111 protein-coding genes, 7 tRNA genes, 3 rRNA genes, 1 riboswitch and 1 other annotated feature (2 of these 123 only partly in view) are annotated in these 115,343 nt (G+C 35.6%); of the genes, 96 read left to right on the forward strand and 25 right to left on the reverse strand.

Going from position 1 to position 115,343, the window contains the following annotated elements:
• Positions 1–99 carry the end of an NAD(P)-dependent oxidoreductase gene (locus JNUCC72_RS01320; protein WP_454144143.1) on the forward strand. The gene continues 888 nt to the left of window position 1, outside the view, so the window shows 99 of its 987 coding nt (coding positions 889–987); its start codon lies off the left edge, out of view; the stop codon is at positions 97–99.
• Positions 100–140: 41 nt separating this feature from the next.
• Here JNUCC72_RS01320 and rlmD read toward each other — a convergent pair whose 3' ends face one another.
• Positions 141–1,517, reverse strand: coding sequence for a 23S rRNA (uracil(1939)-C(5))-methyltransferase RlmD (gene rlmD, locus JNUCC72_RS01325; protein ID WP_454144145.1), 1,377 nt, complete (start codon positions 1,515–1,517; stop codon positions 141–143).
• A 78-nt stretch (positions 1,518–1,595) separates the two neighbouring features.
• Between rlmD and recX the strand changes: the two genes are divergently transcribed.
• From recX to JNUCC72_RS01345, 4 genes are all read left to right on the forward strand, one after another.
• Positions 1,596–2,411 (forward strand): recombination regulator RecX, encoded by an 816-nt coding sequence (gene recX, locus JNUCC72_RS01330; protein ID WP_454144147.1) that lies wholly within the window; start codon positions 1,596–1,598, stop codon positions 2,409–2,411.
• A gap of 68 nt (positions 2,412–2,479) precedes the next feature.
• Positions 2,480–3,049, forward strand: coding sequence for a nucleoside tri-diphosphate phosphatase (gene ntdP, locus JNUCC72_RS01335; RefSeq protein WP_082618826.1), 570 nt, complete (start codon positions 2,480–2,482; stop codon positions 3,047–3,049).
• A gap of 71 nt (positions 3,050–3,120) precedes the next feature.
• Positions 3,121–3,948, forward strand: coding sequence for a DNA/RNA non-specific endonuclease (locus JNUCC72_RS01340; protein WP_454144149.1), 828 nt, complete (start codon positions 3,121–3,123; stop codon positions 3,946–3,948).
• A 20-nt stretch (positions 3,949–3,968) separates the two neighbouring features.
• On the forward strand, positions 3,969–4,475 hold the full coding sequence (locus JNUCC72_RS01345) for a hypothetical protein (protein ID WP_454144151.1): 507 nt from the start codon (positions 3,969–3,971) through the stop codon (positions 4,473–4,475).
• On the opposite strand, the gene JNUCC72_RS01350 is transcribed toward JNUCC72_RS01345, so the two are convergent.
• Positions 4,465–4,926, reverse strand: coding sequence for a hypothetical protein (locus JNUCC72_RS01350; RefSeq protein ID WP_454144153.1), 462 nt, complete (start codon positions 4,924–4,926; stop codon positions 4,465–4,467). The two genes, JNUCC72_RS01345 and JNUCC72_RS01350, sit on opposite strands and share 11 nt — an antisense overlap.
• A gap of 157 nt (positions 4,927–5,083) precedes the next feature.
• Here JNUCC72_RS01350 and JNUCC72_RS01355 point away from each other — a divergent pair, with 157 nt between their 5' ends.
• Both JNUCC72_RS01355 and JNUCC72_RS01360 read left to right on the forward strand, forming a co-directional pair.
• Complete coding sequence (locus JNUCC72_RS01355) at positions 5,084–6,442, forward strand: hemolysin family protein (RefSeq protein ID WP_454144682.1); 1,359 nt, start codon at positions 5,084–5,086, stop codon at positions 6,440–6,442.
• 63 nt (positions 6,443–6,505) lie between these two features.
• On the forward strand, positions 6,506–8,095 hold the full coding sequence (locus tag JNUCC72_RS01360) for a peptide chain release factor 3 (protein WP_454144155.1): 1,590 nt from the start codon (positions 6,506–6,508) through the stop codon (positions 8,093–8,095).
• Between the two features lie 75 nt (positions 8,096–8,170).
• On the opposite strand, the gene JNUCC72_RS01365 is transcribed toward JNUCC72_RS01360, so the two are convergent.
• The gene (locus tag JNUCC72_RS01365) at positions 8,171–10,336 is read right to left on the reverse strand and encodes an ATP-dependent Clp protease ATP-binding subunit (protein ID WP_454144157.1); all 2,166 of its coding nucleotides are present in this window, start codon (positions 10,334–10,336) and stop codon (positions 8,171–8,173) included.
• Positions 10,337–10,592: 256 nt separating this feature from the next.
• Here JNUCC72_RS01365 and JNUCC72_RS01370 point away from each other — a divergent pair, with 256 nt between their 5' ends.
• Complete coding sequence (locus JNUCC72_RS01370; RefSeq protein WP_454144159.1) at positions 10,593–10,856, forward strand: phosphocarrier protein HPr; 264 nt, start codon at positions 10,593–10,595, stop codon at positions 10,854–10,856.
• Between the two features lie 149 nt (positions 10,857–11,005).
• Positions 11,006–13,195 carry a copper-translocating P-type ATPase gene (locus tag JNUCC72_RS01375; RefSeq protein ID WP_454144162.1) on the forward strand — a complete coding sequence of 730 codons (2,190 nt, stop codon included), beginning with the start codon at positions 11,006–11,008 and terminating at the stop codon, positions 13,193–13,195.
• Positions 13,196–13,214: 19 nt separating this feature from the next.
• Here JNUCC72_RS01375 and JNUCC72_RS01380 read toward each other — a convergent pair whose 3' ends face one another.
• Positions 13,215–14,285: a sensor histidine kinase gene (locus tag JNUCC72_RS01380; protein ID WP_454144164.1), complete on the reverse strand. Its 1,071-nt coding sequence runs from the start codon at positions 14,283–14,285 to the stop codon at positions 13,215–13,217.
• 13 nt (positions 14,286–14,298) lie between these two features.
• Positions 14,299–14,973, reverse strand: a complete 675-nt coding sequence (locus JNUCC72_RS01385; protein WP_454144167.1) for a response regulator transcription factor — start codon at positions 14,971–14,973, stop codon at positions 14,299–14,301.
• A 90-nt stretch (positions 14,974–15,063) separates the two neighbouring features.
• Between JNUCC72_RS01385 and JNUCC72_RS01390 the strand changes: the two genes are divergently transcribed.
• The 6 genes from JNUCC72_RS01390 to JNUCC72_RS01415 all read left to right on the forward strand — a co-directional run bounded on the left by JNUCC72_RS01390 (position 15,064) and on the right by JNUCC72_RS01415 (position 21,026).
• The gene (locus JNUCC72_RS01390; protein ID WP_454144169.1) at positions 15,064–15,822 is read left to right on the forward strand and encodes an ABC transporter ATP-binding protein; all 759 of its coding nucleotides are present in this window, start codon (positions 15,064–15,066) and stop codon (positions 15,820–15,822) included.
• The gene (locus tag JNUCC72_RS01395) at positions 15,812–17,866 is read left to right on the forward strand and encodes a hypothetical protein (protein ID WP_454144171.1); all 2,055 of its coding nucleotides are present in this window, start codon (positions 15,812–15,814) and stop codon (positions 17,864–17,866) included. Before JNUCC72_RS01390 ends, JNUCC72_RS01395 begins: the two co-directional genes overlap by 11 nt.
• A gap of 17 nt (positions 17,867–17,883) precedes the next feature.
• The gene (locus JNUCC72_RS01400) at positions 17,884–18,618 is read left to right on the forward strand and encodes an MBL fold metallo-hydrolase (RefSeq protein ID WP_454144173.1); all 735 of its coding nucleotides are present in this window, start codon (positions 17,884–17,886) and stop codon (positions 18,616–18,618) included.
• Between the two features lie 228 nt (positions 18,619–18,846).
• Entirely contained in the window at positions 18,847–19,245 is a 399-nt protein-coding gene (gene spxA / locus JNUCC72_RS01405; protein WP_454144175.1) for a transcriptional regulator SpxA, read from the forward strand.
• 133 nt (positions 19,246–19,378) lie between these two features.
• Positions 19,379–20,053, forward strand: coding sequence for an adaptor protein MecA (locus JNUCC72_RS01410; protein ID WP_454144177.1), 675 nt, complete (start codon positions 19,379–19,381; stop codon positions 20,051–20,053).
• A 40-nt stretch (positions 20,054–20,093) separates the two neighbouring features.
• A complete protein-coding gene (locus tag JNUCC72_RS01415) occupies positions 20,094–21,026 on the forward strand; it encodes a competence protein CoiA (RefSeq protein WP_454144179.1) in 933 nt (310 codons plus the stop codon).
• Here the strand turns inward: JNUCC72_RS01415 and JNUCC72_RS01420 are convergent.
• Entirely contained in the window at positions 21,016–21,609 is a 594-nt protein-coding gene (locus tag JNUCC72_RS01420; protein WP_454144181.1) for a CYTH domain-containing protein, read from the reverse strand. The genes JNUCC72_RS01415 and JNUCC72_RS01420 overlap by 11 nt on opposite strands.
• A 75-nt stretch (positions 21,610–21,684) precedes the next feature.
• On the opposite strand from JNUCC72_RS01420, the gene JNUCC72_RS01425 reads away from it, so the two are divergent.
• The 3 genes from JNUCC72_RS01425 to JNUCC72_RS01435 are packed head-to-tail and all read left to right on the forward strand — an operon-like array spanning position 21,685 to position 24,027.
• On the forward strand, positions 21,685–22,317 hold the full coding sequence (locus JNUCC72_RS01425) for a GTP pyrophosphokinase (RefSeq protein WP_454144183.1): 633 nt from the start codon (positions 21,685–21,687) through the stop codon (positions 22,315–22,317).
• Between the two features lie 17 nt (positions 22,318–22,334).
• On the forward strand, positions 22,335–23,150 hold the full coding sequence (locus JNUCC72_RS01430; RefSeq protein ID WP_454144185.1) for an NAD kinase: 816 nt from the start codon (positions 22,335–22,337) through the stop codon (positions 23,148–23,150).
• On the forward strand, positions 23,134–24,027 hold the full coding sequence (locus JNUCC72_RS01435) for an RluA family pseudouridine synthase (RefSeq protein WP_454144187.1): 894 nt from the start codon (positions 23,134–23,136) through the stop codon (positions 24,025–24,027). Before JNUCC72_RS01430 ends, JNUCC72_RS01435 begins: the two co-directional genes overlap by 17 nt.
• Positions 24,028–24,049: 22 nt before the next feature.
• On the opposite strand, the gene JNUCC72_RS01440 is transcribed toward JNUCC72_RS01435, so the two are convergent.
• Positions 24,050–25,018 (reverse strand): GMP reductase, encoded by a 969-nt coding sequence (locus JNUCC72_RS01440; protein WP_454144189.1) that lies wholly within the window; start codon positions 25,016–25,018, stop codon positions 24,050–24,052.
• A 217-nt stretch (positions 25,019–25,235) separates the two neighbouring features.
• Between JNUCC72_RS01440 and JNUCC72_RS01445 the strand changes: the two genes are divergently transcribed.
• The 8 genes from JNUCC72_RS01445 (at position 25,236) to JNUCC72_RS01480 (ending at position 33,007) form a co-directional block, all read left to right on the forward strand.
• The gene (locus JNUCC72_RS01445) at positions 25,236–26,525 is read left to right on the forward strand and encodes an adenylosuccinate synthase (protein WP_454144191.1); all 1,290 of its coding nucleotides are present in this window, start codon (positions 25,236–25,238) and stop codon (positions 26,523–26,525) included.
• A 5-nt stretch (positions 26,526–26,530) separates the two neighbouring features.
• Positions 26,531–27,826, forward strand: a complete 1,296-nt coding sequence (purB, locus tag JNUCC72_RS01450; RefSeq protein ID WP_454144193.1) for an adenylosuccinate lyase — start codon at positions 26,531–26,533, stop codon at positions 27,824–27,826.
• A 137-nt stretch (positions 27,827–27,963) separates the two neighbouring features.
• On the forward strand, positions 27,964–30,348 hold the full coding sequence (locus JNUCC72_RS01455) for an endonuclease MutS2 (RefSeq protein ID WP_454144195.1): 2,385 nt from the start codon (positions 27,964–27,966) through the stop codon (positions 30,346–30,348).
• Between the two features lie 72 nt (positions 30,349–30,420).
• On the forward strand, positions 30,421–30,732 hold the full coding sequence (gene trxA / locus JNUCC72_RS01460) for a thioredoxin (protein WP_056974375.1): 312 nt from the start codon (positions 30,421–30,423) through the stop codon (positions 30,730–30,732).
• Positions 30,733–30,810: 78 nt separating this feature from the next.
• On the forward strand, positions 30,811–31,053 hold the full coding sequence (gene dltC / locus JNUCC72_RS01465; protein ID WP_454144197.1) for a D-alanine--poly(phosphoribitol) ligase subunit 2: 243 nt from the start codon (positions 30,811–30,813) through the stop codon (positions 31,051–31,053).
• Positions 31,054–31,072: 19 nt separating this feature from the next.
• Positions 31,073–31,861, forward strand: a complete 789-nt coding sequence (gene murI / locus JNUCC72_RS01470; RefSeq protein ID WP_454144199.1) for a glutamate racemase — start codon at positions 31,073–31,075, stop codon at positions 31,859–31,861.
• 11 nt (positions 31,862–31,872) lie between these two features.
• Positions 31,873–32,493, forward strand: a complete 621-nt coding sequence (locus JNUCC72_RS01475) for an XTP/dITP diphosphatase (RefSeq protein ID WP_454144201.1) — start codon at positions 31,873–31,875, stop codon at positions 32,491–32,493.
• The gene (locus JNUCC72_RS01480; protein WP_454144203.1) at positions 32,486–33,007 is read left to right on the forward strand and encodes a metallophosphoesterase family protein; all 522 of its coding nucleotides are present in this window, start codon (positions 32,486–32,488) and stop codon (positions 33,005–33,007) included. Before JNUCC72_RS01475 ends, JNUCC72_RS01480 begins: the two co-directional genes overlap by 8 nt.
• 39 nt (positions 33,008–33,046) lie before the next feature.
• Here JNUCC72_RS01480 and JNUCC72_RS01485 read toward each other — a convergent pair whose 3' ends face one another.
• A complete protein-coding gene (locus JNUCC72_RS01485; protein WP_454144205.1) occupies positions 33,047–33,886 on the reverse strand; it encodes a mechanosensitive ion channel family protein in 840 nt (279 codons plus the stop codon).
• Positions 33,887–33,993: 107 nt separating this feature from the next.
• Here JNUCC72_RS01485 and JNUCC72_RS01490 point away from each other — a divergent pair, with 107 nt between their 5' ends.
• From JNUCC72_RS01490 to JNUCC72_RS01500, 3 genes are all read left to right on the forward strand, one after another.
• Positions 33,994–34,404, forward strand: a complete 411-nt coding sequence (locus tag JNUCC72_RS01490) for a DUF948 domain-containing protein (protein WP_454144207.1) — start codon at positions 33,994–33,996, stop codon at positions 34,402–34,404.
• Positions 34,405–34,430: 26 nt separating this feature from the next.
• A complete protein-coding gene (locus tag JNUCC72_RS01495; RefSeq protein WP_454144209.1) occupies positions 34,431–34,853 on the forward strand; it encodes a YtxH domain-containing protein in 423 nt (140 codons plus the stop codon).
• A gap of 61 nt (positions 34,854–34,914) precedes the next feature.
• Positions 34,915–35,844 (forward strand): alpha/beta fold hydrolase, encoded by a 930-nt coding sequence (locus JNUCC72_RS01500; RefSeq protein WP_454144211.1) that lies wholly within the window; start codon positions 34,915–34,917, stop codon positions 35,842–35,844.
• A gap of 12 nt (positions 35,845–35,856) precedes the next feature.
• Here the strand turns inward: JNUCC72_RS01500 and JNUCC72_RS01505 are convergent, their stop codons facing one another.
• Complete coding sequence (locus tag JNUCC72_RS01505; protein WP_454144213.1) at positions 35,857–36,963, reverse strand: M24 family metallopeptidase; 1,107 nt, start codon at positions 36,961–36,963, stop codon at positions 35,857–35,859.
• A 149-nt stretch (positions 36,964–37,112) separates the two neighbouring features.
• On the opposite strand from JNUCC72_RS01505, the gene JNUCC72_RS01510 reads away from it, so the two are divergent.
• The gene (locus JNUCC72_RS01510) at positions 37,113–38,120 is read left to right on the forward strand and encodes a substrate-binding domain-containing protein (protein WP_454144215.1); all 1,008 of its coding nucleotides are present in this window, start codon (positions 37,113–37,115) and stop codon (positions 38,118–38,120) included.
• 14 nt (positions 38,121–38,134) lie between these two features.
• On the opposite strand, the gene JNUCC72_RS01515 is transcribed toward JNUCC72_RS01510, so the two are convergent.
• The 3 genes from JNUCC72_RS01515 to JNUCC72_RS01525 form a co-directional block, all read right to left on the reverse strand.
• Entirely contained in the window at positions 38,135–38,803 is a 669-nt protein-coding gene (locus JNUCC72_RS01515; protein ID WP_454144217.1) for a type 1 glutamine amidotransferase, read from the reverse strand.
• Positions 38,804–38,867: 64 nt separating this feature from the next.
• Positions 38,868–39,608, reverse strand: coding sequence for a LytR/AlgR family response regulator transcription factor (locus JNUCC72_RS01520; RefSeq protein ID WP_454144219.1), 741 nt, complete (start codon positions 39,606–39,608; stop codon positions 38,868–38,870).
• 11 nt (positions 39,609–39,619) lie between these two features.
• On the reverse strand, positions 39,620–40,459 hold the full coding sequence (locus JNUCC72_RS01525; protein ID WP_454144221.1) for a GHKL domain-containing protein: 840 nt from the start codon (positions 40,457–40,459) through the stop codon (positions 39,620–39,622).
• 187 nt (positions 40,460–40,646) lie between these two features.
• Here JNUCC72_RS01525 and JNUCC72_RS01530 point away from each other — a divergent pair, with 187 nt between their 5' ends.
• The 3 genes from JNUCC72_RS01530 to JNUCC72_RS01540 all read left to right on the forward strand — a co-directional run bounded on the left by JNUCC72_RS01530 (position 40,647) and on the right by JNUCC72_RS01540 (position 43,667).
• Positions 40,647–41,891, forward strand: coding sequence for a hypothetical protein (locus JNUCC72_RS01530; RefSeq protein ID WP_454144223.1), 1,245 nt, complete (start codon positions 40,647–40,649; stop codon positions 41,889–41,891).
• 152 nt (positions 41,892–42,043) lie between these two features.
• Positions 42,044–42,892, forward strand: a complete 849-nt coding sequence (locus JNUCC72_RS01535; protein WP_454144225.1) for a hypothetical protein — start codon at positions 42,044–42,046, stop codon at positions 42,890–42,892.
• 49 nt (positions 42,893–42,941) lie between these two features.
• Entirely contained in the window at positions 42,942–43,667 is a 726-nt protein-coding gene (locus JNUCC72_RS01540) for a hypothetical protein (protein WP_454144227.1), read from the forward strand.
• A 36-nt stretch (positions 43,668–43,703) separates the two neighbouring features.
• Here JNUCC72_RS01540 and JNUCC72_RS01545 read toward each other — a convergent pair whose 3' ends face one another.
• The 4 genes from JNUCC72_RS01545 to pepV all read right to left on the reverse strand — a co-directional run bounded on the left by JNUCC72_RS01545 (position 43,704) and on the right by pepV (position 46,480).
• Positions 43,704–44,114, reverse strand: a complete 411-nt coding sequence (locus JNUCC72_RS01545; RefSeq protein ID WP_454144229.1) for a hypothetical protein — start codon at positions 44,112–44,114, stop codon at positions 43,704–43,706.
• A 20-nt stretch (positions 44,115–44,134) separates the two neighbouring features.
• Positions 44,135–44,527 (reverse strand): hypothetical protein, encoded by a 393-nt coding sequence (locus JNUCC72_RS01550; RefSeq protein WP_454144231.1) that lies wholly within the window; start codon positions 44,525–44,527, stop codon positions 44,135–44,137.
• A gap of 45 nt (positions 44,528–44,572) precedes the next feature.
• Positions 44,573–44,995: a hypothetical protein gene (locus JNUCC72_RS01555; protein ID WP_454144233.1), complete on the reverse strand. Its 423-nt coding sequence runs from the start codon at positions 44,993–44,995 to the stop codon at positions 44,573–44,575.
• Between the two features lie 81 nt (positions 44,996–45,076).
• Entirely contained in the window at positions 45,077–46,480 is a 1,404-nt protein-coding gene (pepV, locus tag JNUCC72_RS01560) for a dipeptidase PepV (RefSeq protein WP_454144235.1), read from the reverse strand.
• 155 nt (positions 46,481–46,635) lie between these two features.
• On the opposite strand from pepV, the gene JNUCC72_RS01565 reads away from it, so the two are divergent.
• The 5 genes from JNUCC72_RS01565 to JNUCC72_RS01585 are packed head-to-tail and all read left to right on the forward strand — an operon-like array spanning position 46,636 to position 50,174.
• On the forward strand, positions 46,636–46,950 hold the full coding sequence (locus JNUCC72_RS01565; protein WP_454144683.1) for a hypothetical protein: 315 nt from the start codon (positions 46,636–46,638) through the stop codon (positions 46,948–46,950).
• An 18-nt stretch (positions 46,951–46,968) separates the two neighbouring features.
• The gene (locus JNUCC72_RS01570; protein ID WP_454144237.1) at positions 46,969–48,333 is read left to right on the forward strand and encodes a bifunctional metallophosphatase/5'-nucleotidase; all 1,365 of its coding nucleotides are present in this window, start codon (positions 46,969–46,971) and stop codon (positions 48,331–48,333) included.
• A gap of 11 nt (positions 48,334–48,344) precedes the next feature.
• A complete protein-coding gene (locus tag JNUCC72_RS01575; RefSeq protein WP_454144239.1) occupies positions 48,345–48,800 on the forward strand; it encodes a YutD family protein in 456 nt (151 codons plus the stop codon).
• On the forward strand, positions 48,797–49,567 hold the full coding sequence (locus JNUCC72_RS01580; protein ID WP_454144241.1) for a TIGR01457 family HAD-type hydrolase: 771 nt from the start codon (positions 48,797–48,799) through the stop codon (positions 49,565–49,567). Before JNUCC72_RS01575 ends, JNUCC72_RS01580 begins: the two co-directional genes overlap by 4 nt.
• Before the next feature lies 1 nt (position 49,568).
• On the forward strand, positions 49,569–50,174 hold the full coding sequence (locus JNUCC72_RS01585) for a TIGR01906 family membrane protein (RefSeq protein WP_454144243.1): 606 nt from the start codon (positions 49,569–49,571) through the stop codon (positions 50,172–50,174).
• Between the two features lies 1 nt (position 50,175).
• Here the strand turns inward: JNUCC72_RS01585 and JNUCC72_RS01590 are convergent, their stop codons facing one another.
• Both JNUCC72_RS01590 and JNUCC72_RS01595 read right to left on the reverse strand, forming a co-directional pair.
• Positions 50,176–50,814: a VTT domain-containing protein gene (locus tag JNUCC72_RS01590; protein ID WP_056974401.1), complete on the reverse strand. Its 639-nt coding sequence runs from the start codon at positions 50,812–50,814 to the stop codon at positions 50,176–50,178.
• A gap of 60 nt (positions 50,815–50,874) precedes the next feature.
• Positions 50,875–51,867, reverse strand: coding sequence for an NAD(P)/FAD-dependent oxidoreductase (locus JNUCC72_RS01595; protein WP_454144246.1), 993 nt, complete (start codon positions 51,865–51,867; stop codon positions 50,875–50,877).
• A gap of 84 nt (positions 51,868–51,951) precedes the next feature.
• Here JNUCC72_RS01595 and JNUCC72_RS01600 point away from each other — a divergent pair, with 84 nt between their 5' ends.
• From JNUCC72_RS01600 to metK, 12 genes are all read left to right on the forward strand, one after another.
• Positions 51,952–52,317 carry a CvfD/Ygs/GSP13 family RNA-binding post-transcriptional regulator gene (locus JNUCC72_RS01600; protein ID WP_454144248.1) on the forward strand — a complete coding sequence of 122 codons (366 nt, stop codon included), beginning with the start codon at positions 51,952–51,954 and terminating at the stop codon, positions 52,315–52,317.
• A 357-nt stretch (positions 52,318–52,674) separates the two neighbouring features.
• A 16S ribosomal RNA gene (locus JNUCC72_RS01605) occupies positions 52,675–54,246 on the forward strand.
• 80 nt (positions 54,247–54,326) lie between these two features.
• Positions 54,327–54,400: transfer RNA gene (locus tag JNUCC72_RS01610), tRNA-Ile, on the forward strand.
• Between the two features lie 24 nt (positions 54,401–54,424).
• A tRNA-Ala gene (locus JNUCC72_RS01615) sits at positions 54,425–54,497 on the forward strand.
• 122 nt (positions 54,498–54,619) lie between these two features.
• Positions 54,620–57,532: ribosomal RNA gene (locus JNUCC72_RS01620) — 23S ribosomal RNA — on the forward strand.
• A 71-nt stretch (positions 57,533–57,603) separates the two neighbouring features.
• Positions 57,604–57,720 (forward strand): 5S ribosomal RNA (rrf, locus tag JNUCC72_RS01625).
• The 16S, 23S and 5S rRNA genes sit together here with 7 tRNA genes alongside, the layout of an rRNA operon.
• A 10-nt stretch (positions 57,721–57,730) precedes the next feature.
• Positions 57,731–57,803: transfer RNA gene (locus tag JNUCC72_RS01630), tRNA-Asn, on the forward strand.
• 7 nt (positions 57,804–57,810) lie between these two features.
• A tRNA-Ser gene (locus tag JNUCC72_RS01635) sits at positions 57,811–57,901 on the forward strand.
• Positions 57,902–57,920: 19 nt separating this feature from the next.
• Positions 57,921–57,992: transfer RNA gene (locus JNUCC72_RS01640), tRNA-Glu, on the forward strand.
• 4 nt (positions 57,993–57,996) lie between these two features.
• A tRNA-Val gene (locus JNUCC72_RS01645) sits at positions 57,997–58,069 on the forward strand.
• 7 nt (positions 58,070–58,076) lie between these two features.
• A tRNA-Asp gene (locus JNUCC72_RS01650) sits at positions 58,077–58,149 on the forward strand.
• Between the two features lie 55 nt (positions 58,150–58,204).
• A riboswitch (SMK box riboswitch) is annotated at positions 58,205–58,285 on the forward strand.
• Positions 58,283–59,467 (forward strand): methionine adenosyltransferase, encoded by a 1,185-nt coding sequence (gene metK / locus JNUCC72_RS01655; protein ID WP_454144250.1) that lies wholly within the window; start codon positions 58,283–58,285, stop codon positions 59,465–59,467. (Overlaps the previous riboswitch by 3 nt.)
• A gap of 20 nt (positions 59,468–59,487) precedes the next feature.
• Here the strand turns inward: metK and JNUCC72_RS01660 are convergent, their stop codons facing one another.
• Positions 59,488–60,129, reverse strand: a complete 642-nt coding sequence (locus JNUCC72_RS01660; RefSeq protein ID WP_454144252.1) for a phosphatase PAP2 family protein — start codon at positions 60,127–60,129, stop codon at positions 59,488–59,490.
• 286 nt (positions 60,130–60,415) lie between these two features.
• Between JNUCC72_RS01660 and leuS the strand changes: the two genes are divergently transcribed.
• From leuS to lepA, 5 genes are all read left to right on the forward strand, one after another.
• Positions 60,416–62,827, forward strand: coding sequence for a leucine--tRNA ligase (gene leuS, locus JNUCC72_RS01665; RefSeq protein ID WP_454144254.1), 2,412 nt, complete (start codon positions 60,416–60,418; stop codon positions 62,825–62,827).
• Positions 62,828–62,917: 90 nt separating this feature from the next.
• Complete coding sequence (locus JNUCC72_RS01670) at positions 62,918–64,549, forward strand: putative polysaccharide biosynthesis protein (RefSeq protein WP_454144256.1); 1,632 nt, start codon at positions 62,918–62,920, stop codon at positions 64,547–64,549.
• The gene (locus JNUCC72_RS01675) at positions 64,546–65,259 is read left to right on the forward strand and encodes a pseudouridine synthase (RefSeq protein ID WP_454144258.1); all 714 of its coding nucleotides are present in this window, start codon (positions 64,546–64,548) and stop codon (positions 65,257–65,259) included. The genes JNUCC72_RS01670 and JNUCC72_RS01675 overlap by 4 nt, the downstream gene beginning before the upstream one ends.
• Before the next feature lie 108 nt (positions 65,260–65,367).
• The gene (locus JNUCC72_RS01680) at positions 65,368–66,009 is read left to right on the forward strand and encodes a TetR/AcrR family transcriptional regulator (protein ID WP_454144260.1); all 642 of its coding nucleotides are present in this window, start codon (positions 65,368–65,370) and stop codon (positions 66,007–66,009) included.
• A gap of 14 nt (positions 66,010–66,023) precedes the next feature.
• The gene (gene lepA, locus JNUCC72_RS01685) at positions 66,024–67,817 is read left to right on the forward strand and encodes a translation elongation factor 4 (protein ID WP_454144262.1); all 1,794 of its coding nucleotides are present in this window, start codon (positions 66,024–66,026) and stop codon (positions 67,815–67,817) included.
• A 27-nt stretch (positions 67,818–67,844) separates the two neighbouring features.
• Here the strand turns inward: lepA and JNUCC72_RS01690 are convergent, their stop codons facing one another.
• On the reverse strand, positions 67,845–68,687 hold the full coding sequence (locus tag JNUCC72_RS01690; RefSeq protein WP_454144264.1) for an NAD(P)H-hydrate dehydratase: 843 nt from the start codon (positions 68,685–68,687) through the stop codon (positions 67,845–67,847).
• A gap of 169 nt (positions 68,688–68,856) precedes the next feature.
• On the opposite strand from JNUCC72_RS01690, the gene JNUCC72_RS01695 reads away from it, so the two are divergent.
• The 4 genes from JNUCC72_RS01695 (at position 68,857) to JNUCC72_RS01710 (ending at position 73,329) form a co-directional block, all read left to right on the forward strand.
• On the forward strand, positions 68,857–69,549 hold the full coding sequence (locus JNUCC72_RS01695; protein ID WP_454144266.1) for a Bax inhibitor-1/YccA family protein: 693 nt from the start codon (positions 68,857–68,859) through the stop codon (positions 69,547–69,549).
• A 270-nt stretch (positions 69,550–69,819) separates the two neighbouring features.
• Positions 69,820–71,511 carry an arginine--tRNA ligase gene (argS, locus tag JNUCC72_RS01700; protein ID WP_454144268.1) on the forward strand — a complete coding sequence of 564 codons (1,692 nt, stop codon included), beginning with the start codon at positions 69,820–69,822 and terminating at the stop codon, positions 71,509–71,511.
• A gap of 3 nt (positions 71,512–71,514) precedes the next feature.
• Positions 71,515–71,967: an arginine repressor gene (locus JNUCC72_RS01705; protein ID WP_454144270.1), complete on the forward strand. Its 453-nt coding sequence runs from the start codon at positions 71,515–71,517 to the stop codon at positions 71,965–71,967.
• 69 nt (positions 71,968–72,036) lie between these two features.
• The gene (locus JNUCC72_RS01710; protein ID WP_454144272.1) at positions 72,037–73,329 is read left to right on the forward strand and encodes an IS3 family transposase; all 1,293 of its coding nucleotides are present in this window, start codon (positions 72,037–72,039) and stop codon (positions 73,327–73,329) included.
• A gap of 48 nt (positions 73,330–73,377) precedes the next feature.
• Here JNUCC72_RS01710 and JNUCC72_RS01715 read toward each other — a convergent pair whose 3' ends face one another.
• Positions 73,378–74,235, reverse strand: a complete 858-nt coding sequence (locus JNUCC72_RS01715) for an RluA family pseudouridine synthase (protein WP_454144274.1) — start codon at positions 74,233–74,235, stop codon at positions 73,378–73,380.
• Positions 74,236–74,321: 86 nt separating this feature from the next.
• Here JNUCC72_RS01715 and JNUCC72_RS01720 point away from each other — a divergent pair, with 86 nt between their 5' ends.
• The 5 genes from JNUCC72_RS01720 (at position 74,322) to JNUCC72_RS01740 (ending at position 81,437) form a co-directional block, all read left to right on the forward strand.
• Positions 74,322–76,388, forward strand: a complete 2,067-nt coding sequence (locus tag JNUCC72_RS01720; protein WP_454144276.1) for a transglycosylase domain-containing protein — start codon at positions 74,322–74,324, stop codon at positions 76,386–76,388.
• Between the two features lie 28 nt (positions 76,389–76,416).
• Entirely contained in the window at positions 76,417–76,764 is a 348-nt protein-coding gene (locus JNUCC72_RS01725) for a YlbF family regulator (protein WP_454144278.1), read from the forward strand.
• A gap of 62 nt (positions 76,765–76,826) precedes the next feature.
• Positions 76,827–78,047, forward strand: a complete 1,221-nt coding sequence (locus JNUCC72_RS01730; protein ID WP_454144280.1) for a metallophosphoesterase family protein — start codon at positions 76,827–76,829, stop codon at positions 78,045–78,047.
• Positions 78,037–80,469: an ATP-binding protein gene (locus JNUCC72_RS01735; RefSeq protein ID WP_454144282.1), complete on the forward strand. Its 2,433-nt coding sequence runs from the start codon at positions 78,037–78,039 to the stop codon at positions 80,467–80,469. Before JNUCC72_RS01730 ends, JNUCC72_RS01735 begins: the two co-directional genes overlap by 11 nt.
• 32 nt (positions 80,470–80,501) lie before the next feature.
• Positions 80,502–81,437: a 3'-5' exoribonuclease YhaM family protein gene (locus tag JNUCC72_RS01740; protein WP_454144684.1), complete on the forward strand. Its 936-nt coding sequence runs from the start codon at positions 80,502–80,504 to the stop codon at positions 81,435–81,437.
• 38 nt (positions 81,438–81,475) lie between these two features.
• On the opposite strand, the gene JNUCC72_RS01745 is transcribed toward JNUCC72_RS01740, so the two are convergent.
• From JNUCC72_RS01745 to JNUCC72_RS01755, 3 genes are all read right to left on the reverse strand, one after another.
• Entirely contained in the window at positions 81,476–82,474 is a 999-nt protein-coding gene (locus JNUCC72_RS01745; RefSeq protein ID WP_454144284.1) for a peptidylprolyl isomerase PrsA, read from the reverse strand.
• Positions 82,475–82,587: 113 nt separating this feature from the next.
• Positions 82,588–82,920: a hypothetical protein gene (locus tag JNUCC72_RS01750; protein WP_454144286.1), complete on the reverse strand. Its 333-nt coding sequence runs from the start codon at positions 82,918–82,920 to the stop codon at positions 82,588–82,590.
• A gap of 24 nt (positions 82,921–82,944) precedes the next feature.
• The gene (locus JNUCC72_RS01755; RefSeq protein WP_454144288.1) at positions 82,945–83,370 is read right to left on the reverse strand and encodes an HIT family protein; all 426 of its coding nucleotides are present in this window, start codon (positions 83,368–83,370) and stop codon (positions 82,945–82,947) included.
• An 84-nt stretch (positions 83,371–83,454) separates the two neighbouring features.
• On the opposite strand from JNUCC72_RS01755, the gene JNUCC72_RS01760 reads away from it, so the two are divergent.
• The 27 genes from JNUCC72_RS01760 to JNUCC72_RS01890 all read left to right on the forward strand — a co-directional run bounded on the left by JNUCC72_RS01760 (position 83,455) and on the right by JNUCC72_RS01890 (position 108,660).
• Positions 83,455–84,183, forward strand: a complete 729-nt coding sequence (locus JNUCC72_RS01760) for an ABC transporter ATP-binding protein (protein ID WP_454144290.1) — start codon at positions 83,455–83,457, stop codon at positions 84,181–84,183.
• A gap of 3 nt (positions 84,184–84,186) precedes the next feature.
• Positions 84,187–85,398 carry an ABC transporter permease gene (locus tag JNUCC72_RS01765; RefSeq protein WP_454144292.1) on the forward strand — a complete coding sequence of 404 codons (1,212 nt, stop codon included), beginning with the start codon at positions 84,187–84,189 and terminating at the stop codon, positions 85,396–85,398.
• Positions 85,399–85,407: 9 nt separating this feature from the next.
• On the forward strand, positions 85,408–86,055 hold the full coding sequence (trmB, locus tag JNUCC72_RS01770; protein ID WP_454144294.1) for a tRNA (guanosine(46)-N7)-methyltransferase TrmB: 648 nt from the start codon (positions 85,408–85,410) through the stop codon (positions 86,053–86,055).
• 26 nt (positions 86,056–86,081) lie between these two features.
• Positions 86,082–86,405 carry a thioredoxin family protein gene (locus tag JNUCC72_RS01775; protein ID WP_454144296.1) on the forward strand — a complete coding sequence of 108 codons (324 nt, stop codon included), beginning with the start codon at positions 86,082–86,084 and terminating at the stop codon, positions 86,403–86,405.
• A gap of 22 nt (positions 86,406–86,427) precedes the next feature.
• Positions 86,428–87,072, forward strand: coding sequence for a YtpR family tRNA-binding protein (gene ytpR, locus JNUCC72_RS01780; RefSeq protein WP_454144686.1), 645 nt, complete (start codon positions 86,428–86,430; stop codon positions 87,070–87,072).
• A gap of 86 nt (positions 87,073–87,158) precedes the next feature.
• Complete coding sequence (murC, locus tag JNUCC72_RS01785) at positions 87,159–88,472, forward strand: UDP-N-acetylmuramate--L-alanine ligase (RefSeq protein WP_454144298.1); 1,314 nt, start codon at positions 87,159–87,161, stop codon at positions 88,470–88,472.
• A gap of 50 nt (positions 88,473–88,522) precedes the next feature.
• Positions 88,523–91,189: a DNA polymerase I gene (gene polA, locus JNUCC72_RS01790; protein ID WP_454144300.1), complete on the forward strand. Its 2,667-nt coding sequence runs from the start codon at positions 88,523–88,525 to the stop codon at positions 91,187–91,189.
• A gap of 19 nt (positions 91,190–91,208) precedes the next feature.
• The gene (gene mutM, locus JNUCC72_RS01795; RefSeq protein ID WP_454144302.1) at positions 91,209–92,045 is read left to right on the forward strand and encodes a DNA-formamidopyrimidine glycosylase; all 837 of its coding nucleotides are present in this window, start codon (positions 91,209–91,211) and stop codon (positions 92,043–92,045) included.
• Positions 92,035–92,658, forward strand: a complete 624-nt coding sequence (gene coaE, locus JNUCC72_RS01800) for a dephospho-CoA kinase (RefSeq protein WP_454144304.1) — start codon at positions 92,035–92,037, stop codon at positions 92,656–92,658. Before mutM ends, coaE begins: the two co-directional genes overlap by 11 nt.
• 12 nt (positions 92,659–92,670) lie before the next feature.
• Complete coding sequence (gene nrdR, locus JNUCC72_RS01805; protein WP_454144306.1) at positions 92,671–93,135, forward strand: transcriptional regulator NrdR; 465 nt, start codon at positions 92,671–92,673, stop codon at positions 93,133–93,135.
• An 11-nt stretch (positions 93,136–93,146) separates the two neighbouring features.
• A complete protein-coding gene (locus JNUCC72_RS01810; protein ID WP_454144308.1) occupies positions 93,147–94,493 on the forward strand; it encodes a DnaD domain protein in 1,347 nt (448 codons plus the stop codon).
• A gap of 13 nt (positions 94,494–94,506) precedes the next feature.
• Complete coding sequence (dnaI, locus tag JNUCC72_RS01815) at positions 94,507–95,427, forward strand: primosomal protein DnaI (protein ID WP_454144310.1); 921 nt, start codon at positions 94,507–94,509, stop codon at positions 95,425–95,427.
• Between the two features lie 290 nt (positions 95,428–95,717).
• A complete protein-coding gene (gene thrS, locus JNUCC72_RS01820; protein WP_454144312.1) occupies positions 95,718–97,652 on the forward strand; it encodes a threonine--tRNA ligase in 1,935 nt (644 codons plus the stop codon).
• 48 nt (positions 97,653–97,700) lie between these two features.
• Positions 97,701–97,813 (forward strand) — a sequence feature (ribosomal protein L20 leader region).
• A 25-nt stretch (positions 97,814–97,838) separates the two neighbouring features.
• Positions 97,839–98,357 carry a translation initiation factor IF-3 gene (infC, locus tag JNUCC72_RS01825; RefSeq protein WP_454144688.1) on the forward strand — a complete coding sequence of 173 codons (519 nt, stop codon included), beginning with the start codon at positions 97,839–97,841 and terminating at the stop codon, positions 98,355–98,357.
• Positions 98,358–98,387: 30 nt separating this feature from the next.
• Positions 98,388–98,588, forward strand: a complete 201-nt coding sequence (gene rpmI / locus JNUCC72_RS01830; protein ID WP_056975208.1) for a 50S ribosomal protein L35 — start codon at positions 98,388–98,390, stop codon at positions 98,586–98,588.
• A gap of 38 nt (positions 98,589–98,626) precedes the next feature.
• Positions 98,627–98,983: a 50S ribosomal protein L20 gene (gene rplT, locus JNUCC72_RS01835; RefSeq protein ID WP_339969997.1), complete on the forward strand. Its 357-nt coding sequence runs from the start codon at positions 98,627–98,629 to the stop codon at positions 98,981–98,983.
• Positions 98,984–99,043: 60 nt separating this feature from the next.
• The gene (locus JNUCC72_RS01840; RefSeq protein WP_454144315.1) at positions 99,044–99,571 is read left to right on the forward strand and encodes a YqeG family HAD IIIA-type phosphatase; all 528 of its coding nucleotides are present in this window, start codon (positions 99,044–99,046) and stop codon (positions 99,569–99,571) included.
• Positions 99,561–100,694: a ribosome biogenesis GTPase YqeH gene (gene yqeH / locus JNUCC72_RS01845; RefSeq protein WP_454144317.1), complete on the forward strand. Its 1,134-nt coding sequence runs from the start codon at positions 99,561–99,563 to the stop codon at positions 100,692–100,694. The genes JNUCC72_RS01840 and yqeH overlap by 11 nt, the downstream gene beginning before the upstream one ends.
• A 63-nt stretch (positions 100,695–100,757) precedes the next feature.
• Complete coding sequence (locus JNUCC72_RS01850; protein ID WP_454144319.1) at positions 100,758–101,402, forward strand: nicotinate-nucleotide adenylyltransferase; 645 nt, start codon at positions 100,758–100,760, stop codon at positions 101,400–101,402.
• Positions 101,392–101,982, forward strand: coding sequence for a bis(5'-nucleosyl)-tetraphosphatase (symmetrical) YqeK (gene yqeK / locus JNUCC72_RS01855; RefSeq protein ID WP_454144321.1), 591 nt, complete (start codon positions 101,392–101,394; stop codon positions 101,980–101,982). Before JNUCC72_RS01850 ends, yqeK begins: the two co-directional genes overlap by 11 nt.
• A 13-nt stretch (positions 101,983–101,995) precedes the next feature.
• Positions 101,996–102,340: a ribosome silencing factor gene (gene rsfS / locus JNUCC72_RS01860; RefSeq protein WP_454144323.1), complete on the forward strand. Its 345-nt coding sequence runs from the start codon at positions 101,996–101,998 to the stop codon at positions 102,338–102,340.
• A gap of 4 nt (positions 102,341–102,344) precedes the next feature.
• Entirely contained in the window at positions 102,345–103,070 is a 726-nt protein-coding gene (locus JNUCC72_RS01865; protein ID WP_454144325.1) for a class I SAM-dependent DNA methyltransferase, read from the forward strand.
• A 3-nt stretch (positions 103,071–103,073) separates the two neighbouring features.
• Entirely contained in the window at positions 103,074–104,237 is a 1,164-nt protein-coding gene (locus JNUCC72_RS01870; RefSeq protein WP_454144327.1) for a nucleotidyltransferase, read from the forward strand.
• A gap of 1 nt (position 104,238) precedes the next feature.
• Complete coding sequence (locus tag JNUCC72_RS01875; protein ID WP_454144329.1) at positions 104,239–104,787, forward strand: DUF177 domain-containing protein; 549 nt, start codon at positions 104,239–104,241, stop codon at positions 104,785–104,787.
• A gap of 67 nt (positions 104,788–104,854) precedes the next feature.
• A complete protein-coding gene (gene gnd, locus JNUCC72_RS01880; RefSeq protein WP_454144331.1) occupies positions 104,855–106,279 on the forward strand; it encodes an NADP-dependent phosphogluconate dehydrogenase in 1,425 nt (474 codons plus the stop codon).
• A 109-nt stretch (positions 106,280–106,388) separates the two neighbouring features.
• A complete protein-coding gene (locus JNUCC72_RS01885; RefSeq protein ID WP_454144333.1) occupies positions 106,389–107,126 on the forward strand; it encodes a response regulator transcription factor in 738 nt (245 codons plus the stop codon).
• Positions 107,083–108,660: a HAMP domain-containing sensor histidine kinase gene (locus JNUCC72_RS01890; protein ID WP_454144335.1), complete on the forward strand. Its 1,578-nt coding sequence runs from the start codon at positions 107,083–107,085 to the stop codon at positions 108,658–108,660. Before JNUCC72_RS01885 ends, JNUCC72_RS01890 begins: the two co-directional genes overlap by 44 nt.
• A gap of 5 nt (positions 108,661–108,665) precedes the next feature.
• Here the strand turns inward: JNUCC72_RS01890 and yidC are convergent, their stop codons facing one another.
• A complete protein-coding gene (gene yidC / locus JNUCC72_RS01895; RefSeq protein WP_454144337.1) occupies positions 108,666–109,628 on the reverse strand; it encodes a membrane protein insertase YidC in 963 nt (320 codons plus the stop codon).
• A gap of 151 nt (positions 109,629–109,779) precedes the next feature.
• On the opposite strand from yidC, the gene JNUCC72_RS01900 reads away from it, so the two are divergent.
• The 5 genes from JNUCC72_RS01900 to mltG all read left to right on the forward strand — a co-directional run.
• Complete coding sequence (locus JNUCC72_RS01900) at positions 109,780–110,544, forward strand: TrmH family RNA methyltransferase (RefSeq protein ID WP_454144339.1); 765 nt, start codon at positions 109,780–109,782, stop codon at positions 110,542–110,544.
• 65 nt (positions 110,545–110,609) lie between these two features.
• Positions 110,610–110,954, forward strand: a complete 345-nt coding sequence (locus JNUCC72_RS01905) for a winged helix-turn-helix transcriptional regulator (protein WP_454144341.1) — start codon at positions 110,610–110,612, stop codon at positions 110,952–110,954.
• Positions 110,955–111,234: 280 nt separating this feature from the next.
• Positions 111,235–112,290 carry a phenylalanine--tRNA ligase subunit alpha gene (gene pheS, locus JNUCC72_RS01910; protein ID WP_454144343.1) on the forward strand — a complete coding sequence of 352 codons (1,056 nt, stop codon included), beginning with the start codon at positions 111,235–111,237 and terminating at the stop codon, positions 112,288–112,290.
• On the forward strand, positions 112,290–114,692 hold the full coding sequence (pheT, locus tag JNUCC72_RS01915; RefSeq protein WP_454144345.1) for a phenylalanine--tRNA ligase subunit beta: 2,403 nt from the start codon (positions 112,290–112,292) through the stop codon (positions 114,690–114,692). The genes pheS and pheT overlap by 1 nt, the downstream gene beginning before the upstream one ends.
• 19 nt (positions 114,693–114,711) lie before the next feature.
• Positions 114,712–115,343, forward strand: partial view of an endolytic transglycosylase MltG gene (mltG, locus tag JNUCC72_RS01920; protein ID WP_454144347.1) — the 5' portion only. The gene runs 454 nt beyond the window's last position; 632 of the gene's 1,086 nt are visible here — the first part of the coding sequence; the start codon lies at positions 114,712–114,714; the stop codon falls past the right edge of the window.

The following is a 115,343-nucleotide window of genomic DNA, read 5'->3' on the forward strand; positions in this document are numbered from 1 at the left end:
CATACTGATATTGCAGTCCAAAATATGGTTCATCAATCACTTGATAGTGCTTATGAATTTTCACAAGGTCAAAACCCAGAAAACGAAGTTAAATTTTAAGACAAAGAAAAAAGCTTTCAGTTAAGACTGAAAGCTTTTTATTATTTCTTGATTAATTTAACAACAGCTTCGACTTTAGGTGTTTGTGGGAACATATCAATTGATTGAATGAATTCCACTTTGTATTCACGAGTTAATGTGATGAGGTCTTTAGCTAGTGTTGAAGCGTTACATGAGATGTAAACAAATTTTTGAGGTTTTACCTTTAAGATGGCCTGTAAAACATCTTGTGATAATCCACTACGAGGAGGGTCAACAATCAAGCTGTTAAAGAAGGTTCCACGTTTAACCATATGTGGTAAAATAGCTTCGGCCTTACCTGTTTGGTAACTCACGTTATCTAAGTTATTTAACTCAACATTGTAGTTGGCATCTTTAACGGCATCTTTGATGATTTCCATTCCATAAACACGTTTAACTTTATCAGCAGCACTAATACCTAATGTTCCAACACCACTATAAGCATCAACAAGCACATCATCTTCATTTAGATCAAGAGCCTTAAGTGCGTGGTCATATAATACTTCTGTTTGTGGTGGGTTTAGCTGGAAGAAAGCTTGAGGTGATAAGATAAATTCTTTATCTTTAATTTTTTCAGTGATAGTGCGTTTTCCTTTTAACAAGGTTGTTTCTTTACCCCAAACCAGTGAAGTATCTTGATCGTTGATGTTTTGCATAACAGATACCACATTAGGCAGTTTAGCCACTTTATCAGCTAGTTTATCAAGCCCTTTAATATGAGCTTGTGATGTAATGAAAGTCACTTGGACTTCTTTAGTAGCGTATGAGTTTCTTACCGCTAGTGTCTTAATTCCGGGCTTTTTATTACGAGGATTATAAATAAAAATCGAAAGTTCTTCAATCAGTTTCACTATTTTTCGAACAGTATCTTGTGATAATTCACTTTGAGTGGGCATTGCAGGTAAGTCAACTAAATCATGTGAGTTTGCTTGATAAAGTCCAGCTAGCACTTTTCCTTTTTCAAAACCAAGTTGATATTGGGCTTTGGTACGGTAATGCCATTCTTGCTTAGAACCAATTGTGGGTCTAAGGTCATATTGGGTGTAACCCTCAGGACTGTATTTTTCAAGTGCTTGACGAAAAACATCAAGTTTAAAATCCAATTGGCTTGCGTAATTTAAGTGGGCAAGTTCAAGACCACCAACAGCTGGGTTAACACCTTTTGGAAAATCAACACGGTTTGGACTTTTTTCTTTTACTCGAATTAATTCACCACGAAGGTAATTACGTTTTTCTTCTGTGATTTTTACAATCACGATTTCGTCAGTAATTGCTTGGGGTACAAAAATGATTTTTTTCTTGTAAAACCCGATCCCTTCACCATTGATTCCCATACGTTTGATGGTAATCATTGCTTCTTTACCGACTAAAGTATTATTATTTTTAATTGTTCTCATAATTCACCTAAAACTTTCTTTTCTACAATAGACTAGTTTTATATTGTCAGATTAAAGTTAATGAAAGGATAATCACTCATGCCAACCATTACTAAAATCTCAACACAAAAACGACCTGGATATTATAACATTTTTTTAGATGAAAAATATGCTTTTTCTGTAACTGAGCAAGTTTTAATTCAATTTGAATTAGCAAAAGATAAAGAATTAACCAAAGAACAAGTTGAAACGATTAAATCAGCACAAGTTTACTCAAAAGCAGAACAAGCAGCACTCAACTTTTTAAGTTACAAAATGCGAAGTGTTGCAGAAATTGAACAATACTTAGCAAAAAAAGAATACACAGAAGATATTAGTCAACAAGTTGTGACACGGTTACAAGAAATGGGCTATTTAGATGATAGAATGTATGCCAAAGCCTTCATCACGGAAAGCTTGCGTTTGAAAAAAGACGGCCCCTACAAGATTACGCAAAAACTTAATCAAAAAGGTGTCAGCTCAGCCATATCTGATCAAAAACTAGCAGAAGTAAGCTTTGAAGATTGGGAACAAGTTGCAATGCGAACTATTTCAAGTTTATTGCGTCAAACTGAAAAACAATCTGTTCGCCAAATCGAGACTAAGATTAGGCAAAAATTGATGGCACGAGGATTTACGGGTGACATTATTACACAGCTGATGCAGACAATAGTAGTTGAAAGTAGTGAAGATGATCAGCTAAACGCGTTGACCAGTCAAGGGATTAAAGCTTACAAAAAGTTTCGTCGCTATCCAGAGTTTGAACGTCACCAAAAGATCAAACGATTCCTAGTGACTAAAGGATTTACCTTTGAGCAAGTTGACCAATTCTTAGCGGGTGAAATCATTGATTTAGACGAACTTGCACAATATTAACTGTCGTCATTTGTGCTGTTATTTGATATACTTGAAGTGTTAAAATAACTTTGAAAGATGGGATGAACATGCAGCTTCCTAAGGAAGGTGACTATATTGCAATTCAAAGTTATAAACATGATGGGAGTTTTCACCGAACATGGCGTGATACAATGGTGCTTAAAACAAGTGAACACTCGATTATCGGGTGTAACGATCACACATTGGTAACAGAATCTGATGGTCGTCGTTGGGTAACTCGCGAACCCGCACTGGTTTATTTTCACAAGCATTATTGGTTTAATATCGTGGCAATGATCCGTGATACAGGTGTTGCTTATTATTGTAATTTGGCTAGTCCATTTGTTTTAGATAAAGAAGCCCTAAAATATATAGATTATGACCTGGATATCAAGATTTTTCCAGATGGCGAAAAGCGTTTACTAGACGTTGATGAGTATGCAGCACATGCTGAAAAATGGAACTATCCTGAAGAGATAGATCGTATTTTACGTCATAGTACGCATGAGCTAATTGACTGGATTAATGAACAAAAAGGTCCTTTTTCAAAAGACTATGTGGATATTTGGTATAAGCGTTATCATGAACTAGTACCAAAGAACAATAAAAAGTCACGTAACTCAAAGAATAAGATATAGTCGCTAAGGGCACCCGGCCGGTGCCTTTTTTGCGTTAAAAATAAAAATAGATAAGGATGTTTTATGCCGTTATGAAAAATCAAAATCAGCAAAAGGTATTAGTTACTGTAATTGTTGCTGCACTTATTATTTTCTTTGCTTTCTTTGGTACAAATAAGGACAAAAACCAAAATCAAACACAGCAAAGTCAGCAAAACTCAAGCTTACAATCTTCAAGTAAGCAAAGTAGTTCAAAGCAGTCGTCACAAAGTAGCAGTTCAGAGTCACAAAATACTAACAGTCAATATCAGACTCAACAGTCTGCTTCAACTACACAAAAAGCACAAGAATTAGCGCAATTATCTTATAATGGGACACAAATTATTGCTGTTGATGACAATAATCCAGGATTCACAACAGAAGAGTTGGCCCAAAAACCATTTCAATATTATGCCCCATTAGATAACCTAAAACGTGCAACATATGCAACGGCCATGTTACATAAATCATTGATGCCAACTGAGCAAAGAGAACGATTAACAGTAAATCCGACAGGTTATATTAATAAGCGAATTACAATCAATGGTAAAGAAGGCTGGTTGTATAATCGTGCGCACTTGATTGGTTACCAATTCACAGGACAAAATAATAATTTGAATAATTTAATGACAGGAACGCGTTCATTAAATGATCCAGGGATGACTTTCTACGAAAATAAAATGGCGCAATATTTAAGATCAACAGGTCACCACATCTTGTACTACGTTCAACCCGTTTATCGTGGCGATGAAAAAGTAGCTCGTGGAATGTGGATGCGTGCTGAATCTGTTGAAGATAAAGAGATTCAATTTAATATTTACATTTTCAACGTTCAAGAAGGCTATACAATTGATTATCAAACAGGTGCTTTGAAGAACTAATTAAAAAGGAGTTTTAACAAATGGAAAAACAACAACAAAAACAACTAAAATTTATCGGTAAAGTGGCAATGCCATCAATGCTTGAAGCAAATGGTAGCTTTTACAGTCAGTTTCAAGAACTAGAAGATAGCCAAGTGCTTAATCAACTAGATGAAACGAACCAATTAGCCAAAAACCGTTCAAGTCTAATCGTGTTTGGTCCAGAAAATTATATGTACTGGCAAGGACTTGTTTATGAAGGAGAGTTAGCTGAATTGCCTAAAGGGTTAATGAGTTATGACTTACCTGAATCAACCGTTGCAACAATGAGCCAAGAAATTGCTGATTATCAATTCCATACACCATTAAGCTTTGAATTAACACAAGCTTTTGACAGCGCAAAAAAAGCAGGTATCGAAATACCTGCTAACCTTGGATTGAGTGAACATCCTTACTTTTTACAAAGTTATGTAGGGGATGCAACTCAAGGATTAACAAAATCAACCTCAGTTTACCTAGGTAACGTGATTGATAACGTTAATGACTAGGTGAATCAACTGATAAATGGTCGTATTCAACGTACGCACCTAAAGCTGTTGAAAAGAACATAATAATTAAAAAGAAACCCGCAAGCTGATTCATAATAATGCTTTTATCAACTAATACGCGAATTAAGACAGTTGCAATCCCACTCATGACAATATCTAAAATCAGATTTGCAATTTTGAATTTAAAACGTCTTTGAATGCTAAAAAAGCGGACGAATTGTTTTAAAAATGGTTGTCTAATTTGATCGCCGATTAAGTCAAGTGGACGCTGAATAGTTGCTTTCATAGCGTATAAAATGAAGCCACCAGTTAGCGCACCAATTAGTGTTCTGAAAATATCATCAGCATGTAAAACCAAAGCATTATAAGCAGTTGCAATTAAAGCTAGACTGCAGATGTAAGGTATGAATAATAGAAATAAGAAGACAAAAAACACACGGTATTTTTTCATATGTCGACATCCTTTTAGCGTAATTTACTTTATCGTACCTTTTTTTGGTCAAAAGGTAAATGGAATTATTTAGCTCAAACCATTGTGTGTTTTAATGATGTGATATAATATAAATTAATATAAATTTTTTTATTTTGAAAGAGAGTGAAGTTTGAATATGAGTGGTGACCCGGGGAGTTTTAGTTCGTTATTAATCCAATTAGCCCTGATCGTTGTTTTAACTATAATTAATGCCTTTTTTGCGGCAGCAGAAATGGCAATTGTTTCAGTTAACCGTAACAAAATGGAAACTGAGGCAGAAGAAGGTAGCCGATCAGCTAAAAAAATATTGGCGGTAATGAATGAATCAACCGATTATCTTGCAACGATTCAGGTTGCAATTACTTTTGCTGGATTCTTCTCATCAGCGACAGCTGCTGATAGTTTAGTTCAGTATATCGAGCCGTTTTTTGGAGGCTTGAGTTGGGGAAACAATATTTCAGTTATTTTAATAACAATTATTATTTCTTACGTATCGTTAGTTTTTGGTGAATTATTCCCTAAACAAATTGCGATTGCAAGACCTGAAGCGGTATGTAAGGCAACAATTGGGTTCGTTAAAGTATTTGGATTTGTTTTAAAACCATTTGTGTGGTTGATTTCTGCATCAACAGGTTTACTAATGAAGATTGTACCTATCGACTTTACACAAAAAGATGAAAGAATGTCACGTGATGAAATGCAAACATTGATTGAAAATTCACGTAAAAATGGTGTTATTGGGTTAGATGAATACCACATGTTAGAAGGAATTATTTCTTTCAATGATAAGATGGCACGTGAAGTGATGGTTCCAAGAACTGACTCATTTATGATTGATATTGATGACGGCACAGAACAAAATTTAGATGCTATTATGAAACAACCGTTTTCAAGAATTCCTGTTTATCGAGATGACAAAGATAAAATCATCGGAATTATCCATATCAAAACCATCTTAAAAATGGCTAAAGAAGTTGGATTTGAGAATCTAAAAATCGAAGATGCCATGACTGAACCAATGTTTGTACCAGAAACCATTACCATTGATGAATTATTGCTTGAAATGCAAAAGACACAAATGCAAATGGCAATTTTACTTGATGAATACGGTGGAGTTGTTGGGTTAGCCACAATTGAAGACTTACTTGAAGAAATTGTTGGTGACATTGATGATGAAACTGACCGTCAAGAAACATTGTTTACTAAGATGTCTGATACACAGTATGTACTAGCAGGTAAAATGCCAATCTATGACTTCAATGAACAGTTTGATACTGATATTGAAGCAAATGATGTGGATACAATTGCCGGTTATGTGATTACAGAACTTGGGATGATTCCATCTAATGGTGAACATCATAAAGTTACTTTAGACAATGGGATGAAGCTAACAACTGGAAAAGTTAAAGGTTCTCGTTTAGAAAATCTAACATTGGATATTCCAAAAGAATTGTTAGAAAAAGACGAGTCAACTAATGAAGAAGATAATGATTAAAATTGACATCGACTTTGGTCGATGTCTTTGTGTGTAATAAAGAATATGATAAGGATGACAAATTTGGATAATTTAAAGCAACAAGTTAATAGAAGAAGAACCTTTGCCATTATTTCTCACCCCGATGCAGGGAAAACAACAATTACCGAACAACTTTTACTACAAGGTGGCGTTATTCGTAAAGCCGGAACAGTTAAGGCTAAAAAATCTGGCAGTTTCGCTACTAGTGACTGGATGGAAATCGAAAAGCAACGTGGGATTAGTGTAACGAGTTCGGTTTTACAATTCGATTATGAAGGTAAACACGTTAATATTTTGGATACCCCAGGGCATGAGGATTTCTCTGAAGATACTTATCGTACTTTGATGGCTGTTGATGCTGCCGTGATGGTAATCGACTCTGCTAAAGGTATTGAACCGCAAACTAAAAAACTATTTAAAGTTGTTAAACAACGTGGTATTCCAATTTTCACCTTTATCAACAAGTTGGACCGTGATGGTCGTGAACCGCTTGACTTAATTACAGAATTAGAAGAATTACTGAACATTGAAGGTTACCCAATGAACTGGCCTATCGGTATGGGTAAAGGATTACGTGGGCTTTATGATATTGGTGAACATCATATTGAACTCTATCGTCCAGAAGAGGGGCAAGACCGTTTCTTGAAGTTGGATAGTGAAGGTGAATTAGAAGGTGATCACCCACTAAAAGAAGAATCAATTTACCAACAAACAATGGAAGACGTCTCTTTATTACTCGAAGCAGGTAACCAATTCGATGAAGAAAAAGTACTAGCTGGGAAACAAACACCAGTGTTCTTTGGTTCAGCGTTGACTAACTTCGGTGTGGAAAGCTTCTTGAATCAATTCTTGCAATATGCACCAGCTCCTGAAAGTTCAGAAGTGAATGATGGCGAAAAAACAATTGCAGCAAGTGATGAAACATTCTCAGGATTTGTTTTCAAAATCCAAGCTAATATGAACCCAGCTCACCGTGACCGTATTGCGTTTGTGCGTATCAAGTCAGGTGAATTCCACAAAGGAATGGATATCACATTGGCAAGAACTGGCCAAAAAATCCGCTTGAATAATGCAACTGAATTCATGTCAAGTGAACGTGAACAAGTCGAAACTTCTGTTGCAGGTGATATTGTTGGGTTATATGATACAGGTAACTTCCAAATTGGTGACAGTATTTATTCAGGTAAAGCTAAGATTGAATATCCAAAACTACCAGAATTTACGCCCGAATTATTTATGCAAGTTACTTCAAAAAATGTGATGAAGCAAAAATCATTCCACAAAGGAATGAAACAATTAGTTCAAGAAGGTGCGGTCCAACTTTACCGTAACTATCAAACTAATGAATATATTCTAGGTGCAGTGGGTCAATTGCAATTTGAAGTGTTCTCATATCGTATGAAGAATGAATATAATTCTGAAGTTGTGATGACCCCAATTGGTTCAAGAACAGCTCGTTGGATTAAACCAGAACAACTTGATCCAAGTATGTCATCTTCACGTAACTTATTAGTTAAAGACCGTTTTGACCAACCATTGTTCTTATTTGAAAATGATTTTGCAATGCGTTGGTTCCATGATAAGTATCCTGATGTTGAACTTGAAGCAGGATTTAATGAAAAAGAAGTTTAAGACTCTAAATAAAAAGACACTAGCAATTATGCTAGTGTCTTTTTTGTCTGTCTGTTTTATTTTGTTGAGGTAATATTAATTTGCTTTTGTGACTTTGATTTCGTCATTTTCAACACGTGCTTCAAGTTGTTTGTCTTGAGGGTGTTCTAAGTAGTAGTCGGCTACTTTGTCTTCAATCATTTCTTGGATAACACGACGAAGTGGACGTGCCCCCATAGCAGGATTGTAACCTAAATCAACTAATTTTTCTTTAGCTGGCTCAGTCACGTGGATTGAAAGACCTTTATCTTTAATCATGTCATTAGTATCATCAATCATTAGACTAACAATCTTAATTAGGCTTTCCTTAGGTAAACGTTTGAATTCTACGATATCATCAAATCTATTTAAGAATTCAGGTTGGAAGTAGTCTGAAAGACGGTTGATAACCGAATGGTTTTCGTCATTCATTGTTGCGCTGAACCCAACGCTAGCTTCTTGCACAGCTTGACCAGCATTAGAAGTCATAATGATGATTGTGTCTTTGAAAGAAACCGTACGTCCTTGTGAATCAGTTAGACGACCATCATCTAGAATTTGCAAGAACATATGCAAGACATCTGGATGAGCTTTTTCGATTTCATCTAGTAAAATTAAGCTATAAGGGTTTCGACGAACTTTTTCAGTTAATTGACCAGCTTCCTCGTAGCCAACGTAACCTGGAGCAGAACCGATAAGTTTTGAAACAGCTTGTTTTTCCATGTATTCAGACATGTCAAAACGAATCATTGAATCTTTTGTTCCAAACAATTGTTTAGCTAGTTGCTTAGCTAGTTCTGTCTTACCAACACCTGTCGGGCCAACAAACATGAAGGAACCAATAGGGCGACCAGATTTGTTGAACCCAACACGGTTACGGCGGATAGCACGAGCAACTTCAGAAACCGCTTTATCTTGACCGATAACATGTTCTTTTAAGTCATCAGCCAGATGAATAAGTTGAGATTGTTCTTGTTCTTTTAAATCGCCAACAGGAATGTTTGTTTTTTCTTCAATAATCTTTTCAATGATTTTTTCAGAAATAACAGGCATCTTGTCAGGATCTTCAGAATTACTTTCATTCATTTTTTGATATTTTTCGATTTGATCGCGGTAATAAGCCGCTTTTTCGTAATCTTCTTGTTTTAGTGCATCTTGTTTTAATTTTTCAGCTTCATCAATACGTTTTTTGAGTGTATGAGTATCAACAGCTGGGATAGTTAAGTTCATACGAGAACCAGCTTCATCAAGTAGGTCAATCGCTTTATCTGGTAAGAAGCGGTCTTGGATGTAGCGGTTAGATAGGTTAGCTGCTGCTGTAATTGCTTTTTCATCATATTTAACGTGATGGTAATCTTCATATTTCTTTTGAAGACCATGCAAAATTTTCACAGTTTCATCAACGCTAGGTTCTTTGACTTGAATAGGTTGGAAGCGACGAGCAAGAGCGGCATCTTTTTCAATTGTGCGGTACTCACTAAAAGTTGTCGCACCAACTAATTGAATTTCACCACGAGCAAGAGCAGGTTTTAAGACGTTACCAGCATCCATACCGCCATCAGCATTACCTGCTCCAACGATTTCATGGATTTCGTCAATGAATAAGATAATATCTGGATCTTGTTTTAACTCATCCATGAGTTGTTGCATACGTTGTTCAAATTGTCCACGCATGCTAGTGCCTTGAACAAGAGAAACCACGTCTAAACGAACAACTTTGCGATTTTGAAGTTTAGAAGGCACAGCACCATCTGCAATTTGTTGGGCAAGGCCTTCAACAACTGCTGTTTTACCAACACCCGCTTCACCAATTAGAACCGGGTTATTCTTGGTTCTACGGTTTAGGACTTCGATAACACGAGCAACTTCCTTATCACGGCCAATAACAGGATCGATTTTGCCTTTTTTAGCTAATTCAGTGAGGTTAACACCAAATTGTCCAAGCAAGGTGTTATCATCATTATTACCGCCATTATTTTTAGCGCGTTGTTTTTGGTTAGGGTTATCTTGGCTAAGTTGAGCGAATAAATCGTCAAAATTTGAAAAGCCAAAGATGTTATCGTTATTATTATCTTGTTTTGAATTGAAGAATTCAGAACTGTTTTGTTGATTTTTAATTTGTTGATAACAGTTTTGGCAAAGGTTTAACTCCTTGCGGCTACCATTAACACTTGTATAAAGATGGATTGTAGCATCATTTTGATGACAGTTTTGACAAACCATATAAAGTCACACCTTTCTGCAAAAAATTTGAAAGTGAATTTGACTTTCAAAAGGAATATGTACATTATACTTTTAGCACTCTTATATTTCAAGTGCTAAAACCCAATTAACTTACAAAAAATAATTAAAAATGTGAAGACAAGCGTCTATAATGGGAATATACTTATTGTTATTTAATCTAAAAAATGATAATCTTTAATTGTAGGAGAAGACTTAATTCTTCAGTCCATTTTTATTTAAAAGGAGATAGATAGACATGGAAAAACGCGACTATCACATTACATCCGAAACCGGAATTCATGCACGTCCAGCTACATTACTAGTTCAGACAGCTAGTAAGTTCGATTCAAAATCTACATTAGAATACCAAGGCAAAACCGTTGATTTAAAATCAATCATGGGTGTGATGTCTTTAGGTGTTGGACAAGGATCTGACGTTATTGTAAGCGTTGATGGCGATGATGCTTCTGCAGCTTTAGATGCAATTGACGACACAATGAAAAAAGAAGGTCTTGTTTAAGACATAATTTTTAATAGCCAAGCGGTTATTTTAGTATCAATAGTTATATTGGTGCTTTTTTTTTGCCCAAAATTAAATAGGTACTTACAAAAAGTTAGCTAAGTGATATACTACCAGTGAAGAGATAAATTTTGAAAGGGGTAGTATTGATGAAAAATCAAAAACACGATAATCATCAACACCATATGGACCATTCGCACATGGATCATATGGATCACTCAACTATGAATCACGATCAAATGTCACATATGGATCACAGCAAACATGCGCATCATGACCATATGGAGATGGACCATTCAAATATGTCACATCACGATCATATGCATGTGGATCATTCTCACATGGGACATGAAGGTATGGATCATAGTATGCACGGTCATGGCATGGGGCACATGGGCAATTTGAAACAAAAACTAATTATTTCGTTAATTCTTGCGATACCAGTAGTCTTCTTGTCACCAATGATGGATATGCCATTGTTTTTCCAATTTGAATTTCCAGGGTCGCAATGGCTGGTGCTAATTTTATCTACTATATTATACTTTTATGGTGGGGCGCCATTTTTATTAGGTGCAAAAGATGAGATTAAGCATAAATCTCCGGCAATGATGACGTTGATTGCGATGGGAATTAGTGTCGCTTATTTCTATAGTTTATACTCGTTTGTTGCAAATGAGTTCTTCCATCAACACACGATGAACTTTTTCTTTGAACTGGCAACATTAATTGTCATTATGATTGCAGGTCACTGGATTGAAATGAACGCTACAATGCAGGCTAATAATGCTTTGGATAATTTATCGAAGTTATTACCTGAAAAAGCACAATTAGTCGATGAAAATGGTCACGCACATGAAGTACTGTTATCTGAAGTTAAAGAAAATCAAACGGTTATGATAAAAGCAGGAGAAACGATTCCAGCAGACGGTGTTATCACGAAAGGAACGACACAAGTTAACGAATTCCTTGTAACTGGTGAATCTAAAGCAGTAGCGAAAGCTGCTGGGGAAACCGTAATTGGTGGGTCAACCAATGAAGATGGCACTATTTTGGTGCAAGTAACCGGTATTGGTGACAGTGGTTACCTCTCAAAAATCAAACAATTAGTAATGGATGCGCAACAAAATAAATCTAAGGTTGAAACATTGGCTGATAAAGTTGCCGGTTGGTTATTTTATGCTGCTGTAACAGTTGGCTTAATTGCGTTTATTACTTGGCTATTCTTTGGAACAGTATCAAATGCCTTCTTGGTATTAGTGACAGTGCTAGTTATTGCTTGTCCACACGCTTTAGGATTAGCAATTCCACTTGTAACTGCTCGCTTTACATCACTTTCAGCCGTTAATGGACTACTAATCAAAAATCGTGACGTAATTGAATTAACTTCTCAAATTGATTATATTGCACTCGACAAAACTGGGACTTTAACAGACGGTAAGTTTGAGGTTGCTCATTTTGAAAGTCTTAGTCAAAATGTTTCAAAAGAAGACGCACTTGCAATTGCAGCAGCGTTGGAATCACAATCTAGTCACCCAGTTGCTAAAAGTATTGTAAAATTTGCTGAAGATCACCACATTCATGTACCAGCACCAACTGAAGTTAGTGCAATAAAAGGTGTGGGCTTGTCAGGAACTGTCGCAGACAAAGACTACAAGATTGTTTCAAAAGCTTATTTAGAACAACAAAACTTAGCGGTTGATGCTGATCAATATCAACAACTGGCTTCTCAAGGATTAACCGTTTCTTACTTAGTTGATGACCATCAAGTTTTAGCGGTAGTTGCTGCAGGGGATAAAATCAAACCTGAAGCACAGTCATTTATTGAGAATTTAAAAGCACAAAATATTGTACCTGTTATGTTAACGGGGGATAATGCATTAACAGCTCAAAAAGTTGCTGATCAGCTTGGAATTAGTGAGGTTCATGCGCAATTATTACCACAAGATAAGTTACACTACATTCATCAACTACACCAAAACAATCATCGTGTCATGATGATTGGGGATGGTATTAATGATGCACCAACGTTAGCAGCAGCTGACATTGGTGTCGCAATCGGTTCAGGAACTGATGTTGCAATTGATGCGGCGGATGTTGTGTTGACTAGTCAATCATTAGACAAAGTATTAGCCTTATTTGACTTAACGAAGTTAACGAAGCGCAAAATGGTTGAAAATTTATGGTGGGGTGCAGGTTATAACATCTTAGCATTACCATTAGCAGCCGGTGTATTAGCACCATTTGGTTTCATGCTAAATCCAGCTGTAGGCGCTATTTTGATGTCATTATCAACAGTGATTGTCGCAATTAATGCTATGACTCTAAAATTTAAAGCCTAAATAAAAAAAGAACAGTAGATTAATCTACTGTTCTTTTTTTGTAGGATAAATTATTAACTTGGTTTTCGTCATTATAATAAGATAAGAAGGGGAACTTGATGGAGAAAGTAGTTCCTTTGCCAGGTGTCGAACTAACTGTTAAATCATGACCTAACTTTTGCGCCATCTTTTGTGCTAAGTAAAGGCCAAGACCAGTGGATTTTTTGTCTTGTTTACGACCGTTTTCACCTGTGAATCCCTTGTCAAAAATTCGGGAAATATCTTGTTTGGGGATACCAACACCAGTATCAATGATTTGTAGGATTGTCACTTTTTTATCTTGGATGATTTTTGCCTTGATAGTTCCATGGTCAGCAGTATACTTGAGAGCATTTGAGAATAGCTGGGCTAGAATATAGGCTAACCATTTTTGATCAGTCAAGACAGGCGCATCATCACCTTCGATTTCAAATTGGATATGTTTTTCCAAAAAGGTTGTCATATTTTCTAAAGCCACCTGATTGATTATTTTCTTAAGACGGTAACGTTGAATCAGATAATCCTGTGTAAAATTATCTAAACGAGAGTAGTAAAGAACTTGGTCGACTAAATGGCTAATCTGACTAATTTCAGTCTTGATTTGACGATTTTTATTTTCATTGATTTGAGTTTGAATATTTTCTTGTAGCAATTGTAAAGCAGCTAATGGAATTTTGATTTCATGAACCCAAGAATCCACATATTCTGTTTGATCATTTTGGCGATTAATTAACTTTAGATTTTCAGATTTACCATATTCAACTAATGTGTTATATGCTTCTTGATAAATTTTTTCAGTTTGACTAGTGGCATTATTAAGGGTTTGATTGTAACTTTTATGCGGATATTTGGTTCGAAAAGTTAATTCAGCAAGAAATTTACGTTTTTTGAAATAAAGAAGGCCAATAAAACCGCTTAAGACTAAAAAGCAAACAGCATCTAGATAGACGAGGTTGAACCAATGAATACTTTGGGTAGGATCTAACCAAAGAACAAAGTTAATAATCGTTATAAGTACGATGAAAAGCAGAAAAAACGGAATATAATCCCTGAGAAATCTAAAAAAAAGCATCTTAATCTCCTAACTATTCGATAATATAACCTTGGCCGACTTTCGTTTTGATAAAGTCTTTTCCACCTGCCACTTCGATTTTTTTACGAAGGCGATTAATGTTAACCGTCAATGTATTATCATCTACGAAGCGTTCATCTTCCCAAAGACTGCGCAATAAATGGTCTCTTGAAACAATTTGACCACTTTGATTCATTAACACTTGAAGAAGCTTATATTCATTTTTTGATAAATCAATGTCTTGGTCATTCACTTTAACAGTGGAGTTTGATAAATTTAAAGTAACATTATGCAATGAAATGATATCTTGGTGATCATCTTTATAATTATAAGTGCGACGAAGTAAGGCGTTGATTTTGGCAACTAAAACGTCAGTTGAAAACGGTTTAGATACAAAATCATCAGCCCCCATATTCATTGCCATTACCATATCCATATTGGTATTGCGTGAAGAAATAAAGATAATCGGGATTTTAGAGTGCAACCTGATGCGCTGATTCCAGTAAAAACCATCGTATACAGGAAGGTTGATATCCATCAAAACTAAATGGGGTTGGGTTTGTAAAAAGAGTTCTTCTACGTCATTGAAGTCATCGACAATAATGGGTTCCATTTGCCACTTTTCAATGGCTTCAGCAATTAGTGTGTTAACAGTGCGATCATCTTCAACAATCATTATTTTGTACATAAGTTATTCACCTTGTCATTTAAATTAGTTACTATTAAGGATAACAAATTATAACGTTTTTCGGGATAAAAAAATCAAAGGGAGTTTGGTATGAGTTATATAGAGGTTAAACAAGTTTCAAAAATGTATGGATATGGTGTGAATCAAGTCCAGGCCCTTGATAACTTGAGTTTTAAGGTAGAAAAGGGCGAGTTTTTAGGAATAATGGGGCCATCTGGTTCTGGTAAAAGTACAATCTTGAATTTATTGGCTCAAATCGATTATTTGTCATTCGGTAAAATTATGATGGACGGCATTGACTTGAGAAACTTTTCAGATAGTCAACGCGCTAAAAATCGTCAAAGAAAGATGGGAATTATTTTCCAAAATCCTAACTTGCTAAGCTCATTGACTGTTAAAGAAAACATTGAGTTGCCTTTGTTATCTTTAAGAGTTAAGCGAAAAAATATTGAAGAAAAAGTTTTTGATATTGCCAATCGACTCGATATTGAATCATTGCTAGATCAAAATGTTTTTGATTTATCACCAGGACAACAGCAAAAAGTTAGTGCAGCAAGAGCAATTGTCAAAGAACCCGAATTAATATTGGCTGATGAACCAACAGGAAGTTTAGATTCAAAATCGGCAACGTATCTTTTACAATTCTTAAGTCAATTGAATCGAGATTATCACACTTTAGTCATGGTAACTCATGATCCTTTTGCAGCAAGTTATTGTGATCGAATTATTTTTGTGAAGGATGGCCGCTTATTTTCACAAATTAATCGAGTAGATAGCCGACAAGCCTTCTTTGAATCAATTGTTGAAATGCAGGCGACGGTTGGTGGAGGTGAAGGGTATGATTTTTAAAGTAGCCTTAAAAGACCTGAAAAGTAATATTGGTCATTTTACTGTTTATGGATTAGCGCTGGCTTTAGCTATAGCTGTTTACTTTTTCTTTGCTAATCTAACTTACAATCCCAGCTATCAAAATATTGATTATCATCTCTTGTCTGGATTTTCTATGATGAGTATTAGCATAATAGCTATGATAACCAAGATTTCAGAATTAGCCTTTATCATCCTTTTTTTAGTGATTGCCTCTATTTTACTTTTTAAAATTTCAAAAAAAAATCTAGCTAGTTTATTAATTGCAGGGTTTAATAAAGGTCAAGTTGTCACATTTTTTGCATTGCAGCAGTTTGTTATCCATTTTATTTCCTTAATAGTAGGAATTGTAATGGGCATTATTATAACGCCACTTTTAAATCTACTGTTAATTCGCCTGTTAGGTTGGCAAAGTACGTGGAGTATGGTATTTAAAATGCCAGTGCAAGATACCTTTTTTACTTTTTTACTGGTTTTTTGGCTACAATTTTTGATTTTTATTATAGTTACAAGGCTCATAAAAAATCCAACTTATTTCAATAAATATGCCAACCCTAAAAAATCAGAAATTAAAAGACGAAAATTAAGAAGAAGTCCTGGTATCTTGGCTACTATTTTTCAATTATTTCTTCTAATTGGAATTCTGATGTCTCTAGTTGTTTTTATGAAATTCCCATTTATATATGCTTTGCTTGCGTTATTATTTTTAATTACTTTTTTTAGATGGTGGATTTTTCGAGTATTAGAAAAAAGAAAGCATAAAAGAAAAGCGACAGACTTCAAAATTTTAGTTTATAGTCATTTGAAGCGTAGTTTATCTGATAGTACTTGGACAGCTATTGTGATTGCTGTGATTAATATGCTAGCAATAATTGCTTTGTTTATCTTTACATATGGTGATAATGGATTGGCTCAAAGTAATGTAAAAAATAACCCCACTGAATTTGTAACGACTAGTTTTACTCAAAATAAAGTTGAACAAGCGATGCGAGACAATGGTCTTGATGTTCAGTATCAGCAGGTGACACCTATCAAATTACTTTACTATACAAATTTTTTTAATCAAATGTTTGGGGTGATTTCACAGTCTGATTATAATCGTGGTGTCCAGCAGGGCTTTTTGAACAGACAATATTCAGCAACTAATCGTCCAAACGCTACAAATGATCAAGTCGGTGCTAAAGCATTATTCTTAAATTCAGGTCAGTTCAATGCAGCGCCATATCAGTTTTTAGGAAATGAAATTGGATTAACTTTAAAAAATGGGCAAACAAAAACTTTTGAGTTAACCAATCAATCCTCACTTTTTTCCGATAGGCTTATTCCATTTCCTCAAGGATCGGTACCTACTCATAATCTAATTGTTTCTGATGTGGATTTTGACCAGATCCAAGCAGATATTACTTATCAAGTTATATCGTATGACATTAAACCGCAACAACTTGAAAACTATAGACAGGTGTTAACAAATCTAGTCTCGTATAATATTTTACCTCAAGGTGTTGTAGCAGATGAAAACACAAGTAAACTAACACTTGAAAAGGAATCAGAGGCAAGCCGTCAAAGAAGTGATTCTTATCACAGAACGCATGATACCTACTACTTTTCTTCTTATAACTCTTATTATAAAAGCCAGGTATCGTCTTCATATACGTTATCAAATATTCAATTTATATTAATTATTTTTAGCGGACTGTTAATTGTGGCAACACAAGTTATTTTATTACTAAAATTAAACACTGATTTCGGTCAAAACTTAGCTGATTATCAATATTTGGTTAAGTTAGGACATTTAAAAACAGACATCAAAAAACTAGTCTTTAAATATACAGCCTACTATTTCTTGATGCCGACGCTATTTGTTATGGTGTATATGATACTTCTATTGATTCCCTTTATAGTCGCTTTAAACTTTAAAGGTTATCTCAGCTTTTTCACTTTATGTGGACTGGTGATAGGGTTTACAATAGTGTCGTATTACGCAATTTATAAAAATTATTGGTATTTAGTTAAACAAAGAATTTAATTAAAAGGAGCACAATTATGAAATTAACAGTACTTGGTATTTATGGTGGTTATCCGTATGCTGGAGCAGCAAGTTCTTCCTATCTATTACAATCTGAAGATGGGTTTAACTTGTTGTTAGATGCAGGGAGTGGCTCACTTTTGGCATTAGAAAAATATTTAAATCCGTTCGAACTAGATGCAGTTTTACTTTCACACTATCATCATGATCACGCTAGCGATATCGGGGTACTACAATATTATTATCAATTACATCCTGGCGAAAAAAGACAAGCAGTTTTACCAATTTATGGCCATAATCAAGATTTTATTAGTTTTGCTAATTTGAGTATGGATGGCATCACCAAAGGTTATCCTTATTTTGATTATCAACCACTTGATTTAGGACCTTTTGAAATTAACTTTTTAAGAACACAACATCCAGTTCCTGCTTATGCAATGAGAATTAAAGAAAAAGCCACAGGTAAAGTTTTTGTATTTACAGCCGATACTGCTTATTTTGACGATTTAGTCGAATTCAGTCAGGGAGCAGACTTGTTGTTAACAGATACTAACTTTGCTAAAGATAAGACAGGGCGTAAATGGCACATGACTTCTGAAGAATCAGCTAACCTGGCTCAAAAAGCTGGTGTAAAGTCATTACTTCTCAGTCACTTGCCCCAAACAATTAGTCATAGCCAGTTATTAAATGAAGCACGAGAAATTTTTGTTAATGCTGAAATAGCTGAAGTGGGTATGACTCAAAAAGTTTAAGCAAATTAGTAAAAAGCAAATTAATGAGAATTAAATTAAAATTAAGAAAAACTTATAAAAATACTAAAATTAATTAATGACTATGCTGATGCGTTTTATAAGCTTGAGTCTAATTCAATATAATTTATTTTTAAAAATTAAGTAGTATTGTGCAAAATTTAGTTGTATACTACGAATTGTTAAAGAGATTATCTAAATTAGAATTCAAAGCAAAGGAGCGTGGTCAAAATGGTCAACTTATATACATCACCAAGTTGTACATCATGTCGTAAAGCAAAATCTTGGTTAGAAGAAAACGGTATTTCATATGTTGAAAGAAATATTTTTGCTAACCCATTATCAAGAGAAGAGATTAAAAAGATTTTAAGTATGACTGAAGAAGGTACAAAAAAACTAATTTCAAGACGCTCAAAACTTTTTCAAAACTTAGATGTCGAACTTGAAGACTTATCATTAGATAAGTTACTTAACTTATTAGTAGAAGAACCAGGATTATTGATTCGTCCTATCATCACGGATGAAAAACGTTTACAAATTGGATTTAATGAAGATGAAATCAGACGCTTTTTGCCTCGTAAGGTTAGACAACAAGAGTTAAGAGAAGTCGAAGAGATGGAAGGCTTCTAAATCAATTGAAATAGATGTAGAATCAGATAGTTTTGTCTGGTTCTTTTTTTATAAATCAGTTAAAATATAGTCAGTCCTTAATTAATGAAATAAACATAAAAAGAACTTCAGAATTACGAGAGGTGGTATTAATATGGAAATGCAACGTATTAACGACAACACAATTCGAGTGATTCTTGGTAGTGAAGATTTAGAAGAACGTGGCATCACCATGTTAGATCTTCTAGGAAATCAGGGACATATTGAACAATTCTTTAGAAATATCCTAGAAGAAGTAGATGAAAATCATACTTTTGCCCAAAACGATGCGGTTACATTTCAAATTATGCCAAGCAACGACGGGTTAGAGCTATTAATTAGTCGAACCAATATGAAAAAATCTGCCGTTTCTTCTGAGCAATCGGTGCAAGAGTCACAGAATAATGCCCAACAATTACAAGAATTATTACAGTCATTAGACGATGGATCTATTTCACATGTAGATGCAAGTGAAGATAAGAAGAATACTTCTGATTATTATCGTATTTATGAATTTAACAGTATTGAAGATGCAATTGAATTGGCTAAAGAGTTGCCTCATATGAGCGGAGTAGATACGAAGCTTTATGCTGACTCTGGCAGTCAAACATACCTAATGTCATTTAGATTTGATCCGCATCAATCTTATGAGTTATCTATCAAAGATTTTTGGATTATGGTTAATGAATTTGGTGATTTGATTCAAGGTGAAACTAAATTATTGCTGTCAAACGCTAAGTGTGTATTGACTGATAATGCTGTTGAAAACTTAAAAACTTATTTCAATTAAAAAACGACACCCAGCGTAATTAACACAAGGGGTGTCTTTTTTGTATGCAGCTTTAGTTAATAATAACCTTATTTATGCAGTAAACTATCAACCACAAAAAGTTGATAAAGTACAATGTCCAAAGTGTTTGGCAAACGTACAGTTTTTGAAGCCAAATGGTAAAAAACCATATTTTAAGCACTTGGCAAGAGCAATATCCAATGATGAAACGGTTGAACATCAGCAATTAAAAGCACAAGTTTATAATAGTTTGATGCCGATTTATTCTGATGTTTCTTTAGAGAAAACCTTACCATCTGACAAAGTGCGGCCTGATATTTTAATTATAGAAGAGAAAACTCAAATTGCTATCGAGGTTCAATGTTCGCCATTAAGTGAATCTATCCATCAAGATCGTCATCATTACTATCGTAAACTTGGCATCGAAGACATTTGGTTAGTAGGAGAAAAGCTACATCTACGACAAACACTAGCCAAAAAACAAATTCAATTCTTGAGATATCAAAAGAATTTGGGTTTTTATTTAATTGAGCTTCACTTAGTTAGTCACAAAATAAAACTAAAATATCATATTATGAGACACGATTTCTCAACTAGAGCTCACTATCAACTTCAAGAATTTGACCTAGACTCACAAGGATTTAAGCAACTTAGCTTGTTTATTAAGCAGCCACATCAATTATTTAATTACCAAAAAATACCTATTAAATGGCATAAAAAGCAAAAAGAACTTGAAACGATTAAACGTTTAGCCTATGCTAACGGATACAACTTGAAAAAGTTATTAGCTGAGTGTTATACAAGTTATCGACAGCCGTACTATTTATCAAGTGAAACTACCGCAAAAATTAAGACAAAACTAGGTTTACCTAATGAAGTAACGGTTTATTTGCCAATTGCTTTAAGACATTTGGATGGGCATGTTATTGAGCAGAAAAAAAGCCGACAACTTAGTCAGCTTTTTAATTCTTAGTGCGGTGTTCAAATGCACGGGCGACTTTATTTTTTTGTGGTATGTCACTAGTTAAGTCGAATTTTTCTTTTAAAAATACCATTGCTTCTTGTGCATCTTTTAATCGGTCGGTTTCAATTTCGAGTTCATAATCACGAGTGCCGTCAAGGTAGTCCGTTTGATCAAGTGTTAATTCGAGATTTTCTGGTCCATGTAAGAGGTAACGATGGGTATGAGCTTGAGCTAGTCGATAGAAGTGTTCATCTTTAAAATTATCTTTAAGATAATCACCGACTTTTCCTGAAAAATCAACACGGTCTGTTGCCAGCATTTTTTCGATTTTTGTTAAAGATAATGGATCGGTTATTTCACGTAATGAATGTGTGGTATTATTTGGAAGAGGGACTTTAAGTGTTTGCTCACCTGAGTTTTTGAACTGTCGAATTCTTAAACCACAGTTAGCATTTTTTAAGCAAGCCTCTTTAGAATCAAAGTAATAATTGGTTTGACGAATCGCTTTTTTCAGCGTGTAAGCTGATAATAATTTGTTGAACTGTGCTTGTGTAAGCATGAGCTTTAATTCTGTTTCGATTGTTTCTGACATCTTGTTTACCTCGCTTTAATTTTAATTGTTACCTACATTCTAAAATAAAAAGTCCCATTGGAGGAAGAATAAACTATGATAAAAGACTGGAAAAAATTTTTATGGCCTTATCAACAAGCTGTAAATGAACTCAAAGTTAAATTCAGAGGCTTACGCGTGAGCTATTTAGATCAAACAAACCATTCTCCAATTGAGTTTGTGACAGGTCGTGTAAAGCCAGTTGAAAGTATAGAAGAAAAATTAAAAAGAAGATATGTTGCTGAAGAATTAATAGAGCAAGATTTACAAGATATTGCTGGAATTAGAATCATGTGTCCATTTATTGAAGATGTTTATCAAGTGATTGATGTTATTCACAGCCGTACTGATATGACGGTTGTTGAAGAGCGAGATTACATTCAAAATGATAAACCTAGCGGTTACCGCTCCTATCATATGGTGATTGAATATCCTGTTTATCAATATAATGAAGAAAAGAAAGTGGTTTTAGCTGAGATTCAATTGCGAACCTTGGCCATGAATTTCTGGGCAACACTAGAACATAGTTTGAATTATAAGTATCCTAATGACTATGCACCTGAAATTAAAGATAGGTTGAAAGACGTCGCACAAAAAGCTTATGAGCTTGATGTTGAAATGTCTGCTATTCGAGAAGAAATTGATGCCTCACATCAAAGACAGCAATTAACAAAAAATTTAAAACAGTAGGATTGGAGCTTTTTTGGTTGAAAGTCGCAATTGTAAGTAATTCAAAAGAAATATCTGTAAATGTTGTTAACGAACTAAAAAGTGAGTTGACCAAAAATAAGGTTGAACTAGATCAAGAAAACCCCGATTTAGTTATCACCGTTGGTGGAGATGGCACATTGATTGGTGGTTTTCATAAATATGCTCATATGGTTGACCGAATTCGTTTCATTGGTGTTCATACCGGACATCTAGGTTTTTATACAGATTGGCGCAATTATGAAATCAAAGAACTAGTGAAAGCTTTGGTGGAACAAGAGCCTACTTCTGTCAGCTATCCTTTGCTTGAAGTCCACATTGAAGAAGATGGTGCTTGTACGAGACATTATTTATCTTTGAATGAGTCAACTATCAAACGTGTGTCACAGACTTTGAAAACGGATATTTACATAAAGAATGAATTTTTTGAACGTTTTAGAGGAGATGGGGTTTGTATTTCAACGCCAACAGGTTCAACAGCCTATAGTAAATCTTTAGGTGGCGCAGTTATTCACCCTAGGCTAAAGACACTACAATTAACAGAAATTGCGTCGATTAATAATCGTTTGTTTAGAACATTATCGTCACCCATTATTATTGCACCAGATGAGTGGATTACATTGTTACCAGAACATGTTGATGATTATGTTGTCACAATTGATTCTAAAGAAATCAAGCATCATTCTGTTCGTAAGATTATCTATCAGATATCAGATAAGCAGATTCATTTTGCAAAATATCGTCATACTCATTTCTGGTCAAGAGTGGAAGATTCATTTTTAGGACAAAAGAAAAACAATGATACGTTATTATAAATTTAGTGTTGAAGATAAAAAAACAACTGTTGGCAAATATCTTAGAAAACAAGGTATTTCAAAAAGAGCTCTGATTAATTGTCGTCATAATGGCGGTTTTATACTTGTTAATCAAAAAAGAAGAATGACATCTTACGCCGTTAAGGCTGGAGATGTCATTCATTTTGTTCCGGGGATAGAACCGAAGAATCAAAAAGTGGTAGCTGTTGATAAAGAATTAGATATTTTATATGAAGATGAGCTATTTTTGATTATTAATAAACCTGCTGGATTATTATCTACGCCATCTAAATCAGACTTAACTGACTCAGTTGTAAATCGGTTGTTAAGTTACTTTCAAGTTCGATCAATTACAACAAAGCCACATGTTATTACAAGGCTAGACAAAGATACCAGTGGGTGCTTATTAGTTGCTAAAGATGCCATTGGCCACGCATTTATTCAACAAAATAAGTTAGATAAGTACTATTTAGCTTTGATCAAGACTGAAACTGGTATAGAAAAAATTCCTAGGTTGATAGATCGTCCAATTGCACGAGTTGTAGGGGATGCAATCAAAAGAGAAGTTGCTAGATCAGGAAAAGACTCTCAAACAGAATATAATCTGATTCAAGCAGGCCCTAATTATAGTCTTATCGGACTAAAGCTAAGAACAGGGCGAACACATCAAATTCGAGTTCACTTAGCTAGTTTTGGGCAGCCACTTTTAGGAGATAGTTTGTATGGTGGAGATGAGTCGATTTTAAGTCGTCAAGCGCTTCATGCAAGTCGTCTCAGTTTTAGCCATCCGTTAACTCATGAAACAATTACAGCAAAAGCACCATTGCCTGAAGATTTAACTGCTATTTGTCAAAGAGAGCAAATAAAAACACCGTAGATTTTTTCTACGGTGTTTTTATTTAGTTTTGAACAATGCCGTGATTTAAAATGACATAATCAACATCTTTTAAACTTGAAAGTTCATTGCCACCAGCGTAAGAAACAGCTGATTGTAAATCTTGTTGCATTTCTTTAAGAGTACGTTTGATGTCACCTCGGTAATCAATCAACATTTGTTTACCTTCAACATTTTCGTATTTGCCTTTTTGAGTATCTGAGGCAGAACCCCAATATTGTTTGTATAGTTTGCCATCAATTGTAATGACTTGACCGGGTGATTGTTCGTGTCCAGCAAAAAGTGAACCGACCATAATCATTGTAGCGCCAAATTTGATTGACTTAGCCAAGTCCCCATTGTGACGAATGCCACCGTCAGCAATGATAGGCTTGGTTGCAGCTTCAGCACACCATTTGATGGCTGATAGTTGCCAGTAAGCTGTTCCAAAACCAGTTTTGAGTTTAGTGATACAAGCTTTACCAGGGCCAACCCCAACTTTAGTCGCATCAGCACCAGCAGCTTCAAGGTCACGGACACCTTCAGGAGTCGCAACATTACCTGCAATAACAAAACTTTCGGGTAGCTTTTCTTTGATATATTTAATCATTTTAATAACAGAGTCAGAATGACCATGTGCGATATCAATTGTAATATATTCAGGAATTAGATTTTGGTTAGCCAATTGATCGACCAATTCATATTCAGGTTCCTTAATCCCTAGACTAATTGAAGCAAATGAGCCTTTTTCTTGCATTTTTTGAACAAACGCTAGTCGTGTTTCGGGTTCAAAACGGTGCATAACATAGAAATAATCACGCTCAGCTAAGAAAACGGCTAATTCTTCATCAATCACACTTTGCATGTTTGCAGGGACAACCGGTAATTTAAATGTACGCTTACCTAACTTAACAGTTGTGTCAACTTCAGAACGGCTGTTCACAATACATCTCTTAGGTAAAAGTTGGATATCATCGTAATCAAAAGGGTACAAAATAATTCCTCCACATTTTTAATGTTCGTTTAACGAATCTTTAAACGTTCGCCACCTAAATAATATAAGCAAATAAAAACGAAAAGTCAATAGATTAAAATGTTAAAAAACGAATAAATATAGAATATATAACCAATAATATCTGTTAATCATTTGACTAAATATTAACTTATTGCTAAACTTGTTTACGGTTTAAAAAGTTAAATGAGGTGGCCAAATGTCAGGAATAGTTTTAATTGGAAGTCAATGGGGTGACGAAGGAAAAGGTAAAATTACCGATTTCCTAAGTAAACAAGCCGATATGGTTGTTCGTTACCAAGGTGGAAATAATGCAGGACATACAATTGTTTTTGAGGATAAAACCTACAAGTTACATTTGATTCCTTCAGGTATTTTAGGAAAAGATCAATTAGCAGTTATTGGGAACGGCGTTGTCGTCAACCCTAAAGCATTGCTTAAAGAAATTCATTACTTAAATGAAAATGCAATCACAACTGACAATTTGAGAATTTCTAATCGTGCCCACGTTATTTTGCCATACCATATCTTATTAGATGAATATCAAGAAGATAAAAGACAAGACCAAAAAATCGGAACAACCCGTAACGGTATTGGTCCTGCTTATATGGATAAAGCTAGTCGTGTCGGAATTAGAATGGCTGATTTGTTAGATAGAGATGTTTTCTACGAAAAACTTAAATTAAATCTAGCAGAAAAAAATGAACTATTTGAAAAGCTATACCAAAAATCTGGTCTTGATTTTGATGAGATTTTTGAAGCTTACTATGACTATGGTCAACAATTAAAAGATTATGTTGTCGATACATCGGTCTTAATTACTGAAGCTTTACACGATAATAAAAAGGTATTATTTGAAGGTGCACAAGGTGTGATGCTTGATGTTGATCACGGTACTTACCCTTATGTGACTTCTTCTAACCCAACAGCTGGTGGTGCAATTGTGGGTTCAGGTGTATCATCACAAGAAATTGACAATGTTGTTGCTGTAACAAAAGCCTACTCAACACGTGTTGGTGAAGGTCCTTTCCCAACAGAAATTGAAGGCGAAATTGGTGACCAAATTCGCGAAATTGGTCGTGAATACGGTACTGTTACAAAACGTCCACGTCGTATTGGTTGGGCAGATACAGTTGCATTGAGACATGCCGTTCGTGTTTCAGGATTGAAACAATTAAGTGTTAACTTACTAGATGTTTTATCTGGCTTTGACACACTAAAAATTGCAACGGGTTACCGTTTAAATGGGGAAGAAATCGATTATTACCCAGCAAGTTTAGTTGAGCTTTCAAAAGTTGAACCAATTTATGAAACATTGCCAGGTTGGCATGAAGATATTACAAAAGTTGAGCGTTTTGAAGATTTACCAGAGAACGCTAAGAACTATGTGAAAAGGTTGTGTGAACTAACAGGACTTGAATTATTCACAGTTTCTGTTGGACCTGACCGTGATCAAACAATGGTGATGAAAGATATCTGGGAGGATTAATTAATATGTTAGAACGTTACGCGCGTAAAGAAATGATGGACATTTGGTCATTAAAAGAACGTTACCAAGCATGGCTTGAAGTTGAAGTTGCAGCGACTAACGCTTGGGTAACTGTTGGCGAAGTACCGGCAGAAGATGCTAAAAAAATTGCAGAAAATGCTGATTTTTCAGTAGAACGTATTGCGGAAATCGAAGCGGTAACACGCCACGATATTGTTGCTTTCACTCGTAATGTTTCAGAATATTTAGGACCAGAGAAAAAATGGGTGCATTTTGGATTAACAAGTACTGATGTTGTTGATACAGCTAATGGGGTATTACTTAAAAAGGCAAACAAAATTTTGCTAGATGACTTAGATCGTTTTATCGAAATTCTAAGAAAACAAGCACTAAAATATAAAGATACTGTCATGATGGGACGTACTCATGGTGTACATGCTGAACCAACTACTTTTGGATTAAAAGTTGCTCGTTGGTACTCAGAAATGAAACGTCAACGCGCTCGTTTTGTTCGTGTGGCAGAAGAAGTTGCAGTGGGTAAAATTAGTGGTGCTGTTGGAACTTATGCCAACGTACCTCCACAAGTAGAAGAATCAATGATGAAAGAAATTGGCTTAAAACCAATGGATATTGCAAGTCAGGTATTACCACGTGACTTATATGCTGATTACATGTCAACACTTGCTTTAATTGCAACAAGTCTTGAAACTTTTGCAACTGAAGTACGTAGTTTACAACGTTCAGAAATCCATGAAGTTGAAGAGTTCTTCAACGAAGGACAAAAAGGATCTTCAGCAATGCCACATAAACGTAATCCAATTGGATCAGAAAACATTAGTGGATTAGCACGTGTTATCCGTGGTTACGTTCAGCCAGCACTAGAAGATATGCCATTATGGCACGAACGTGATATTTCACATTCATCTGTAGAACGTATTATCTTACCAGATGCGACAACATTACTTGATTACATGTTGAATCGTTTTTCAAACATTGTTGAAAACTTAACTGTTTTCCCTGAAACAATGAAGGAAAACATGTCAAAAACATACGGCTTAATTTATAGTCAACGTCTATTACTGAAGTTAGTTGAAAAAGGATTGTCACGTGAAGAAGCTTACGATCTCGTTCAACCACTGACAGCAATGTCATGGGATGAAAAGAAACAATTCAGACCATTAGTTGAAGCAACTGAAGCTATCACAAAACACTTGACTGCAGAAGATTTAGATGATGCCTTTGACTACAATTATCACTTGCGCCATGTTGATGACATTTTCAAAAAGGTTGGCTTAGCTTAGTCTTAACTTTTAGCGCTCAACTGTTGCACTTTGGGTTAATCACCGCTAAAATTAATACTGTAGTGAAACAACTGTTAATTGAATATAAATAAAGAATAGGCCTAAAACGGGCCTATTCTTTTTTGGAAGGAACTGTTATGAATTCAAAAATATTAAAGACGCTGGAATTTGATAAAATTACAAGTCAATTAAGTGAATTAACGGTAACAGATAATGCTCAAAATAAAGCCCAAAATTTATTACCTCATAAAACTTATCAAGGTGTAAAAGATGAGCTAGATAAAACATTAGATGCTGTTAACCTCCTTAGAATTAAGGGCCGCTTACCTATTGTTGCTTATCAAGATATTTCGCCAATTATTAAACGATTGAAGTTAGAAAATGCCACATTAAATGCGAAAGAACTTTCAACTATTAGTTTGTTGCTCTCCGTTATGCGAGATGTCTTAACCTTTTTAGACTTTGATCCAAAAGATTATGAATTAAGTCTAAATGCACTGATGGGACTAGTGGATGATGTTGACTTACCACTTGAGTTGACTAAACGACTAGAGAAAACGTTCGATAGTGAAGGTAATGTGTTAGACACAGCTAGTCAGACGTTGAAGTCAATTCGTCATCACTACCAAAAAACAGAAGATAATATCCGTCAGCAAATGGAAGCTTATTTAAAAGGTAGTACAGCTAATTATTTAAGTGAAGCAATTATTACGATTCGTGATAATCGTTTGGTTCTGCCGGTTAAAGCCAACCATCGTGGTAAATTTGGTGGGATTGTCCATGACCAAAGTGCAACAGGTCAAACCCTATTTATTGAACCAGGTAAAATTGTTGATTTAAACAATAATCTACAAGAACTAACAGCTAGAGAAAAAATGGAAATTCGTCGTATCTTAGATGAGCTAACTAATTGGACTCGGGAAGAAATGACAAACATCCAAACGATTGATGAAAAAGTCGCTTCACTTGACTTTATTCAAGCGAAAGCCTTATTAGCCAACCAAATGAAGGCTGTTGAACCAGTTATTAATAATAGTCATGCAATTAAGCTGAATAAAGCCAGACATCCGCTAATTGACCCTGAAAAAGTAGTGGCTAATGACATTATTTTAGGTGAAGATTATGATTTTATGTTGATTACAGGTCCTAATACTGGTGGTAAGACAATTAGTTTAAAAACAGTTGGGTTGTTGCAACTAATGGCACAATCAGGACTATTTATCTCTGCAAAAGAATATAGTGAAGTCGGTGTATTTAGCGAAATTTTTGCGGATATTGGTGATGAACAATCTATTGAGCAAAACTTGAGTACATTCTCCTCACATATGGATAACATTATTAATATCATGTCAGAAGCTAATCAAGACAGTTTAATCTTGCTTGATGAGTTAGGTTCAGGAACGGATCCAGAAGAAGGATCAGACTTAGCGATTTCAATTTTAGATCACTTTAAGAAGTTGCAAGTGAAATTAATGGCAACGACTCACTACCCTGAGTTAAAACTATATGCGTATAATCGTGATAGAACGACAAATGCCAGCATGGAATTTGATGTTGAATCACTGAGCCCAACGTATCATTTGTTACTAGGTGTGCCAGGTTATAGTAATGCCTTTGAAATTGCTAAAAGATTAGGGATGCCAACAGATGTTATTGAACAAGCTAAAAGTTTACGTCAAGATCAAAGTAGTGATTTGAACGACATGATTAAAAAGTTAGCTGATGAAACTAAAAAGGCAACAGAATTAAAAGAAGAGTTTGAGCAAAAAGTTCAAGAATCAAAAGAGACTTACGAAAAATTAAATCAAGGATTAGATTTCTATCACCGTAATGTTAACCGTGAAATTGAGCAAGCTAAAGAAAAAGCAGACGAAACACTCAAGCAAGCACAAAAAGAAGCCGATGATATTATCAAGACACTGCAAGGCTACCAAAAACAAGCAAAATCAAAAGTGGGCGTTAAAGAAGACCAATTAATAGCTGCAAAAGGCCAACTTAATCATTTAAGAGATAATAATCTTAAACATAATAAAGTCTTAAGAAGAGAAAAGAAAAAACAAACGATTAAGCAAAATGACCAGGTCAAAGTTTTAGCCTATGGCCAAGTTGGGACGGTAGCTAAGGTTCTAGATGATAAACATTTTGAAGTGCAAATTGGTGCTTTAAAAGTAAAAGTGGCAGCCAAAGATTTAGAAAAATTATCTAATTCTAAATCATCACAATCATCACAACCTAAGCAACAAAAAATCAAAAAGACACGTTCAATTAACTTGCGCTCAACACGTGCATCCCTTGACCTACGTGGTCAACGTTATGATGAAGCAATGATGAATTTGGATCGTTACATTGATGAGGCCTTGCTTTCTAACTTTGATAGTGTAACAATTATCCATGGAATCGGAACAGGTGCTATTCGAAATGGTGTTAATCAATATCTTAAACGTAATTCACATGTAAAAAGCTTTGGTTATGCACCAGAAGGTAATGGTGGTTCCGGTGCTACGATTGTCGAATTTAAATAATAACTTTCACTTGCAAAAAGTAAGTGGATTGAGTAAACTATGTTTAACAACAAATTAGGAGGCAAAAAGATTATGGTTAAAGAAATAACAGATCAAAATTTTGCACAAGAAACAGATAACGGTGTGACATTGGTTGACTTTTGGGCAACTTGGTGTGGTCCATGTCGTATGCAATCTCCAGTTATTGAAGATTTAGCTGAAGAAATGGATAATGTTAACTTCACTAAAATGGATGTTGATGAAAATCCTAAAACACCACAATCATTTGGTATTATGGCAATTCCAACATTGATGATTAAAAAAGATGGTGAAATTGTTGAAAAATTAACAGGTTACCAAGCTAAAGAACAATTACGTTCAAAATTAGAAGAATACACTGCTTAGTTTTCTAAACACAAAAATTCCCTTATAATGATTTTATAAGGGATTTTTTTGTATAATGAATGAGCAGGAGGATTTACGATGATAGACAAACAAAAATTTTATACGATTTTAAATCAAGTTACCAAACAGCGTCGATTACAAGATTCGCCTGACATTAATCTTTATCAAACTCATATTTTAGATGATTTAAAAACCGTTCAGCTCATTTACGCATTTAATAATCAATTGGGATTAGATATTTCAGCTAACGATTATGATGAGAAACTGTGGCAGACGCCTAGCAAAATTTTAAATCAATTAGAGATATTATCACAAAAATAAATATAGAAATGGTGATTTTTTGGATAATCGACCCATTGGATTATTAGATTCAGGATTAGGTGGACTAAGTGTTTTGAAACAAGTTAAAAAGACTTTGCCTCACGAATCCACTATCTATATTGGCGATCAAGCTCATTTGCCATATGGAAACAAAAGTGCAAGCGAAATCATTCAATTGACACAAAAATTAGTCGATTTTTTAATTGAACAAGATGTTAAAATGATTGTTTTTGCTTGTAATACTGCAACGGCAGTTGCTATGACGGCCATACAAGAAAAAGTAGATATTCCAATAATTGGCGTGATTTCAGCTGGAAGTACTATTGCTTCAACTCGAACTAAAACCAATCAAATTGCGGTGATTGCAACTCAAGCGACAATTAAGTCAGATGCTTATGAAAATGCACTGAAACAAGCAGATGAAACATGTGAAGTGATCTCGTTAGCAACGCCACAATTAGTACCCGCAATTGAAAACAATGTACTTGATTTACAGCCTATTATTCACGATAGCTTGCAAGTGTTGAAAGGCCAGTGTTTTGATACGCTGATTTTAGGATGTACACATTATCCTTTAATTCAAAATCAAATTGCCCAAGAATTTACTTCACAAAAAGTTGAAGTCGTTGATCCAGCAGAAGGGATTTGCCAACAAATCACGCAGTTACTTAAACAGCGTGACGCATTTGCCAGTCATAATATACATTTTAATTATGGTTATACAACGGGATCAAAGCAAGCTTTTGAACAAGCTGCAAAAAAATGGCTTGGCCAGACTTTTGATGAAATTAAACAAGTTAAGTTATGAGAGGATTCAAAATGACAAAACTACTAATTGCAACAACTAATCAAGGTAAAGTAAAAGAATTAAATCAGCTATTAAAAGATACAAATTATGAAATTGTATCTCTAGCAGATTTAGAAAACTCACCTCATGTACAAGAAACGGGACGAACATTTGAACAAAATGCAAAACTCAAAGCACATGCTTTAGCAGAATATAGCCAATTACCAACGATAGCTGATGATTCTGGCTTATGTGTTAAGGCATTACATAATGCACCCGGTGTTTTCTCAGCTCGTTATGCAGGTGAGCCTCAAAACCCAGCAAGAAATAATGCGAAGCTATTGAGTGAATTAGGCGGAGTTCCAGATGAAAAACGCCAAGCAAGTTTTCACACGACAATTGTTGTTAGTTTTCCAAACCAGCCTGAAAATGATTTGGTCGTTGAAGGCCAGTTGGCGGGTCGAATTACGGCTATTCCAAAAGGAGACGGTGGTTTTGGATACGATCCTTTATTCTTTGTGGAAGATAAACAAAAAACATTAGCACAAATGACACTTGATGAAAAAAATGAAATTAGCCATAGAGGACTGGCATTTAAGCAATTAGCTGAACAATTGCCACAATGGTTAAAGGACTGTCAAAATAATGACTAAAGTTTTAATTATGAGTGATACTCATGGCCAGACAGCGTTGATGCAAGAAGTAATTAAACGTCATCAAACTGAAGTTGATAAAATTATTCATGCAGGGGACGGACAATTTACTTCAAGTGATGATGTTACCAATGTGATAGCTGTTCACGGGAATATGGCTGAAGAATTTAAACTACCAGATGAAGAAACCATTCAGATTGACGATACTGGGTTATTATTATGCCACGGTCATTTAGAAGATAATATTGCTTATAATCCAATGCGGTTACAGTTTAAAGGATTAGAACGACAAACTAACATTTTAGTTTTCGGTCATACGCATCAACCTTTTGTTTCTTACTTTGATGATTTGTTACTACTTAATCCTGGTTCACTTTCAAAGTCACGTGATCTTAGATTAAAAGCTAGTGGAACATATGCGATTTTAACGATTACAACTGCGCAATATCAGATTAATTTTTATGATCAAGAAGGACTGTTGTTGCCATCTCTTTCAATTAAATATCAAAGGTAAATAAAAAAGACTGCTTTTAAACAGTCTTTTTTGTTTTGATTAAGATAATGTTACGCTGTTAGATTCTGGAATAACAATGCCATTAAGCGCAAATTCCTTAAGGTAACCAGATAAGAAGTCACGTTGAATTTGCCATTGTGTATCAGCTTTAGCATCGATTAATGTTCGATAAGTCACCATATTTCCTGATTGTTTAATGGCTCCCACAAATCTTGGTTCACCAATGATATCTTTGTAATTAGGAACCATTTCAGCATGAACATGCTCCACCATTTTCTTAACGTCATCAATATTAACGTCAGTAGGTAAGTCAAAGTTAACAATTCCACGCATAGTACCGCGGTTACTGTTAGAAACGATGGTAATGTTACGGTTTGGGATATAGTTTAAAGTACCATCAACGGACTGAACTTGTGTGGTTCTAATTCCAACAGAAGTAACAGTCCCTGAAACAGCACCGATTGTAACCCAGTCGCCAACATCGATTTGTTGTTCGGCTAAAATAAAGAAACCTGTCACAACATCATTAAAGAATCCTTGTGCACCTAAACCAATGGCCACACTTAAGATACCGGCACTGGCAAGTAGGGCATCAACAGGAAGTCCCATAATTTTAAGGACACCATATATGTAACAAAAGATAATAAAGTATCTAAAAATATTTTCTAAAAGAGACTCAATCGTTTTTTGACGGCTCTTTTTCATTCTTGGTTTTCTTTGTTTGGCAAAAGCTAGTTTAATTAAGCGAATACCAACTTTCCAAATAATCCAGAAAACAACTGAGGTGATAACAACCTGAATTCCGATACTGATTAATGAATCTAAGATTTTATTCCAGTCGAATAAACCAGATAAATTAGCTAAATGAAAATTCTGCATAATATATTCCTCCTAATGTTTATTTTAACATCTTTAAATTGCCGTTGACATAAATAAATGCTAAACTTTAGGAGTAAATATAAAAGTGAAATGTGGAGGTAATAGTAATGACATATGGTGAAATGGCCGGGTTAATTGCTGCTATTGCATTTTTACTTTTAGTTGTCTTTGCAGGAATCTTTTTAATGAGACTTTTGCGAACACTAAAAAAAGTAGACGAAACAATAGCACAAACAACAAAAACATTATCTAATGTAACAGATGATGTTGATTCAATTGCGATTCAAGCCGAAAACTTGATGGCAAAATCTAATGTTTTGTTACAAACAGTAAATAACAAAACACGTGAATTAGATCCAGTATTTAAAGCTGCTGCTGACTTAGGTACTAGCGTTTCAAAATTAAACGAAAGCACATCTAATGCTGCTTCACGTTTTTCAGGAATGACTAAAAACATGGGTAAAGCAACAGTTGCTGGTGGTTTGTTTAAACGTTTTAGAGGTAAAAAGAAAAAATAACAGTAAATTAATAGGGGGACAAAATAATGAGTACAGGTAAATTTATTTTTGGATTTTTAGTAGGTGCTGCAACAGGTTTTGCTGCTTCAGCTATGGTTTCAGAAGAAACAAAAAATGAATTAGCTAAAAAAGGTCAAGATTTAAAAGAAAAAGCTTCAGACTACGCAACACAAGCATCTGAACAATTCTCAGACTACGCTAGCCAAGCTAAAGATAAAGCTGAAGAATTAAAAGCAACTTCTCAAGATAAATTAGAAGATATTAAAGACAAATATGATCAATCTACTGATGCATTAAAAGATCAAATTAAACGTCATGCTAACCAAAACGATAACTCAGAAATCACAGATTTTGATGATATTGTTATTGATGGTAAACAAGCCTTTAACAAAGCTAAAGAATCTTCAAAACAAATGATTAACGATATTGATCGTGAAATCAAAAAATAAGTCATTATTTGACGGCAAAGGCATTAGCCTTTGCCGTTTTTTTGTTTGAAAGGAAATAAAAATGAAGCAGTTAACTTTTTTATCTGCAGATGAACAAACCGGTGTTCATTTGGTTTATTGGCTACCCAATCGAAAGCCACGAGCAACAATTCAGATTGTTCATGGGATGGCCGAATATGTTGAGCGATATCAAGATTTTGCGCAGTATTTAACTCAGTTAGGTTATGCTGTAATTGGACATGATCACTTGGGACATGGCCAGTCTGTTGATGAAGTTAATCCTAACTACGGGTACTTTGCAGCACATCAATCTAGCCAAGTTGTAATCGAAGATATCAATCAAGTAACGGATTGGGTAGCTGATTATTTCGAAGATATTCCTCACATTATTTTGGGTCATAGTATGGGATCTTTTGCTGTGCGTCAATATTTGCAAAATCAAGAAAACAATTCAGACATAGCGGGTGTTATTTTGATGGGGACAGGCAAACGTCCAGCAGCCTTGCCACTAGCTCGAGGATTATCATCAATTTTAAATCAACTTGCGCCTAAAAAAGTTAATCCACTGCTGAATCGGATTGTTTTTGGTAGTTATAGTCGTCATTTTGAGGAACCAGGCAACTTTAATTGGTTAAGTCAAAATCAGGCCAACGTTAACGCATACGAAAAAGATAAACTTATGGGATTTACGTTTACTAATAATGGTTTTTATACGCTATTTAAATTGATTGCTCAAGCAACAAAAGTTCATTGGGCTAACCATCTTGATCCAAAAGTGGCTTATTTAGTTATAAGCGGTAGTGATGATCCAGTGGGGGATTATGGAAAAGGTCCTAAAAAAGTTTATCAAGAATTGAAGTCCGCAGGATTACCCGACGTTCAACTTGAGTTGATACCTGGATTACGTCATGAACTGTTATTTGAAAACGAAAAAAAGACTATCTATGAGGTTATTGAATCATGGATACAAAAAAACATCTTACAAAAGTAAGATGTTTTTAATTTAATCTCTAACCATGATTTCTGTTAGGTCTTTAGGTGTATGTGTAAATGAATTGAATTTTTCATCATCTAAGTAACCACAATCTTCGATTCTAACACCAGCAACACCTGGAATATAAATACCTGGCTCGATTGAGAAGGCCATACCAGCTTTAAGTTCTAAGTTGTTGTGTTCCATTAATGAAGGATATTCGTGAGTTGAAGTACCAATACCATGACCTAAGCGGTGAACGAAGAATTCGCCATAGCCAGCTTTTGTAATCACATCACGAGCAACTTTATCAAGTTCTGAAGCATAAACACCTGGTTTAGCAGCTTCTTGTGCAGCAAGTTGAGCTTCTAAAACAACTTGGTAAATTTCAAGTTCTTTTTCACTAGGCGTACCATAAGCAACAGTACGAGAGGCATCACTCATATAACCTTGGTTGACTGTTCCTAAATCAAATAAGACTAACTGATTTGGTGAAATTTGAGTATCAGTTGGTGCACCATGAGGATTTGAGGCGTTTTTACCTGCTTGAACGATTGTATCAAAACTAGTATGCATGACACCGCGTTTTTGAAGCGCATATTCGATTTCAGCAACCACTTGTTTTTCGCTGATACCGTTTCTTAAAGCGTTAAATCCAACTTGAAAAGCGTAATCAGCGTCTTGTCCAGCTTTAATCATTAAATCAAGCTCATCTTGTGATTTATATAATTGCATTTCTTGAATCAAACGAGTAAGTGAGTGTTTGAATTGTGCGTTAGGAAATTCTTCTTGCATGGCTTCAAGTTTTTCGACTGGAAGACTATCTTTTTCAGTTGCCCATGAAATATTTTCTTTTTGGCGGTCTTTGATATGATCAGCAATTAAAGCGAAAGGATCTTGATGGTCAAGATAGCCAAAGACATCGTATTTAAAACCGGATGCTTTAGCAACTTCAACATCTAGTTGAGGTGTGAATAGGAAAGGATCAGCGTTCTTAAGAACGAAAAGCCCCATAATTCGTTCTTCAGGGTGTGATTCAAATCCTGTAAAGTAGTGAACATTTTTTGGATTACTAATGTAAGCAACATCAATGTTGTTATCATGTAACCAATTTTTTAGTTGATTAATTTTTTCCATAGATGACGTACCTTCTTTTCTTTTAAGTTTGTTTTTTGATTATAGCATAAATTTTAATTTTTTTATAATAAAGTAAGCGTTTGCAAAACTGGTGTAAATTTGCTAATTTTAAACTAGGAAGTAGTGATGAATAGCGTGAGGATAAGTTTATGAAGAAAAGAACAATCACCATATACGATGTAGCGAAAAAAGCCGATGTGTCGATGGCGACTGTTTCAAGAGTGGTCAATGGCACAGGAAAAGTAAAAGAAGCAACAAGACAAAAAGTTCAACAAATAATAGAAGACATGGGCTATCATCCTAATGCGGTTGCAAGAGGATTAGCTAGCCAAAAAACAACAACAATCGGGATTTTTTTACCTGATTTGAATAATGCTTATTTTAACGAGTTGGCACAAGGTATTGATGATGTATCAAAATTGTACAACTACAATATCATTTTGATGAGTTCAAGCATTAGCCATCAAAACGAAAAAGAAGTTTTAAAAAGCCTATTTTCTCAGCAAGTTGATGGCATTGTTTACATGTCATATGATATTTCAAATGAAGTTTGTGACCTGCTATATGAAAAAGGGATTCCAACAGTATTAGCGGGGGTAGTCGACTACAAAAGACAACTACCTTCCGTCAATATTGACTACAAGCAAGCAACGTATGGCGTAATGGAAGACTTTGCGCAAAGACATGATTCAATTGCATTAGTCGTGCAAGATAAAAGCACTAATGTTAATCAAGATTTTCGCTGTGAGGGAATGGCTTTAGCAGAAAAGAATCATCCAACTGTTCAGTTTGAAGTGATCGATGCAGGGTATGGCTATGAAAGTGGCTTAGCTATTTTTGATGAGTTAAGATCAAGAGGCATTCAAGCTGTTCTCACAACTGATGATAGTGTGGCTATTGGTATTTTAAATGCAGCAAAAGATAAAAACGTCAAAATTCCAGAAGAACTGGAAGTGATGTCTGCTATGAATACCAAATTAGCACTAATGTCACGACCAGAACTATCTTCAATCAGTCAACCGCTTTACGATATGGGAGCGGTTGCAATGAGAATGTTGACAAAATTGATGCAAAAGCAAGAACTAAAAGGGCATCAAGTTATTTTGCCTTATCAAACGATTAATCGAAGTAGTACAAAAAATAACGCTGAGAGTTAAGTCTCAGCGTTATTTTATTTTGTGATGAAATCAAGTAGCTTGAACATGACTTCTTTATTTTCTTTTGGAACGTTGAAATCTAAGATGTCTTCAGCAGATTGGCCTAAAACAGAATCTTTAATGTAAGGAAAATCATTTGTGACCATTTCTTTGACGTTCATATCTTCGGGTTCAAAGTGGAATTGTAGGCCAATGACATTATTATTTAGAATAAATCCTTGATTGGTTAAATATTGACTTGAGAAGATTAAATCTGCTTCATGTGGGATTTGGAAGGTTTCTTCATGCCAGTGAAGGGCCGTCAATTCTTTTGGAATATCTGGAATAATATTAGATTCAAGATAGACTTTATCCCAGCCGACTTCTTTAATTGGTGCTTTAGTCACAGTGTAGCCTAATGCTTTTGTGATTTGCTGAGCACCATAACAAGCACCAAAGATTGGTTTTTGTTGCTTGATGAGTTCTCTGATTAAATCTCTTTCAGCCATAATCCAACTATCGGAATCATTAGGACTCATTGGTCCACCTAAAATAATAAGTAAATCGGTTTGTTCAGCCGTTGGGAGAACACCATCATAAAAATAAGGATGATAGATAAATAAATCGTGATGATTTTCTTTTGCCCAAGCACCAATAGAACCGACACCTTCATTAGGTGTGTGTTGCAAAACATTAATTCTCATCTGTTGCACCTCAATCGTTAATTATTTGAAGTTAAGTTTATATGAGATGGATGAATGTAGCAAGTTAAGTTAAAAAGAAAGATTTAACAGATTGTGTATAGCGGATTGAGAACTTACAAGAAGTGTATTTATCAAAAAAGAGATGTCGTTTAGCAAAGTCAATTTGAGAAACATTTATTGGATTAACTAACGTGGTTCGACTAATTTGTAAAAATTGTGGATACTTGGCAAGTAGTTCTTTTAATGTGCCATAAAAAGAATGGGAGCTGGTTCTTGTCTGCAGTATTAGTTGATGGTTTTTGCTTGATTTGATGGATAAAATATCAGATAAATTTAAATTATAAATCATTGTGCCAACTTTGAATGAAAAAAGCTGTTGCTTGTTTTGGAGTTGCTGATAGATGCGATTCTCAGCTAACTCCATCAATTTGAAAAGTTCAGCTCTCAGTCCTGTTTGGCTTAATGATTTGTCGATAAATCCAAGAAGTTCAATGTGTTGATGGACTGATTGAGTGATAACTGAATCGTAATTTGAAATAAAGATAATTTTACCTTCAGGATCATTTTGACGAATAATTTTAGCTAAATCTAATCCTGATAGTGGGTGGTTTAATTCTAAATCCAAAAAATACAAGTTGTTTTTTGAAGTCATTGAAGTGATAGCGGATTTGAAGTGATCTGGAGAGGTTGTTGCCAAAGTTAAGTTAAATCTTTCTTCGTGAAATAAAAGATAGTCTGTGATGATTGTTTCAATGAGTGATAACTGTGTGGGATTGTCTTCGCAAACATAAATCGAAATTGACATAGTTACTCCTTTTAGCGTTTGGTTAAGGTTAGTTGAGCTGTGAATGAGTTGTTTGAGGTGCTGTAATCGATCAAAGCATTTTTATGATGTTTACTGATACTGTCAACTAAGGGTAGACCATAGCCTTTGTGGTTCGGCTTAGTTGTAAAGCGCGACTTTCGAATTTGTTGTAAGTTGATTGTCTGATTTTTAGGTATCTGATTTGTGATACTTAGTGTAAATAAATCATCTAATTGGTCTATTTTAATCTCGATTTTTTGATGGTCAAGCTCTACCTGATTGGCATTGGATAACCAGTTGCCAATGATTCGCAAGAAATCAAACTCTTCCATCGGAATTTCTGTAATCTCATCAGGACAATGGATAGTGATGATTGTATGGGTTCCTTGACTTTGATTAATAGCTTTAATAAGAAGACTTCTAAGGTAGTGAACGTGAATATTTTTGATATCTTTATAGTGATCAAAAGCGGGTGTTTGGAGTTGCGTTTTGCTGTATTGGTCAAAACGGTTAAGGTAATCTTTCAGTTCATTGTTATCTTGCTTATCAGCAAGATGTGAAAGGGATGCCATCATATGTTTGTAATCGTGTTTAAATTGGCTAACGGTTTGATACTCGTCACTTAATTGTGTGGAATAAGCTTCAAGGGACTCAGAATTGTCATGCAAGATTTGAATCCATTCAAGAATACTTTTGCCAAATGAGTAGGCTAAGAATCCATTACCTAAGGCACCTAATATGCAAATTGTTGCATGTATCCAATTACTAGAATTGATTAGGCTGAGACCTCCTATTATTGAAAGTGCAGTAAATACGATTAGCGATTGAATAAGTTGACGTAATTTTTTCATAAAAATCCTCCATGTAGTAGTTATAGCTACATTGTAACGGATAATAAGTGTATTTTAATAGAAATACCCCGAGTGTTAAGATTTTTAGCTTGGGCGTTGAAAATTATTAAATTTTTAAAAATAATATTTCGAGATAAAGCTCAGTTTGTTATACTACGTCACAACTTAAGCTATTGGAGGAAACAAAATGAAAAAATCATATTTAGTATCAGGACTAGCGTTAGCAACAGCTGCTTTTGGATTGACATTATCTCAACCACAACAAGAAGCACAAGCTAAAGCAATTTACGATAAGACAGCAACATCAAACTATGTGGATGGCTTTGGTCCAGCAACTTGGAAGTCTGTTAATGGTCAATTTGAACCAAGTGGTCACTACTTAAATAATGGAACGAAGTGGCGCGTGACAGAAATGACCTCACCAGATAACTACTCACTTTGGTATGGTGTTGGTAATGGGGAATATGCTAACAGTCAATATTTTGACTTGGGTAATGAAATTTCATATCAAGAATTAGATGCAGTTGTTAAGGTAACAAAACAAGGCCAAGCACCACTTATCTCCGCATCCCAACAAGTGGTTGGGGCTGTGCCATCAGGTAGTGAATGGCGTACTTCAATGCGCTTCGTCAATAATGGTCAAGTCTTCTATTTAGTTGGTCCTGACCAATGGGTGAGTGCTAGTGATGCTGCAATTGTTTCTGAAAATTCAAGAGGCCAAAAAGCATTTACAGGATTTACACCGTTAACTTCAAATGAAGATGATACAATTGATTACAATTTTATCTCAACAATGTTAACGAGATTCAAAAATCAAATTGAGCCGTCACTACCAGATGTAACAACACAGACTTTAAGACAGCTTGAAAAAGATCCTGAAGGCACAATGAAGCAATTGTCTCAAGCCATTACAAAAGCATTTACTGATCAGGACGGTAATTTAAACAAGGATAAAATTTATCAATTACTACATAAAGCTTCAATGCCAGAACAAATGGCTAAATTAGTTGTTGATAATATTAACTTATCTAAAGAGGACTTAGCTAATAATAGCTTGACTGACAACTTCAATAAGGTGATGACATCATTTTCAAAACAATTGTTAGATCAAAATGGTAACGTTGACCAAGCAAAAGTTTACAACTACGCTGTTCAAGCAGGGATGCCAGAACAAGAAGCTAAACAATTTACTGAACAAATGACACAATCTCAAGCTTCGATTCAAGCAAGTTCACAAAACTTTTTAGAACAAATCCAAAAGCAAGTGCAACAATCAATGAATCAAGTGACCAGCCAATTTCTAAATGAAGATGGCACAATCAATAAAGATAAAGCTTACAATTACCTGGTTCAATCAAACGTACCTGCTGATCAAGCCAATCAGTTAGTTAACCAAATGATTGAACAACAAAAACAATCACAAGTGAAATAATGCTAAGAAGCTAATTGACAGTTTAATGTCAATTAGCTTCTTTTATTTTTTCTAAAGTTCATTAACTTTTAATAAAGCTTGGCATTGGCGGGTTCTAAGCAACCAGTTTATCGGTTACTCTGGGGACTAGGATAAATAAGGAGGACATACATATGAAGAAAACAACGATTATTTCAGGATTGGCAGTAGCAACTGCTGCTATTGGGTTGAGTTTTGCTCAAACAGGTTCAGATACACAGGCTAGAGAGATTTTTGATAAAACAGCAACAGCTAATTATGTCAAAGGTTTCGGGGTTTCCACATGGCAATTAGATAGCAATCATCATTTTCAGCCTACGGGACATTACTTGCCAACGGATTCTGCTTGGAAAATTATTGATTTAGAGGCAGAAATGGTAGGGAATGCAGAAAAATTATGGTACAAGGTTGGTAACAATGAATATGTGGACAGTGACTACTTTGATTTAGGCAATGAAACAGCTAAACAGGAAATGGACGGAATTGTTCAAGTTAAAGCTGATGCAGTTGAAAGTGGTAATTTCAAACGTGGAACAACTTGGAAAGTTTTTGGAAGACAAATTAGTGGCAATCAGTCTTATTATAATGTGGGTAATAATACCTGGATTGGCAGTTCAACGGTTGAGTTAATTTCAGAAAATAGTAGAAAGCAAAAGACAGTACAAACGCTTGAACCATTACCTGAAAGTCGTACAGATGATGAAGTGGATTATCGGTTTTTCCTAAAAAAAGTTAATGAAAATAAAGATAATCCTGACTTTATTCAACAATCAAGACAATCTGTTATTGATCAAACGAAAGATTACGGAAGTTTTATAGCAAGAATCTTGGATGACAGTCAGATTGATTTTGCAAAAATTGCGCTAAGATCAGCAGAATCAATGCAACGTGCCCAAGCTCCTAAAAATGAAATTAAAGAAACTTTAGTTAATATGAAGTTTACGGATTCAGAAATTAATTATGCACTATCTCATTTAGATTAATAGTTGAGTGATAAATCGATTAATTAGTTGCGGATAACTGGGAGGCAGTATGAGTGAAATTAGACAAGATTTAAAAGTAAGATTGCAATCAAATTATTTTATAGGGTCCCAAATCTTTGTGATCATTATTTTCTTAATTAATATTATTTCAGGCTGGAACCAAAGAATACCTGGCAAAAGTTATGCTTTATTTTTTGAAGGGTTGTATGGAGGTAGTGGTTCGTCTTTAACCTATTTAGCTGTATTTGTGCCAACGATAGCTGTATTTTTGGGCTTAAAAGATAAAGCAAGACTGGCGCAAACCAAACATAAAGTTTCTTTCTTAACCGCTGGGGTAGTAGGTGCTTTATCATATTTGGTACCCGCTGCTGTGCTAGCGATTATCTCGATTATTGTAGATGGCAATAACGGTGTTCCGCAGACACTAATGGTTTTTAGACAAATAATTGAAGTTAGTCCGTTATTTTATTTAATAATTAACCTTATTAACCTTAGTGTTTTTGGATTTGTGTATGGTTGTTTAAGCTTTGCAACGACAAAGTTATTTAATAATGAAGCTGCCGGATTTTTAACAGCACTGGCAGTGTATGTTGGTGGTAGTTACTTTGTTATTTTTGTCATCGGTATTTGGGAGCTTATTCACTATATGCCCGTTGCTACCTTTGCAAGTACTAACATAGGAGCTAATTTAGCTGAATTTAGTATGTTGCTTTTGGGCGCTTGTTTAATTAACTATATTGCTTTTAGAAGACAAACAATCAAAGGTAGAATTTAGCTTAATATAAAAAATAACCTTGGTTTTTAATCAAGGTTATTTTTTTGGTTGTAGTCTTCTAATGCTGGTAAATAAGGAAACAGCACCATAAACTAAGGTGTTAATTACAGTCATCATTTCGGCTGCTGTTGATACATTGAAGTTTGGTATCATTAGCCAATAAATAGCTCCTGTCAGTAAGACTATAGCACTTAAACAAAATATGATTGGTTCACAGATATAGTAATTTTTTGAAAGACGATAGTGATAGCGTTCTTTTTGATCAGACCAATCACGATTGATAGATTTTGATAACGAAAATAAGATAATCGGATATGGCCATAGAAAAACTTCGCGCATCTGTATTGAAAAGTAAATGGTGGCAAGGGTTAAGATAATAGTCGCAAAAATTCCGGGCTTATCCGTAATTTTATGGTTAGCAAATAACCAATTGTAAGTTTTTTTCATGATATAAAAATCCTCCATAATTACTGCTTTTTGAACAAGAAGGCTCCTAAAAAAGAAGCAAATACTGAAAAACTTAGTATTGCTACCTCAAATAGTCTTCCCCATAATAGGAGATTTTGATTAACAAATAATAAATATAGAGGTATTGCAATTAACAATATAATTCCTGCTAATAGTGACAGTGGATTTTTAAGATAATAGTTTTTTGAAATTTGATAGTAGTCACTTTTCTTTTTAATCAATCCTGAAGTTATCAGGTATGTTCCCAAACAGTACATTGCAATGGATGTTGAAGAGTAGCCCGTTAAATAATCTAAGATATTGAAAATAACTAAGATAGCACATCCGGATATGACCTGCTTTTTATCTTTTAACTGATAGTTCGTAAAGAAATTTTTGAAAATTGTCTTCATAATATAATCCTCCAAGTCTTCAATAAAGTAATGACATAAAGTAGCTTAACTGTTTTTGATTAACTCAGTTCCCTTATAGAGAAATATAAATCCAAAGACAATCAAAAAAATAGAGGTAATCGAGTTATTTTCATTATGTGGAATATAGAAATTTTCTATTTGCCACCAGTAAAGTGGTATCCAAAGAAATGTCAAAATCCCAGTAACAAAAAATAAGGGATGACGTAAGTAATATTTATCAGAAATACGACAGTCTAATGCACCTTCCTCATCATCCCAAGCCTTCTTGATTCCTGACAAAATAGCATTGATTGCTAAAGGATAAAGATGGTAAAAACTTGAAAAAGTAAACATATTCAAAATATAAATAATCCCCAGTCCTACGATTCCTTCTATAATCAATTTTTTATCAATTACTTTGTAATTAAAAAAGAGTGTAGTAATTAAAGTGATAATAATTCCCCCCAAGTAGCCTGTTGAAGGTTTAGTATAACATGCTTTTGATGCAATAAAAAAAGCCCTGGATATCTCCAAGACTTTTAAAAATTATTATTTAGCTAATTCATAAATGGCTTCCATGTAGATAGCAACTGCATCGAATAACGCTTGTTTTAGCATGTATTCATTTGGTTGGTGCATAACATTTTCTTGTGTTTCTGGTTGAGCACCAAAAGCGACACCATTGTCAAAAATGTGAGCGTAAGTTCCACCACCGATGATTTGTTCATGACCTTTATTACCTGTTTGGTTTTCATAAACGCGTAATAGTGTTTGAACCAGTTCGCTGTCTTTTGAAACATAGTGAGGTTCTTGAGCATGACCATCAACGAAAACAGTTGCAACGTCGCCAATAGTTTGTTGTAAACCAGCAGTGATTTTGTCATCGCTAGTGCCTTGAGGGTAACGGACGTTGATTGCAATTGTTTGGTTGTCTTCATTGAAAGCAAAAATGTTAGGAGAAGAAGAAGCATCTCCCATTAGTTCATCGTGATGAGCAATTCCTGCTTTTTCACCTTTGAAGTCTTCATGCAATGTATTAGCTGTAAATTCTAGATAGTGTTTAGCTTGACCTGAAAAGTCGAAGTTAACTAGGAATTTTGCTAAGTAAGTGGCAGCATTACGACCAAGTTCAGGTTCTGAACCGTGAGCACCTTTACCAGTTAAAGTTAAGTTGATTTGACCGTTTTCTTCTTTTGCATCCCCAGTTAGTTGGTGATTTTTTAAGAATTCAGTAAATGCAGGTTGAACTTTTGCAAAATCAAGACCACTAAGTGTAGCATAGGCGGTGTGAGGAACCATGTTAGTACGTTGACCAGCTTCAAAAGAAACTAGTTTAACGTCGCCGTTTTGTGAGTTGTCTTTAAAATCAACGATAAATGTTGCAATTCCTTTTTCACCATTGATGATAGGAAATTCAGCATCAGGAGAGAAGACAATATCAGGACGTCTTTCTGATTTAAGGTAATGAGTTAATCCTTCCCAGTTACTTTCTTCATCAGTTCCGATGATGAAGTGAACAGGTTTTGATAACTTAACGCCTTCATCTTTTAGAATCTTCAAAGCGTAGTAAGCAGCAAGACCAGGACCTTTGTCATCAGCAGTTCCACGGCCGTAAAGTTTACCGTCTTTTTCAATCATAGTGAAGGGTTCAGTATCCCAACCATCGCCAGCAGGGACAACGTCAGCGTGAGCAATAATACCTAAAACATCGTCTTCAGTAGCGTCACCATATTCAACACGGCCAGCTAGATTATCGACGTTTTTGAACGTGAAGCCATCACGTTTGGCGTAGTCTAAGTATTGTTGAAGACCCTTAGCAGGACCAGGTCCTAGAGGGAATTCGTCAGTTTTGTGTTCAACATCTCTTGAACTATCAATAGCGACTAAGTTTTTTAAGTCTTCAAGTAAATCAGCTTCGTATTTTTTAGCTAATTCTTTGTAATTTAAAGTCATATCAGTTCCTCCTTTAAGGTGTTAATGATATTTTAACATAGATTTAATCCAGAGATTATAAAAATGATTAGCACACGTAATCCTAGTGTATTAAAAATAGATTATGATAAACTAGACATATATCAGATAGTTAAAACTCATAAAAGAAAGAGATTATTATGCAAGCATATCAGTATTTTGATTTGATTGAGCAAATTACTCGAAATGATGGTTCCAAATATTATGAAATTGCTAATATCATGATGAATGGTCGCGCTGAAAAAGCAGCCATTAAGAACTTGATTAAAGAAGTAAGAATTGTGCAGCTCAATATTCCAAGATCACCTAGCTTGGTGACTTATGAACAATACATCAATGACAATTATACTTTTCCTGAACCTGAACTGACTGAGTTTGAAGAATGGAAAAAACCTGAAGGAAAAATTAAGGAGGCTTTTGAAACGGTATTAAGATCTAACAATATTAAGTAATGAAAGGTGTGACAAGTTTTGGAAAACATTAGAATATTACATACAAACGATTTACATTCGCATTTTGAAGAGTGGCCTAAAATATCAAGGTATATTAAACAAGCTAGGGAACAAGACCCTGACTTATTATTATTTGACATCGGCGATTTCATGGATAAGTGGCATCCTTTAACCGAAGCAACAGATGGTCAAATCAATATTGATTTGATGAATGAGGCTGGATATAACGCTGTAACTATTGGTAATAATGAAGGAATCGGTAATAGTCATGATCAACTGCAGCATCTGTTTGACCATGCGCAATTTGATGTTATTTTAGATAATCTTTATCAAAAAAATGGTCAACGCCCAAAATTTGCACAACAACCTTATAAGATTATGGAAACACACGCCCACCATAAAGTTGGTATTATTGGTATGACGGCTTGTTACCCTTTAACCTATGGTCCTAATGGCTGGTCAATTAAAGAAGTTGATGAAGTGCTACCTGGAGTTATTGCTGAACTAAAGGCGCAAAAAGTGTCTGCTATTATTTTGCTTAGTCATCTAGGTTTGCCAACAGATAGAAGGTTGGCTAAAGCTTATCCTGAGCTTGATTTAATTCTAGGTTCACATACGCATCACTTACTTCCTCAAGGAGAACAAGTTAATCAGACAATGCTTGCAGCAGCAGGTAAGTATGGTCAAAATATTGGAGATGTTCAGCTAACTTTTGCCGATGATGGCACTGTATCAAATGTAACAGCTAAAACAATTCCAACTGAGAGTTTACCTGAAGATCCAAGCGATGACGCTCAAATACAAGGCTGGTTAACAAAAGGGCATGAACAGCTACAAAAAGAAAAAGTAGCAGAATTACCTCAAAAATTTGAAGATGCAGAACAAACTTACCAGGTTTTACTAAAAAGTGTGGCTAAACAAGCGGGAACTGATTTAGCTATCTTGAATTCAGGACTAGCAGTTACACCTTTTAACCCAGGTGTGATAACTTATGACGATTTACATCAATCATTGCCACATCCAATGCACTTGATTCGTGTGAAGTTAAGCGGGTATAATTTATGGCGATTAATTCGTGAAATGGAAAAAATGCGTCTGTTCTTATCTCATTATCCAATGAGAGGAATGGGATTTAGAGGAAAAATATTTGGCGATATTAAATATCTAGGTATTGAATATGATGCTGCTACCAAACAAGTGTTTGTCAACGGACAGCCGATAGACTTGGGTAAGGTATACACATTAACCACAGTTGATCATTACTTCTTTATTCCATTTTTCCCAACAATTGAAATTACGGGTGATGTTGAATTTCTATTTCCTGAGTTCTTACGCGACAGCGTTAACCATTACTTGAAAGAAACCTATCCTATAAAAGAATAAGTGGTGATAATTTGAAAGACGAAAAAGAAAAAGAGAAAGTTAAACAGCGTTATCACAAATTAGCTAGAGTCGAACGTCAATCAGATGATAAATTGAAGATAGAAGACGCGATTTACGATATTACAATGAATTATAATGATGCGTTGGATGTTGAGCTATTGAAGGAACGCTTTGACCCTTTCTTGTTGAAATATGATTATATTGTCGGCGATATTGCAGATGATAAGTTACGTTTTAAAGGCTTCTTTGTTGGAAAGAAAAAACGTGCGCATCTTGATCAATATGCAAATACAATTGAAGACTATTTAATGGAGTATGTTAATCCAGGTGCAGCTTACTTTGTTTTGGAAAAAACAGGAATTGTTAAGCAAAAACTAAAAGTTAAACAATCCAAGTTCTACCGAACTAAGAATAAAAAGACGCAACCTCAAAAAAACTTTGTATTAAGAAAGAGAGAACGACTATGAGCCAAACCTATAAAGGATATTTAATTGACTTAGATGGGACAATCTACCGTGGGAATGAAACGATTGAAGCAGGAAAAGAGTTTGTTGAACGCCTGCAAGAAAAAAATATTCCACATATCTTTTTGACTAACAATTCAACCCGTACACCACAAATGGTAGTCGATAAATTAGCTAAGCACGGTGTTAAGACAGATGTGACTCACATTTATACACCAAGCATGGCAACAGCTGAATACATTCATGACCAAGGTATTGAAAATCCACGTGTTTATATTATTGGTGAAGTGGGACTTTACCGTTCATTGTTAGATTCGGGATGCATTTATGATCCAATCTCACCTGATTATGTTGTTGTTGGAATGGATCAAGATTTAACTTACAACAAAGTCAAAAAAGCGACATTATTAATCTCAAACGGTGCTAAATTTATTGGAACAAATGCCGATACTAATTTACCAAGCCATGAAGGGCTAATTCCTGGAGCAGGTACAATTTTAAAAATGGTAGAAACAGCTACAGGGCAAAAGCCAGTTGTAATGGGAAAACCAGAAAAAATCATTGTCGATTTAGCAATGAAACAACTGCAATTGGATAAGTCAGATGTTGCCGTTGTCGGTGATAACTATAAGACTGATATCATGTCAGGAATTAATAGTCATCTGGATACTATCTTGGTTTACACAGGTGTATCAACACCTGAACAAATTGCAGCAGTTAAAGACAAACCAACACATATTGTTAATTCCTTGTCCGAATGGGAAGTTTAATATGGTGTCAGTAAAGAGCTGGCTAAAAAGCTTGTATGCTATTGTTTTTTCATTGGCATCTGCTGTGGTACTTGCTATTGTTGCGAGTTTCCCATTGTTGTATATCTTTTTGAAGACAACAGATATTACTAAAATCACTAGCTTTAGTGCTGAAACAATTATGGGTAACTACACCCAATTAATGATTTATTTGCTTTGGCCGTTTCAAACCGTGCTAAAAATGTCTGATTTTCCGACCTCAGTTAATGGCGCACAACATTTTGCTGATGTGAAAGTCTTTTTTTTACTAGCATTAGGCGTTTTTATTGTGCTAGGTATTTTCTATCGATGGATACTAAAGGATAAACTATTATCTAAAAGTGTGTTAATTTTGGGTATGATTGTTCCATTGATTGTGGTGCCTTTTGCAGTATTGAACTTTGATAGTTTCTTTGTTATTTTTCATGAGACACTGTTTAGTAATAAAGATTGGCTATTTGATCCAGCTACAGATCCGATAATCAATGTATTACCGGAGACATTTTTTGCAGCAACGTTTGCAATTGGATTATTAAGTTATGAAATTCAGTTATGGTTTACTCTGAAGAAAAAAGCCCAACTCAGATGAGTTAGGCTTTTTTTGTTTTGTTTTTGAAATAGATAAAAACAATGGGTAAAATAGAAATGAGGACAATTGCAATGACAATAAGCGAAAAGTGGTCTTGAACTTGTGGAATATTTCCAAAGAAATAGCCCAGAATTGAGAATAATGAAATCCATAAAACGCCACCTATGACATTGTAAAAGATGAAATGAGGATAAGACATTTTACTTGCTCCCGAAACGAAGGGAACGAACGTTCTGATAAAAGGAATGAAACGTGCTAGTAAAATGGTCTTGCCACCATGCTTTTCAAAAAAGTGTTCGGCAGCTAGTCGCTTATCTTTATTGATAAATCGATTTAAAAATTGACTCTTTTCACTTTTTTCACTCGACCAACGGCCAATTTCATAATTTAAGCTATCTCCAAGTACGGCGGCAACAATGAAAATGAGGTAACAGATGAAAATGTTGAGTGAATATTTTGGGTTGGCACACATTGCGGCTGCGGCAAAAATCAATGAGTCTCCCGGTAAGAAAGGGAAGACGACCAATCCGGTTTCAATAAAAATAATTAAGAACAAAATGACATAACTATAGATGCCAAGACTGTTCACCACATTAACCAAATGATGGTCAATGTGTAAAATAAAATCAATCAGTTGCATAAGGGACTCCTTAAGATGTTAGTTTTCTTGTCTTAGTATACCAGTTTTTAATGAAGAGAGTTATTGCGGTTTGTTTAAGCTGGTTGAGTGAACAGCCATATTATTATCTGTAAATAAGTCTTTCATTAGTGTTGTGACGGCAACTTGTGCTTCGCCAAATCCAAGTGTGATTAATGGGAGGTGGCCAGGGCGGGTGATACTGTCACCAATGGCAAAGACGTGCGGTAGATTAGTTTGCATTGTTTCATCGACACAGATGAAGCCTCTTTCGGTATCAACGTCAATAGCTGAAAGCAGCTGGTTAGTGGTATTGAAACCATAGCTAACAATAGCGTTGTCACAGATAAGATGGTAAGGATCTGTTTGAGGCTTGAGTTGTTTCAAAGTGAAGTCGAGTTGACTGGTCGAGGTTAGTTCAACATCTTTTGGTAAAAACGGTGTAACAAACTCAACGTTTTCCTTTGCTTTTAGTTGGTCAACATTATAAGCCATCGCTCTAAAACTATCACGTCTGTGAACGACATAGACTTTTTTAGCAACCTCAGAAATCATATTAGCCCAGTCAATTGCAGAGTCGCCTCCACCAAAAACAGCAATGGTTTTGTCAGTGAATTTTTCAATCTCAGAGACAGTATAATGAATTTTGTCTTCAATAGTAGTGTCTTTGATTTTGATAGGCAGTTTCTTGGGGTTGAAAGAGCCATTACCTGTAGCAATTATAATGGATTTGGCTTTCACGGATTCGCCTTGCTCACTTTTTAAGATGTAAGAGTCGGCTCTTTCTATAGTAGAAACTTTGAAATTAGTTTGAATAGCAACATCATAAGATTGCACTTGTTCTAGTAATTGTTGGGTGATTTTTTCGCCAGAAATCTTGCTGAAACCAGCGATGTCTGTGATATCTTTTTCGGGATAAATCATTTTTGGTTGCCCGCCAATTTCGGATAAACTTTCAAGTATAATGGGTTTAGCTCCATGCAGAGCTGAAAAAGAGGCAGCGAACATACCCACTGGTCCGCCACCAATGATTGCAACATCATAATTAGTCATCATATATACACACCTTATTTATAAATTAGTCTTCCAATATAAGATTACATCTGTCATGATATTAATGTAAAGAAAGGAATTGTACAAATGGATTTTAAAATAGGTCAAATTGTTGAAGGAAAAGTAAATGGGATTCAACCTTACGGGGTATTTGTTGATTTAGGTAATAACAAGCAAGGACTCATTCATATTTCAGAATGCAAACAGGGATTTGTAACAAACTTAGAGGATGCTTTTAAAGTAGGTAGAGTCATAAAAGCAGTGATTATTGACATTGATGAGTATTCTAGACAGATTAGTTTATCCGTTAGAGTATTGCAAGATGCTAATGAGGTAACACGTCGTAAGCGCAAGCACTACTGGACTGATTATCGCGTTGACTTAGGCTTTTCAACGATTGCAGAAGAGATTAATCCTTGGGTTTATCAAGCTTTGAAAAGATTTTCAAAATAACCCTTGTCAAACGAGGTGATAGCTGGTAAGATATTCTTTGTCGTTGAAAAGCGACAGCTAAGCAACTCAAACGAAATCAAAAAGATTTCAAAAAAAGAGTTGCAAAGCAAAAGAGAATATGTTATATTAATTAAGTCGTCAAGTTGAACAAACAAATTATTCTTTCATAAGAAAAAAATAATTTAAAAAAACTTCTTGACACTGGTTATCAACTTTGATATAATAGAGAAGTTGTTAAACAAAGTAGACCTTTGAAAACTGAACAAAGTTTCGCATAAATGTGTGGGGGTAATTAACCCCAAGCAATGAGCGAAGTCAATTCGCTAGTAAGTTTTAAAAAGAGCAAGTCAAACAATCTAAAATGAGAGTTTGATCCTGGCTCAGGACGAACGCTGGCGGCGTGCCTAATACATGCAAGTCGAACGAGTTTGCTCTTATGATGGTAGTGCTTGCACTACTTGACTAAGAATCCAAACGAGTGGCGGACGGGTGAGTAACACGTGGGTAACCTACCCTAAAGCGGGGGATAACATTTGGAAACAGATGCTAATACCGCATAACAATAAGAATCGAATGTTTCTTATTTAAAAGATGGTTTCGGCTATCACTTTAGGATGGACCTGCGGCGTATTAGCTAGTTGGTAAGGTAATGGCTTACCAAGGCGATGATACGTAGCCGACCTGAGAGGGTGATCGGCCACATTGGGACTGAGACACGGCCCAAACTCCTACGGGAGGCAGCAGTAGGGAATCTTCCACAATGGACGAAAGTCTGATGGAGCAACGCCGCGTGAGTGAAGAAGGGTTTCGGCTCGTAAAACTCTGTTGTTAGAGAAGAAAGATAATAAGAGTAACTGTTTATTATTTGACGGTAACTAACCAGAAAGCCACGGCTAACTACGTGCCAGCAGCCGCGGTAATACGTAGGTGGCAAGCGTTGTCCGGATTTATTGGGCGTAAAGCGAGCGCAGGCGGCTAATTAAGTCTGATGTGAAAGCCTTCGGCTTAACCGGAGAAGTGCATTAGAAACTGATTAGCTTGAGTGCAGAAGAGGAGAGTGGAACTCCATGTGTAGCGGTGAAATGCGTAGATATATGGAAGAACACCAGTGGCGAAGGCGACTCTCTGGTCTGTAACTGACGCTGAGGCTCGAAAGCGTGGGTAGCAAACAGGATTAGATACCCTGGTAGTCCACGCCGTAAACGATGAGTGCTAAGTGTTGGAGGGTTTCCGCCCTTCAGTGCTGCAGCTAACGCATTAAGCACTCCGCCTGGGGAGTACGACCGCAAGGTTGAAACTCAAAGGAATTGACGGGGGCCCGCACAAGCGGTGGAGCATGTGGTTTAATTCGATGCAACGCGAAGAACCTTACCAGGTCTTGACATCTTTTGACCACCTAAGAGATTAGGTTTTCCCTTCGGGGACAAAATGACAGGTGGTGCATGGTTGTCGTCAGCTCGTGTCGTGAGATGTTGGGTTAAGTCCCGCAACGAGCGCAACCCTTATTACTAGTTGCCAGCATTAAGTTGGGCACTCTAGTGAGACTGCCGGTGACAAACCGGAGGAAGGTGGGGATGACGTCAAATCATCATGCCCCTTATGACCTGGGCTACACACGTGCTACAATGGATGGTACAACGAGCAGCGATACCGCGAGGTTTAGCTAATCTCCTAAAACCATCCTCAGTTCGGATTGCAGGCTGCAACTCGCCTGCATGAAGCTGGAATCGCTAGTAATCGCAGATCAGCATGCTGCGGTGAATACGTTCCCGGGCCTTGTACACACCGCCCGTCACACCATGAGAGTTTGTAACACCCGAAGCCGGTGAGGTAACCTTTTGGAGCCAACCGTCTAAGGTGGGACAAATGATTAGGGTGAAGTCGTAACAAGGTAGCCGTAGGAGAACCTGCGGCTGGATCACCTCCTTTCTAAGGATATACGGAAACACACATTTGAAACTTTGTTTAGTTTTGAGGGGTTTACTTCTCAAAATGGAGCATAATGGATTGGGCCTATAGCTCAGCTGGTTAGAGCGCACGCCTGATAAGCGTGAGGTCGATGGTTCAAGTCCATTTAGGCCCATTTAACTAAATAGTTAATAAACCTGGGGGTTTAGCTCAGCTGGGAGAGCGTCTGCCTTGCACGCAGAAGGTCATCGGTTCGATCCCGTTAACCTCCATAGACAACGAAAGTTGTCGGTTGAACATTGAAAACTGAATATGATTTAAGAACCAAAAGCCGAGGTTATCGAAAAGATAATCAAACACCGCGTTTTTAAGAGTAAATTAAAGAGAAATCACAGGTTAAGTGATAAAGGGCGCATGGTGGATGCCTTGGCACTAGGAGCCGATGAAGGACGGGACAAACACCGAAATGCTTTGGGGAGTTGTAAGTAAGCTTTGATCCAGAGATATCCGAATGGGGGAACCCACTAAGAGTAATCTTAGTATCTGTATGTGAATACATAGCATGCAGGAGGAAGACGCGGGGAACTGAAACATCTCAGTACCTGCAGGAAGAGAAAGAAAAATCGATTTCCTGAGTAGCGGCGAGCGAAACGGAAAGAGCCCAAACCAAGAAGCTTGCTTCTTGGGGTTGTAGGACTACAATAACGGACTTAAATAAGATAGAAGAATGAGTTGGGAAGCTCAGCCAAAGAAGGTGACAGCCCTGTATTTGAAATCTTGTTTATACCAAAGTAGTATCCTGAGTACGGCTGGACACGAGAAATCCAGTCGGAATCCGGGAGGACCATCTCCCAAGGCTAAATACTCCCTAGTGACCGATAGCGAACCAGTACCGTGAGGGAAAGGTGAAAAGCACCCCGGGAGGGGAGTGAAATAGATCCTGAAACCATGTGCCTACAAGTAGTCAAAGCCCGTTAATGGGTGATGGCGTGCCTTTTGTAGAATGAACCGGCGAGTTACGTTATGATGCAAGGTTAAGTTGAAGAGACGGAGCCGAAGCGAAAGCGAGTCTGAATAGGGCGAATAAGTATCATGATGTAGACCCGAAACCAAGTGACCTATCCATGTCCAGGTTGAAGATGCAGTAAAATGCATTGGAGGACCGAACCCACGTACGTTGAAAAGTGCGGGGATGAGGTGTGGATAGCGGTGAAATTCCAAACGAACTTGGAGATAGCTGGTTCTCTCCGAAATAGCTTTAGGGCTAGCCTTGGAGTAAAGGATCGTGGAGGTAGAGCACTGTTTGGACTAGGGGCCCGTCAAGGGTTACTGAATTCAGATAAACTCCGAATGCCATTGATCTATATCCAGGAGTCAGACTATGAGTGATAAGATCCGTAGTCGAAAGGGAAACAGCCCAGATCACCAGTTAAGGTCCCAAAATTTATGCTAAGTGGAAAAGGATGTGGCATTGCGTAGACAACTAGGATGTTGGCTTAGAAGCAGCCATTCATTTAAAGAGTGCGTAATAGCTCACTAGTCGAGTGACGCTGCGCCGAAAATGTACCGGGGCTAAGCATAATACCGAAACTGTGGATGTGTTATTTATAACACGTGGTAGGAGAGCGTTCTAAGGGCGAAGAAGGTAGATCGTAAGGACTGCTGGAGCGCTTAGAAGTGAGAATGCCGGTATGAGTAGCGAAAGATAGGTGAGAATCCTATCCGCCGAAAGACTAAGGTTTCCTGGGGAAGGCTCGTCCTCCCAGGGTTAGTCGGGACCTAAGATGAGGCCGAAAGGCGTAATCGATGGAAAACAGGTTGATATTCCTGTACTATGATGCATTGTTTGAACAATGGAGGGACGCAGCAGGCTAAACGAATGTGCGAATGGAAGAGCACGTCCAAGCAACAAGTTTTATTATGAGTCAAATGCTTATAATTATACGGATGAGTTGTGATGGGGAGCGAAATTATAGTAGCGAAGTCGTTGATGTCACACTGCCGAGAAAAGCTTCTAGTTAGATGTATTGTACCCGTACCGCAAACCGACACAGGTAGTCGAGGAGAGAATCCTAAGGTGAGCGAGCGAACTCTCGTTAAGGAACTCGGCAAAATGACCCCGTAACTTCGGGAGAAGGGGTGCTGATTTTAAATCAGCCGCAGTGAATAGGCCCAAACAACTGTTTATCAAAAACACAGGTCTCTGCTAAATCGAAAGATGACGTATAGGGGCTGACGCCTGCCCGGTGCTGGAAGGTTAAGAGGAGAGCTTAGCGTAAGCGAAGGTTTGAATTGAAGCCCCAGTAAACGGCGGCCGTAACTATAACGGTCCTAAGGTAGCGAAATTCCTTGTCGGGTAAGTTCCGACCCGCACGAAAGGCGCAATGATTTGGGCACTGTCTCAACGAGAGACTCGGTGAAATTATATTACCAGTGAAGATGCTGGTTACCCGCGACAGGACGGAAAGACCCCATGGAGCTTTACTGTAGCTTGATATTGAGTATTTGTGAAACATGTACAGGATAGGTAGGAGTCGATGAAGTGAGAACGCTAGTTTTCATGGAGACATTGTTGGGATACTACCCTTGTTTTATGAATCCTCTAACTTTTGCCAATTATCTTGGTAGAGGACAGTGTCAGGTGGGCAGTTTGACTGGGGCGGTCGCCTCCTAAAGTGTAACGGAGGCGCCCAAAGGTTCCCTCAGAATGGTTGGAAATCATTCGCAGAGTGTAAAGGTATAAGGGAGCTTGACTGCGAGACTTACAAGTCGAGCAGGGACGAAAGTCGGGCTTAGTGATCTGGTGGTACCGCATGGAAGGGCCATCACTCAACGGATAAAAGCTACCCTGGGGATAACAGGCTTATCTCCCCCAAGAGTTCACATCGACGGGGAGGTTTGGCACCTCGATGTCGGCTCGTCGCATCCTGGGGCTGTAGTCGGTCCCAAGGGTTGGGCTGTTCGCCCATTAAAGCGGCACGCGAGCTGGGTTCAGAACGTCGTGAGACAGTTCGGTCCCTATCCGTCGCGGGCGTTGGAAATTTGAGAGGAGCTGTCCTTAGTACGAGAGGACCGGGATGGACATACCGCTGGTGTACCAGTTGTTCTGCCAAGGGCATCGCTGGGTAGCTATGTATGGACGGGATAAGCGCTGAAAGCATCTAAGTGCGAAGCCCCCCTCAAGATGAGATTTCCCATTCCTTTAAGGAAGTAAGACACCTCAGAGATGATGAGGTCGATAGGCTAAGAGTGGAAGTATAGCAATATATGGAGCGGATTAGTACTAATCAGTCGAGGACTTAACCAAGTTAAGCGGTAGGCTTTTGGAAAATAAATCATATTCAGTTTTGAGTGTTCAGCACTCAAGGTAAATAAAAGTGTGGTGGCGATAGCAAGAAGGTTACACCTGTTCTCATGCCGAACACAGAAGTTAAGCTTCTTAACGCCGAAAGTAGTTGGTGGGTGACTACCTGCGAGGATAGGACGTTGCCACGCTTTTTTTTATTCCGGTTTAGCTCAGTTGGTAGAGCACTTGACTGTTAATCAAGCTGTCGTCAGTTCGAGTCTGACAACCGGAGTTATTGTGGAGAGTTGTCCGAGCTGGCCGAAGGAGCATGATTGGAAATCATGTATACGGGTTTTCCTCGTATCAAGGGTTCGAATCCCTTACTCTCCGTAATTATATAATTTAATATGGCCCGTTGGTCAAGTGGTTAAGACACCGCCCTTTCACGGCGGTATCATGGGTTCAAATCCCGTACGGGTCACTTCGGAGGATTAGCTCAGCTGGGAGAGCATCTGCCTTACAAGCAGGGGGTCACAGGTTCGATCCCTGTATCCTCCATAACTTAGGTCCCATGGTGTAGGGGTTATCACGCCTGCCTGTCACGCAGGAGATCACCGGTTCAAATCCGGTTGGGACCGTAAAAAAGATCAGCTATAAGCTGGTCTTTTTTTATAACAAATTTTAATTACTGTTGATTCTTACTTGTGTTCCCGATAGGATCTAGTTAAGTACTAGATATGCCTTGTAACCGAATCGAAGGGGGAAATAAAAATGGAAAAATATTTATTTACGTCTGAGTCTGTTTCTGAAGGACATCCAGATAAAGTTGCTGATCAAATTTCAGATGCTATTTTGGATGCTTTACTAGAACAAGATGAAAATGCCAGAGTTGCTTGTGAAACAACTGTAACGACTGGTTTAGTTTTAGTAGTTGGTGAAATTAGTACGACCGCTTATGTTGATATTCAAAGTGTTGTACGTAACAAAATCAAAGAAATTGGATACAATGATCCAAGTCTAGGTTTTGATGGTGAAAACTGTGCAGTTTTAATCAATATTGATGAACAATCACCAGATATTGCTGGTGGTGTAAATGACTCTTTAGAAGTTCGTGAAAACAAAGCTGATAAAGACGAATTTGATCAAATTGGTGCTGGAGATCAAGGGCTAATGTTTGGATTTGCTGTTGACGAAACACCTGAATTGATGCCATTACCAATTTCATTAGCTCATCAACTAATGCGAAAAATTTCTCAAAAGAGAAAAACCAATGAGTTATTATTTTTAAGACCAGATGCTAAAGCTCAAGTAACTGTTGAGTACGATGCAAACAATAAACCTGTACGAGTAGACACAGTAGTTCTAAGTGTACAGCATAGTGAACAAGTCACAAATGAGGAAATAAAATCAGAAATGATGAAAGTTGTTTCTGAAGTTATTCCAGCAAATTATTTAGATGAAGAAACCAAATATATTATTAATCCTAGTGGTCGCTTTGTTTTGGGTGGGCCTAAAGGAGATGCCGGATTAACAGGTAGAAAAATAATAGTGGATACTTATGGTGGATATGCTCGCCATGGTGGTGGTGCTTTTTCTGGTAAAGATGCTACAAAAGTTGACCGTTCAGCTAGTTATGCAGCGCGTTATATCGCTAAAAATATTGTTGCTTCAGGTTTAGCAACAAAATGTGAAGTGCAATTAGCTTACGCAATTGGTGTCGCTCAACCTGTAAGTATCATGATTGATCCTTACGGAACTAGCGACTACTCAAATGAACAATTAGTCAAAGCTGTTCGCAAGGTGTTTGACTTGCGTCCAGCAGGTATTATCAAAATGTTAGATTTGAAAAAACCAATTTATCAAAAAACAGCTGCTTACGGACATTTCGGTCGTCCAGATCAAGATTTCCCTTGGGAAAGAACCGACAAAGTAGACGAACTAAAAGCTAATATTTAATAAAAAAGACTCTCTTAAAATTAAGAGAGTCTTTTTTTGCTCGTTAAACAAGTATAAAAAATGGAAAGACCAACAATTGCTAATAAAAATCCGCCGATTACATCTGAAGGGTAATGAACACCAACAACTACTCGGCTAAGTCCGATAAGTAAGGGAATTAAAAGACAAGCAGTTTTAAACATAAATTGTAATTTTTGTGGAATATAGGGTTTATAAATTAAATAAAAAACGCCAAAAAGAAATAAGCTATTCATTGCATGTCCACTAGGAAAAGAAAATCCACTGGCATTAACAAGATGCAAAGCTGAAGGTCTAGGGCGCGCAATCCATTCTTTTAGTAACAGGTTGCTTAATAAAATGCTGAGACCAGAACCGGCCATAAATAGGCCTAATTGGTATTTTCTTCGATAAAATAAAAAGCCAAAAGTAAGGGCACTAATTGTCATCATTGGCACTGGATTGCCTAGTAAGGTAATGGCAATGACTAAGTTTTGATAGTGGTAAGTAAATTGATTTTGCAATAAACGGGTAAATAATGTATCACTTTTTAAAATGAATCCAGTATGGTTTATAACGAGTATTAGCCAGATAATAAAAATAAAAAGACTAGCAATACCTAAATAGAACCATCTATTTTTGAAAGACTTTGAATTAAAAATCATAAATGACTCCTTGTTTTTTTTTTACGATGTGATAAAGTATAGTTATTATATCGCAAATTATTTCAGAGTAGTAATTATTTTAGTAACTGAGCAGAAAGTATGCGGGTGATGCGAGCATATAGTTGCCGTAATGAACTTACTGATTGCTTTTGATTTGCACGTCTAGTCAGCGTTAAAGACATTGAGGTGTTGCACGATTAGTGTGCAAAACTTAGGTGGTACCGCGAAATTAACTCGTCCTATGATTATTAATCATAGGACTTTTTTTATTTAGGAGGAACAATAGATGACTTACGAACATTTGAATATCGAAAAAAAATGGCAAGATTATTGGCTAAAAAACAAAACATTCAAAACAACAACTGATTCATCAAAAGAAAATTTTTATGCGCTAGATATGTTTCCATATCCGTCAGCTAAAGGACTTCACGTTGGACACCCTGAAGGATATACAGCGACTGATGTTGTGTCAAGAATGAAACGTGCACAAGGGTACAATGTCTTACACCCTATGGGATGGGACGCTTTTGGGTTACCAGCTGAACAATATGCATTAGACACTGGTCATGATCCAGCAGAATTTACTGATGAAAATATCGAACGTTTTAGAAAACAAATCAATTCACTAGGATTTTCTTATGACTGGGATAGAGAAATCAAGACAACAGATCCAAAATACTACAAATGGACACAATGGATTTTTGAACAACTTTACAAAAAAGGCTTAGCCTATGAAGATGAAGTTGCAGTTAACTGGAGTCCAGATTTAGGAACTGTTGTGGCTAACGAAGAGGTTATCGACGGAAAAACTGAACGTGGTGGCTTCCCAGTTTATCGTAAGCCAATGCGTCAATGGATGTTGAGAATCACAGCTTATGCTGAACGATTACTTGAAGACTTAGACTTAGTTGATTGGCCAGAAAATATTAAAGAAATGCAACGTAACTGGATTGGAAAATCAACTGGTGCTCAAGTTAAATTTGCAATTGATGAAACTGATAAAGATTTCAGTGTTTTCACAACTAGACCTGATACATTATTTGGTGCAAGTTACGTGGTGTTAGCACCTGAACATAAATTAGTTGAACAAATTACAAAGCCTGAACAAAAATCAGCTGTTGATGAATATATTAAACAAACAGCATTGAAGAGTAACTTAGATAGAACAGATTTAAATCCAGAAAAAACAGGGGTATTCACAGGTGCTTATGCCATTAACCCCGTAAATGGTGAAAAATTACCAATTTGGATTGCTGATTATGTACTAGTAAGCTACGGAACAGGTGCTGTCATGGCAGTTCCTGCTCACGACGAACGTGATTTTGAATTTGCTCAAAAATTTGATTTACCATTCAAAGAAGTTGTTGAAGGTGGCGATATTACAGAAGCTGCTTATACTGAAGACGGCACACATGTTAACTCAGGTTTCTTAAATGGCATGGACAAAGCCCAAGCCATTGAAAAAATGATTGATTGGTTAGAAGAAAATCAAGCTGGAGAACGCAAGGTTAACTACAAACTACGTGACTGGACATTTTCACGTCAACGTTACTGGGGTGAACCCATTCCTGTTATTCACTGGGAAGATGGCGAAACAACTCTAGTCCCTGAAGAAGAATTACCATTGACACTTCCTAAAACATCAGATATTAAGCCATCTGGAACAGGAGAATCACCGCTTGCACGTATTGAAGATTGGTTGAATGTGGTGGATGAAAACGGTCGTAAAGGTCGTCGTGAAACCAATACAATGCCACAATGGGCGGGTAGTTCGTGGTACTACTTGAGATACATTGATCCAAACAATGATGAAAAATTAGCTGATTACGATAAATTAAAACAATGGTTACCTGTTGATTTATATATTGGTGGGGCAGAACATGCGGTTCTTCACTTATTATACGCAAGATTCTGGCATAAATTCTTATATGATATTGGTGTTGTCCCAACTCCAGAACCATTCCAAAAATTATATAACCAAGGTTTGATTTTGGGTGCTAACCACGAAAAAATGTCTAAATCAAAAGGAAACGGTGTAAACCCTGATGATGTTGTACAAGAATATGGTGCAGATGCCTTAAGATTGTACGAAATGTTTATGGGTCCTTTGGATGCTTCAACAAGCTGGGCAGCTGATGGTCCAAACTCAACTCGTCGTTTCCTAGATCGTGTATGGCGTTTAATTGTTAATGAAGAAACACATGAATTATCCGATAAAGTTGTGGAAACACCAACAGAAGATTTGGATAAAATTTACAACCAAACTGTTAAAAAAGTGACAGAAGACTTTGAAGCACTTCACTTTAACACAGCTATTTCACAAATGATGGTATTTGTTAACGAAGCAAATAAAGCCAAAGCAATTAACCGCGAAATGACTGAAGGGTTCGTTAAATTACTGGCACCACTTGCACCACACATGATGGAAGAAATCTGGCAAGTACTTGGCCATAATGATAGTATTAGCTATGAACCATGGCCAACATTTGATGAATCTAAACTAGTAGAAGATACAGTTGAAATGATTATTCAAATTAATGGTAAACTAAAGAGCAAGATGCAAGTATCCGTTGAAGCTTCAAAAGAAGAAGTAGAAAAACAAGCACTTGCTGATGAAGCTATTCAAGCTCAAATTGGTTCAAAAGAAATTCGCAAAGTTATTGTGGTTCCACAAAAGATTGTGAATATTGTGATTTAAAATTTTATATAAATTACGCAAAAAGCACTTTTTATAAAGTGCTTTTTGATATTATAGAGATATATCAAAATATCTAAGTAAGGAATCAATATGCAAGAAAATAATCAAAATCAAACCACGTCAAAGAACACACTTTTAAAAGGGTCTGCTTGGATGACGATGGGCTCTATCTTTTCACGTATTTTAGGAGCACTTTATATTATTCCTTGGTTTGCCTGGATGGGTAGTCATGGCAATATTGCCAATGCACTGACGGCAAGAAGTTATAATATTTATAGCTTATTCATCATTATTTCAACTGCTGGAATACCAGGAGCTATTGCCAAACAAGTTGCTCATTATAATGCTTTAAATGAGTATGGTGTTGGGCGAAAGTTATTTCATCGAGGCATCATGTTAATGCTTGGGTTGGGAGTTATCTCAACTATTGCGATGTATTATTTTTCGCCATTATTAGCAGGAGATGATCCGCGTCAAATTCAGGTTATGCAAAGCTTATCTGCTGCGTTATTGCTAATCCCAGTTATGAGCTTAATCCGAGGGTATTTCCAAGGGTACAATGATATGGCACCAGCGGCACTGTCTCAGTTTGTAGAGCAGCTATTCCGCGTGATTTATATGTTGGGTGCAACGTACATTATTATGAAATTACATAGTAGTGGCGATTACGTGTTAGCAGTTACGCATTCAACTTTTGCGGCAGCTGTAGGTGCCTTAGCAGGACTAGCATTGTTAATTTTTTACTACTACAAAAAGAAATCACAAATGGATTATCTTGTACTCAATAGTGATAATGCAATCAGTGTCTCTACTGGGAAGTTATTCAAAGAAATTGTTCGACAATCGATTCCCTTTATTATTATTGACTCAGGAATCACGTTATTCCAACTAATTGATCAATACACATTCAATCAATTTATGGGGACTTTTGTGAAAGTTTCAACTGATCAATTAGATAGTTGGTATGCCTTATTCGGGTTAAATGCCAACAAGCTAATTATGATTACAATTTCATTGGCTACTGCTATGGCTGTGACTGCGATTCCATTATTATCGGGTGCGCATGCTAGAAAAAACTTTCCAGAAATCACAGCACATATTGGTGATACGCTAGAATTATTTTTATTCGTTATGATTCCAAGTAGCTTTGGAATGGCTGCAGTAGCAACTTCTTTATATAGTGTCTTCTATAACTACGATGCTTTAGGTATTAGTGTGTTGTACCTGTCATCTTTTGTAGCTATTGCTTTAGGATTATTTACTATTTTAGCCGCAATTTTACAGGGACTTTCAAGAAATAGGTTAGCTATTTTGTATTTAATAGTTGGAATTGTGATTAAGTTAGTCTTACAGTATCCATTAATTGCATTATTCAAAATTTATGGACCTTTAGTTGCAACAGGAATAGGAATGAGCATAACATCATGGTTAATGCTACATCACTTAAAAGTCAGATTTCGTTATAGTGGTGAAAGAACTAAGCGACGTTTTGCAGGAATTGTTCTGTTTTCAGTATTTATGTTTATTCCAACAAAACTTGTTGAGTCTGGGTTGATTTGGCTAATACGTCCAGATGGCAAATTAGGCTACTTGTTGGTCTTTGCAGTCAGTGTTATTGTGGGGGCTGTTATTTACGGTTACTTAGTACTTAAAACAAGATTAGCTGACCGTATTATCGGTTCAAAAGTAGAAGGTATTAGGAGAAGATTGAAGATATCATGATACGTTTAGATCGATTTTTGGCCAATAGTGGTATTGGTACCAGAGCAGAAGTAAAAAAATTAATTAAGCAAAAGCAAGTTAAAGTTAACGATGAAGTGGTAAAGTCACCCAACCAAAAGTTAACAGAGACTGATCAAGTTAAAGTCGATAATCAAGTCGTCTCAGCTCTCGCGGATCGCTATTTTATGTTTAATAAGCCAGCAGGCGTGATTACGGCTACACAAGATGCTAAGCATCGAACTTTTTTACATTATTTTCAAGATGAAGTTCACGTTGAAAAGTTGGTAGCAGCAGGTCGACTAGATAAAGATACGACCGGGTTACTAGTTGTAACTGATGATGGGCAGTTCGTCCATGAAATTATTCATCCTAACAAAAAAGTACCTAAAATTTATCAAGCTAAGATTGATGGTCAACTAACTGAATCCGATAAAGAATTATTTGGTCAAGGGATGCAATTCAAAGACTTTACAGCACAGCCTGCTAAAGTTAAAACAGTTGAATTGTTGCCACGAAATCAATCTGTAATTGAGGTAACTATTCATGAAGGCAAATATCATCAAGTTAAACGAATGTTTGAACAAGTGAAAAAGCCAGTACTTCAGTTGCATCGGTTACAAATTGGGCAACTTCAATTAGATGAGAATTTAAAACCGGGTGAGTATCGTGATTTAACTGATGAAGAACTCATAATGCTTAAAACAAAATAAAATAAAAAGGCGAGGATCTCAACGGGTCCTCGCCTTTTTGATTAGATAAAAAAATCGGTCATTGACAAAAAATGACCGATGGTCAATAATTATAAAAAAGGTGATTAGATGACACAAAAAGTAACGCGAAAAAAAGAATTGAAAGCACAAGCTATTTCATCTGTGACACTAGAACTTTTTAAAACGAGAGACTTTGCTGATATTTCGATGAATGAAATTGCACAAAAAGCAGGTATTTCAAAAGGAAGTTTATTTAATTACTATAAAACTAAAGAAAATATATTTATGCACTTGCTTCTAGTAGGGTATCAAGATTTTTTTAATCAGTTAATTATCAAGATTAAACAGCAAGACCCAAAAAACAAAGATCAGTTGAAAGCGTTTTTGATTGAATCAACTCAAGATTTGATTGGTAATCATTTAACTTTAATCAAATTAAACTCACTTAGAGGCCCCGTACTTGAGAATAAAGCTTCACGTGAACAGACGATTTCTGAACGTAAAAAACTATATGAGATTCATGAAGAACTAGCACAACTCGTTCAGCAAATAGTCCCTGATATTAGCTTAAATCAAGCTAATAAACTATTCATTATTCAAAGCAGTATTATTAGTGGGCTAATTAATTTGTCTGACTTAGATTATTTTCAAACAGAACCTCTAACCAAAAGTTTTGCAGATTTCAAAGTTAATATATATCATGATTCAATTGAAACCTTTGCAGCTTATTTAGACTCAGTTTTAAATTAGTCAGGAGTATAGAATTGGATAGAAAATATATTAGAAACTTTGCGATTATTGCACATATTGATCACGGTAAATCAACATTATCCGATCAAATTATGAAATTGACAGATACATTTGATTTTCGACATGACGAAGCACAGCTATTGGATGATATGGCAGTCGAAAAAGCTCACGGTGTGACAGTGAAATCAAAAACCGTACGTAATTTATATCATGCTAAGGATGGCCATGATTATCAACTAAATTTAATTGATACACCTGGACATGTCGACTTTACGTACGAAGTTTCGAAAAGTTTATCTGCAAGTGATGGTGTCATATTATTAGTTGATGCCACAGAAGGGGTTAAGGCGCAGACGATTGCTAACTACAAAATTGCCAAAAGTCAAAACCTGCCAGTAATACCTGTCATCAATAAAATTGATAGTGACAATGCCCAAATTGACCGGTGTGAAAATCAAATTTATGAATTGGATGACTCTTTACTTGAAAAAACAATCTTAAAAATTTCAGCTAAAAGTGGTTTGAATATTACCAACTTGCTTGAAGCTATTGTGACACAGCTACCCGCGCCTGTTAGTGAAGGAGATAATCAACCACTGAAAGCTTTAGTATTTGATTCTCAGTACGATATGTATCAGGGTATCATAGCTCACGTTCGCTTGTTTAACGGACAAGTATCAGCCCAAGAATCCTTAACTTTGATGGCGCAAAATACTGCTTTTCAAGCTAAAGAAGTAGGGACATTTGTTCCTGAATTAAAGAAGGTTAAGACTTTAAATGCTGGTGAAATAGGTTATATTGCAACCGGCATCAAAGACCCGCAAGGATTACGTGTAGGAGATACAATAACCGCTACCAAACACAAAACTCAAACGCCTATTCCCGGTTATCAACCGATTACACCTGTTGTTTTTGCAGGAATTTATCCCAACAATTCTGATTACCAAGAATTAAAGCTTGCGATGGAAAAGATTATACTAACAGATTCATCACTGCAATATACGGAGATTGTATCTGAAGCTTTAGGTGCAGGATTTCACTGTGGTTTTTTAGGACTATTTCATTTGCAGATTATTAGAGAAAGGCTAGTTCAAGACTTTAATATTTCGGTTATTACAACGGCCCCTAATGTTAATTATCAAGTACAGCTGAAGGACGGCTCTATTCAAAATGTGACTAATCCGGCTAAATTTCCAGATTTTTCAGAGGTAAAGTCCGTTAAGGAACCATTTGAAAAAGCACAAATTACAATTCCACAAGTTTACATGAATAAGGTGATTGATTTAAGCAATCATTATCGAGGATTATTGGTTAGTTTAGATAATAGCCAGCAGTTGGTAACACTTCACTATGAATTTCCGATTGCTGAAATAGCCTTTAATTTTTTCGGCAAATTAAAAACAGTCACACAAGGTTATGCAACATTTGATACTGTGCTGGCAGATAAGCGTGAGTCCGATGTAGTCAAGTTGACGATTGATGTGAACTATACCAATGTTGACTCATTAACTTTTGTCACGCATCGGTCAAATAGCTATCGAATGGCGCAAGATATTGTTCATAAATTAAAATATACAATTCCGCGCCGACTTTATCCAATGCCTGTACAAGGCTACATTGAGGGGAAAGTAGTAGCTAGAATTGACGTTCCGCCTTTGCGAAAAAATGCAGCAACAGTGCAGCAATCTAGTATTTCAAAAAAACAGTCTTTACTTAGACGTCAAAATCTTAATAAGCGAAAAGCTACGCAAGATCATATAGAATTACCGCAAAAAGTATTTGATACAATTTTAGATATTGAGCAATAAAAAAGAGCTACTAAAAGTAGCTCTTTTTTATTTTCGACTGTAACGACTCATAAAATGTGGGATTTCATCAATAAGCTTTGAAGGTAGGACAACATAATTTGATTTGCTCAAATGATTCGCAATAAAGCTGTGCAGATAGACCGCCGCATAGATTGTGTCGGCTGCTTCGCCAAATTGGCCAACAAATGCGGCAATAATGCCAGCTAACGTATCGCCCATACCACCAGTTGCCATAGCAGGGGTTCCAATATCGATGAAATGAGGCTCATGTTCACTTTCAAATACGGCTGTTTTTTCGGACTTTAAGACAACAGTAAGATTTTTAGCAATATATTGTAGGTAAGTTTGGTTAGCTTTTTCATCTTGAAACTCAACTTTGAGTCCTGTTAAGCGTTGCCATTCAACTTGATGAGGAGTCATGATGATTTTTTTAGCGTTTCTAGGAGTTAAGGCTGTGTTTTGGGCGATATTGTTTAGCGCATCAGCATCTAAAACAACCGTTTGATTACTTGAAATTGATTCTTTGACGAGCGTCATTAGCTTTTTAGCGTAGTCATCTTGTCCTAGTCCTGGGCCCAAAACAACAACATCAACTTGTCTAATCAGTTGTACTAACGTTTTTTGATCACGCCAATCAACAAACATTGCCTCTGGAACGTTGGCATGTAGAGCAGGTAAATTGATAGAGTGTGTGGCTACACTAACAAGTCCAGCACCTGCATAAACAGCTGCCTTGGCAGCCATTGTAATAGCACCACCATAATTATAATTTCCCCCGATAAGTAGCAATCGTCCATAACTGCCTTTATGACTATGAGTTTCCCTTTTTTTGATTGTTTGAGTTAAACTATCAATTGTTATTTCTTCCATCAAAAGAACTCCTCTAACTTTGTAATTACTTCTATTCTACTAAAGATAAGCTTAAATTAAAAATCAGAATTAATCTGGTAGTTCTTAAGAGAGTCTTAAGATTGAATGCTAATAAAATCAAAGTTTGATACAATTAAAGACACAATAAATTAACATGGAGGGACTCTATATGGATCACATTATTACTCATGAACAAACAAAGCCAAATAATACGAGGCAGTTACTTAATAAGACTTTTCAAAAAGTAGCATTAGCTGTTTTGATTACAGCGATTACAGCTTTTGTTGGTAATTACGCTTTTGCTGGTATTTTTGCTAAATTTTCACGTTCACTAACAGGTGCGGTTATTGTAATGGTTTTGATGTTTGCGTTAATCTCGCAAGTTCAAAGATCAATCCAAAATCGTCAAGATAAGCGCGGTACAAAATTATTTTATGGATTAGCCGGATTAAATGGGCTATTTCTATCGTATATTTTTTCTTATTTTTCATTAGGAACAATAGGCGCTTCATTCTTAGTCACAAGTGGCTTATTCTTAGCACTAGCTCGTTTTGGATTAACAACTGAAAAAGATTTAATTAGCTGGCAAAAAGGATTATTCATTACATTAATTGGTGTGATAGTGTTATCATTATTTAGCCTATTCATAGGCACGACAGTTGTGAGCTTGATGATTAACATCGCAATACTTGTTTTGTTCAGTCTTTATACTATTTTTGATACTAATCAACTAGTAAGACGCTATGAAAGAATTTCACACAGCGATATCGAAGGTGTGAGTTCGTTGTTTGCCCTAACGCTATATATGGACTTTATCAATATTTATCTATCCATTCTTCAACTCCTAGGAAATAATGATTAGATAATAAAAAACTTGAAAACCAAAAAAAATTCGTGTAAAATTTTGTAATTGGAATTACTAAAGAATACGGATTGAATTTTATTTACAAAGCGAGTTATGTTGGTGAGAGATAACAAATAATTGATCCTGTCGCACTTTAGAGCAAACTAAATCAAGTATGTAAAGTGGATGCTAAAGCATCAATTAGAGTGGTACCACGGGAATTTTCTCGTCTCTTTCACAACAGTCGTTGTGGAAGAGTTTTTTTATTTATAGGAGGAATATAAAAGTATGAATTTCAAAGAACGTGTTGTTAAAAGCTTGCAAACTGTTTTGCAAGACAAATTAGATGGTCAAACAATTGAAAAACTAATCGAAAGACCTAAGTATTCTCATTTAGGTGATTATGCTTTTCCAGCTTTCAGTTTAGCTAAAATTGAAAAAAGAGCCCCTCAACAAATTGCCTTAGACTTAGCAAAAGACTTACAAGGTGATGACTTTGCCAAGGTTGAAGCTGTCGGCCCATATGTAAACTTCTTCATCAAACATGATGAACTAACATCTGCCGTTGTTTCTACAATTTTGGCAAAAGGCGACCAATATGCAAGTCAAAGTGAATCTAAAGGTAATGTCACAATTGATATGTCTTCACCTAATATCGCAAAACCAATGTCTATGGGACATTTGAGATCAACAGTTATTGGTAACTCAATTTCGTTGATTTTAGATAAAGTTGGTTTTGACCCAATCAAAATTAATCACTTAGGTGATTGGGGAACACAATTTGGTAAATTAATTGTGGCTTATAAAAAATGGGGTAATGAAGACGAAGTCAGACAAGACCCTATTAATAACTTGTTGAAATACTATGTTGAGTTCCACGAAGAAGCAGAAAAACATCCAGAATTAGATGATGAAGCACGTCTATGGTTCAAAAAGCTAGAAGATAATGATGAAGAAGCTTTAAAATTATGGCGCTGGTTTAGAGAAGAATCACTAAAAGAATTCCAACGTGTTTATGATATCTTAGGGGTAACTTTTGATTCTTACAATGGTGAAGCTTTCTATAATGACAAGATGGATGCTGTTGTAGAGGAATTAAAAGAAAAAGACCTACTTCAAGAATCTCAAGGTGCTCAAATTGTTGATCTTGACGATTTAGACTTATCACCAGCACTAATCCAAAAATCAGATGGTGCTACACTTTACATGACACGTGATTTAGCTGCGGCTATTTATCGTAAAAATACTTATGACTTTGCTGAATCACTTTATGTTGTTGGAAACGAACAAAGTGAACACTTTAGACAGTTGAAAGCAGTTTTAGGTAAAATGGGGTACGATTGGTCTGACGATATCCGCCATGTTCCATTTGGTTTAATCACATCAGGCGGTAAAAAACTGTCAACTCGTAAAGGTAACATTATTTTACTTGAAGAAGTTTTAGCCGATGCTGTAAGATTAGCTAAAGCACAAATCGATGAAAAGAATCCTAACCTGCCTAACAAAGAGCAAGTTGCTCACGAAGTTGGGGTAGGGGCAGTTATTTTCCACGATTTAAGAAATGATCGTCTAGATAACTTTGACTTTAATTTAGAAGAAGTCGTTCGTTTTGAAGGAGATACTGGTCCATATGTACAATATACAAATGCACGTGCACAAAGTATTTTAAGAAAAGCAAACCATACTGTTGATGTAACACCTTCTCAACTCGAATTAACTGACGATTATTCATTTGAAGTTGCTAAAGAATTATTGAAATTCAATGAAATTGTTCAACGTGCAGCTGAAAAATATGAACCATCAATTATTGCTAAATATGCGATTAATTTAGCACAATTGTTTAACAAATATTATGCCAACCAACGTATTTTAGATGAGGATGAGCACCTAAATGCAAGGCTAGCCTTAGTTGAAGCAACTAGTGTTGTTTTAACAGAATCGCTACGTTTACTAGGTGTCAACGCTCCAAAGGAAATGTAAAAAATGAAACAAAAGAAACGAAGACAAGATGAATTGCTGAAGATACTTAAAAGTCATCATATTCAAACGCAATCCGAACTAATGGATCACTTAAATGATAAAGGGATTACAATTACCCAAGCAACTTTATCACGTGATATGAAAGAATTAGGGATTATTAAACTAATTCAAGATGATAGTCAAATGTCTTATGTTGTCTCAGGAACGCAAGAAATTGATGACTTAACACAGTTGAAAGAAGTTTTTACTAATAACGTACAAGATGTTTTGCAGATTCAATTTACAGTTATTGTTAAATGTAATCCTAACTCAGCTAACGTTTTGAGTGCTTTGATTGATAATCATGGCTATCCAGAACTTGTGGCTAGTCTAGCTGGTTACGATACAATTGTTTGTTATTGTGCAGACGAAGAAAAAGCTAAAAAGTTAAAAGAAGGATTTCTTAAACTCAATTAAAAAGCAGCCCGCTAATGATGTGACCCCAAAAAGTTGGACCAAAAATCCAAACTTAAAGGGGTCTTTTTTATGGTCAAATTTAATCAAGCATTCAAGCTAAAAGTCGTCACAGAGTATTTAAATGGGACAGGGTCAACTAGTCTGTGCCGTTACTATCATATTGCTAAACCGAGCACTATTTTTAAATGGGTTAATCGATACCAAAGTTATGGTATGGCTGGTTTAGCGATTCAAAAACCAAATACCAGCACTTATACTTTGGAATTTAAACGACAGGTGTTAGACTTTCAAAAAAGACACCAATTATCTTATCCAAAAACAGCACTTTATTTTAATATTCCGACTGCTAGTACGATTTATAATTGGCAAAAACAATGGGAGTTATACGGTGCATCAAGCTTACAATCAAGTCCTGGTCGCTATAAAAGACAAATGAAACCACAAGATAAGTATCACTATGAAAGAATCAAACATCAAGCAACTTCAACTATCAAGGCTGCGACAGAATTAATTCAACAGTTACCTGAGTATTCAACTCGGTTTATTTTGCGTACAATTGGTCTGGCTAAAAGTGTGTATTATTATCATCATTTAAAGCAAGACAAACAAAAAGATGAGCGACTGCTTAATTACATTCAATTAATTAAGCAGGCTCATCCTAATTATGGTTATCGGCGTCTAACCTTCGCCCTAAAAAATGAAGGGATAGACGTTAATCATAAACGCGTTCAGCGTATCATGCAGCTCAATCACTTGCAAGTGAGAACTTACGGCAAGAAAAACCGTCGCTATAATTCTTATCAGGGACAGATTGGTAAAATCGCAAAGAATCATCTCAAGCGTCGTTTTGATACGCCAAAACCTTATCAAAAGCTGGTAACAGATGTCAGTGAATTTAGATATGGCAAAGCCGATATCAATCATCGTGTTTATTTATCGCCAATACTAGACTTGTATTCTCGAGAAGTCTTAGATTATGAAATTAGTTCACATCCGACTTTGAAGTTCACGTTAAAACCAGTTCAAAGGCTACTTAAACGATTACCTCAAACAAAGACACAGCCTATTTTACATAGTGACCAAGGATTTCAATATCAAACACCAATTTGGCAAAAAACGTTAAAAGATAATTCAATTAGTCAAAGTATGTCACGCAAAGGTAACTGTTTAGATAATGCGGCCATGGAATCATTTTTTCATATTATGAAAGCTGAAGTCATGACAACACACTATCAAACAAAACCCGAATTAGTTGACGCAATGAAAAAATGGATTCATTATTACAATAATGATCGAATCAAATTAAAATTGGGTGGCAAGTCTCCGGTTCAATACCGAAAACTCACCACCCAATTTAACTAAATCAATGTGTCCAACTTTTTGGGGTCACATCAGCTAAGGGCTGCTTTTTTAATCCGATAAATTAACAGTTAGTTTTTCAAATGAAAATGGTTGAATTAATTCAATCTGAAAAGCTTCTAAAGCCATGACTTCAGTAGGATCGGCTAGTGAATCATAAAGCGGATCATTAATAATAGGCATGTCGTGGTGACTAAGGTGGACACGAATTTGATGAGTACGACCAGTTTCTAAATCTAGTTTAAGTTTTGCAAGTGAACTTGTTTGACTAATAACTGAAAAGTGGGTAACAGAAGGGAGTCCATCGGACCTAACTTTTCTTTTTCTCTTATCTGATTCATCTAGTCCAATCGGATCTGAAATAGTACCTTTATCTACAATAGAATGAGACTTTCTGACGGTTGCTAAATAAAAGCGCTTCATTATTTTTAAAGCCAACTGACGATTTAAGACAGGGACAACAACCGGATTCTTAGCTAGTAGCAAAAGACCGCTCGTCCACATGTCTAAACGATGAATCATATAAACATGCTCATTAGTCTGATTGAGATAGTATTCAACATCATTCATTGCGGTGTTATTCTCATCAGGACGGTTAGGGTGAGTTTTTTGCCCAGCCGGTTTATTAATAATAATAATATCGGCATTCTCGTAAACAATATCAGGCAAATTTTCACTAGGCAGGTAAGTTTGAGCGCTTTCAACTTGTGTGAATTCTAAACTGATTGTATCGCCAGGAGATACGGTAGAATTAATAGGTTTGTAGCCACCGTTGACGGTGACCGCTTTTTCAATTCGTAAAAAATGTTGCCATTTTTTAGGAATGTACAATTGCGTTAGAAGTTCTCGAATTGTACAGGGTGTAAAGGATTGCGGTAAAATTAGTGTACGTTTATTTGGTAAAGACATCTTTAAATTTTTTATACCTTTCGTTAAAAAAACAAGAATTGTGGCAATTTTGTGCTAAAATATCGAGGAAAAGATAGGAGGATGTCATGGAAAGTTATGCCATCAGACTATTAGACTTGATTAAATCAGGTCTGAGTCATTTAAAAAAAGCTAATCATCGTTTTCAATTCGTGCGGTGGTTTATCTTAGCAGGATTGACTATCACACTGATGATTTCTTTTTATTGTACAGCATTAGTTAAATTGACACCAGTTGGCCAATTGGGAGATTCTTTGAAGTCAGTGACAACAATCTATGATCAAAGCAATAACAAAATTGGCGAAATATCATACAACCGAGGTGATTATACTAAAATAGATAAAATCTCACCTTACTTAAAGGATGCCGTTATTTCAACAGAAGATAAGAACTTTTATAGTCATCGCGGATTTAGTTTGACTTCGATGGCAAGAGCTGGACTGAGCCTAGTCACTAAAGGTATGGTGACACAAGGTGGTTCGACTGTAACACAGCAATTAGCCAAGAATAGTTTTTTAACACAAGATCAAACTTTCTGGCGGAAAATAAAGGAGTTCTTCTATGCGGTTCAACTAGAAAAGGATTATTCTAAAGATCAGATTCTGGAGATGTATTTAAACACCTCTTACTTTGGTAATGGTGTTTATGGCGTTCAAGATGCTTCCTTGAAATATTTTGGAAAAAACGCTAGTGATTTAACCGTTGCTGAAGCTGCGACAATTGCGGGGATGCTGAAAGGACCAAATTACTATAATCCCATTGATTCAAAAGAAAACGCGATTAATCGTCGTAACCTTATTTTAGAATTAATGGCAAAAAATAACGTTATTTCAGCTGATCAGCTTCAAACCTTCCAAAATAAAGCAATGGTTGTAACAGAACGCTATCAAGCTTATCAAAGTGCTTTTTCAGATTATAACCAAGCAGTACTTCAAGAGCTTAAAACCCAAAATAATTGGGACTATAATGACATTGCAACACGCAATTTAAGTATTTATACGTATCTTGATTATAATGTTCAAAGTAACATGAAAAAAACTTATAAAAATGATAGTCTCTTCCCCAATAATGCTGCTGACAATCAAAAAGTAGAAGGTGCAGGACTTGCGATGGATCCTAAGACCGGCGCTGTTTTAGGTGTTGTAGGCAGTCGTGGTAAAAGTGATTTTAACCGTGCAATCCAGATGAAGCGCCAGCCGGGCTCGACAATGAAGCCATTAGCAGTATATACACCTGCTCTACAAAATGGCTACCAAATTGATTCTAAGCTACAAGATAAATTACAATCTTATGGGTCAGATAACTACACCCCTAAAAATGTTGATAACCAATATTCAGAAGAAGTGCCGCTATATCAAGCACTGGCGCAAAGTAAAAATGCACCAGCAGTGTGGTTGCTGAATCAAATTGGCTTAAACCAAGGAATTCAGTCTGTTAAAAATTTTGGGATTAATTTAGATACTGCAGATCAGAACTTAGCATTGGCTCTGGGTGGACTGCAGTCAGGTGTTTCATTGTTAGATATGGCGAGAGCTTACAGTGCTTTTGCAAATGAAGGTCAGCTACCTGATCAAGTTCATGCGGTCAAAAAAGTAGTTGGCAATGACGATAAGGTTTTAATTGATAATACGCAGCTAACAACTCATCAGATTATGACACCTGAGATTTCAAAACAAATGACGAGCCTATTATTGAATGTATTTGATAATGGAACAGGTAAGTCAGCTAAACCTTATGGTTATCGCATGGCTGGAAAAACAGGGACAACAGAAGTTAAATTGAGTGATGGGACAACAAGAGCTAATGATCAATGGATTATTGGTTATACACCTGATATTGTTCTAGTAAGCTGGATTGGGTTTGATAGGCCTGACGACACGCATTATTTAAGTGGAACCAGTGAGACCCAGATATCTTATTTATTTAAACAACTATCTCAAAGTGTTCTACCATATACAGATAGAACCTCATTTAGTGAAAAAAACGCTCAACAATTGGTTTCTGAACAAGATGTACAAGGCAATTCAACAAGTTGGGTCGATGATTTAACAAAAAGTGTCCAAAATGTTTTCGATGGTGTTGGTCAAACATTGGGTCAATGGTACAATGGTATCAGAGATAAGGTAATGCCTTAATTAATATTAGAAAATAGGAGAATTAATAGTGAACATTTACGACACAATTAATCAATTAGCAGCAGAGCTAAAAGAAACTTCAGAATACAAAGATTTACAAGCTTCATACGAAACATTATCACAAAATGAAGAAGCGTTTAAATTATTTAAAGATGTGAACAGCATCCAAAAAGATTTACAAGCTAAGCAAATGTCAGGTCAAGAATTGACACAAGAAGACATGGCTAAAGCAAACGAATTAGGTCAACAAATGGAAAAAACACCAGAAATCGTTGACTTAATGAGTAAAGAACAAAGCATGCAACAATTATTCCAAGATATTAACAGTGCTGTTTCAAAATCAATGGATGAACTTTACCACGATTTAAATAATTAGAAATATTGAAAAAACGGAATAATACGTTCCGTTTTTTTTTTATCCGAAAAAGGGGGGTAAAAATGAAATTTTTACATATTGCAGATGCGCACTTAGATAGTCCGTTTAAAGGTTTGTCCTATTTACCAAAAAAATTATGGCAATCAGTTTATGATTCAACTTACCTAGCTTTTGAAACAGCTATTGATCAAGCTATTGAGAACAAAGTAGACTTTGTTTTAGTAGTAGGCGATACATTTGACGGTCCGAGTCCGTCATTGCATGCACAAAAATTTGTGGCAGAGCAGTTTGAACGATTAAATCAAGTGGGTATCACTGTTTTCTTAACTTTTGGGAATCATGATTATTATCAAGCTGAAAACTGTGCTTTTGATTATTCAGATAATGTTGTGGTATTCAAATCAGGGATGCAAACAAAAAATATGACAACTAAAAGTGGCGTAGTTGTAGACGTTGTTGGATTCAGCTACACACAAAACCATATTACGCAAAACATCGTACATGAGTTTCCAGAAGTGGTGCCCCGACATTATACAATCGGAATGATACATGGTGCATTAGCAACGTTTGATGCTAGTCAGGATAATTATGCGCCATTTGAAATGACAGATTTAATCCAGAAGAATTATCATTATTATGCTTTAGGTCACATTCATAAAAGAGAAATTTTGAGTCAAAATCCATGGGTTGTTTATAGTGGTAACTTGCAAGGCCGTCACATTAATGAGCCTGGAAAAAAAGGTTGTTATTTAGTAACGGTGGATGACCAAAGTTTTGAAACTGAATTAACATTTATTGAAACTAGCCAGATTATTTTCAATAAATTAGTAGTGAATCTATTAGAAGAAGTTGGGATTCAAGCGCTACAAACAAAAATTGAACAAGCTATTGCAACAATTGACGCACAGCAAATGAACATGGTTAAATTAGTTATTCAAAATAGTCAATACCTGTCACTTAATGCCAAAGAAGTATTGAATCAAACTAGCTTTTTAGATGAGCTATCTCAAAAAACAGATTACGGTGTCGTATTGTATGATGTTGAACTTGAAGTTAATCACAAAATAAAAATGACGGCGATTGATGAGGCTTATTTTGAAGAAGCAACATCAAGTCTATTAAATCAAGCAGTGGTTTCGGACAAATTACGACCGCTGTTAAAGAAATATTTACCAGTTGAACAGTTATTGAATCAACCAGATGATTTAGTTGAGCAATTACAACAATTGGTGCAGCTTGAATTGAATGAAGCTGTGACAAGGGGTGAAGAACGTGAGAATTGAACAAATTAAGATCAAAAATTTCGGGAAATTTTCGGATAAGGTTTTTGATTTTACAACCAATCAAACGGTTTTTTATGGCGAAAATGAAGCCGGGAAAAGTACATTAGCAGCTTTTGTAGGTCAAATTATGTTTGGCTTTCCTAATAAGACCACTAAGAAAAAGCAATACCATCCCTCACCCATGCCGAGTCTTTTTGGAGGAGAAATCACTTTTTCAGATGGAAAGAGCCAATATGTGTTGACGCGTTATCTTAATAAAAAAACAGAAGGTGACTTTTCTGTTTTTAAAGATGGTCAAGAAGTCCCAGCTCATACATTCTTTAGTCAGATTAAAGACATCAACGAACTATTTTATCAGCAAAATTTTGTTTTTAATCAAGATACGCTGCAAAATATCTATGGTGTGAGTGAAGAAGAACTTATGCAGCAAATTTACTACTTGGGAGTGACTAACAGCAAACAGTGGTTGCAATTAAGTCGAGAAAAAGCTAAAGACGCAGCAGATATTTATCGACCAAGAGGGCGAAAGCAACCACTTAATCAAGAAATAGCAAAGTATCATGAACTGACAGAGACATTACAAGAAAAAAACGCAGAATTCAAAACTTATCAGCTCTATCAAGGACAACTTGAAGAAAATCAAGCAAGATTAAATGAGCTACAGCAACAGTCTGATCAATTAGTTGATACGTTGTCTCACCAAAAACAAATCAAAGAGAAATTCTCATTGCTTGAAGATTACCATAAGCTGGAACAACGTGTTGATATTAGTCAAAAAGGCTTCAAAAATGCGGACTATCAAAAAGTTCAAGAGCTAAAATTAACATTGAATCAGTTAAATTCACAAATTAATCAAGCCAAACAAGATTTAGAATTGACCAAGGCTGACGGTCATGATGATAGCCAGTCTTATTTAAATCAATGGCCTGATATTCAGTATCATTATCAAGAATTTAAACGATTAGAAGGATCTGTTAATCAAAAAGAAAATGATTTAGATTCAATTATTGATTACACGCCACAAATTAAAACAGTGGCTCAATTAGCAGATGATCAGGTGCAACAAGCTCAGCAAAAACTTGCCGATTTTGAAAACAAACCTGATATCAAGCAAACGAGTCAAACGAGCCTAATCATTGGGATTTTGGGTTACTTTGCTACGATTGTGGGATTGTTTATTAATCCTGGAGCAGCTTTTATTTTGGCAGTCATTGCGACTATTTTTATAATTGTTCATTTTAAAAATAACGGCCGTAGTGCTCAAGAGAAAAAAGCGCAAACTCAGCAAAAAGCATTTAATGATTACCTTAATGAGTACCAATTTAGCGACTCTTCAACAATTAATGGGCTAAAAGAGGCATTTGAAAAGCGAACTTACTTTAAACGCCTAACCGCTCAAATTGAACAAGATAAGCAAGAAATGCTAACTCAAAGTCGCCAGATTACAACGTTTATGACAAAACTTGGGTTAGAGCCTGATATTTTACAGTTTGAGGCACTTAGAGCAACTATTACGCAATTACAACAACAGCAATCTGATTTGAAACAACAAGAAAATGCTCGAGAATTAAAATTAAACAATCTGGAGTTATTACAAAATCAAAACCAATCTGTTCAAGCAGAACTGAATCAAATTCTGGTACAAAATCAGTTTGAATCTATTGAAGACTTTGAAAAAGCTTACCAAAGTCATATTCAAGCCCAAGAAGATAATGTTCGCTTGAATGCAATCAAAAAAGAAATTGGGCCGTTATGGGATGATGTTCAGCACTATAAAGAAAATAAACAGCGTCAAGATCAAACATTTGATTCAAAAGAGCAACATTACGAAGAGCTTAAGCAACAACAAATTACAGTTCAAAAAACAATTGCGACCTTAACAGCCAAACAAGATTTATTAGCTAATGATCAGGGAATTTTTGATTTGAAACAGCAAATTGCGTTGCAAAAAGAAAAGATTGATCAGTTAATTAAAGAGTGGCTCACACAGGATTTAACAGCAGAAGTTATTATGAAAATGCTCGATGTTGCAAGTGCTAATCGATTTCCTAATATGATTGAACGCAGTCAAAAGTATTTTGAAATTTTGACTGTTGGGCACTACCATCGTATAAAATTCACTAAAAATAGTATTCAGGTTATCACTAAAGATAATCAAAAATTTGCTGTAAATGAATTATCTCGAGGAACAGCTGAACAGTTATATTTTGCATTGAAGTTTGCCTTTATTGAACAAATTAGTGATATGATTAGTTTACCTATCATCATTGATGATGCTTTTGTTAACTTTGATGATCAAAGAATCGAAATGATACAGCAGTTATTGAATGAGATAACGAAATACAACCAAGTATTTATTTTTACAGCAAGAAAAGAAATTAAAGCGTTATTTGAGAATCAAACTATTATTGAACTTAATTAAAGGAGAAGAAGCGGTTGTTTACAAAAAAATTAATGGAATACCAAAATGGAGAAGAAATGGACACCATCGTACTGCTTAAGCAGGTAGATGTTCGTGTCGCAAAGAATGGCAAGCAATTTTTAGCCATCGTATTTGAAGATAGTTCCGGTGAGATTAGTGGTAAATACTGGGATGCTTCAAATGAAGATGTGAATTTGTACCAGGCGGGTGAAATCGTTGAGGTGAATGGTAGACGTGAAACTTACCAAAACAACCCACAAATTAGAATTTACAGTTTGCGACCAGTCATGAAAGAAGAGGGGTATGAAGTTTCACAATTTGTTAAACAAGCACCTGTTTCTTCAGATAGCTTATTAGATAAAATGAGTTACTATCAAAATGAAATTACACACCCAGTATGGCATGCAATTGTTAATTATTTAGTCGATAAATATCACAAAGAATTCTTTGACTATCCTGCTGCTAAAACTAATCATCATGCATTTGCAGGAGGACTAGCTTTTCATACAGTGTCCATGCTTGATTTAGCGCATAATGTGTTAAGCATCTATGAAGGGATTAATAAAGAGTTGTTGTATTCAGGTATTATCTTGCATGACTTAGCTAAGACAATTGAGTTATCAGGTCCGGTTTCAACAGACTATACCTTGGAAGGAAATTTGATTGGTCATATTGCTTTAATTGATGAAGAAGTCGTAAAAGCAGCACAAACACTTGAAATTAATGAAGAAGCAGAGTCATTTTTATTGCTTAGACATTTAGTATTGTCACATCATGGATTGAAAGAATACGGTTCGCCGGTGAGACCTCAAATTATTGAAGCAGAAGTCTTGCATCGGATTGATGAATTTGATGCGTCAATGAATATGATGACTGAATCTTTAAAACAAATTAGTCCAGGTGAATTTACAGGTCGTATTTTTGCCTTAGAAAACAGAAAATTATATAAACCTTATTATCGCAAATAAAAAAACTCCGGAATTTCCGGAGTTTTTTATTTATCTGATTAAGATTGTGAAGAAGCTTCACTACTACTTTGAGGTTGTTCTGTTGAAGATTCAGTAGCTTGGCTTTGTGAGCCTTCACTTGCAGAACTTGAAAGATCTGTAGATGAACTTGCTGATTGAATGTAAGCAGCTAATGCATCACTTAAATCTTTATCTTTAATACTTGGGTTAGCTTTTGTTAAGACTGTTGAAATAACGTTTTGCATAACTGAAGTATCTTTCATCCATGATTCATAGATTTGGTTATCGATATCTGATTTGTGATCTTTTAGTTCACCTTTACCAGGGTTATTAACCATTTTGATAATGTGGTAACCGTATTGAGTCTTAACAGGCTCAGTAGTGTATTGGTTAGTTTGTAATTTGAATGCCGCTTCTTTGAATGTTGCATCTAAAGAAGTATCTGTATTATCAAATTCAGGCAATTTACCACCATTATCTTTAGTTGCTGTATCTGTTGAGTATTGTTTTGCTAACTCATCAAAGTTTTTACCGTTGTTTAAATCAGTAATAATTTGTTTAGCAGTATTTTCATCACTTACTAAAATGTGTTGTACAGTCACTTTTGGTTGGTAACTTTCAAAAGCTTTTTGTTCATCTTCAGATGAAATTTGTTTAAGGTCTTTCATAGCAGCTTCAATTAACAAGTTAGTTCTTAAGCTCTTCTTGAATGTTGCTTCTGTATAACCATTAGATTGTAAAATTAATGAGAAGTTTGAGCCGTATTGGCTACCATATTTTGAATATTCATCGTTAACGTTTTGTTCAGATACTTTTGAACCATATTGGTTTTCTAAAGCACCTTGGATAATCATGTTAGCTAAAGTTGATTTACCACTTTGGCTAGTTTTTAGTTGGTTGTAAAAGTCATCTTGTGTGATTTTACCACCTGAATAGTTGGCTACGGTTTTGTCAGAAGATGAAGAACAAGCCACAAGTGTTAGTGACATTGCTGCAACTCCTGCTCCCGCTACAATTTTTTTCATATAACTTTTCATTATATCGTTACACATCCTTACTTAATTTGTTGCGCCAGTTAGAATATAGCATAATTTATACTGACATGATATCAAATTTAAAAAAATTCATAAATCTGTCAAACTTTATTTGATTATTTGTCATTTTCTAGTTTAGACTCTAGGTCTCGTACTTTTTGTTGAAGTCGAGCAATATGAGGTTCAGCGTAGTAATTAAATTCTTCAACTTCTTGGCTAAGATCATCGCCGAATTTTTCGATTGTTTTCATGCCTTCAGTTTGAAGATAGTTTAGATTTTGTTGAATTTTTTCACGTTCTTGATTAATGTGATCAAAGTCTTGACCAGTTTCTTTGACACCGTCAGCAAAATCTTCACCAAAAGTGTTACCCGTATTTTTGTTTTTCGTATTGGCTAGTAGAACACCGGCTGCTGCACCTAGTAGACCACCTAATAAAAAGTTTTTCATTATTTTTCTCCCTTAATAGACTGATTAAAATTGTTTTTTAATAGATTCAGCTAATTCTTCGTATTTTTCCGGTGTATAGTGGCTTTGGTTTTCAGAAAAATGAATGCTAAAATCATCTTGTTCACTGTAACGTGGAATCAAGTGAATGTGAGCGTGGAAGACGGATTGATAAGCAACTTCACCATTATTATTTAATAGGTTAATACCTTTGATGTCAGGGTTTGATGCTTTGATGGCACGCGCAATTTCTGGAATATATTGAAAGACATCTTTTGCATCTTCTTCATCAAAAGATAATAACGATTCGCGGTGTTTTTTAGGAATCACAAGTGTGTGTCCAGGTGTTGTTTGTGAAATATCTAAGAAAGCTTTGACGTCATCATTTTCAAAAATAGTGTAACTTGGGATTTCATTGTTTATGATTTTACAAAAAATGCAGTTGTTTTCCATATTATTTACCTCTAAATTCTACGTTGTTTTTATTTTCATGCTATCATAATATATAGATTTTTTCATTTAGATTAGGAGAATATTATGTCACTAAAATTAAATCAGGTCACCGGTGGTTATGCCCGTGTACCTGTTATCAAAGACGTTTCCTTTGAAATTAACCCAGGTGAAGTGGTTGGCCTAATTGGGTTAAACGGTGCTGGTAAATCAACAGCTATTAAACACATATTAGGTATTTTGAAACCAATTTCAGGAACTATTACATTAAATGAACAAACAATGGCGCAAGATACGAAGCAATTCAAAAAACAGATTGCGATAATGCCTGAAACACCCGTACTTTATTCAGAACTAACTTTAAAAGAGCATTTGGAAATGACTATCTTTTCTTACGACTTAGATTATGATGAAGCATTTGATAGGGCTGAAAAGTTACTAAAAATATTTAGACTAGATAATAAATTAGATTGGTTACCCGTTAATTTTTCAAAAGGGATGAAGCAAAAAGTAATGATTGTAACAGCTTTTATGACTAATGCATCACTCTTTATTATTGATGAGCCTTTTACGGGACTAGACCCATTAGCGGTTGAAGATTTATTAGCCTTGATTGCTGAAAAGAAAGCTGAAGGTAAGATGGTTCTATTAACCACTCATATCTTATCAACTGCGCGTGATGCAATTGATCGATTTATTGTTTTAAACGATGGTCAGGTAGTGTCAAATGGAACGTTATCCGATATTAAGGCACAGTATCAATTAAGCGATGGTCGTCTTGAAGACCTTTATTCTCAACTAGCGAAGAGAGGTTAGGTTATGAAGGCTTTATATCAAACACGATTAAAGAAAAATTTGGTTAAGCAGTTCCGCTACTTACAACTGGTTTTCAATGATCATTTCTTATTAGCTTTAATAATTGGAATGGGTGGACTACTATTTTGGTATGCTGATATTATGAAACGCCTGCCCAACAATCAATGGTTTTATGGCTTGATTATCAGTGTGATTCTATTCATTCCTTACCTTTTTGGAAAATTGGCAACGTTCTTAGATGAAGCTGACCAACAATTTTTATGGGCCAAAGATGATGAAATGATGTACTACTTTAAACCCGCTAAGCAATATAGTTTAGCTTTACCGCTATTTTTTATTTTGCTGGTTTCAGTTGTCTTGTTGCCGTTAGTTTATTTCAAAATGTCATTTTCATTGATAGGTTATATAGCAATTGTTTTAGGATTAATGGTTGCAAAGGTATTAAATATTGAGCTGCAAGCTAAAAAACAATTTGCAATCTCTCAAAGCTATTTGAAAATGATTACGTGGGTTCAACCAGTGATACTACTGGCACTAATTGGGTCATTTTATGTATTTTCACCTTTAGTGCTACTAGTCGCTGTTGTCGGTCTTATGTTAAGTCGATTGAGCCTAGATACAACACACGCTAGTTTTGATTGGCGACAAGCTGTTTTGCTTGAATCACGTCGTCAGGAATTCATCTATGCTTTTTACAGCTTATTTACAGATGTTAAAGAACGAACTACTAAAATTAAGCGTCGTAAATACTTAGATTTTATGTTGAACTGGTTTACCAAAAATCCAAAGAAACAAGCCCCTCAATTTTTCTTATTCAAACGAACATTAATCAGAAACCCCGAGTATTTAAACTTACTCGTTAGAATGACTGCATTTGCTTTGATTTTGATGGTGATTTTAGATAATGTTTGGTTCACTTTAGTTATGGGGATTTTTATCATATTTTTAACGGGTTATCAATTGTTACCATTGTATAATCAATATGATCGTCATTTGATGTACTTTGTCATGCCATTTGACCCTAGTCGTAAATTCCAAGACTTCAAAAAATTACTAACACAAGCGCTTTTAGTAGAATCAATTATTCTATCTATTGGTATCTTAATTAAGTATGGTGTCATGTTGAATGTCTGGATTGCGATTGTATCCGTAAATATTTTTGTTATAATATTTACTTATGGATATTTATCATTGAAATTAAAAGCTAAAAAATAGGAGAATATCATGAGATTAAGACGAAAACCATGGACACGTAATATGATTGAGCAAAATCCAAATTATATTTTAGATCGTCCAGAAGCTGGATTGATTGATTGGAGTAGCCGTTTTGAAAATCCTGATGCACCACTTTATATTGAAGTTGGTTCAGGAAAAGGGCAATTTATTATTAACCAAGCAAAAAAACATCCAGATGTTAATTTTGTCGCTATTGAAATACAAGAAGCAGCTATCGGCATGATTTTAAGAAAACAACTTGAAGAAAAATTACCTAACTTACAATTGCTATTAGGTAATGGTGAAGCTTTGACTGACTACTTCGCAGAAGATTCAGTTTCAAAAGTATTTTTAAACTTTTCAGATCCTTGGCCAAAAACAAAACATGAAAAGAGAAGATTAACTTACAAATCATTCTTAGATGTTTACAGAACAATCTTAAAACCTAATCATGGTATTGAATTCAAAACTGATAACCAATCACTTTACAATTATTCAGTTCAAAGTTTTAATAATTATGGGATGCATTTTGACTTTGTTTCAGTAAACTTACATGACAGTAAAATGGCTGAAGAGAATATTATGACTGAGTATGAAGAAAAATTCTCATCCAAAGGTCAACCAATTTATGCTTTATATGCACATTTTAGTGCTTAATTAATAAGGAAGAGGGACTATCAATCATGGAAAAAATGAGTGCGCTATCACGCGAAGAATTTGAAAAATTAACCTCACAAAAAAATACTGTTGTTTTAATGTTCAGTGCTGACTGGTGTGGTGATTGTCGTTTTCTAAAACCACAACTACCTGCTGTTGAAGCAGAATTCAGTAAAATGAGCTTTTACGAAGTTGACCGTGATCAATCAATGGATGTTGTTCAAGACCTAAACATTATGGGAATTCCAAGTTTTGTTGTATTTAGAGATGGACAAGAAATTGGTAGATTAGTTAACAAGAATCGTAAAACTAAAGAAGAAGTTATTAACTTCTTATCAAATTTAGGTTAATTAAGGAGAGCGTTGAGATATGTTGATTTCAAGTTTAAATGCACGTAGTTTTTTTGACACATTAATTGTGATTTTGGGACCAGATAAGGGTGCAACAAACAGTGAAAAAAATGGTGATGTTGTTCGCTTAACTAATGAAGATAATCAAGTTATTGGATACAACTTCTTCAATGTTTCAAGCTATACTGATATTGATCCTAACCAAAATGGTCAAGTATTTTTAGCTAAAAAGAACATTGATGAATTAAACAAAAAATTAGCTGATAGTTATTTTGACGCTGATTTGACAGTTGATGATCAACCTAAAATTGTTTACGGATTCGTTGAGACATGTGAACCACATCCTGATTCAGACCATATGAACATCACAACTATTGATGCTGGTCAATTAGGTAAACATCAAATCGTATGTGGTGCCCCAAATATTGCCCAAGGACAAAAAGTTGTTGTGGCACTATCTGGTGCAATGATGCCAAACGGTCAATTAATCTGGCCTGGTAAACTTCGTGGTGTTGATAGTAGTGGTATGATTTGTTCCGCAAAAGAACTAGGATTAGAACATGCACCAACAGCTAGAGGAATTCTAGTGATGCCTGAAAAGACAGTTGCTGGGGATGCTTTCAAACCTAATGAAGTCGATGAACTACTTGCAAACGGTGTGATTTAATTCACATCGTTTTTTTGTAATCAAAGTTATCGCTTAAATAAATTTAATGCTATAATTATGGGTGAAAATAGACTGGAGTTATGCAAATGTTAAACAAAACAAATCATTATTACTTTATTGGAATTAAGGGCTCAGGAATGAGTGCACTAGCTTTGATTTTGAATGATTTAGGCTACCAAGTATCAGGATCTGATATCATAGAATATACATTCACACAAAAAGGGCTAGAAGATAGACAAATTGAAATGCTACCTTTTTCAGAAGATAATATTAAACCAGGGCTTTCAATTATCGCAGGAAACGCCTTTTCAGATGATCATGTCGAAGTAAAAAAAGCACATGATTTAGGTCTAGAAGTGGTTAGATATCATGACTTTGTTGGTGAATTAATTAAGAACTTTACAAGTATTGCTATTGCAGGTGCTCATGGTAAAACAAGTACAACAGGTCTTATGGCACATGTTTTAGGGGGAATCGAACCGACAAGTTACCTAATCGGTGACGGTACAGGAAAAGCGGTTAAAGACTCTCGTTTCTTTGCTTTTGAAGCAGATGAATATCAACGACACTTTATTGCGTATTCACCTGATTACTGTGTAATGACCAATATCGAATTTGATCATCCTGATTACTTCAAAGATTTAGATGATGTTTATGATGCATTCCAACAAGAAGCTTCACAAGTAAAAAAAGCATTATTTGTTTATGGTGATTCTGAGTTATTGAAATCATTAAAAGTAACGATTCCTAAATACACATATGGGTTTAACGAAGACGATGATTTTTGTGCGACAAATATTGAAAAGACTGCAGAAGGATCATCATTTGATGTTATCCACCATGGTAAAAAATTAGGACGCTTTATGATTAAACTTTATGGTGATCACAGTATTTTAAATAGTTTAGCTGTTATTGGTGTTAGTTACATGGAAGGTCTAAACATGGCAACTGTTGCCGAAGAATTATTGACCTTCAAGGGTGTTCAACGCCGACTTGCCGAATCAAAAATTGGTGATATGACGATTATTGATGACTATGCACATCATCCAACAGAAATTGCAGCAACACTTTCAGCTGTTCGTCAAAAATATCCTGAAAAAGAAGTAATTGCTGTCTTTCAACCACATACCTATACAAGAACGAAACAATTCTTAAATGAATTTGCACAAACATTACAAGAAGCTGATCACGTTTTTGTTACACCAATCTTTGGTTCTGCTAGAGAACAAAAAGGAACAGTCAAGAGTGAAGACTTAATTGAAAAAATTACAGGTTCAGCACATTTAATTACTGAAGACACTGTTGATCAATTGAATCAATTTTCTAATGCTGTTTTAGTATTCATGGGTGCTGGAGATGTCCAAAAATACGAACGTGCTTACCAAAAACAATATAAATAAAAGAAGCAACCAACTTGGTTGCTTTTTGTGCTTTTAATAAGGAGAAACACATGAGTAAACGAAAAAAATTATTATTAATTGATGGTAATTCTTTAGCTTACAGAGCTTTTTATGCCTTATATAATGTTGTTGATAAATTCGTTAACAATGAAGGCTTACATACTAGTGCGATTTATAACATGAAGAAAATGCTTGATAGTTTACTAGATAATCATCAGCCAGATAATGTTTTGGTTGCATTTGATGCGGGTAAAACGACATTTAGAACTGAAATGTTTGCTGACTACAAAGGAACGCGTGCCAAAACACCACCTGAGTTGTTAGAACAATTACCTTATATTCGTGAAATGCTTGATTACATGGGGCTTAAATGGCATGAACAAGAGAACTATGAAGCTGACGATATTATCGGAACTTTAGCTAAAAAAGCACAAAGCCAAGGTTTTGAAGTGATTGTTGTAACGGGAGATAAAGACTTAACCCAATTAGCAGATACGCATATTCAAGTTGATGTGACTGTAAAGGGTGTTAATGAAATTAAATCATATACGCCTGAGTACTTTGAAGAAACTTTAGGTATTAAACCACTGCAATTAATCGATATGAAAGCTTTGATGGGGGATAACTCTGATAATTATCCTGGTGTTACCAAAATCGGTGAAAAGACAGCATTAAAGCTTATCCAAAAATATGGCTCTGTTAAAGAACTATACGAACAAGTTGCTGATATGAAGAAAAGTAAAATGAAGGAAAATCTTATTAATGAAAAAGACATTGCCTTTTTATGCTATGATTTAGCAACTATTAAGACAGATACACCCATCGATTTTGATTTGGGTGATACGGCTGTTCAAGAACAAAAAGCAGATCAGCTCGTTGGTTTTTATCAAAAGATGAACTTTAAGTCATTCTTGGATAAAGCGGTTTTAGACAGCCAGTTTGAACAAAACACACAAGAAGAAATTAGTTATACTGTTTTAAATACAGAGGAAGATGTCAAACAACTAGCTGATGTGACTGAAGGACCTGTTATTTTTCATTTAGAATTATTTGGTGAGAATTATCATGAAGCCGATTTTGTTGGATTTTCATTAGGAATTAATGGGAACTATTTTGCAAGTTCAAATATTGAATTACTAACAACACCGACAATCAAACAATTGTTAGAATCGACACATATTAATAAACAAGTTTTTGATGTTAAGCGCACAATTGTTGGGCTAAGAAGATTAGGCGTTACATTGAAGAATGTTGATTTTGATATGCTATTAGTTTCTTACTTGTTAAACCCAGATCATAATCAAAATGACTTAGGTGAGTTGGCACAGTCTTATAACTGTTTTGATGCTAAAAGCGATGTGCAAGTTTATGGTAAAGGTGCTAAAAAATCGCTACCAGTTGAAGATGAAGAATTATTCAATCACTTAGCTCGTAAAGTTCGAACAATTGAATCAATGAAAGATGAACTAATGGCACAACTCGTGCAGCATAATCAAGATCAACTTTTTGATGAAATCGAGTTACCTTTAGCCTTTGTTCTAGCTGAAATGGAGATTGCGGGTATTAAGGTTCAGGCTTCCACGCTACGAGAGATGTCAGTGGTGTTAAGTCAGCAATTACAAGAAATAGAAGCCAAAATCTATGAACAAGCAGGTGAAGAGTTCAATATTAACTCACCTAAACAGCTAGGTCAGATTCTATTTGAAAAGCTAGCCTTACCACCGGTTAAGAAAACAAAAACAGGGTATTCAACATCGGTTGATGTTCTTGAAACCTTGAAAAAGAAAAGTCCTATTGTCAGCGATATCTTAGATTATCGTCAAGTAGCCAAGATTCAGTCGACTTATGTTAATGGCTTATTAAAAACAATCCATTCTGATCAAAGAATTCACACACGTTACTTACAGACGCTGACGGCAACAGGACGTCTATCTTCAGTTGATCCTAACTTGCAAAATATCCCAATTAGATTAGAAGAAGGTCGTAAAATTCGCCAAGCGTTCGTTCCTTCTAATGAAGATTCCGTTATTTTTTCTAGTGATTACTCACAAGTTGAGCTACGCGTGTTAGCTCACATGTCAGAAGATGAAAATATGCAAGAAGCTTTTAAGAGCGACTACGATATCCATTCTCATACAGCTATGAAGATTTTTAATTTATCTTCACCTGAAGAGGTTGATGGAAATATGCGTCGCCAAGCAAAAGCGGTTAACTTTGGAATCGTTTATGGGATTTCAGATTATGGGTTAGCTAAAAACTTAGATATTCCAAGAAAGCAAGCTCAAGCTTTTATCGATCAGTATTTTGCCCAGTATCCAAAAGTTAAACAATTTATGGATGACACCATTGAACAGGCAAAAGCTGATGGTTATGTTGAGACGTTGATGCATCGTCGTCGTTACTTACCTGATATTCATTCTCGTAATTTTCATCTAAGATCATTTGCGGAAAGAACAGCTATGAATTCGCCAATTCAAGGAACAGCTGCTGATATTATCAAAATTGCGATGATAAACATGCAAAAAGCTTTGCAAGACAAGCAGTTAAGAACTAAAATGTTACTACAAGTGCACGATGAGTTAATATTTGAAGTGCCAAAAGATGAATTAGCCATTATTGAAGAACTAGTACCACAAGTGATGACTTCTGCTATTCAACTAGATGTTCCTTTAGTTGTTGATAGTTCATATGGCCAATCATGGTACGAAGCTAAATAAAAGTGTAAGGAGAAAGTCAATGCCGGAATTACCTGAAGTTGAAACTGTACGAAAAACCTTAACGTCGCAAGTACAAGGCAAAACAATTGAGTCTGTTGATATTATTTATCCTAATATTGTTTCTGGGGATGCTAATCAGTTTAAAACCAAGTTGAAAGGCAAAACCATTGAAAGAATTGATAGAATAGGGAAATACTTGCTATTTAGACTTAGTCATGACTTAACAATTGTGTCACATTTGAGAATGGAAGGTAAATATCGCTTGATTTTACCTGAAAGTCCTATTCAAAAGCACGAACACCTCAGTATTTTATTTACAGATGGTACACAGTTGCGTTATGATGATGTACGAAAGTTTGGCCGTTTACAGTTAGTAGAGACAGGTATGGAACGGATTGAAACAGGGATTCGACATTTAGGGTATGAGCCTAATCAAGCTGAATTCACAACACCATACTTTTATCAAGCACTTCAAAAAAAGAAGAAAAACATCAAAAATACATTGCTTGATCAATCTGTTGTTAGTGGATTGGGCAATATCTACGTTGATGAAGTTTTATGGTTGAGTCACATTCATCCATTAACTCGCGCGCAGGATTTAACCGAGTCTGAAGTGGCTGATTTGCGTCAGGCAATTAACGAAGAGATTAAGTTGGCCATTGAGCTAAATGGAACCACGATTAGAAGCTATCATGATTCTAATGGTAATGAAGGTAAGTTCCAATCTTTTCTACATGTTTACGGCAAACAAGGGATGCCTTGTGAAAGATGTCAAACGCTAATAGAAAAAATAAAAGTAAATGGGAGAGGAACATCATTTTGCCCAAGTTGTCAGGTGGTAAAAAATGACGGATAAAATAGGATTAACAGGATCAATTGCAACTGGCAAAAGTACAGTTGCTAATATTTTCAAATCATACAATATACCAGTTGTTGATGCAGATGAAGTTGCTAAGTCACTGATTGAACCACATAAAAAAGGTTGGCATAATATTCTTGATTTTTTTGGTGAGGACGTTTTAAATGAAAATCAAACCATTAATCGAAAGAAATTAGGTGCGATTGTTTTTTCTGACGCAACAAAGTTAAAACAACTAAACCAAATTAATGGCAAGCTTATTCGAGAAGAAATAATGCGTCAAGTTGAGCACTTTAATACACCGGAAAATGAGCTAGTGATTGCGGATATTCCACTGTTATTTGAGTCAGATTATCGAACTGAGTTTGATAAAGTGATGTTGGTATATACAGATGAAACAACACAGTTAAATCGTTTAATGAAGCGCAATAAGATGTCTGAAGAGTCAGCTCAAAAGCGGATTCGTGCGCAATGGTCTATTGAAAGAAAACGAACATTATCGGATATAATTATTAATAACTGTGGCACAAAAAAACAAACTGAAAAACAAATAGAGAAATATCTTAGTGATAATTATCCCCAGATAATGTTGCCTCAAGATAAACGTTAGGAGAATGATTGCATGCAATGTCCAATGTGTCATCAAAAAACATCTCGTGTTATCGATAGCCGTCCTAGTGATGAAGGGCGTGCAATTAGACGACGTCGAGAATGTGAGAACTGTCAATTTAGATTTACGACTTTTGAGCGAATTGAATTAACGCCGCTTTTAGTCGTAAAAAATGATGGAACAAGAGAAGCCTTTAACCGTGATAAAATAATGGCTGGTCTTATTCGTGCTGCCGAAAAAAGACCCATTAAAAGTGAAGCCCTTAATAAAATCGTCGATAGAATAGAAAACGGTATTAGAACCAGTGGTGAAATGGAAGTGCCTTCTAAAAAAATCGGTGAATTGGTTATGAGCGAATTGTCACAATTGGACGATGTTGCTTATATTCGCTTTGCAAGTGTTTATCGTCAATTCAAAGATGTTAGTGGATTTATGACTACTCTTGAAGAAATGATGAATAAAGAAGATCAAGAATAAGTCGCAAACTCATGACTGTATTTAATAATCCAAAGCAAAAATTTTATACGCTATTTCCGCAGCAGCTGACAGCACATGAAATCGAAGTCTTAACTTTACTCTATCAACCGTTAATCGGTGCAAAAGCAATCAGTTTATTTCTAACGTTGAATCAACTAGCCGATAAAATGCCGGTTAGATCACAATATAAAACCTTGATACAGGTTCAAGAACAAACAGATTTATCACTTAATGATATTGATCAGGCAAGACAAAAATTAGAAGGCGTTTCGCTACTCAAAACTTATCAAGACTCAAATGAGGTTTTGGGTCTATTTTTTGTTTTCGAGCTTAAACCTATTTTGTCAGTTTCGGAATTTTTCCAAACATTTTTACTCTCCAGTTTACTTTTAGAAAAAATTGGTGAAGTGCGTTACCAAAAACTAAAAGAAAAATACGCTCAGCCAAAGCCTGTGATTTTTAATCAACCACAAGATATTTCAAGTAGCTTTTTTGATATTTTTCATGTTCGAGAAGAACAAGTATTATCACCATCACCAGTAGTTAAAGAAATGGCTGATGAGACTAAAACACCCGCTAAGAACACACAAAACCAGCTGGACGATAAGCAAGCTGCAACGATTGAGTGGGACTTTTTGATGGACTTTTTAGCGGCTTATCACATTCCTGAACGAGAAGTGATGAAACATCAAAAACGCTTTTACGATATGATGCGGTTTTATGATATTTCAGAACAAGATTTGGGGAATATCATTGTGAAGACTTTGAATGTTGGGGATGCAACCTTGAACTTTAAACGTATTGAAAATATGTTGGCTGATACCTATCATTCAACAGCGCACGTGGCTAAACATAAGCCGCAAACTCAAGCAAGTCAAACACAAAGCAAAGAACCTTTCAGTATTGAAGAGAAAAAATTAATTGCAAGTGCTAAAAAAATAACGCCTTTACAATATTTAGAGCGATACAAGAATCAAAAGGGTGGTTTCTCAACATTTAGTGAAAAACAAATCCTTTATCGTCTGAGCCAGAATGTGCATTTATCTGATGAAATAATTAATATGATGATTTGGATTGCACTGCGTTATGAGCCAACTTTGAAACAGAATTTAATGGATAATTTGGCAAATGATTGGCTGCAACAAGGGATTACAAATGCCGAACAGGTCGTTGAGTATCTGAAAAGGCGAGAAAATCAATCACCTAAAACACATAAAAAAGCGAAATACCAACAAAAAACTGCTCACAAAGAAATCGCAACAGACTGGTCTAAAAAAGAAAACCAATCGCAAATGCCAGAACAAAAAGATTTGTCTCAGTTAGATGATTTATTGAAAGAAATTGACTATCCAGATTAAAGGAGGGGTTTTAATGCAAAATATCTCACGTGTAATCAATCAGATTCTTCAAAAGAAGAATGTTAACATTAGCCTAGACGAACTAATGTCGGATGCAATTAAAGATGAAGATGTGCAAGCGTTTATTGCAAATAACCGCGATAAATTAGATGAAGGTGCGATTGAAAAGAGTAGTGCCAACATTTATGAATATGTTACACAAAAAAGAGCAACAACAGATAAGTCTCATAATCCATTATCGGGTTATGAACCGCATTTGATTGTAAATGATGGGTTAATTGAAGTTAGTTATGAACCGACAAAAGAATCACTAGAAAAGTCTAGACAAAAGAAATTGGCTAAACAGTTAAATTACATCTCATTACCAGATAGCTTGAAATCTGCCTCTTTAAATGACTACAACGATGGTAGTGAAGGCAGGTTTGAAGGATTAGCTGGATGTGCTAGTTTTATCAGGGATTATCTTAACGGTGAAACACCTAAAGGCTTCTTTTTGTGCGGAGACTTTGGGGTTGGTAAGACGTACTTGTTAGCTGCAACAGCCAATAAGCTAGCCGAAAAGGGTGTAGCAGTTTCAGTTGTTCACTTTCCAACATTTACTTCAACTATTCGATCACAAGTTCAAAATAATACGGCGATCATTGAGATTGAACGTTTGAAAAAGACACCTGTTTTAATGCTCGATGATATTGGTGCTGAAACATTGACAGCCTGGATTCGTGATGACGTTTTAGGCGTTATTTTGCAACATCGTATGGAACGTCGTTTGCCTACTTTCTTTAGTTCTAATTTTTCAATGACAGAATTAGAAAATCATCTAACTTATGTAAAGGGCGATGTTGAACCAGTTAAAGCAAAACGAATTATGGAACGTGTCAAAAGTTTATCTAAAGAAGTCACAATTAGTGGCCCTAATAAAAGAAATCTAGAATAAGTGGTTTATGCTTGACTCTTTTATTAAATTAGTTATAATAAAGTTATCATATAAAAGACAAGCCGATACATTAATTCCAGAGAGAAAAGCCTTGGCTGAAAGCTTTTGACTGTATTTGGTACCACTTTTATAGCAATATGAATAACACTGATAGGTTGACGACCTTTATCAAGTCTTACGAGAAGGATTATTTATTAAAATAATCTAAATCTTGGGTGGAACCACGTTTATGACGTCCCGATGCAAAATTTGCATCGGGATTTTTTTTATTTTTTGGGAGGATACATATTATGAGTTTTGAACTAGTATTTCCAGATGGAAACCGCAAACAATACGATGACGCTGTTAGCGTTAAGGAAGTTGCAAAATCAATCAGTACAAGTTTAGCTAAAAAAGCTGTTGCTGGTGTTTTAAATGGGGAACTTCTTGATTTAAATGAAGAAATTTCACAAGATGGAAAAATTGAAATTGTTTTACAAAATGATGAATTAGGATTACGCGTGTTACGTGATACAGCAGCATTCTTATTTTCATATGTTGCAAAAAAAGCACATAGCGATATTAACTTTGGTGAAAGTAAAGCTATCGAAGATGGTTTTTATGTTGATACAGACAGAGAAAACCAAATTGCTGTAACAGAACTACCAGAATTACAAGAAGCAATGCAAAAAGTAATCAAATCAGGTCTTCCTATCGAAGTTGACATGATGGACAAAGCCGATTTAGAAAAACATTTTGAAAATGATGAATATAAATTGTCATTGCTTAAAGCAATTGATGCTGTTCAAATTAAAGTTTACAAAATGGGCGATTTCATTGATTTTGGTTACAAAGCATTACTACCAAATGCAAGTGGTGTTAAAGAATTTGCGCTACTTTCAGTAGCTGGTGCTTACTGGCAAGGTAAATCAGACAACTCAATGCTACAAAGAATTTACGGTACAGCATTCTATAAAAAAGCTGACTTAGAAGCTGACTTACAACGCCGTGCAGATATTAAAGAACGTGATCACCGTACTTTAGGTCGTGATTTAGACTTATTCTTCGTAGATCCAAAAGTTGGTGCTGGTTTACCATACTGGATGCCAAATGGTGCAACTATTCGTCGAGTAATTGAACGTTACATTACAGATAAAGAATTGGCTGCTGATTACGAACACGTTTACACACCAATTTTATCTAACTTAGACTTATACAAAACATCAGGACACTGGGATCACTACCGTGAAGATATGTTCCCACCAATGGATATGGGTGATGGCGAAATGCTTGAACTACGTCCAATGAACTGTCCTTCACATATTCAAGTATTCAAACACCATGTTCGTTCATACCGTGACTTACCAATGCGTATTGCTGAACTTGGTATGATGCACCGTTACGAAAAATCAGGTGCCTTGACAGGACTACAACGTGTTCGTGAAATGACTCTAAACGATGGTCACACATTCGTAGAATTAGAACAAATCAAAGAAGAATTTGTTAAAATCCTACGTCTAATGATGGAAGTATATAAAGACTTTAACATCACAGACTACAGTTTCCGCTTGAGCTACCGTGACCCTCAAAATACAGAAAAATACTTCCAAGACGACGAAATCTGGGAAACAGCACAAACAATGCTTAAAGATGCGATGGACGATTTAGGATTAGATTACTATGAAGCCGAAGGTGAAGCTGCATTTTACGGTCCAAAACTAGATGTTCAAACAAAAACTGCTTTAGGAAATGAAGAAACACTTTCAACAATCCAATTAGACTTCATGTTACCTGAAAAATTTGAATTATCATACATTGGTAATGATGGGGAAGAACACCGTCCAGTGATGATTCACCGTGGAATTATCGGAACACTTGAAAGATTCATTGCCTACCTAACAGAATTATACAAAGGCGCATTCCCAACATGGATTGCACCTGTTCAAGCTCGTATTATTCCAGTTAACTTAGATCTACATTCAGACTACGCTAAAGATATTAAGAAACAAATGAAGAAACTTGGTTTACGTGTTGATGTTGACTTACGTAACGAAAAAATGAACTACAAGATTCGTGATGCTCAAACTAACAAAGTACCTTACACAATCATTGTGGGTGACCAAGAAACAGCTTCAACATCTGTTTCAATTCGTCGCTACGGTCAAAAAGATACGAATACATTTGCATTAGCTGAATTCTTAGATGCTATTGTGGCAGATGTTAATAACTACAGTCGCGAAGACTAAAAAAGGACTTGACTATTATCGAATAGTTAGATATAATTTTTAACGAATGAGAACAAGTAGAAGTTCCCGCTTCTCGCCTAAGTCATAATACCTCTAGGCTAATCGATAATAATCTGTTGATTAAAAAGTGGGCACTTCCGTGCCCACTTTTTACTTGTCCTCAAATTTTTTTGGAGGTGAACAACCATAGCTAAAGATTTATTAATAAACGAAAGAATCCGTGCTCGTGAATTACGAGTGATTGCTGAAGATGGTGAACAGCTAGGAATTCTAAGTCGTAATGAGGCGTTACAAAAAGCTGAAGAATTAAACCAAGATTTGGTTTTAATCTCACCTAAGGCTAAAACGCCAGTTGCTAAAATTATGGATTACGGAAAATACCGTTTCCAACAACAGAAAAAAGAAAAAGAAAACAAGAAAAAACAAAAAGTTTTCAGTCTTAAAGAAATTCGCTTGAGTCCAACAATTGAAACAAACGATTTCAATACAAAACTTAAGAAAATTCAAAAATTCATTTCTAAAGGCGATAAGGTTCGTGTATCAATTCGCTTTAAAGGAAGAGCTATTACTCATAAAGATATTGGACGTAAAGTTCTAGAGCAAATGGCAGAAGCTACTTCTGACATTGCTAATATCGAAGCAAGACCAAAAATGGATGGTCGCAGCATGTTCTTAATGCTTGCACCAAAAGCCGATAAAGATTAATTACACTTTACTTTTTAGGAGGAAATATCAATGCCAAAACAAAAAACACACCGTGGTTCAGCTAAACGTTTCAAAAAAACTGCTAATGGTGGACTAAAACGTCACCACGCCTTCACAGGTCACCGTTTCCACGGAAAAACTAAAAAACAACGTCGTCACTTAAGAAAATCAGCAATGGTATCTGCAAGTGATTTCAAACGTATCAAACAAATGCTTTCACAAGTTCGTTAATAAAAAAAGATTGTACCGTATTTTAGGAGGAAATTATTATGCCAAGAGTTAAAGGTGGAACTGTTACTCGTAAACGTCGTAAAAAAGTTTTAAAACTTGCCAAAGGTTATCGTGGTGCTAAGCACTTACTATTCAAATCAGCTAACTCACAAGTTATGAATTCATACCGTTACGCTTTCCGTGACCGTCGTCAAGTGAAACGTGAATTCAGAAAATTATGGATTGCTCGTATTAACGCTGCAGCAAGAATGAACGACATTAGCTACAGCAAATTAATGCACGGTTTGAAACTAGCTAACATCGACATCAACCGTAAAATGCTAGCTGACCTAGCTTACAACGATGAAAAAGCTTTTGCTGACTTAGTAGCTCAAGCAAAATCAGCTTTAAAATAAAATTGTTCCCCTGAATAAGAAGTTCAGGGGCTTTTTTATGGATAAATTTCAGGAGAAAAAATGAGTATTTTTAGACCGAAATATACGATTGATACTGTTTATAACTTAAATCCGACAACCCTAAAAAAAATGGGAATTAAGACGGTTTTTAGTGACTTAGATAATACATTAGTTGCTTGGAACCAAAAAGAAACTTTAAAGAAAATTAGCCAATTAAAAGAACGTCTAAATAAGCATGACATTTCACTTGTTGTGATCTCAAATAATAAGCATGAACGTGTGAATAGAGTTTTAGAACCATTAGGTATTGAATTTATTGCAAGTGCTAAAAAGCCATTCAAGAGAAACTTGGTTAAAGCAATGGCACAAGATGGTGTAACACCCGCTGAGTCATTGATGATTGGTGACCAAATTTTGACAGATATTTTAGCTGGTAATTCAGCTGGTATGAAAACAGTATTAGTAAAACCACTAATTAAATCAGATGGTTGGCATACTTGGTTAAACAGATTAGTTGAAAAATTTATCTTAGGGTGTTTAAATTCAAAAGAAAAGATAACTTATCAGGAGGATCTTCATGAACAATGAAACCATTCAATGTATAGGTTGCGGTGCAACTTTACAAAATCAAGATAGTCAAAAATCTGGTTATTTACCAGCTTCAGCCTATGCAAAAATCGAAAAAGCAATTGAAAATGATGAAGAAGTCGAAGTGTACTGCCAACGTTGTTTTAAATTAAGACATTATAATGAAATTATGCCTGTACAAGAAAATGCAGATGATTTCTTGCGTTTACTAAACCACTTACTTGAAACAGATGCTTTGGTATTGAACGTTATTGATTTATTCGATTTTCAAGGTAGTATGATTTCATCATTACCACGTTTTGTAGGAGATACACCAATTATCATGATTGGAAATAAAATTGATTTATTCCCTAAGAATACCAATTTACGTAAAGTAAAAGATTGGGTTCGTCAACAAGCTAACAAATGGGGCATTTACCCTGAAGAAATTTTACTAACAAGTGGTAAAAAACAAAAAAATGTTGATGAGTTAATTGATTTAATTAAGAAAAAACAACAAAATCGTGATATCTACGTTGTTGGAAGCACTAACGTTGGAAAATCAACATTAATCAACAGTATTATCAAGACACTTTCAGGTGTAGAAGATTTGATCACAACTTCAAGGTTCCCAGGAACAACGCTTGATAAGATTGAAATTCCACTTGCTGATGGGACTTCTTTAATTGACACACCAGGTATCATTCAAAAGGATCAGATTGCCCATATATTATCACCAAAAGACTTGAAATTAGTGGCTCCTCAAAAGCCAATTAAGCCTAAGGTTTATCAACTAAACCCAGGTCAAACGCTTTTCTTAAGTGGATTGGGTCGTTTTGATTACGTTGATGGTCCAGGTAAGCAAAGTTTCGTTGTTTACGCATCAGATGATTTATACATTCACCGAACAAAAACTGAAAATGCGGATGCTTTTTACGAAAAACATGTGGGTGAATTGCTAGCACCACCTCAAACCGAACAACTAGATCAACTTAAACCGCTCAAAGGACTTAGCTACCATACAAAAGAAAAAAGCGATGTTTTATTTGGTGGATTAGGTTGGATTACAGTTAATGATGATGTTCAAGTGAAGACATTTTCACCTGGTGCATTAGGTCTTGGGATTCGTCGCGCAATTATTTAGATTTATCAGTCACTTCTTTCATATGCTATAATGTTTTTAACAATGAAATGAAGGAGCTTAAAAATGGCAAATCACGCATCTGCAAAAGCAATCCCTTTACATCAAGTTCAAAGTCAACGACTAAAAAATAAAAAAAAGCAAATTGGATTGATTGGTGGTACCTTTAATCCCATTCATCAGGCACATTTGATTATGGCTGAACAAGTATTGTCAAGATTAGGTCTTGATGGTATTTGGTTTTTGCCTGATAATATCCCGCCTCATAAGCAAAAAAAGACAGCTATTGAAGCTAATTATCGAGTAGATATGCTGAAACTAGCTATCGAAGATAATGACTCATTTGATTTGAACCTTTCAGAAATTTATCGTGGTGGTGTGAGCTATACGCTCAACACGATTCAGTCACTCAAAGAACAACATCAAGACATTGATTTTTACTTTATTTTGGGTGGAGATATGATCCAGGACTTACCTAACTGGTACCAGATTGACGAGTTATTGCCACTGGTGACGTTTGTAGGTGTTAGACGTCCTGGATATGAGGTGACAAGCCCTTATCCAGTTATTTGGGTTGATTCACCGTTACTTGAAATCAGTTCAACTCAAATTAGAAAGCGTTGTCAAAATCATGAGTCAATTCGTTATTTAGTTCCTAAAAAAGTAATGGATTATATTAACGAAAAGGGGTTATATCAAGATGAATCTTAAATTTACTGAAACTTATTCAGAGTTATCATCAGATGAAATTATTGAAAAAGCAAAAAACAAATTAAGCCAAAGCCGATTTGACCATTGTGTACGTGTTAGTCAGACTGCGCAAAAGCTAGCTAAAAAATATGGCGTAGATCAAAATTTAGCGGCATTAGCCGGTTTTGTTCATGATTATGCTAAAGAAGTACCAGTTGAAGACTATATTAAAACAATCAAAACCCAAGATTTTGATCAAGATTTATTGAACTACAATCGTGGTATTTGGCATGGTATCGTGGGTGCTTATTATATTGAGCAAGAATTAAAAATTACAAATGCAGATATTTTGACAGCTGTTAAACGTCATACTACTGCAGATACTCAGATGACTGATTTAGATAAAATCGTTTTCATGTCTGATTACATTGAACCAGGTCGTCATTTTCCTGGGGTAGAAGAAGCCAGAAAATTAACCAATCAAAGTTTAGATTTAGGTGTAGCTTATCAGCTACAGCAAACCTTACTTTACTTAATTAAAAACAATTTTAAAGTTTATCCCAAAACATTAGCGAGTTACAATGTTTGGAATGTAAAATAAAAGGAGTATTTTTTTGAAAGATAGTAAACAAATTTTAGATTTAGTAGTAGAAGCCATTGATAACAAACATGGTGAGCAAACAGTTGCATTAGATATGACAGATTCAAGTGTTATGGCTGATTACCTTGTGATTTCACAAGCTAACTCACACCGTCAATTGCAAGCAATTGTTGATGAAGTTGTTGAAGAATCAAAAAAACAATCAGTTGAAATTTTGCAAGTTGAAGGTGAAAAAGATTCAACTTGGTTCTTGATTGATTTATATGATGTTATTGTGAACGTCTTTTTACCAGAAGCACGTGAATTTTATGCTTTAGAAAAACTATTTGCTGACGCAAAACTAGTTAACTTGGATTAAAGCAATGACGTATCAATCCTTCGCCAAAGTATACGATGAATTAATGGATAAAAGCCTTTATCCTAAATGGCTTGATTATGTTAAACGTCACGTGCCAATTGGTAGCAAAATTTTAGAAATTGCAGCTGGTGCTGGAGATTTATCTGAGTTGCTGATTGACGCGGGTTATGAAGTTACGGTAACTGACTTGTCAAAAGATATGCTTAAGCTAGCAAAAGATAAGTTGCAGGGAAAAGCCAAGCAAATAAAAGTATTGGATATGCTAGAACTAAATGATGTTGACCAATATGACGCTATTTTATGTTTTGATGATTCTATTTGCTATATGTCTGATTTAGCTGATGTGACGCAAGTTTTCAATAACGCTTATCGTGCATTGAAACCTGGTGGACAGTTCTTATTTGATGCACATTCGCTTTATCAGATGGATGAGTTATTTGATAATTATATGTTCAATGTTGAGACTGATGAATATTTATTTATTTGGCACAGTTATTTGACTGATGTTGAGCATGCCGTTGTTCATGACTTGAAGATTTTGACACCAGATGGCAAAAATCGTTATCAAGCAAAAGAAGAGCTGCACTATGAGCGTACTTATCCTTATCAAGACTATGTTAGAAGTTTAGATTGGGCTGGCTTTTCAGATATTGAGCTGACTTCTGATTTTAGTAATCGATTTGATGAAAAGAAAGCAAAACGTTGGTTTTTTAGAAGCAAGAAAGGGTAGACAATGAGTGTAACGGGAGTAATTGCTGAGTTTAATCCGTTCCATAGTGGACACGAATTTTTAATGAATCAAGCACGCCTTGTTGCGCAAGATGATCCGATTATTGTGGTGATGTCAGGGAACTATGTTCAGCGTGGCGATATTGCAATTAGTGATAAATGGACAAGGACTGAGGCAGCATTAGCAGCCGGTGCTGATTTGGTTGTTGAGCTGCCTTTTCACCACGCAGTACAGCCAGCAGACAGGTTTGCACAAGGTGCAATAGAAATATTAGCTGAATTAGGTGTTGAAACGCTAGTTTTTGGTGCAGAAAATGCCCGACTTAACTTTGAATCGTTAGGACAAAAAATCAGTGAAATCATGCAAAAAAGTGCTGATTTCTCTGATTATACGCAAACTTATGCTGCTCAGTATAATGATACAATTGCAAACGAATTAGGATATGAAGTTAATCGACCTAATACACTATTAGCAATTGCTTATTCAGTGGCTAACGTTACTCTAAAAAAGAAGTTAACAATGCAACCTGTTAAACGTTTGGGAGTGGATCATGATCAACCACTTGAAAAAAAACAACCAGTTGCTTCAGCTTCAGCGATAAGAAAAGCGCTTAATCAACAAGAAAATCTAACCGAAGAACTCAAAAACTGGCTACCAAAAAAAGAATTGGCGACAATCTTATCTCAACCTAATTTTCCTGATTGGGAAATGCTTTTTCCATTTTTGAAATATAAGATTGAATCCACTTCATCTTCTGAATTAGCCAAAATTTATCAAATGACTGAAGGTCTTGAGAACCGTATGAAGCAAGTGATTCATCAAACTGAAACTTTTGATGAATTCTTGATGGCACTCAAGTCAAAACGCTACACTTATGCCAGACTGAGACGTTTGGCGCTTTATTGTTTACTGAATGTTTCTGATGATCAAATCCAGCAATTTAATCAAAAGAAATATGCACGAATATTAGGTTACTCAAAACTAGGTAGACGTCATTTGAAACGCGCAAAAAAAGAAACAGAGCTAACGATTATTAGCCGTGTAAACAAAAAGAATGCTAATAAGGATGGCGACTTAGCATTAGAAGTGCAAGTTGACCGATTATATGAACAAATTGCCAAACAAAATAGTCAGAATTTTGGTCGTCGACCAATAGAAAGGAAATAAGATGTTAACACACAACTTTTCCGATTTGATTCGTTATGAGAATCAATTCACTTCTGTTGAGCAAGATATTGACTTAACGGAGGTTCTAAAAGAAAGAACTAAAAATATGATTGAGGAAGCCAAACATGTTCAAGTAACAGGGGAATTGATCAATGATTACCCATTTGTTATTTCACGCTTACATGTCAAAGTGGACTTGGTTGTATTATCAACTAGAAGTTTGACACCGATTAATTACCCATTGTCATTTTCTTTTGACGAGGCCTATACAGACACAAAACCTCGTGAAGAAGATTTTGATTTATATGGCACAATTATTGAAGTTGAAAATGATAAAGTTGAGTTGCAAAAGGCTGTTGAAGATAACATTATCTTGAACTTACCAACGCAAATTCTAACTGAAGAAGAACAACAAAATGATGAAATGCCTTCTGGAAGTACTTGGCAAGTGATGAGTGAAGACGACTACTTTGAACAAAAAGAAAAGACAAAAACTTCACCATTTGCAAAACTAGGTGATTTGTTAGAAGATAATGATGATAAAAAATAAAAACATGACTTTATAATCTAGCTATCATCTGATACGATTAATGAGAATAAAACGGAGGGATTTTGTTATGAGCAAACAACCACAAATTGGTGTAATTGGAATGGCCGTTATGGGTAAAAACTTAGCCCTAAACATTGAAAGCCGTGGTTACACTGTCGGTATCTATAACCGTACAGCCGCAAAAACTGAAGAAGTTATGGCTGATCACAAAGAAAAGAACCTAGTACCAAGTTATGACATTAAAGAATTTGTTGAAAGTCTAGAAAAACCTCGTCGTATTGTGATGATGGTTAAAGCTGGATTCGGGACAGATGCTGTTATTGATGAACTATTGCCTTTACTAGATAAGGGTGATGTTTTAATTGATGGTGGTAATACGTTCTTCGAAGATACAGTTCGTCGTAACGAAAAATTAGATAAATCAGGTATCAACTTTATTGGAATGGGTGTATCTGGTGGAGAATTAGGTGCTTTACAAGGACCTTCTATGATGCCAGGTGGTCAAAAAGAAGCTTACGATTTAGTAGCCCCAATCCTAAAAGAAATGTCAGCTAAAGCTGAAGATGGCGAACCTTGTGTGACTTATATTGGACCTAATGGTGCAGGTCACTACGTTAAAATGGTGCATAATGGTATCGAATATGGTGACATGCAATTAATCGCTGAAAGTTACAATATTTTGCGTAATGTACTAGGCTTAAGTGTTGATGAAATTGCTGAAATCTTTGCTGAATGGAACAAAGGCGAATTATCAAGTTACCTAATGGAAATCACTGCTGATATCTTGACTCGTAAAGATGATTTAGGATCTGATAAACCAATCGTTGACTTGATTCTAGATGCAGCAGGAAACAAAGGAACAGGTAAATGGAGTTCACAAAATGCCTTAGAATTAGGTGTTTCACAATCTCTAATTACTGAAGCTGTTTATGCAAGATATATCTCTGCTTTCAAAGATGAACGTGTTGAAGCAAGTAAAGTCTTAAATGGCCCTAACTTTGACGGTTCATCATTGAACAAAGAAGAAGTTATCGAAAGTGTTCGTAAAGCATTATACTTCAGTAAAATCATGAGTTATGCTCAAGGTTTTGAACAAATGCGCATTGCTGCTGAACATTATGATTGGCCACTAAACTTTGGTGAAATTGCTAAAATTTGGCGTGAAGGCTGTATCATTCGTGCACAATTCTTACAAAAGATTACTGACGCATACAATGAAGATGAATCAATCAACAACCTATTGATGAACCATTACTTTGCTGATATTGCGAATGATTATCAAGATGCTGTTCGTGATGTGCTATCTATTGCGATTAAAGCAGGAGTTCCTGCACCAGCGTTTTCTAGTGCAGTATCTTACTTTGATTCATATCGTTCAGAAGTAGTTCCAGCTAACCTTATTCAAGCTCAACGTGATTACTTTGGTGCACATACTTACCAAAGAACTGATCGCGAAGGAACTTACCACTACCCATGGTATGACGAACAATAAATGATAAGGAGCTGTTAATCAATTAGCAGCTCTTTTCTTTTGTCTACTATACAGACTTAAATTATGTTAAAATTAAAAGTGAATATTAAATGAAAGTATCGGTAAAACTATGAGTAAAATTTTAATCATTGAAGATGAAAAAAACTTAGCGAGATTCGTAGAACTAGAATTACAACATGAAAAATACGAAACACATGTTGAATACAATGGACGTAAGGGACTAGATGTTGCTTTAAACGAAGATTGGGATGCCATTCTTCTAGATTTAATGCTACCTGAACTTAATGGTCTAGAAATTGCAAGACGTGTGCGTCAATCAAAGAGTACACCAATCGTGATGATGACTGCGCGTGATTCAGTTATTGACCGTGTTTCTGGACTTGACCATGGTGCAGATGACTATATCGTTAAACCATTTGCTATTGAAGAGCTATTAGCTCGTTTACGTGCTGTATTGCGTCGTGTTGAGATTGAAGACAGTCAAGGCACAAGTAACCTAGCTAAACAAAAAATCGTTAAATTTAACGATTTAGTGATTGAAACAAGCAATCGTACAGTGCACCAAGATAACAAAATTATTGATTTAACAAAACGTGAATACAACTTACTCATTACATTAATTGAAAATGCTAATAACGTTGTGTCTCGTGATCAATTACTTCACAAAATTTGGGGTCCTGATTCAAAAATTGAAACGAACGTTGTTGAAGTTTATATTCGTTACCTAAGAAACAAAATTGATGTTAAAGGACGCCCTTCATACATTAAGACAATACGTGGAACAGGTTATGTAATGAGAACGGATGATTCAGTTGCTAAGTCAGACCAAGCCGAAGAAAAAGAATAGAGAAAAACAAACCGAGAAAAAGCATTTTCATATTTCAGTCGCTTTCAAGTGGACAGCATTGATGGCAATGACTATTACGATTATGTTTGCCATTTTCTCATTGGTGATTACGCATTTAGTTAAAGAACAACTAATGGTACAAGAACGCCAAGCAGTAGAAGAAACAACCAAGAATTTCGAAGACCGGTTGTCAACGATTAAATCAGATTTGACGATTGCAACGGTAGTTCCAGCTTTATCAACAAAGAAGGAACAGCCAAACGACCAATATTCGGTTCAAGCGGCTCCTGACTTAGATCATAGCGGTCTGAGTGAAGCAATTTACAATAATCTTACTAATAAAGATATCAGTGTAACGGTTTATAATCTGAGTTTAGAGAAGCTCTTTCAAACTCGTGCTACGAATTATTTATTAAGTCGAGAAACGCTGAGCTTTGGTGAAAAGTTCGTTGAGAGTTCAAAAGGTCAAACAATGTATTTGATTAAAGCAATCAAATCAACAAATGGCCATAATATTACGGGTTATGTCGTTGTTGAAAATAAAATGACAAACTACAATAATATTTTAAACGGTCTACGTTTTTGGATGTTCATTTTATCTGCTGTTGGAATAATCCTGGGTATACTTGTGAGTTACTTGCTAATTTCAGGTTTATTACGACCAGTTAGACAAATTTCCAAGGTTGCTCGAGAAGTAGATGAGCATCCGGATGAAACAGTTCGTATCCCAGATTTACATCGTCATGATGAATTAGGTGATATGGCGTCAGCCTTTAATCAGATGCTTGACCGAATGCAACGCTATATCGACCAACAAAAGCAATTCGTGGAAGATGTTTCACATGAATTGCGTACGCCTGTGGCGGTTATTGAAGGTCATTTGAAGTTAATCGACCGATGGGGTAAAGATGATCCTGAGGTTTTAGCAGAGTCAATTGATGCTTCAATTCAAGAGATTTCACGAATGAAGCACTTGATTCAAGAGATGCTTGACTTAACTCGTGCTGAACAGATTGAAGTGCTTTTCCCTAATGAAATTACTAAAGTTTCACAAGTGGTTCAACAAGTTGTCGATAACTTGCAAATGATTCATCCAGATTTCAAAATTGTTTTAGACAATGATGTTTCAGCAAAAACTGAAGTTAAAATTTATCGTAATCACTTTGAGCAGATTTTGATTATCTTGCTTGATAATGCGATTAAATATTCAAAAACTCGCCAAGAAGTACACTTATCAGCTTCGACAGACACACGAAACGTCAGTGTGATTGTGCAAGATTTTGGTGAGGGAATTACACCCGAAGATAGAGAAAAAATCTTTAACCGTTTTTATCGTGTAGATAAAGCACGAACACGTGAAAAAGGTGGTAACGGCCTGGGATTGTCTATTGCTCAAAAACTTGTTGGTGAGTACGGTGGTCAAATTAGCGTTGAATCTGAACCAAATGTGGGTAGTCAATTTAGAGTTGATTTTCCAATTTATAGACCAGAAAAAACTAAAAGCCGTAACAATAAGCAAAATAAAAAAGACTAGAATTTCTAGTCTTTTTTATTTTGTTTGCCAGCATTACGTTGACGATTTTGTTCACGTGTATGAGTTGGCTTTTCAGTAGTAGTACCAGGTTGAGTAGTAGATGATTTTTTGTTTAAAATATCATCAATAACTTCTGGTGTCACAACTTCAACGATTTCTGTATCTTGATTAGCTTGTTCACTTTGCTTTTTGATACGAGGTTGTAAAATGTATGACATTACTAATTGTTGGATTAATACAACGATACCACCAACTAAGAAGTAAAGTGAAATACCACCAGGAGTTGAAATACTGATGAAGAAAGTCACTAAAGGACTAATGAAAGCAGTTGTCTTCATCATTTGCTTTTGTTCAGGCTCAGCTTTGCTGTACATGATGAAACTTTGGATAACATAAAGTAAAGTCGCAACAATTGTAATAATAACAGATGGACTACCTAGTGAAATACCAAAGAAACTTGAATGAACAATGTCTTGTGAGTACTGAATTGACTGGTAAATTCCCATCAAGAAAGGTAATTGAATAATTAGCGGTAAACAACCAATACCACCTGTGATTGACATATTGTTTTCACGGTAGACTTGCATTTGCAATTGGTTGATTTGCATTTTTTGTTCTTGAGTTGTAGCGGAATCTTTAACTGCTTTTTGGATTAAATCAGTTTGTGGTTTAACCAGTTTCATACGTTCTTGATGACGTAAACTTTTAGATTGTTGATTAATCATTAAAGGTAGTAAAATTAAGCGAAGAACACCTGTAATAATAATCAATCCCCAACCGATACCATTTGGTTGACCAAGTGTGTGCCCGATGTTTAGCATGATTTGTTGGATAGGTTTACCGATTAGAGAATAGATAAAGCCTTGAATACCTCCTGGTTCACCCGTTGCCGTGTGAGCAGCACATCCAGTCAAAACTAATGCCATCAAAGCGAGCAATAAAACAAGTTTTGTATTTTTTTTAGTCATATAATGTAAGAAATCCTTTCTAAGAGTCTCTAAACAATTATACTAGAATAGTCAGTGTAGTCAATTGAAGTCATTAGGATTCAATTCAGTCAATCACTTTTGTTTTTTAAGACAAAAGTGGTATAATTATTCATCGCAAAAGGAGAATATTATGCAACAAATTACATCTTTAACTAACAAAACAATTAAAGAACTTAAAAAATTACAACAAAAGAAGTACCGTCAAAAATATGGACTTTATTTAGTCGAAGGATTTCATACAGTTGAGGAAGCACTAAAGTCTAATCAATCTTATCGTTATTTGATTGGAACAGCAGATGCTTTAGATAAAGTTATAACTAATTATGATGTCAAAGACGACAAAGTGTTAGAAGTTACTGACGAGATTGCCAATGCGCTGAGTCAAACGAATACTTCTCAATCGATTTTTATGGTGTTGACAATTAATCAACCTAAGTCATTTAGTTTTTATCCTGGAAAATGGGTCTTGCTTGATAACTTAGCTGATCCAGGAAATGTCGGCACAATTATCAGAACAGCAGATGCTGCAGGATATGATGGCGTGATTTTGAACACTAAGAACGTTGACTTGTATAATGATAAAGTTCAACGTGCGATGCAAGGTAGCCAATTTCATATTACAGTCTTACAACATGATTTAGATGACGCAATCATCAACTTAAAAGATGCGGGTAACCGTGTATTTGCGAGCTGTTTAGATGATGAAGCGATTCATTCAGATGAAGTCGAATCAGGTAATGCCTTTGCTTTGATTGTTGGAAACGAGGCACACGGTGTGAGTTTTGAACATTTAGAGTTAGCAGATTCTAAGGTTTATATTCCAATTCTTGGACAAGCAGAATCTTTAAATGCAGCGGTTGCAGCTGGAATTATGATGTATCAATTTGTCTTATAAATCGCAAAAAAATATGTTACTATACATTTATAAGTACGGTTTTTTGAATCACGGAGGGATTTAATATGTGTAACAAAACTTTACAAACAACTGAAAATGAAATTCTATGTCATTGTTTTATCGAATCCTTTGAATTTTTAGGTAAAAAATGGAATGGATTGATTATTTGCGCACTATGCAAAAATGAAGCAATGCGCTTTAAAGATTTAGCTAATATCGTTCAAAAGTGTTCTGATAGAGTATTAACAGAACGCCTTAAAGAATTAGAATCTTTAAAAATTGTTGACCGTTCTGTCGATGAACAAACAGGTGTTATTCGTTACTCACTTACTCAAAAAGGTGATGAGTTAAAACCCGTTATGGACCAAATCCATGCTTGGGGTAAACGTTGGCACGAAGAAGAAAACTAGTTGCGATATTTTGATATTTAGTTTAGAATTTACACTATACAAAGATTGAAGCTAGTAGTAGTGTGGCCATGATAGCGAGAGTTGGACAGTGCAAGCAACTTATGAAGACACTATGAATTTCACTTCAGGAGTAGAATCTAACCCATTCCGGCTATCACCGTTATCTGATGTACTAAGTGTATGAGACTTTTATGTCTGATAAAGCAGGGTGGTACCGCGATGTCAAAAGCTTCGTCCCTTTTTGGGGATGAGGCTTTTTTTATTTGAAAGGAGAGCTATTATGTCTATTTTTGATCATATTCAAACATTAAAAGATCAAGGGTTAACACAAATTAAAGAAGCTAATGACTTGGATACTTTAAATGATATCCGAGTTAATTTAACAGGTAAAAAAGGTGAACTAACCAAAGTGTTACGTTCAATGAAGGACTTATCAAACGAGGAACGTCCTAAAGTTGGACAAGTTGTTAATGAGGTTCGTGATTTATTTGCAACTGAAATTGATAACAAAAAAGAACAATTACAACATGCTGAACTTGAGGCACAAATGCAAAAAGAAGCAATTGATGTCACACTTCCAGGTAAAGAAAGCTACCTAGGAAGCCACCATTTGATTAACATTGTGCGTCAAGACATTGAAGAGTTCTGCGTGAGCTTAGGTTACCAAGTGATTACAGGTCCTGAGGTCGAGTCTGATCATTACAACTTTGAAATGATGAACATTCCAAAGAATCACCCTGCTCGTGATATGCAAGACACATTCTACGTGGATGCTACACACGAACACTTAATGCGTAGCCAAACTTCACCTGTACAAGCACGTACACTTGAAAAACATGACTTTTCAAAGAGCCCACTAAAAATGATTTCACCCGGTAAAGTTTACCGTCGTGATGATGATGATGCGACTCACTCACACCAATTTAACCAACTAGAAGGTTTGGTTATTGATGAAAACATCACAATGGCTCACTTAAAAGGAACACTTCAAGCTATTGCCCAACATGTTTTTGGTGAAGACCGTGAAATTAGATTAAGACCAAGTTACTTCCCATTTACTGAACCATCAGTCGAAGTTGACGTGACTTGTTTTGCTTGTGGTGGTAAAGGTTGTTCAACATGTAAATCAACAGGTTGGATTGAAGTTTTAGGTGCTGGTATGGTGCATCCTAACGTCTTAGAAAACGCTGGCGTTGACAGTCAAAAATACGGTGGATTCGCCTTTGGTCTTGGATTAGATCGTTTTGCTATTTTGAAATATGGTGTAAGTGACATTCGTGACTTCTACCTTAATGATGTTAGATTCTTAGAACAATTTAGACAGGAGGCCAAATAATGTTAGTTTCATATAATTGGTTAAAAGATTACTTAGATGTGACAGTGGACCCTGCTGATTTAGCTGAAACAATTACACGTACAGGGATTGAGATTGAAACACTGGAACATCCTCAAGAAGGTTTGAAAAAAATCGTGGTTGGTCATGTTCTTTCTCTTAAAAACCATGAAAATTCAGATCACTTAAGAGTCGCACAAGTTGATGTTGGGGAAGAAGAACCCTACCAAATTGTTTGTGGTGCGCCTAATATTGCAGAAGATCAATATGTTATTGTCGCATTACCTAACTCACGTATTGCTGGCAATGAAAAAATCAAAAAGGGCAAACTACGTGGCGTTGTTTCTCAAGGAATGATCTGTGGTTTACAAGAAATTGGATTCAGTGATTCAGTTGTGCCAGAAGAAGTTAAAGATGGTATTTATGTTTTTGAAGATGCGATTGCACCTGGTACAGAAGTTTATGAAGCATTAGGAATGGATGACTACATTCTTGATTTTGATATCACACCTAACCGTGCAGACACTTTATCAATGGAAGGTGCAGCTTATGAAGTTGGTGCTATTTTAAGCCAAAAACCTAACTTGAAAACACCAGAAGTTGCTGAAGATGCCAAAAGTTTCGATTCACAAGTTGAAGTCTCACTTGATTTAGATGAATCTGCTGTTTCAAATTATCGTTTGAGATATTTAACAGATGTTAATAATGCTAAAAGTCCACTTTGGATGCAAACACGCTTGATGAATGCTGGTACACGTCCAGTGAATACAGTTGTTGATGCTTTGCAATATGCGATGATTGAAATGGGTCAACCACTAACTGCATTTGATGCTGATAAAATTCAAGGCGATTTACAAGTTCGTTTTGCTAAAGCTGGCGAAACTATTCAATTGAAAGATCAAGATCCAATTGAACTTGATACAGAAGATATCGTTATTGCAGATGACAACAAAATTCTAACACTAGGTGGTGTGGCAACTGCAACCGTTGCTGAAGTAGATGAAAATACAACATCACTTGTTTTACAATCAGCTATCTATGATGGGGCGTTAGTTCGTAAATCAGCTCAAAGACACGGTGTAAGAACGGATTCTTCTGCTCGTTATGAAAAAGGCATTAACTGGGATAATACCCAAAAAGCAATCGACTACTTGGCCCAACTTATTGCTGAAAATGGTCAAGCAAAAGTGTTAGCGGGTACAAAAGTGATTAGAGATACTCAAAAATCACCTGTTGTGATTGATATTACAACTGCTCGTATTAACCATGTCTTAGGAACTGAATTAAGTACAGCAGATATTATTGCTATTTTTGAACGTTTACAATTTGGCGTTGTGGCCGAAGGCGATACCTTAAGCGTGTCAGTTCCAGCAAGACGTTTTGATATTTCAATTGACGCTGATTTAGTTGAAGAAGTTGCCCGTCTTTACGGCTACGATAACTTGCCAACTGTTTTACCAGTTGTTGAACAAACAATCGGTGGTTATGACAGACAACAACAAGCATTAAATAAAGCACGTGACTTGTTAGTTGGCTTTGGCTTAGATGAAACAATTAACTACTCTTTAACATCTCATGATAAAGCCGTAAGCTTTGTCAAAGAAGCAAAAGATGTAATTGCCTTAGACTGGCCAATGACTAAAGAACACGAAGTGCTACGTCAAAACTTAGTATCTGGGTTATTAGATAGTGCTGTATACAATGCCGCTAGAAAACAAACTGATTTACGTTTATTTGAACAAGGTCGTGTCTTTAGCCGAGAAAATGGTCAAAACCAAGAAGTTGACCACATTGCTGGATTATATGTTGGACAAAACCGTCCAAATAACTGGCAACATGATGTCAAAAACTTTGACTTTTATGAAGTAAAAGGTCAAGTTGAAGCTTTCTTAAAAGCAATGGGCTTCACTAAAGCAACTAATTATGTGGCAGAACCAATCAAAGGGATGCATCCAACACGTACAGCAGCTATTTACTATGATGGTCAATACGTTGGTTTTGTTGGTCAAATTGATCCACGTGAATTACCAAAAACTAAGTTGAAAGAAGTTTACGCTTTTGAATTAGACATGGTAACATTGCTTTCAATTGATGTTGAACCAACAGTTTCAAAAGAAGCACCAAAATATCCAGAAATCAAACGTGATTTATCATTACTAGTTGATGAAGCGGTAACCAACTCACAAATCATCTCAGTTATTGATGAAAACGGTGGTAAGTATCTACGTGATATTCAAGTCTTTGATGTTTACTCAGGCGACAAATTAGAAGCCGGCAAACAATCAATTGCTTACCAACTTACTTTCCAAGATTTCACACAAACATTGAAAGATGATAGCGTTAATGAAGCAATTGAAGCTATCACACAAGCACTAACAACAGAACTTAATATTAGTGTTCGTTAGTTAATGGGGAGCTATTATTATGAGTAATCACAAACAAGCTAAACCTACAAAAAAATTAGTCAAATGGATTATCTCTATTTTAATTATTTTGATTGCTGTAGTTAGCTTATCGACGGTTGTATACGTTAATCAATCCTTACAACCTTATAATGTTTCAGATCAATCCAAAAAAACGGTTAATATCCCAGAAGGAGCAACTAACCGTGATGCTGCGATTATTCTAGAAAAGAATGGGTTGATTAAAAATTCAACCATATTTACTTATTGGGCTAAATTCAATCACTACGATGGATTTAAAGCAGGAGACTATTCATTATCACCTTCAATGACTTTAACCGATATTGTGAATAGTTTACAAAATGGATTGAATAAAGCAACTGAGGGGCAAATTGTTATTAAAGAAGGAGACAATATCGATGATATTGCGACTTCAATCGAAAAAAATGGCAAGTTTAAAAAACAAGACTTTTTAGACCTAGTTAATAATAAAGACTTTGTCAAAAAGTTGGCTGAAAAATATCCAAACTTGCTAAATGGGCTAACTGATAGAACTAATTTACGTTACTTACTAGAAGGTTACCTATACCCAGCAAGTTATGACATTTTTTCATATTCAAAACTTGACGATATTGTTACAACAATGGTTGATAA

It is taken from the genome of Holzapfeliella sp. JNUCC 72, from assembly GCF_053668685.1.

Bases quoted from the DNA above. Each gene is read 5' to 3' on its own strand.
- JNUCC72_RS01425 (WP_454144183.1), top strand. From the start codon at position 21,685: ATGATAAAAGACTGGAAAAAATTTTTATGGCCTTATCAACAAGCTGTA.
- dltC (WP_454144197.1), top strand. From the start codon at position 30,811: ATGATAGACAAACAAAAATTTTATACGATTTTAAATCAAGTTACCAAA.
- JNUCC72_RS01705 (WP_454144270.1), top strand. From the start codon at position 71,515: ATGAAACAAAAGAAACGAAGACAAGATGAATTGCTGAAGATACTTAAA.
- JNUCC72_RS01585 (WP_454144243.1), top strand. From the start codon at position 49,569: ATGGTGTCAGTAAAGAGCTGGCTAAAAAGCTTGTATGCTATTGTTTTT.
- JNUCC72_RS01695 (WP_454144266.1), top strand. From the start codon at position 68,857: ATGGATCACATTATTACTCATGAACAAACAAAGCCAAATAATACGAGG.
- JNUCC72_RS01520 (WP_454144219.1), bottom strand. From the start codon at position 39,608: ATGTCAATTTCGATTTATGTTTGCGAAGACAATCCCACACAGTTATCA.
- JNUCC72_RS01710 (WP_454144272.1), top strand. From the start codon at position 72,037: ATGGTCAAATTTAATCAAGCATTCAAGCTAAAAGTCGTCACAGAGTAT.
- JNUCC72_RS01885 (WP_454144333.1), top strand. From the start codon at position 106,389: ATGAGTAAAATTTTAATCATTGAAGATGAAAAAAACTTAGCGAGATTC.
- JNUCC72_RS01525 (WP_454144221.1), bottom strand. From the start codon at position 40,459: ATGAAAAAATTACGTCAACTTATTCAATCGCTAATCGTATTTACTGCA.
- trmB (WP_454144294.1), top strand. From the start codon at position 85,408: ATGAGATTAAGACGAAAACCATGGACACGTAATATGATTGAGCAAAAT.
- JNUCC72_RS01455 (WP_454144195.1), top strand. From the start codon at position 27,964: ATGAATTCAAAAATATTAAAGACGCTGGAATTTGATAAAATTACAAGT.
- JNUCC72_RS01730 (WP_454144280.1), top strand. From the start codon at position 76,827: ATGAAATTTTTACATATTGCAGATGCGCACTTAGATAGTCCGTTTAAA.
- JNUCC72_RS01715 (WP_454144274.1), bottom strand. From the start codon at position 74,235: ATGTCTTTACCAAATAAACGTACACTAATTTTACCGCAATCCTTTACA.
- mutM (WP_454144302.1), top strand. From the start codon at position 91,209: ATGCCGGAATTACCTGAAGTTGAAACTGTACGAAAAACCTTAACGTCG.
- trxA (WP_056974375.1), top strand. From the start codon at position 30,421: ATGGTTAAAGAAATAACAGATCAAAATTTTGCACAAGAAACAGATAAC.
- JNUCC72_RS01745 (WP_454144284.1), bottom strand. From the start codon at position 82,474: ATGAAAAGTTATATGAAAAAAATTGTAGCGGGAGCAGGAGTTGCAGCA.
- JNUCC72_RS01445 (WP_454144191.1), top strand. From the start codon at position 25,236: ATGTCAGGAATAGTTTTAATTGGAAGTCAATGGGGTGACGAAGGAAAA.
- polA (WP_454144300.1), top strand. From the start codon at position 88,523: ATGAGTAAACGAAAAAAATTATTATTAATTGATGGTAATTCTTTAGCT.
- pheS (WP_454144343.1), top strand. From the start codon at position 111,235: ATGTCTATTTTTGATCATATTCAAACATTAAAAGATCAAGGGTTAACA.
- yqeH (WP_454144317.1), top strand. From the start codon at position 99,561: ATGAACAATGAAACCATTCAATGTATAGGTTGCGGTGCAACTTTACAA.
- JNUCC72_RS01500 (WP_454144211.1), top strand. From the start codon at position 34,915: ATGAAGCAGTTAACTTTTTTATCTGCAGATGAACAAACCGGTGTTCAT.
- JNUCC72_RS01480 (WP_454144203.1), top strand. From the start codon at position 32,486: ATGACTAAAGTTTTAATTATGAGTGATACTCATGGCCAGACAGCGTTG.
- JNUCC72_RS01810 (WP_454144308.1), top strand. From the start codon at position 93,147: ATGACTGTATTTAATAATCCAAAGCAAAAATTTTATACGCTATTTCCG.
- JNUCC72_RS01850 (WP_454144319.1), top strand. From the start codon at position 100,758: ATGGCAAATCACGCATCTGCAAAAGCAATCCCTTTACATCAAGTTCAA.
- JNUCC72_RS01670 (WP_454144256.1), top strand. From the start codon at position 62,918: ATGCAAGAAAATAATCAAAATCAAACCACGTCAAAGAACACACTTTTA.
- JNUCC72_RS01755 (WP_454144288.1), bottom strand. From the start codon at position 83,370: ATGGAAAACAACTGCATTTTTTGTAAAATCATAAACAATGAAATCCCA.
- JNUCC72_RS01420 (WP_454144181.1), bottom strand. From the start codon at position 21,609: ATGTCAGAAACAATCGAAACAGAATTAAAGCTCATGCTTACACAAGCA.
- JNUCC72_RS01510 (WP_454144215.1), top strand. From the start codon at position 37,113: ATGAAGAAAAGAACAATCACCATATACGATGTAGCGAAAAAAGCCGAT.
- JNUCC72_RS01400 (WP_454144173.1), top strand. From the start codon at position 17,884: ATGAAATTAACAGTACTTGGTATTTATGGTGGTTATCCGTATGCTGGA.
- JNUCC72_RS01600 (WP_454144248.1), top strand. From the start codon at position 51,952: ATGGATTTTAAAATAGGTCAAATTGTTGAAGGAAAAGTAAATGGGATT.
- JNUCC72_RS01750 (WP_454144286.1), bottom strand. From the start codon at position 82,920: ATGAAAAACTTTTTATTAGGTGGTCTACTAGGTGCAGCAGCCGGTGTT.
- recX (WP_454144147.1), top strand. From the start codon at position 1,596: ATGCCAACCATTACTAAAATCTCAACACAAAAACGACCTGGATATTAT.
- murC (WP_454144298.1), top strand. From the start codon at position 87,159: ATGTTAAACAAAACAAATCATTATTACTTTATTGGAATTAAGGGCTCA.
- JNUCC72_RS01740 (WP_454144684.1), top strand. From the start codon at position 80,502: ATGGAATACCAAAATGGAGAAGAAATGGACACCATCGTACTGCTTAAG.
- JNUCC72_RS01350 (WP_454144153.1), bottom strand. From the start codon at position 4,926: ATGAAAAAATACCGTGTGTTTTTTGTCTTCTTATTTCTATTATTCATA.
- thrS (WP_454144312.1), top strand. From the start codon at position 95,718: ATGAGTTTTGAACTAGTATTTCCAGATGGAAACCGCAAACAATACGAT.
- spxA (WP_454144175.1), top strand. From the start codon at position 18,847: ATGGTCAACTTATATACATCACCAAGTTGTACATCATGTCGTAAAGCA.
- JNUCC72_RS01380 (WP_454144164.1), bottom strand. From the start codon at position 14,285: ATGCTTTTTTTTAGATTTCTCAGGGATTATATTCCGTTTTTTCTGCTT.
- dnaI (WP_454144310.1), top strand. From the start codon at position 94,507: ATGCAAAATATCTCACGTGTAATCAATCAGATTCTTCAAAAGAAGAAT.
- JNUCC72_RS01675 (WP_454144258.1), top strand. From the start codon at position 64,546: ATGATACGTTTAGATCGATTTTTGGCCAATAGTGGTATTGGTACCAGA.
- JNUCC72_RS01540 (WP_454144227.1), top strand. From the start codon at position 42,942: ATGAGTGAAATTAGACAAGATTTAAAAGTAAGATTGCAATCAAATTAT.
- JNUCC72_RS01545 (WP_454144229.1), bottom strand. From the start codon at position 44,114: ATGAAAAAAACTTACAATTGGTTATTTGCTAACCATAAAATTACGGAT.
- JNUCC72_RS01690 (WP_454144264.1), bottom strand. From the start codon at position 68,687: ATGGAAGAAATAACAATTGATAGTTTAACTCAAACAATCAAAAAAAGG.
- gnd (WP_454144331.1), top strand. From the start codon at position 104,855: ATGAGCAAACAACCACAAATTGGTGTAATTGGAATGGCCGTTATGGGT.
- JNUCC72_RS01475 (WP_454144201.1), top strand. From the start codon at position 31,873: ATGACAAAACTACTAATTGCAACAACTAATCAAGGTAAAGTAAAAGAA.
- JNUCC72_RS01365 (WP_454144157.1), bottom strand. From the start codon at position 10,336: ATGGTTTGTCAAAACTGTCATCAAAATGATGCTACAATCCATCTTTAT.
- JNUCC72_RS01890 (WP_454144335.1), top strand. From the start codon at position 107,083: ATGATTCAGTTGCTAAGTCAGACCAAGCCGAAGAAAAAGAATAGAGAA.
- rlmD (WP_454144145.1), bottom strand. From the start codon at position 1,517: ATGAGAACAATTAAAAATAATAATACTTTAGTCGGTAAAGAAGCAATG.
- coaE (WP_454144304.1), top strand. From the start codon at position 92,035: ATGACGGATAAAATAGGATTAACAGGATCAATTGCAACTGGCAAAAGT.
- argS (WP_454144268.1), top strand. From the start codon at position 69,820: ATGAATTTCAAAGAACGTGTTGTTAAAAGCTTGCAAACTGTTTTGCAA.
- rpmI (WP_056975208.1), top strand. From the start codon at position 98,388: ATGCCAAAACAAAAAACACACCGTGGTTCAGCTAAACGTTTCAAAAAA.
- JNUCC72_RS01870 (WP_454144327.1), top strand. From the start codon at position 103,074: ATGAGTGTAACGGGAGTAATTGCTGAGTTTAATCCGTTCCATAGTGGA.
- JNUCC72_RS01580 (WP_454144241.1), top strand. From the start codon at position 48,797: ATGAGCCAAACCTATAAAGGATATTTAATTGACTTAGATGGGACAATC.
- yqeK (WP_454144321.1), top strand. From the start codon at position 101,392: ATGAATCTTAAATTTACTGAAACTTATTCAGAGTTATCATCAGATGAA.
- JNUCC72_RS01340 (WP_454144149.1), top strand. From the start codon at position 3,121: ATGAAAAATCAAAATCAGCAAAAGGTATTAGTTACTGTAATTGTTGCT.
- JNUCC72_RS01765 (WP_454144292.1), top strand. From the start codon at position 84,187: ATGAAGGCTTTATATCAAACACGATTAAAGAAAAATTTGGTTAAGCAG.
- JNUCC72_RS01370 (WP_454144159.1), top strand. From the start codon at position 10,593: ATGGAAAAACGCGACTATCACATTACATCCGAAACCGGAATTCATGCA.
- JNUCC72_RS01505 (WP_454144213.1), bottom strand. From the start codon at position 36,963: ATGGAAAAAATTAATCAACTAAAAAATTGGTTACATGATAACAACATT.
- JNUCC72_RS01590 (WP_056974401.1), bottom strand. From the start codon at position 50,814: ATGCAACTGATTGATTTTATTTTACACATTGACCATCATTTGGTTAAT.
- rplT (WP_339969997.1), top strand. From the start codon at position 98,627: ATGCCAAGAGTTAAAGGTGGAACTGTTACTCGTAAACGTCGTAAAAAA.
- JNUCC72_RS01355 (WP_454144682.1), top strand. From the start codon at position 5,084: ATGAGTGGTGACCCGGGGAGTTTTAGTTCGTTATTAATCCAATTAGCC.
- JNUCC72_RS01435 (WP_454144187.1), top strand. From the start codon at position 23,134: ATGATACGTTATTATAAATTTAGTGTTGAAGATAAAAAAACAACTGTT.
- JNUCC72_RS01395 (WP_454144171.1), top strand. From the start codon at position 15,812: ATGATTTTTAAAGTAGCCTTAAAAGACCTGAAAAGTAATATTGGTCAT.
- JNUCC72_RS01660 (WP_454144252.1), bottom strand. From the start codon at position 60,129: ATGATTTTTAATTCAAAGTCTTTCAAAAATAGATGGTTCTATTTAGGT.
- JNUCC72_RS01865 (WP_454144325.1), top strand. From the start codon at position 102,345: ATGACGTATCAATCCTTCGCCAAAGTATACGATGAATTAATGGATAAA.
- JNUCC72_RS01490 (WP_454144207.1), top strand. From the start codon at position 33,994: ATGACATATGGTGAAATGGCCGGGTTAATTGCTGCTATTGCATTTTTA.
- JNUCC72_RS01900 (WP_454144339.1), top strand. From the start codon at position 109,780: ATGCAACAAATTACATCTTTAACTAACAAAACAATTAAAGAACTTAAA.
- JNUCC72_RS01595 (WP_454144246.1), bottom strand. From the start codon at position 51,867: ATGATGACTAATTATGATGTTGCAATCATTGGTGGCGGACCAGTGGGT.
- JNUCC72_RS01385 (WP_454144167.1), bottom strand. From the start codon at position 14,973: ATGTACAAAATAATGATTGTTGAAGATGATCGCACTGTTAACACACTA.
- leuS (WP_454144254.1), top strand. From the start codon at position 60,416: ATGACTTACGAACATTTGAATATCGAAAAAAAATGGCAAGATTATTGG.
- JNUCC72_RS01840 (WP_454144315.1), top strand. From the start codon at position 99,044: ATGAGTATTTTTAGACCGAAATATACGATTGATACTGTTTATAACTTA.
- JNUCC72_RS01680 (WP_454144260.1), top strand. From the start codon at position 65,368: ATGACACAAAAAGTAACGCGAAAAAAAGAATTGAAAGCACAAGCTATT.
- JNUCC72_RS01875 (WP_454144329.1), top strand. From the start codon at position 104,239: ATGTTAACACACAACTTTTCCGATTTGATTCGTTATGAGAATCAATTC.
- yidC (WP_454144337.1), bottom strand. From the start codon at position 109,628: ATGACTAAAAAAAATACAAAACTTGTTTTATTGCTCGCTTTGATGGCA.
- pepV (WP_454144235.1), bottom strand. From the start codon at position 46,480: ATGACTTTAAATTACAAAGAATTAGCTAAAAAATACGAAGCTGATTTA.
- purB (WP_454144193.1), top strand. From the start codon at position 26,531: ATGTTAGAACGTTACGCGCGTAAAGAAATGATGGACATTTGGTCATTA.
- ntdP (WP_082618826.1), top strand. From the start codon at position 2,480: ATGCAGCTTCCTAAGGAAGGTGACTATATTGCAATTCAAAGTTATAAA.
- JNUCC72_RS01495 (WP_454144209.1), top strand. From the start codon at position 34,431: ATGAGTACAGGTAAATTTATTTTTGGATTTTTAGTAGGTGCTGCAACA.
- metK (WP_454144250.1), top strand. From the start codon at position 58,283: ATGGAAAAATATTTATTTACGTCTGAGTCTGTTTCTGAAGGACATCCA.
- JNUCC72_RS01390 (WP_454144169.1), top strand. From the start codon at position 15,064: ATGAGTTATATAGAGGTTAAACAAGTTTCAAAAATGTATGGATATGGT.
- JNUCC72_RS01775 (WP_454144296.1), top strand. From the start codon at position 86,082: ATGGAAAAAATGAGTGCGCTATCACGCGAAGAATTTGAAAAATTAACC.
- JNUCC72_RS01720 (WP_454144276.1), top strand. From the start codon at position 74,322: ATGGAAAGTTATGCCATCAGACTATTAGACTTGATTAAATCAGGTCTG.
- nrdR (WP_454144306.1), top strand. From the start codon at position 92,671: ATGCAATGTCCAATGTGTCATCAAAAAACATCTCGTGTTATCGATAGC.
- JNUCC72_RS01345 (WP_454144151.1), top strand. From the start codon at position 3,969: ATGGAAAAACAACAACAAAAACAACTAAAATTTATCGGTAAAGTGGCA.
- JNUCC72_RS01515 (WP_454144217.1), bottom strand. From the start codon at position 38,803: ATGAGAATTAATGTTTTGCAACACACACCTAATGAAGGTGTCGGTTCT.
- JNUCC72_RS01550 (WP_454144231.1), bottom strand. From the start codon at position 44,527: ATGAAGACAATTTTCAAAAATTTCTTTACGAACTATCAGTTAAAAGAT.
- pheT (WP_454144345.1), top strand. From the start codon at position 112,290: ATGTTAGTTTCATATAATTGGTTAAAAGATTACTTAGATGTGACAGTG.
- JNUCC72_RS01535 (WP_454144225.1), top strand. From the start codon at position 42,044: ATGAAGAAAACAACGATTATTTCAGGATTGGCAGTAGCAACTGCTGCT.
- JNUCC72_RS01905 (WP_454144341.1), top strand. From the start codon at position 110,610: ATGTGTAACAAAACTTTACAAACAACTGAAAATGAAATTCTATGTCAT.
- JNUCC72_RS01410 (WP_454144177.1), top strand. From the start codon at position 19,379: ATGGAAATGCAACGTATTAACGACAACACAATTCGAGTGATTCTTGGT.
- JNUCC72_RS01760 (WP_454144290.1), top strand. From the start codon at position 83,455: ATGTCACTAAAATTAAATCAGGTCACCGGTGGTTATGCCCGTGTACCT.
- JNUCC72_RS01375 (WP_454144162.1), top strand. From the start codon at position 11,006: ATGAAAAATCAAAAACACGATAATCATCAACACCATATGGACCATTCG.
- JNUCC72_RS01530 (WP_454144223.1), top strand. From the start codon at position 40,647: ATGAAAAAATCATATTTAGTATCAGGACTAGCGTTAGCAACAGCTGCT.
- JNUCC72_RS01485 (WP_454144205.1), bottom strand. From the start codon at position 33,886: ATGCAGAATTTTCATTTAGCTAATTTATCTGGTTTATTCGACTGGAAT.